Annotated in this window: 103 protein-coding genes, 1 pseudogene and 3 riboswitches (2 of these 107 cut by a window edge); of the genes and pseudogenes, 60 read left to right on the plus strand and 44 right to left on the minus strand. The window is 66.3% G+C overall.

Annotated features, from left to right (window positions below; translation table 11 throughout):
• Both ACZYW1_RS18625 and ACZYW1_RS18630 read right to left on the minus strand, forming a co-directional pair.
• A protein-coding gene (locus ACZYW1_RS18625) for a peptidoglycan endopeptidase (protein WP_463787942.1) crosses the window boundary here: on the minus strand, positions 1–125 show its start. The gene continues 403 nt to the left of window position 1, outside the view; 125 of the gene's 528 nt are visible here — the first part of the coding sequence; the start codon lies at positions 123–125; its stop codon lies off the left edge, out of view.
• A 486-nt stretch (positions 126–611) separates the two neighbouring features.
• Positions 612–917, minus strand: a pseudogene (locus ACZYW1_RS18630) (DNA topoisomerase IB); the annotation flags it as partial.
• 178 nt (positions 918–1,095) lie between these two features.
• On the opposite strand from ACZYW1_RS18630, the gene ACZYW1_RS18635 reads away from it, so the two are divergent.
• Together ACZYW1_RS18635 and ACZYW1_RS18640 are read left to right on the plus strand one after the other, a co-directional pair.
• Complete coding sequence (locus ACZYW1_RS18635; protein WP_463787943.1) at positions 1,096–1,659, plus strand: hypothetical protein; 564 nt, start codon at positions 1,096–1,098, stop codon at positions 1,657–1,659.
• A gap of 95 nt (positions 1,660–1,754) precedes the next feature.
• Positions 1,755–2,183: a type II toxin-antitoxin system Rv0910 family toxin gene (locus ACZYW1_RS18640; RefSeq protein WP_463787944.1), complete on the plus strand. Its 429-nt coding sequence runs from the start codon at positions 1,755–1,757 to the stop codon at positions 2,181–2,183.
• A 12-nt stretch (positions 2,184–2,195) separates the two neighbouring features.
• On the opposite strand, the gene ACZYW1_RS18645 is transcribed toward ACZYW1_RS18640, so the two are convergent.
• The gene (locus tag ACZYW1_RS18645) at positions 2,196–2,468 is read right to left on the minus strand and encodes a hypothetical protein (RefSeq protein ID WP_463787945.1); all 273 of its coding nucleotides are present in this window, start codon (positions 2,466–2,468) and stop codon (positions 2,196–2,198) included.
• A gap of 122 nt (positions 2,469–2,590) precedes the next feature.
• On the opposite strand from ACZYW1_RS18645, the gene ACZYW1_RS18650 reads away from it, so the two are divergent.
• Both ACZYW1_RS18650 and ACZYW1_RS18655 read left to right on the plus strand, forming a co-directional pair.
• Positions 2,591–3,895 (plus strand): NAD(P)/FAD-dependent oxidoreductase, encoded by a 1,305-nt coding sequence (locus ACZYW1_RS18650; protein WP_463787947.1) that lies wholly within the window; start codon positions 2,591–2,593, stop codon positions 3,893–3,895.
• 59 nt (positions 3,896–3,954) lie between these two features.
• Complete coding sequence (locus ACZYW1_RS18655) at positions 3,955–5,094, plus strand: glycosyltransferase (RefSeq protein ID WP_463787948.1); 1,140 nt, start codon at positions 3,955–3,957, stop codon at positions 5,092–5,094.
• Between the two features lie 4 nt (positions 5,095–5,098).
• On the opposite strand, the gene ACZYW1_RS18660 is transcribed toward ACZYW1_RS18655, so the two are convergent.
• Genes ACZYW1_RS18660 through malQ form a run of 3 tightly spaced genes read right to left on the minus strand, consistent with a single transcriptional unit; the run spans position 5,099 to position 8,622 of the window.
• On the minus strand, positions 5,099–5,572 hold the full coding sequence (locus tag ACZYW1_RS18660; protein ID WP_463787949.1) for a nuclear transport factor 2 family protein: 474 nt from the start codon (positions 5,570–5,572) through the stop codon (positions 5,099–5,101).
• Positions 5,569–6,450, minus strand: coding sequence for an LLM class F420-dependent oxidoreductase (locus ACZYW1_RS18665; RefSeq protein ID WP_463788787.1), 882 nt, complete (start codon positions 6,448–6,450; stop codon positions 5,569–5,571). Before ACZYW1_RS18665 ends, ACZYW1_RS18660 begins: the two co-directional genes overlap by 4 nt.
• Before the next feature lie 21 nt (positions 6,451–6,471).
• Positions 6,472–8,622, minus strand: coding sequence for a 4-alpha-glucanotransferase (gene malQ, locus ACZYW1_RS18670; protein ID WP_463787951.1), 2,151 nt, complete (start codon positions 8,620–8,622; stop codon positions 6,472–6,474).
• A gap of 322 nt (positions 8,623–8,944) precedes the next feature.
• Here malQ and eccB point away from each other — a divergent pair, with 322 nt between their 5' ends.
• The 8 genes from eccB to ACZYW1_RS18710 all read left to right on the plus strand — a co-directional run bounded on the left by eccB (position 8,945) and on the right by ACZYW1_RS18710 (position 20,363).
• Positions 8,945–10,459, plus strand: a complete 1,515-nt coding sequence (eccB, locus tag ACZYW1_RS18675; RefSeq protein WP_463787952.1) for a type VII secretion protein EccB — start codon at positions 8,945–8,947, stop codon at positions 10,457–10,459.
• A complete protein-coding gene (gene eccCa, locus ACZYW1_RS18680; protein WP_463787953.1) occupies positions 10,456–14,640 on the plus strand; it encodes a type VII secretion protein EccCa in 4,185 nt (1,394 codons plus the stop codon). The genes eccB and eccCa overlap by 4 nt, the downstream gene beginning before the upstream one ends.
• A gap of 197 nt (positions 14,641–14,837) precedes the next feature.
• Positions 14,838–15,137 carry a PE family protein gene (locus tag ACZYW1_RS18685; RefSeq protein WP_463787954.1) on the plus strand — a complete coding sequence of 100 codons (300 nt, stop codon included), beginning with the start codon at positions 14,838–14,840 and terminating at the stop codon, positions 15,135–15,137.
• 12 nt (positions 15,138–15,149) lie between these two features.
• Positions 15,150–16,361, plus strand: coding sequence for a PPE family protein (locus ACZYW1_RS18690; protein ID WP_463787955.1), 1,212 nt, complete (start codon positions 15,150–15,152; stop codon positions 16,359–16,361).
• A gap of 342 nt (positions 16,362–16,703) precedes the next feature.
• A complete protein-coding gene (locus ACZYW1_RS18695; protein ID WP_463787957.1) occupies positions 16,704–17,942 on the plus strand; it encodes a PPE family protein, SVP subgroup in 1,239 nt (412 codons plus the stop codon).
• Positions 17,943–18,236: 294 nt separating this feature from the next.
• Positions 18,237–18,536, plus strand: coding sequence for a PE family protein (locus ACZYW1_RS18700; protein WP_292989528.1), 300 nt, complete (start codon positions 18,237–18,239; stop codon positions 18,534–18,536).
• Positions 18,537–18,547: 11 nt separating this feature from the next.
• A complete protein-coding gene (locus ACZYW1_RS18705; protein ID WP_463787958.1) occupies positions 18,548–19,789 on the plus strand; it encodes a PPE family protein in 1,242 nt (413 codons plus the stop codon).
• Positions 19,790–19,997: 208 nt separating this feature from the next.
• Positions 19,998–20,363: a hypothetical protein gene (locus ACZYW1_RS18710; RefSeq protein WP_463787960.1), complete on the plus strand. Its 366-nt coding sequence runs from the start codon at positions 19,998–20,000 to the stop codon at positions 20,361–20,363.
• Positions 20,364–20,403: 40 nt separating this feature from the next.
• Here ACZYW1_RS18710 and ACZYW1_RS18715 read toward each other — a convergent pair whose 3' ends face one another.
• On the minus strand, positions 20,404–20,598 hold the full coding sequence (locus ACZYW1_RS18715) for a ferredoxin (protein WP_463787961.1): 195 nt from the start codon (positions 20,596–20,598) through the stop codon (positions 20,404–20,406).
• A 177-nt stretch (positions 20,599–20,775) separates the two neighbouring features.
• Between ACZYW1_RS18715 and ACZYW1_RS18720 the strand changes: the two genes are divergently transcribed.
• On the plus strand, positions 20,776–21,951 hold the full coding sequence (locus ACZYW1_RS18720) for a cytochrome P450 (RefSeq protein ID WP_463787962.1): 1,176 nt from the start codon (positions 20,776–20,778) through the stop codon (positions 21,949–21,951).
• 16 nt (positions 21,952–21,967) lie between these two features.
• Here ACZYW1_RS18720 and ACZYW1_RS18725 read toward each other — a convergent pair whose 3' ends face one another.
• Positions 21,968–23,731 (minus strand): serine/threonine-protein kinase, encoded by a 1,764-nt coding sequence (locus ACZYW1_RS18725; RefSeq protein ID WP_463787963.1) that lies wholly within the window; start codon positions 23,729–23,731, stop codon positions 21,968–21,970.
• A 469-nt stretch (positions 23,732–24,200) separates the two neighbouring features.
• Between ACZYW1_RS18725 and ACZYW1_RS18730 the strand changes: the two genes are divergently transcribed.
• From ACZYW1_RS18730 to ACZYW1_RS18800, 15 genes are all read left to right on the plus strand, one after another.
• On the plus strand, positions 24,201–24,500 hold the full coding sequence (locus tag ACZYW1_RS18730; protein ID WP_463787965.1) for a PE family protein: 300 nt from the start codon (positions 24,201–24,203) through the stop codon (positions 24,498–24,500).
• A gap of 168 nt (positions 24,501–24,668) precedes the next feature.
• Entirely contained in the window at positions 24,669–24,965 is a 297-nt protein-coding gene (locus ACZYW1_RS18735) for a WXG100 family type VII secretion target (RefSeq protein WP_292989515.1), read from the plus strand.
• A 43-nt stretch (positions 24,966–25,008) separates the two neighbouring features.
• A complete protein-coding gene (locus ACZYW1_RS18740; RefSeq protein WP_463782736.1) occupies positions 25,009–25,293 on the plus strand; it encodes a WXG100 family type VII secretion target in 285 nt (94 codons plus the stop codon).
• A gap of 88 nt (positions 25,294–25,381) precedes the next feature.
• Positions 25,382–26,293 carry an ESX secretion-associated protein EspG gene (locus ACZYW1_RS18745; RefSeq protein ID WP_463787966.1) on the plus strand — a complete coding sequence of 304 codons (912 nt, stop codon included), beginning with the start codon at positions 25,382–25,384 and terminating at the stop codon, positions 26,291–26,293.
• Between the two features lie 177 nt (positions 26,294–26,470).
• Positions 26,471–27,985, plus strand: coding sequence for a type VII secretion integral membrane protein EccD (eccD, locus tag ACZYW1_RS18750; protein ID WP_463787967.1), 1,515 nt, complete (start codon positions 26,471–26,473; stop codon positions 27,983–27,985).
• 64 nt (positions 27,986–28,049) lie between these two features.
• Positions 28,050–29,834, plus strand: coding sequence for a type VII secretion-associated serine protease mycosin (mycP, locus tag ACZYW1_RS18755; RefSeq protein WP_463788788.1), 1,785 nt, complete (start codon positions 28,050–28,052; stop codon positions 29,832–29,834).
• Positions 29,831–30,982, plus strand: coding sequence for a type VII secretion protein EccE (eccE, locus tag ACZYW1_RS18760; RefSeq protein ID WP_463787968.1), 1,152 nt, complete (start codon positions 29,831–29,833; stop codon positions 30,980–30,982). Before mycP ends, eccE begins: the two co-directional genes overlap by 4 nt.
• A 31-nt stretch (positions 30,983–31,013) precedes the next feature.
• Positions 31,014–32,846 carry a type VII secretion AAA-ATPase EccA gene (gene eccA, locus ACZYW1_RS18765; RefSeq protein WP_463787969.1) on the plus strand — a complete coding sequence of 611 codons (1,833 nt, stop codon included), beginning with the start codon at positions 31,014–31,016 and terminating at the stop codon, positions 32,844–32,846.
• A 160-nt stretch (positions 32,847–33,006) separates the two neighbouring features.
• Positions 33,007–33,178, plus strand: a riboswitch (M-box (ykoK) riboswitch).
• 395 nt (positions 33,179–33,573) lie between these two features.
• Positions 33,574–34,833, plus strand: coding sequence for a PPE family protein (locus ACZYW1_RS18770; RefSeq protein ID WP_463787970.1), 1,260 nt, complete (start codon positions 33,574–33,576; stop codon positions 34,831–34,833).
• Between the two features lie 90 nt (positions 34,834–34,923).
• The gene (locus ACZYW1_RS18775) at positions 34,924–35,649 is read left to right on the plus strand and encodes an MgtC/SapB family protein (RefSeq protein ID WP_463787971.1); all 726 of its coding nucleotides are present in this window, start codon (positions 34,924–34,926) and stop codon (positions 35,647–35,649) included.
• A 23-nt stretch (positions 35,650–35,672) separates the two neighbouring features.
• Positions 35,673–36,623: a sterol desaturase family protein gene (locus ACZYW1_RS18780; protein ID WP_463787972.1), complete on the plus strand. Its 951-nt coding sequence runs from the start codon at positions 35,673–35,675 to the stop codon at positions 36,621–36,623.
• Between the two features lie 139 nt (positions 36,624–36,762).
• The gene (locus ACZYW1_RS18785) at positions 36,763–37,356 is read left to right on the plus strand and encodes a LysM peptidoglycan-binding domain-containing protein (protein WP_463787973.1); all 594 of its coding nucleotides are present in this window, start codon (positions 36,763–36,765) and stop codon (positions 37,354–37,356) included.
• A 143-nt stretch (positions 37,357–37,499) separates the two neighbouring features.
• The gene (locus tag ACZYW1_RS18790; protein ID WP_463787974.1) at positions 37,500–38,171 is read left to right on the plus strand and encodes an Rv1815 family serine proteinase; all 672 of its coding nucleotides are present in this window, start codon (positions 37,500–37,502) and stop codon (positions 38,169–38,171) included.
• A gap of 128 nt (positions 38,172–38,299) precedes the next feature.
• Positions 38,300–38,803, plus strand: coding sequence for a VOC family protein (locus tag ACZYW1_RS18795; RefSeq protein WP_463787976.1), 504 nt, complete (start codon positions 38,300–38,302; stop codon positions 38,801–38,803).
• 48 nt (positions 38,804–38,851) lie between these two features.
• Positions 38,852–40,354: an FAD-binding protein gene (locus tag ACZYW1_RS18800; protein WP_463787977.1), complete on the plus strand. Its 1,503-nt coding sequence runs from the start codon at positions 38,852–38,854 to the stop codon at positions 40,352–40,354.
• Here ACZYW1_RS18800 and ACZYW1_RS18805 read toward each other — a convergent pair.
• Both ACZYW1_RS18805 and ACZYW1_RS18810 read right to left on the minus strand, forming a co-directional pair.
• Entirely contained in the window at positions 40,351–42,264 is a 1,914-nt protein-coding gene (locus ACZYW1_RS18805) for an ABC transporter ATP-binding protein/permease (protein WP_463787978.1), read from the minus strand. The genes ACZYW1_RS18800 and ACZYW1_RS18805 overlap by 4 nt on opposite strands.
• Before the next feature lie 170 nt (positions 42,265–42,434).
• On the minus strand, positions 42,435–44,363 hold the full coding sequence (locus ACZYW1_RS18810) for an ABC transporter ATP-binding protein/permease (protein WP_463787979.1): 1,929 nt from the start codon (positions 44,361–44,363) through the stop codon (positions 42,435–42,437).
• A gap of 36 nt (positions 44,364–44,399) precedes the next feature.
• Between ACZYW1_RS18810 and ACZYW1_RS18815 the strand changes: the two genes are divergently transcribed.
• From ACZYW1_RS18815 to gcvP, 12 genes are all read left to right on the plus strand, one after another.
• The gene (locus ACZYW1_RS18815; protein WP_463787980.1) at positions 44,400–46,052 is read left to right on the plus strand and encodes an acetolactate synthase; all 1,653 of its coding nucleotides are present in this window, start codon (positions 44,400–44,402) and stop codon (positions 46,050–46,052) included.
• A gap of 132 nt (positions 46,053–46,184) precedes the next feature.
• A complete protein-coding gene (gene secA2 / locus ACZYW1_RS18820) occupies positions 46,185–48,509 on the plus strand; it encodes an accessory Sec system translocase SecA2 (protein ID WP_463787982.1) in 2,325 nt (774 codons plus the stop codon).
• A complete protein-coding gene (locus ACZYW1_RS18825; RefSeq protein ID WP_463787983.1) occupies positions 48,506–49,108 on the plus strand; it encodes a CDP-alcohol phosphatidyltransferase family protein in 603 nt (200 codons plus the stop codon). The genes secA2 and ACZYW1_RS18825 overlap by 4 nt, the downstream gene beginning before the upstream one ends.
• Positions 49,101–50,018, plus strand: a complete 918-nt coding sequence (locus tag ACZYW1_RS18830; protein WP_463787984.1) for a DUF881 domain-containing protein — start codon at positions 49,101–49,103, stop codon at positions 50,016–50,018. Before ACZYW1_RS18825 ends, ACZYW1_RS18830 begins: the two co-directional genes overlap by 8 nt.
• Before the next feature lie 49 nt (positions 50,019–50,067).
• Positions 50,068–50,400 (plus strand): small basic family protein, encoded by a 333-nt coding sequence (locus ACZYW1_RS18835; RefSeq protein ID WP_285189451.1) that lies wholly within the window; start codon positions 50,068–50,070, stop codon positions 50,398–50,400.
• Between the two features lie 16 nt (positions 50,401–50,416).
• Complete coding sequence (locus ACZYW1_RS18840; protein WP_463787985.1) at positions 50,417–51,253, plus strand: DUF881 domain-containing protein; 837 nt, start codon at positions 50,417–50,419, stop codon at positions 51,251–51,253.
• Between the two features lie 23 nt (positions 51,254–51,276).
• Positions 51,277–51,672, plus strand: coding sequence for a glycine cleavage system protein GcvH (gcvH, locus tag ACZYW1_RS18845; protein WP_463787987.1), 396 nt, complete (start codon positions 51,277–51,279; stop codon positions 51,670–51,672).
• 211 nt (positions 51,673–51,883) lie between these two features.
• Positions 51,884–52,354, plus strand: coding sequence for a glycogen accumulation regulator GarA (gene garA, locus ACZYW1_RS18850; RefSeq protein WP_463787988.1), 471 nt, complete (start codon positions 51,884–51,886; stop codon positions 52,352–52,354).
• 32 nt (positions 52,355–52,386) lie between these two features.
• Positions 52,387–53,088 (plus strand): transcriptional regulator FtsR, encoded by a 702-nt coding sequence (ftsR, locus tag ACZYW1_RS18855; protein ID WP_463788789.1) that lies wholly within the window; start codon positions 52,387–52,389, stop codon positions 53,086–53,088.
• A 109-nt stretch (positions 53,089–53,197) separates the two neighbouring features.
• Positions 53,198–53,692 (plus strand): bifunctional nuclease family protein, encoded by a 495-nt coding sequence (locus tag ACZYW1_RS18860; protein ID WP_463787989.1) that lies wholly within the window; start codon positions 53,198–53,200, stop codon positions 53,690–53,692.
• Positions 53,693–53,972: 280 nt separating this feature from the next.
• Positions 53,973–54,617 carry a MerR family transcriptional regulator gene (locus tag ACZYW1_RS18865; RefSeq protein WP_463787990.1) on the plus strand — a complete coding sequence of 215 codons (645 nt, stop codon included), beginning with the start codon at positions 53,973–53,975 and terminating at the stop codon, positions 54,615–54,617.
• A gap of 68 nt (positions 54,618–54,685) precedes the next feature.
• Positions 54,686–54,783, plus strand: a riboswitch (glycine riboswitch).
• Positions 54,784–54,890, plus strand: a riboswitch (glycine riboswitch).
• Positions 54,891–54,916: 26 nt separating this feature from the next.
• Positions 54,917–57,748, plus strand: coding sequence for an aminomethyl-transferring glycine dehydrogenase (gene gcvP / locus ACZYW1_RS18870; RefSeq protein ID WP_463787991.1), 2,832 nt, complete (start codon positions 54,917–54,919; stop codon positions 57,746–57,748).
• On the opposite strand, the gene ACZYW1_RS18875 is transcribed toward gcvP, so the two are convergent.
• The 10 genes from ACZYW1_RS18875 to ACZYW1_RS18920 form a co-directional block, all read right to left on the minus strand.
• Positions 57,745–59,229, minus strand: coding sequence for a hypothetical protein (locus ACZYW1_RS18875; protein ID WP_463787992.1), 1,485 nt, complete (start codon positions 59,227–59,229; stop codon positions 57,745–57,747). The genes gcvP and ACZYW1_RS18875 overlap by 4 nt on opposite strands.
• Positions 59,230–59,646: 417 nt before the next feature.
• Positions 59,647–61,776, minus strand: a complete 2,130-nt coding sequence (locus ACZYW1_RS18880; protein WP_463787994.1) for a substrate-binding domain-containing protein — start codon at positions 61,774–61,776, stop codon at positions 59,647–59,649.
• Positions 61,777–61,851: 75 nt separating this feature from the next.
• Positions 61,852–64,038, minus strand: coding sequence for a malate synthase G (locus tag ACZYW1_RS18885; RefSeq protein ID WP_463787995.1), 2,187 nt, complete (start codon positions 64,036–64,038; stop codon positions 61,852–61,854).
• 58 nt (positions 64,039–64,096) lie between these two features.
• Entirely contained in the window at positions 64,097–64,969 is an 873-nt protein-coding gene (locus tag ACZYW1_RS18890) for a 3-methyladenine DNA glycosylase (protein WP_463788790.1), read from the minus strand.
• 61 nt (positions 64,970–65,030) lie between these two features.
• Positions 65,031–66,086: a hemolysin family protein gene (locus tag ACZYW1_RS18895; protein WP_463787996.1), complete on the minus strand. Its 1,056-nt coding sequence runs from the start codon at positions 66,084–66,086 to the stop codon at positions 65,031–65,033.
• Positions 66,086–67,450, minus strand: coding sequence for a hemolysin family protein (locus ACZYW1_RS18900; RefSeq protein ID WP_463787997.1), 1,365 nt, complete (start codon positions 67,448–67,450; stop codon positions 66,086–66,088). The genes ACZYW1_RS18895 and ACZYW1_RS18900 overlap by 1 nt, the downstream gene beginning before the upstream one ends.
• Before the next feature lie 285 nt (positions 67,451–67,735).
• Positions 67,736–69,172: a GuaB1 family IMP dehydrogenase-related protein gene (locus tag ACZYW1_RS18905; protein WP_463787998.1), complete on the minus strand. Its 1,437-nt coding sequence runs from the start codon at positions 69,170–69,172 to the stop codon at positions 67,736–67,738.
• 9 nt (positions 69,173–69,181) lie between these two features.
• Complete coding sequence (gene gndA / locus ACZYW1_RS18910) at positions 69,182–70,639, minus strand: NADP-dependent phosphogluconate dehydrogenase (protein WP_463787999.1); 1,458 nt, start codon at positions 70,637–70,639, stop codon at positions 69,182–69,184.
• Between the two features lie 112 nt (positions 70,640–70,751).
• Positions 70,752–71,705, minus strand: a complete 954-nt coding sequence (locus ACZYW1_RS18915) for a M56 family metallopeptidase (protein ID WP_463788000.1) — start codon at positions 71,703–71,705, stop codon at positions 70,752–70,754.
• 14 nt (positions 71,706–71,719) lie between these two features.
• Positions 71,720–72,136 carry a BlaI/MecI/CopY family transcriptional regulator gene (locus ACZYW1_RS18920; protein ID WP_463788002.1) on the minus strand — a complete coding sequence of 139 codons (417 nt, stop codon included), beginning with the start codon at positions 72,134–72,136 and terminating at the stop codon, positions 71,720–71,722.
• A 193-nt stretch (positions 72,137–72,329) separates the two neighbouring features.
• On the opposite strand from ACZYW1_RS18920, the gene ACZYW1_RS18925 reads away from it, so the two are divergent.
• Positions 72,330–73,130: an iron reductase gene (locus ACZYW1_RS18925; RefSeq protein WP_463788003.1), complete on the plus strand. Its 801-nt coding sequence runs from the start codon at positions 72,330–72,332 to the stop codon at positions 73,128–73,130.
• A gap of 96 nt (positions 73,131–73,226) precedes the next feature.
• Here ACZYW1_RS18925 and ACZYW1_RS18930 read toward each other — a convergent pair whose 3' ends face one another.
• The 4 genes from ACZYW1_RS18930 to ACZYW1_RS18945 form a co-directional block, all read right to left on the minus strand.
• The gene (locus ACZYW1_RS18930; RefSeq protein ID WP_463788004.1) at positions 73,227–74,039 is read right to left on the minus strand and encodes a phthiotriol/phenolphthiotriol dimycocerosates methyltransferase; all 813 of its coding nucleotides are present in this window, start codon (positions 74,037–74,039) and stop codon (positions 73,227–73,229) included.
• Positions 74,040–74,062: 23 nt separating this feature from the next.
• Positions 74,063–75,439, minus strand: a complete 1,377-nt coding sequence (locus ACZYW1_RS18935) for a cytochrome P450 (protein WP_463788006.1) — start codon at positions 75,437–75,439, stop codon at positions 74,063–74,065.
• Between the two features lie 171 nt (positions 75,440–75,610).
• Positions 75,611–76,453: a phthiotriol/phenolphthiotriol dimycocerosates methyltransferase gene (locus tag ACZYW1_RS18940; RefSeq protein WP_463788007.1), complete on the minus strand. Its 843-nt coding sequence runs from the start codon at positions 76,451–76,453 to the stop codon at positions 75,611–75,613.
• Positions 76,450–77,823 (minus strand): cytochrome P450, encoded by a 1,374-nt coding sequence (locus ACZYW1_RS18945; RefSeq protein ID WP_463788008.1) that lies wholly within the window; start codon positions 77,821–77,823, stop codon positions 76,450–76,452. The genes ACZYW1_RS18940 and ACZYW1_RS18945 overlap by 4 nt, the downstream gene beginning before the upstream one ends.
• Positions 77,824–77,951: 128 nt before the next feature.
• On the opposite strand from ACZYW1_RS18945, the gene ACZYW1_RS18950 reads away from it, so the two are divergent.
• Positions 77,952–78,347: a PaaI family thioesterase gene (locus ACZYW1_RS18950; protein ID WP_463788009.1), complete on the plus strand. Its 396-nt coding sequence runs from the start codon at positions 77,952–77,954 to the stop codon at positions 78,345–78,347.
• Here the strand turns inward: ACZYW1_RS18950 and ACZYW1_RS18955 are convergent.
• The 3 genes from ACZYW1_RS18955 to ACZYW1_RS18965 all read right to left on the minus strand — a co-directional run bounded on the left by ACZYW1_RS18955 (position 78,344) and on the right by ACZYW1_RS18965 (position 81,490).
• Positions 78,344–79,729, minus strand: a complete 1,386-nt coding sequence (locus ACZYW1_RS18955) for an NAD(P)/FAD-dependent oxidoreductase (protein ID WP_463788011.1) — start codon at positions 79,727–79,729, stop codon at positions 78,344–78,346. The genes ACZYW1_RS18950 and ACZYW1_RS18955 overlap by 4 nt on opposite strands.
• Positions 79,730–79,855: 126 nt before the next feature.
• Positions 79,856–80,755 (minus strand): LLM class F420-dependent oxidoreductase, encoded by a 900-nt coding sequence (locus tag ACZYW1_RS18960; protein WP_463788012.1) that lies wholly within the window; start codon positions 80,753–80,755, stop codon positions 79,856–79,858.
• A gap of 57 nt (positions 80,756–80,812) precedes the next feature.
• Entirely contained in the window at positions 80,813–81,490 is a 678-nt protein-coding gene (locus ACZYW1_RS18965; RefSeq protein WP_463788013.1) for an SDR family oxidoreductase, read from the minus strand.
• 267 nt (positions 81,491–81,757) lie between these two features.
• Between ACZYW1_RS18965 and modA the strand changes: the two genes are divergently transcribed.
• From modA to ACZYW1_RS18980, 3 genes are all read left to right on the plus strand, one after another.
• On the plus strand, positions 81,758–82,534 hold the full coding sequence (modA, locus tag ACZYW1_RS18970; protein WP_463788791.1) for a molybdate ABC transporter substrate-binding protein: 777 nt from the start codon (positions 81,758–81,760) through the stop codon (positions 82,532–82,534).
• A 166-nt stretch (positions 82,535–82,700) separates the two neighbouring features.
• Entirely contained in the window at positions 82,701–83,843 is a 1,143-nt protein-coding gene (locus ACZYW1_RS18975; RefSeq protein WP_463788014.1) for an APA family fibronectin-binding glycoprotein, read from the plus strand.
• 112 nt (positions 83,844–83,955) lie between these two features.
• Complete coding sequence (locus ACZYW1_RS18980; protein WP_463788015.1) at positions 83,956–84,225, plus strand: GlsB/YeaQ/YmgE family stress response membrane protein; 270 nt, start codon at positions 83,956–83,958, stop codon at positions 84,223–84,225.
• A 93-nt stretch (positions 84,226–84,318) separates the two neighbouring features.
• Here the strand turns inward: ACZYW1_RS18980 and ACZYW1_RS18985 are convergent, their stop codons facing one another.
• Positions 84,319–85,083 carry a lysostaphin resistance A-like protein gene (locus ACZYW1_RS18985; RefSeq protein ID WP_463788016.1) on the minus strand — a complete coding sequence of 255 codons (765 nt, stop codon included), beginning with the start codon at positions 85,081–85,083 and terminating at the stop codon, positions 84,319–84,321.
• 67 nt (positions 85,084–85,150) lie between these two features.
• Between ACZYW1_RS18985 and ACZYW1_RS18990 the strand changes: the two genes are divergently transcribed.
• From ACZYW1_RS18990 to ACZYW1_RS19000, 3 genes are all read left to right on the plus strand, one after another.
• Complete coding sequence (locus ACZYW1_RS18990) at positions 85,151–87,562, plus strand: CoA transferase (RefSeq protein WP_463788017.1); 2,412 nt, start codon at positions 85,151–85,153, stop codon at positions 87,560–87,562.
• A complete protein-coding gene (locus ACZYW1_RS18995; RefSeq protein ID WP_463788019.1) occupies positions 87,562–89,043 on the plus strand; it encodes an acetyl-CoA acetyltransferase in 1,482 nt (493 codons plus the stop codon). Before ACZYW1_RS18990 ends, ACZYW1_RS18995 begins: the two co-directional genes overlap by 1 nt.
• Before the next feature lie 88 nt (positions 89,044–89,131).
• A complete protein-coding gene (locus tag ACZYW1_RS19000) occupies positions 89,132–91,225 on the plus strand; it encodes an NAD-dependent epimerase/dehydratase family protein (RefSeq protein WP_463788020.1) in 2,094 nt (697 codons plus the stop codon).
• On the opposite strand, the gene ACZYW1_RS19005 is transcribed toward ACZYW1_RS19000, so the two are convergent.
• The 9 genes from ACZYW1_RS19005 to ACZYW1_RS19045 all read right to left on the minus strand — a co-directional run bounded on the left by ACZYW1_RS19005 (position 91,218) and on the right by ACZYW1_RS19045 (position 100,956).
• Positions 91,218–92,450 (minus strand): NAD(P)/FAD-dependent oxidoreductase, encoded by a 1,233-nt coding sequence (locus ACZYW1_RS19005; protein ID WP_463788022.1) that lies wholly within the window; start codon positions 92,448–92,450, stop codon positions 91,218–91,220. The genes ACZYW1_RS19000 and ACZYW1_RS19005 overlap by 8 nt on opposite strands.
• A 257-nt stretch (positions 92,451–92,707) precedes the next feature.
• On the minus strand, positions 92,708–93,040 hold the full coding sequence (locus ACZYW1_RS19010) for a TfoX/Sxy family protein (protein WP_463788023.1): 333 nt from the start codon (positions 93,038–93,040) through the stop codon (positions 92,708–92,710).
• Positions 93,041–93,042: 2 nt separating this feature from the next.
• On the minus strand, positions 93,043–93,432 hold the full coding sequence (locus tag ACZYW1_RS19015; protein ID WP_463788024.1) for a nitroreductase family deazaflavin-dependent oxidoreductase: 390 nt from the start codon (positions 93,430–93,432) through the stop codon (positions 93,043–93,045).
• Positions 93,433–93,451: 19 nt separating this feature from the next.
• The gene (gene lon / locus ACZYW1_RS19020; protein ID WP_463788026.1) at positions 93,452–95,767 is read right to left on the minus strand and encodes an endopeptidase La; all 2,316 of its coding nucleotides are present in this window, start codon (positions 95,765–95,767) and stop codon (positions 93,452–93,454) included.
• Entirely contained in the window at positions 95,767–96,609 is an 843-nt protein-coding gene (locus ACZYW1_RS19025; protein ID WP_463788027.1) for a TauD/TfdA dioxygenase family protein, read from the minus strand. Before ACZYW1_RS19025 ends, lon begins: the two co-directional genes overlap by 1 nt.
• Positions 96,588–97,646 carry a D-alanine--D-alanine ligase family protein gene (locus tag ACZYW1_RS19030; RefSeq protein WP_463788029.1) on the minus strand — a complete coding sequence of 353 codons (1,059 nt, stop codon included), beginning with the start codon at positions 97,644–97,646 and terminating at the stop codon, positions 96,588–96,590. The genes ACZYW1_RS19025 and ACZYW1_RS19030 overlap by 22 nt, the downstream gene beginning before the upstream one ends.
• Positions 97,647–99,023 carry an ATP-grasp domain-containing protein gene (locus ACZYW1_RS19035; RefSeq protein WP_463788030.1) on the minus strand — a complete coding sequence of 459 codons (1,377 nt, stop codon included), beginning with the start codon at positions 99,021–99,023 and terminating at the stop codon, positions 97,647–97,649.
• Between the two features lie 9 nt (positions 99,024–99,032).
• Positions 99,033–100,232 carry a sedoheptulose 7-phosphate cyclase gene (locus tag ACZYW1_RS19040; RefSeq protein WP_463788031.1) on the minus strand — a complete coding sequence of 400 codons (1,200 nt, stop codon included), beginning with the start codon at positions 100,230–100,232 and terminating at the stop codon, positions 99,033–99,035.
• 61 nt (positions 100,233–100,293) lie between these two features.
• A complete protein-coding gene (locus tag ACZYW1_RS19045) occupies positions 100,294–100,956 on the minus strand; it encodes an HAD family hydrolase (RefSeq protein ID WP_463788032.1) in 663 nt (220 codons plus the stop codon).
• Between the two features lie 199 nt (positions 100,957–101,155).
• Between ACZYW1_RS19045 and ACZYW1_RS19050 the strand changes: the two genes are divergently transcribed.
• Complete coding sequence (locus ACZYW1_RS19050) at positions 101,156–101,737, plus strand: TetR/AcrR family transcriptional regulator (protein ID WP_463788034.1); 582 nt, start codon at positions 101,156–101,158, stop codon at positions 101,735–101,737.
• Here the strand turns inward: ACZYW1_RS19050 and ACZYW1_RS19055 are convergent, their stop codons facing one another.
• A complete protein-coding gene (locus ACZYW1_RS19055) occupies positions 101,738–102,289 on the minus strand; it encodes a CGNR zinc finger domain-containing protein (protein ID WP_463788036.1) in 552 nt (183 codons plus the stop codon).
• A gap of 133 nt (positions 102,290–102,422) precedes the next feature.
• Between ACZYW1_RS19055 and ACZYW1_RS19060 the strand changes: the two genes are divergently transcribed.
• A complete protein-coding gene (locus tag ACZYW1_RS19060; RefSeq protein ID WP_463788037.1) occupies positions 102,423–103,151 on the plus strand; it encodes a hypothetical protein in 729 nt (242 codons plus the stop codon).
• A gap of 115 nt (positions 103,152–103,266) precedes the next feature.
• A complete protein-coding gene (locus tag ACZYW1_RS19065) occupies positions 103,267–103,809 on the plus strand; it encodes a hypothetical protein (RefSeq protein WP_463788038.1) in 543 nt (180 codons plus the stop codon).
• Here ACZYW1_RS19065 and ACZYW1_RS19070 read toward each other — a convergent pair.
• Positions 103,790–105,049 carry an alpha-hydroxy acid oxidase gene (locus ACZYW1_RS19070; protein ID WP_463788039.1) on the minus strand — a complete coding sequence of 420 codons (1,260 nt, stop codon included), beginning with the start codon at positions 105,047–105,049 and terminating at the stop codon, positions 103,790–103,792. The genes ACZYW1_RS19065 and ACZYW1_RS19070 overlap by 20 nt on opposite strands.
• On the opposite strand from ACZYW1_RS19070, the gene ACZYW1_RS19075 reads away from it, so the two are divergent.
• On the plus strand, positions 105,050–105,481 hold the full coding sequence (locus ACZYW1_RS19075; RefSeq protein ID WP_463788040.1) for a DUF1810 domain-containing protein: 432 nt from the start codon (positions 105,050–105,052) through the stop codon (positions 105,479–105,481). It begins immediately after the preceding gene.
• Here ACZYW1_RS19075 and ACZYW1_RS19080 read toward each other — a convergent pair.
• From ACZYW1_RS19080 to ACZYW1_RS19095, 4 genes are read right to left on the minus strand one after another with little or no spacing between them, the layout of a single operon-like run.
• Positions 105,478–106,767 (minus strand): alpha-amylase family protein, encoded by a 1,290-nt coding sequence (locus ACZYW1_RS19080; RefSeq protein WP_463788041.1) that lies wholly within the window; start codon positions 106,765–106,767, stop codon positions 105,478–105,480. The genes ACZYW1_RS19075 and ACZYW1_RS19080 overlap by 4 nt on opposite strands.
• Complete coding sequence (locus ACZYW1_RS19085; RefSeq protein ID WP_463788042.1) at positions 106,764–107,243, minus strand: nucleoside deaminase; 480 nt, start codon at positions 107,241–107,243, stop codon at positions 106,764–106,766. Before ACZYW1_RS19085 ends, ACZYW1_RS19080 begins: the two co-directional genes overlap by 4 nt.
• 24 nt (positions 107,244–107,267) lie before the next feature.
• Positions 107,268–107,804: an alkyl hydroperoxide reductase gene (locus tag ACZYW1_RS19090; protein WP_463788043.1), complete on the minus strand. Its 537-nt coding sequence runs from the start codon at positions 107,802–107,804 to the stop codon at positions 107,268–107,270.
• Positions 107,805–107,830: 26 nt separating this feature from the next.
• The gene (locus ACZYW1_RS19095) at positions 107,831–108,418 is read right to left on the minus strand and encodes a peroxiredoxin (RefSeq protein WP_463788044.1); all 588 of its coding nucleotides are present in this window, start codon (positions 108,416–108,418) and stop codon (positions 107,831–107,833) included.
• A 105-nt stretch (positions 108,419–108,523) separates the two neighbouring features.
• Here ACZYW1_RS19095 and ACZYW1_RS19100 point away from each other — a divergent pair, with 105 nt between their 5' ends.
• Genes ACZYW1_RS19100 through ACZYW1_RS19115 form a run of 4 tightly spaced genes read left to right on the plus strand, consistent with a single transcriptional unit; the run spans position 108,524 to position 111,621 of the window.
• The gene (locus tag ACZYW1_RS19100) at positions 108,524–109,459 is read left to right on the plus strand and encodes a hydrogen peroxide-inducible genes activator (RefSeq protein WP_463788045.1); all 936 of its coding nucleotides are present in this window, start codon (positions 108,524–108,526) and stop codon (positions 109,457–109,459) included.
• A gap of 52 nt (positions 109,460–109,511) precedes the next feature.
• Positions 109,512–110,144 (plus strand): PaaI family thioesterase, encoded by a 633-nt coding sequence (locus ACZYW1_RS19105; protein WP_463788048.1) that lies wholly within the window; start codon positions 109,512–109,514, stop codon positions 110,142–110,144.
• Between the two features lie 9 nt (positions 110,145–110,153).
• Positions 110,154–110,852: an EthD domain-containing protein gene (locus ACZYW1_RS19110; RefSeq protein ID WP_463788049.1), complete on the plus strand. Its 699-nt coding sequence runs from the start codon at positions 110,154–110,156 to the stop codon at positions 110,850–110,852.
• 10 nt (positions 110,853–110,862) lie between these two features.
• On the plus strand, positions 110,863–111,621 hold the full coding sequence (locus tag ACZYW1_RS19115) for an enoyl-CoA hydratase/isomerase family protein (RefSeq protein ID WP_463788051.1): 759 nt from the start codon (positions 110,863–110,865) through the stop codon (positions 111,619–111,621).
• Between the two features lie 3 nt (positions 111,622–111,624).
• Here ACZYW1_RS19115 and ACZYW1_RS19120 read toward each other — a convergent pair whose 3' ends face one another.
• Positions 111,625–111,807: a (2Fe-2S)-binding protein gene (locus ACZYW1_RS19120; protein ID WP_292989339.1), complete on the minus strand. Its 183-nt coding sequence runs from the start codon at positions 111,805–111,807 to the stop codon at positions 111,625–111,627.
• Positions 111,808–112,066: 259 nt separating this feature from the next.
• On the opposite strand from ACZYW1_RS19120, the gene bfr reads away from it, so the two are divergent.
• The 4 genes in view from bfr to ACZYW1_RS19140 are tightly spaced (at most 42 nt apart) and all read left to right on the plus strand, a layout consistent with a single transcriptional unit that may run on beyond the window.
• Positions 112,067–112,564 (plus strand): bacterioferritin, encoded by a 498-nt coding sequence (gene bfr / locus ACZYW1_RS19125; RefSeq protein ID WP_292989337.1) that lies wholly within the window; start codon positions 112,067–112,069, stop codon positions 112,562–112,564.
• Positions 112,565–112,583: 19 nt separating this feature from the next.
• Positions 112,584–114,725 carry an MDR family MFS transporter gene (locus tag ACZYW1_RS19130; protein WP_463788053.1) on the plus strand — a complete coding sequence of 714 codons (2,142 nt, stop codon included), beginning with the start codon at positions 112,584–112,586 and terminating at the stop codon, positions 114,723–114,725.
• Positions 114,697–115,191, plus strand: coding sequence for a carboxymuconolactone decarboxylase family protein (locus ACZYW1_RS19135; RefSeq protein WP_463788055.1), 495 nt, complete (start codon positions 114,697–114,699; stop codon positions 115,189–115,191). Before ACZYW1_RS19130 ends, ACZYW1_RS19135 begins: the two co-directional genes overlap by 29 nt.
• 42 nt (positions 115,192–115,233) lie before the next feature.
• Positions 115,234–115,343: the start of a type I glutamate--ammonia ligase gene (locus ACZYW1_RS19140; RefSeq protein WP_463788057.1), read on the plus strand. The gene runs 1,243 nt beyond the window's last position; only the first 110 of its 1,353 coding nucleotides appear in the window; its start codon is at positions 115,234–115,236; the stop codon falls past the right edge of the window.

The raw sequence follows: 115,343 nt of genomic DNA on the forward strand, positions 1-115,343 counted from the left end.
GCCACGTTCGATACCAGAGAAGCCAGGCCCGAACAGTCCGTTCCCGCCGGGGAGTTCCCACCGGTGATGTACGGCGTGCCTGACATCTGCTCAAGCAGGGTCATCAGCGTCGCTAAAACAAACATGAGCCGGGACGGTACTGACAAGATCCATAGACAACCAAACTTTGTGCACGCCATCACTTTTGCGCGGAAAACATGACGTGGATCTCATTCGCACGACATAAGACCAGGTGAATAGGGGTGACACAAAGTCAATTGAACACGCGTGGAAGAGTAACTCGTTCTTGACTTTTCGCCTATCAAAGCGCCAGATGCAGCAACTTTAGGCCAAAAGCCCTGTTTAGCAAAGTGTTATTCGTCACCGGGATCAAAACCGCCTTGAGGTGCGCGGATTTTCGCTGAGCGCTCCGCCAACATCGGGGCGCACCTAAACCATTCGTTGTTGCCCACTTCGGACGCCATACGTTGTCTACAGCCCGCCGCGGGTGTCGACGCCAATCGTCAGCGATCCGGTAACTCAAAACTGTTTGAAGTCAGCTCTTTTGACGTTCAGTCGGCGAATGATGATGTCCGACAGCTACTTCCGACTGACGCGTCTTATCATACGCACGGTTGCCTGCTCGATTGCTTCGCGCCGCGCCTCAGGGATTCGCTTGCGCGCTCGGCCAGCCATCGCTCGTGATAGATGTACTGGCAGCGACCAGCTGCGTCGGTACCCACCGCCTGGATGTGGCCGTTCGGGTGCGGGGAGATCCACACCTTCTTCCACGCCGGTGGGATCACCAGGGCCTCGATCCGCGCCAGCACCTCGTCGTCGGCGATACGACTCTCGTCGTCGTCGACGTAGGAGAAGCCACGACCGCGGCGGACCCGGTGCAGTCCGGGCCCACCCACCGCGCTCTTGCGGAGCCTCATCGCGCCGCGTCCGCATGACGCGCACGCGGGTGGGTGCCTGGCCACCCCACGTGTCGAATTCGCTGCGTATCCACCCGCAGCCGGTTACCTAGATGAAGAATCGCAGTAACGCCGCAGCCCGCGCGACACGACCGGATCAGTCGTCGTCACGCGAGTCGGCATGAGACGGTATTTACTCATGCAGGGCTTTGAGTACGTCAGCTACGAGACTTTCGGTCGGCGCTTTTTCGAGGTGGCGGTAACCGAAGAACGGGTTGGCGCTGCGTTCGCCGCGATTGCCGGCAGTCAATTCGAGATGCCGCCGATGGCTCAGGGACCGGGTAAATTCGCCAGGGTCAGCGCCGCTGTGACCATCAAGCAGCCCAAGGTCACGCGGAATATCAGCGACACCATCACATTTGACATCCACATTCCGTTATTGATCGACCTGTTGGTCGACCTGCGAATCGACAAGCAGAGATTCACCGTCGACGGAGACATCGCCCTCAGCGCGACCGCGCGCGCCGCTCAGCCGCTACTACTTATCGTTGATGTGGCCAAGCCACGTCCGTCGGACATCGCCGTGCACGTGTCGTCGAAAAGCCTCCGTGGCGAAATCGTGCGCGTCATCGGTGGCGTGGACGCCGAAATCCGGCGGTTCATCGCGCAGTACGTGAACGACGAAATCGACGCGCCTGAATCGCAAGCCGCGCAAGTGATCGACGTCGCCGAGCAGCTCGACCAGACCTGGACGGGTATCTGAGCCTTTCGAGGCCGGTTTATCCCGTCGGCAGGTCAGGGTATGTGCAGCCGACGCAAGTTCCGGACACTCATCATCGCCGTAGGGAGTCAGCCGACATGGCACAAGTCAACGTTTCGACGACGTCGAATCTCTCGCCGGAGTCGGCCTGGAAGCTCGCATCGGATCTGGGCCGCTTCGGCGACTGGATGACGATTTTCGGTGGCTGGCGCGGTGAGGTCCCCTCGACCATCACCAAGGGCACCCAGGTCTCGTCGCTGATCAAAGTCAAGGGATTCCGGAACGTCATCCACTGGGAAGTCACGAAATACGACGAGCCCCATCAGATCGAATTGACCGGCCGCGGACGCGGGGGAGTCGGCATCACCGTCGCCATGTCAGTGCAGGACAACCAACCCGGCTCCACATTCGACCTGACCGCGGATCTGAACGGCGGACTACTCAACGGTCCGCTCGGAAAGCTGGTGGCGAAAGTCATCAAATCGGACGTCCGCAAATCAGTGGGCAATCTCGCCGTTCTGGAATGACACCAGCGCGGCTCAGTGAATGACGCGGGGACCAGACGTGCGCTGAGCGTCGCGAACACGCCGCGACTCGGACGTCAGCCACGACAAGGTCAGCCCGCTGGCGAGGAGCATGACGCACGCTGCGCCGAGCCCCACGCCGATCTGTCTGGCGGCAAAGCCTGCCAGGCAGACGATGAACGAGACCGCGACTGTCGCCGCCAGGATGAGGCCGGGGGTAACCGAAGCGCTTGACCCCGCAGTGGCATCGGAAGAGTGCGCGTAGTTGTCAGCGCTGACGGTGTCCATAGCCATATCTCCCATTCGGTCCGGCTACCCAGATCACCTGCGGCGAAAACAGCGCGGAGGGCCGCCCACGATCGGGTACGGCGAACGGTTTTAGCGCACCGGTTCATGGCTACAGTCACAGGGTGACGTCGGTAGTGGTTGTGGGCAGTGGATTCACCGGGTTCGAGTGCGCGCGGCGGTTGGCGCGCAAGCTGCGCAAGACCGATGTGGACGTGACCATCATCTCGCCAGTCGACTACATGCTCTACACGCCGCTGCTGCCAGACGTGGCCGGCGGAGTGGTCGACGCCCGCTTTGTTGCCATTCCCCTGGCGGGCACCTTGAAAGGGGTTCGAGCCATCCGCGGCCGGGTCGACCAGGTGGACCTCGAACAGCATCGTCTGCGCTTCACCGATCTCGAACAGCGCACCCGCGAATTGTCCTGGGACCGGCTCGTGCTCACTCCGGGCTCGGTGACCCGGCTGTTCGACATTCCTGGATTATCCCGATATGCAAGAGGATTGAAGTCGACCGCGGAGGCTCTCTACCTCCGCGATCACGTTCTCGAACAGCTGGAGCTGGCGTCTTTGGAGGAGGATCCGGCCCTGGCGCAGGCTCGACGGACCGTCGTGGTCGTCGGTGCCTCGTACTCGGGCACCGAGCTCGTGCTGCAGCTTCGAGCGCTCGCCCAGGCCGCCGCCAAACAGATGAATTTCGACCCGGATTCGGTGCGGTTTCTGCTGCTCGACTTGGCCGAACAGGTGATGCCTGAGGTCGGGCCGAAGCTGGGGGCGCGCGCGCAGAAAGTGCTCCGGCAGCGTGGCGTCGACGTCCGGCTGGGGCTGACGCTCAACGAGGTTCACCCTGACCATGTTGTGCTGAGCGATGATTCGCGGGTGGACACCCACACCGTCGCATGGGTGACGGGCGTGACCGCCGCGCCACTGATCCAGACACTCGGCCTGCCCACCGAGAAAGGCCGGCTGAAGGTGCAGACCGACCTCTCCGTTGCGGATCATCCCGACGTGTTCGCCGCCGGCGACGCAGCCGCAGTGCCCGACGTGACGCAGCCGGGAAAGATCACGCCACCCACCGCGCAGCACGCAACGCGACAGGGCAAGACGCTCGCCAAAAATGTTGCCGCCAGCCTCGGGCACGGCAAAACCCGTGAGTACAAGCACCACGACATGGGATTGGTCGTCGATCTCGGTCCGCACAAGGCGGTCGCGAATCCGCTGAAGATCCCGCTTTCCGGCTTCCCGGCAAAAGTGGTCACCCGCGCCTATCACCTGTTCGCCATCCCGCGCGGGGTCAATCGCTGGGCGGTGACGCTGGCGTATCTGGTCGACGCGTTCTCCACCCGTTCGGTGGTGTCACTGGGGTTGGCGTCGTACAACGATGCCGAGTTCTCCACCAGCGAAGGCATTCCGCTGCCGGAAGCCGGTTGAGGGCAGCGCCCTCGGCACCTCGCGGACGCAACGCCTCACTCGCGGGTTAGGTTGTGCCGGTGAAGTTCGTCTTCGCCGCGTACGGCAGTCGCGGCGACACCGAGCCGTGCATCGCGGTCGCTGAGGAGTTGCAGCGCCGCGGCCACGAGGTGGTGACGGCCATGACGGTTCCGCCGGAGCTTCGGGCTCACGTCGAGTCGAGAAGCCTGGTGGTCCGGCCGTACGGACGGCATTGGCAGGAGCTGCTGGGCGACGAGGACTTCACCCGCATGCTGCGGGACCCGATCGGCGCGATTCCACAGGCGGTCGAGTACGTCGCTCAGGTCGGGGCGGAGAAAACGGCGACCCTGACGTCGTTGGCGGCCGGTGCAGACCTGCTGGTGGCCGGGATGACCGAGCAGGAGACTGCCGCCAAAGTCGCCGAACAGCAACGCATTCCGCTGGCCGTCCTGCACTTCTTCCCGTCCGAGATCCTGCCGTCGCGCCCATCGACAGATCAGCCACCACGCCGAGACCCGTCGTCCCTGGGGTCAATGGAGATTCAGGCTTACGACGAAATCTGCGTACCCGACCTGGCCGCCTCGTGGGCGGGGAGCGCCGGCCGGCGACCGTTCGTCGGAGCTCTGACCCTGCAGCTGGCGACCGACGCCGATGCGGACATCCTGTCGTGGATATCGTCCGGCGCACCACCGGTGTATTTCGGCTTCGGCAGCATGCCGGTGCCGGGGCCGAAGGACATGGTCGCCGTGATCGGCGCGGCATGCGCGCGGTTCGACGTGCGCGCGTTGATCTGTCTGGGTCCCAACTACTTTGACGACGCCCCGGATGACAATCGGGTCAAAGTCGTGCGCGACGTGAAACACTCCGCTGTCTTTCCCGTCTGCCGCGCAGTTGTCCATCACGGCGGAGCGGGGACCACGGCGGCAGTCTTGCGGGCCGGGGTCCCCGCCCTGGTGCTCTGGAACGGGCTCGACCAGCCGGTGTGGGCCGCGTCAGTGGCACACCTCGAAACCGGTTTCGGGCGCCGCTTTTTGGAGTCGACTCTGGATTCTCTCGTCGCCGACCTGCACGCCATCCTCGAGCCGCGGTACGCCGTCCGAGCCAGGGAGGTCGCCGAACTGATGACCGCTCCGGCCGAAAGTCTCCGACGGGCCGCTGATCTGCTCGAAGACGCAGCGATGCTCGGCCGCCGGGACTGACGGCTCACTGCTCGTCGGCGGGGCGAACCTGCTTGATCGTGGTGGTGTCGATCGCATCGATCGCCAACGCTCGGCGGTGAATTCGCCATTGCTTACTCGATACTCGTCGATACTCGTCGTCGTAGCGCAGATGCCAGATCACATCGCGGATCTGATCGCCGTGACGGATCCAGTGGTGCGCGACGCCGGCGATGCGGCCGCGGGCGGTGCCGGGTTGCGACGATGCGTCGTACACCTCACCGATGATCGCGTGCTGAGTTCGCAGCGTGGCGGCGACGGCGGCGACCGCTTCGCTGATTTCGGCGTGGCCGTGGCGGCGGCGAGTCGGCTCCAGAGCCGCCGGGGGATCAGGTAGCCACAGTTCAGCATCCGCGGTGAAAAGGTCCGTGACGGAGCCGAATTGGCGATCGTCGACGGAAGCGGCGTAACGATGCACCAGCTCGCTGAGAGCTGCCCGATCGTCTCCGGTGAGCGTCACGTGGACAGCGACAGCCGTTGAGCGCACGCCGACAGCTCGTCCCTGGCCTGGTCGAGGTCGTGCACCGGTGGCATCGCCAGGACCACCCGGTCCGCGCCCTGGGCGGCCAGCCGCTCGGCGCGCCCGGCGTCGATCTTGCTGACCGAATGGCCCAGCGTCAGTTCGATACCGGCCGGATCCCGTCCGGCCGCGACCGCCTCGTCGCGCATCAAACTGAGCAGTTCGGCCAGCTGTTCGCCGGCCACACCCAGCGGCTGGAAGCCGTCGCCCAGCTGCCCGGCCCTCCGAGCCGCCGCCTTGCTGTGTCCGCCAATGTGCAACGGAAGACGCCTTCCCGCAGATGGTTTCGGGTTACAAACCACGTTGGAGAACTGGAAGAACTCACCGTGGTGGGTGACACCGTCGGGATTTTCACCCCACAGCGCCCGCAGCACCGCCAGCTGCTCGTCGGCGCGTCGGCCTCGCGAGGAGAAGTCGGTGCCGCAGGCTTCGATCTCTTCTCGCAGCCAACCGACACCAACGCACAGCCGGAGTCTCCCGTTTGACAGGGCGTCGACCGTGGCTGCGCGTTTGGCGAGCACAACGGGATGGTGGTTGGGCAGCACCAGTACGCCAGTCGCCAACTCGAGGCGATCGGTGTGCGCGGCCAGAAACGACAGCAGGTCAAGGGGATCCGGGACCGGACAGTCGGGCTCCAGCTCCACCCGGCCCGACGGGTCATAGGGATACACACTGTCGTAATGAGTAGCGAGCACGGTGTGTTCGACGGCGACGATCGATTCGAAGCCACACGATTCGACGTGCCGCGCGAAAGCCGCCATCCAATGTGGATCCGCAGTGACCCCGGCGGCGACGGGTGCGACCACACCGAACTTCAGTGTCTTCATGGCAAACCGAAGCTAACAGGTGTTCTCGATAGGCCCACCGGCTGTCTGCACGCGCAGCACCTCGGCGAGCGCGGCGGCGCGGTGGTCGGTGAAAACGTCCTCCAGCAGGATCGGTCGACCATCGGGTCCGCTCAACGGGACGCGCCAGTTCGGGTATTCGTCAGTGGTGCCGGGCTGGTTCTGAGTTCGCTTGTCGCCGACCGCATCGGTGAGCGCGAGGCCGAGCAACCGGGACGGAGTGCGGCCGAGATAGGAGTGCAGGGCCAATATGGTCTGCTCTTCATCGGCGTGTTTGGACAGCAGCCCGACCCGGCGTAACTCAGCCAGCCAGGCGGCACGTTCTTTCTCGGCGGCCGCGAGTTCCTGGTCGACGGGTCGGGTCAGCAAGCCCAGCGAATCACGCAGTCGCACATGCTCATTCGCCAGGTACCCCGCGGTGGGCGGCAGGTCGTGAGTGGTGACCGACGACAGAGAGTATTCGCGCCACCGGTCGGCCGGAAGTGGACCGCCGGAACCGTCGCGATCGAGTTCGAACCACAGGATCGACGTCCCCAGCACTCCACGGGCGCGCAGGTAGTCGCGGACCCACGGTTCGACCGTGCCGAGATCCTCACCGACCACCAGCGCCCCGGCGCGGTAGGCCTCCAACGCAACGATGCCGATCATCGCCTCGTGGTCGTAGCGCACGTAGGTGCCCTGGGTCGGCAACTCGCCCTGCGGAATCCACCACAGCCGAAACAAGCCGATGATGTGGTCGATCCGGACCCCGCCGGCATGCCGCAACACGCTGCGGATCAGGGCGCGGAATGGCCGGTACTCCTGTTCGTCGAGGCGATCCGGCCGCCACGGCGGCTGCGACCAGTCCTGACCGAGTTGATTGAATTCGTCCGGCGGCGCACCGGCCGACACTCCGAGTGCCAGCGTGTCCTGCATCGCCCAGGAGTCAGCTCCGTTGGGGTGCACGCCGACGGCCAGGTCATGCACGATGCCCAGCGGCATTCCGGCCGACCGCGCGCGGGTCTGGGCGTCGGCCAACTGTTCATCGAGCTGCCACTGCAGCCACTTATGGAAATCGACTGTCGCCGAATGCTTTTGAACGAACTTGGCGACCCCGTCGGCATTCGGATGGCGCACCGCCTTGGGCCATCGACGCCAATCACTGCCGTGCTTCTCAGCCAGCGCGCACCAGGCGGCGAAGTCGTCGAGAGCCGCACCCTCGCGAGCGCGGTATGCCGCGAAGGCCAGTTCGCGGCCCGCGGTGCGGGGGACCGCGTAGACCAGCTCCAGCGCTTCCCGCTTCGCCGTCCACGCTCTGTCGCGGTCGATTGCATCCCGCGCGGCCGCGTGTTTCTGAATGCCGTCACGCAGCCGCTGCGCGCGACCGCGCTTGGACAGCTGTGCGAACTCCGGGATGGCCTCCACCCGTAAGTAGAGCGGGTTGACGAAGCGGCGTGAGGTCGGCAGGTACGGCGAGGGCTCGATGGGCGATGTCGGTTCCGCCGCGTGCAAGGGGTTGACCAGGACGTAACCGGCTCCGTGCACCGACGCCGACCAGACTGCGAGATCCACCAGATCGGCGAGGTCACCGATACCCCACGATTGTCTGGATCGGACGCTGTAGAGCTGAGTGGCCAACCCCCAGATGCGACGTGCGCCGAGACGTTCGGGCACACCGAGCCATGCCGGCGTCACGATCAGCGCGGCGCTGGCCTCGTCACCCCCGGAGCGCAGCCGGACCCGGTGGTAGCCGAGCGGCAGATCATCGGGGAGCACGAAGCTGGCTTCCCCGATCCGTCGCCCGTCCAAGTCGAACGCCGGAGTGAAGTTGTCCACCTGACGTACCCCGGCGCGGACGGTTCCGTCCTCCAGCTCGAGCGAGACGTCGGCCGGTTGACCATCGGTCACGTGCACCCAGAACTTCGTGGCTGCACCGGCCTGGGTCAGGATGGTCGGCGGTAGCGCCCGTGACCAGTGCGCGCGCTCATGGACGGCCAGCGCCGCATTGCGCTCCGCCTCGTCGGCGGCCGCGACCCCGAGCGCACCCAAAACCGCCACCAACGTGCTTTCCGGGACATCGATCCGGCGACCACTCCAGTCCTCGTAGTCGGTGGCGACGCCGAATCGACGCGCGAGTTCAACCAGTGACGGGGCCATCAGGCTCATACCGACATCTTGCTTGGCGAGATGACGAAGATGCGACCCGAGTGTTCACCTCGCTGTCGTCTTATCGGCGGGCTGAGTTTGCTCGTGGCCGTACCATGCGCAATGAAGATGTCCCGCACATCCTTCTCCTACGAAACATCTCCCTCCTACCAACTGGCAGGTGAAAGCACTGTGGCGCAAACCACGAGTGGCGCAGAGACAAACTTCGCCCACGGTCAAACGTTCGCGTGGCGAGGTCGCGCGGGGTGCCCTACCGTTATCCCTGTGAATCGTGGGACTACGCATGCCTCGGTCTCTGCGTCTGACTGGAGTGTGAGCAAACATGGCCGGTGACCAGCAGCGGGGTTCGGGTTACGGCCTCGGACTGTCCACCCGGACCCAGGTAACCGGTTACCAGTTCCTGGCCCGCCGGACGGCGATGGCGCTGACGCGCTGGCGGGTACGGATGGAAATCGAGCCCGGCCGGCGCCAGACGCTGGCCGTGGTGGCCTCGGTGTCCGCCGCCTTGGTGTGCTGCCTGGGCGCCTTGTTGTACTCGTTCATCAGCCCCTCCGGACAGCTGAACGAGTCGCCGATCATCGCCGACCGCGACTCCGGCGCCCTTTATGTCCGCGTCGGCGACAAGCTGTACCCCGCGCTGAACCTGGCGTCGGCCCGGCTGATCGCCGGACGCGCGGACAACCCGCACAAGGTGCGCGGAAGCCAGATCGCCCAGCAGCCGCACGGACCGCTCGTCGGCATCCCCGGAGCGCCGTCGGAATTCTCCCCGACCACGCCCGCGACATCGTCGTGGCTGGTGTGCGACTCGGTGACGCCGACCGTGGGCGTGGGTGCGGTGTCACCGGTGACGGTCACCGTCATCGACGGCACGCCCGACCTGACGAACCGTCGCCGCGTGCTCAACGGATCCGACGCCATCGTGCTGAAGTACGAGAAGGACACCTACGTGATCCGGCAGAGCCGCCGGTCCCGGATCGACTCGACCAACCGTGCCGTGCTGCTTCCGCTGGGCCTGACCCCGGAGAACGTCAGCCAGGCACACCCGATGAGCCGGGCGTTGTACGACTCACTGCCCGTCGGCCCCGAGCTGTCGGTGCCGAAGGTGCCGGACGCCGGCAAGCCGGCCGAGTTCGCCAACGCGCCCGGCCCGATCGGCACCGTGATCGTGACCCCGCAAATCAGCGGGCCGCAACAGTATTCAGTGGTGCTCGCCGACGGTGTCCAGACGGTCAACCCGGTGGTGGCCCAGATTCTGCAGAACGCCGGCACCCCGGCCGGCAACTCACCGGTGGTGGTGGCGCCGGCCTCGCTGGCGAAGATGCCGGTGGTCAACGGACTGGACCTGTCGGCCTACCCCGAAGCTCCGCTCAGCCCGGTGGACCTGAAGGAGAACCCCGCAACGTGCTGGTGGTGGCAGAAGACCGCCGGCGAGGAGCGCGCCCGCATTCAGGTGATCTCCGGACCGACCATCCCGGTGCCCAACAGCTCCACCGACAAGGTGGTGTCGCTGGTCAAGGCCGACACGTCGGGCCGGGAAGCCGACCGCGTCTATTTCGGCCCCGAATCCGGCAACTGGGTGGTCGTCACCGGCAACGACCCGGGATCGAGCACATCGGAGTCGCTGTGGTGGCTCACCAGTTCTGGAGCGCGCTTCGGCGTCGAGAACACCCGCGATTCCCGTTCCGCACTGGGGCTGACCACTGAGCCGTCGCCGGCGCCGTGGGTTGCCCTGCGTCTGCTGGCGCCCGGCCCGGCCCTGTCCCGCGCCGACGCGTTGGTGCGTCACGACACCCTTCCGACCGATATGAACCCCGCAGAGTTGGTGGTACCCAAGTGAAGCAAGGTTTCGCACGCCCGACGCCCGAGCGCGCCCCGGCCGTCCGGCCGGAGAACATCGTCCTGCCGACACCGCTGAGTGTTCCGCCGCCCGAAGGCAAGCCGTGGTGGTTGATCGTGGTCGGCGTGCTGGTCGTCGGCCTGCTGGTCGGCATGGTCGGTATGACCGTTGCCAACGGCTCACGGATGTTCCTGGGTGCCGGCTCGATCTTCCCGATCTTCATGATCGGCGGCGTCGCGATGATGATGTTCGGTGGCCGATTCGGCGGCCAGCAGCAGATGAGTCGCCCGAAGCTGGACGCCATGCGCGCCCAGTTCATGCTGATGCTGGACATGCTGCGGGAGACCGCGAACGAGTCCGCCGACAGCATGGACGCCAACTACCGGTGGTTCCACCCGGAGCCGACGACGCTCGCGGCCGCGGTGGGCTCGTCCCGGATGTGGGAGCGCAAGCCCGACGGCAAGGACCTCAACTTCGGTGTCGCCCGTATCGGGGTGGGTATGACCCGTCCCGAGGTGACCTGGGGTGAGCCTCAGAACATGCCGACCGACATCGAACTCGAGCCGGTGACCGGTAAGGCACTGCAGGAATTCGGGCGCTACCAGAGTGTCGTGTACAACCTGCCCAAGATGGTCTCGCTGCTGGTCGAGCCGTGGTACGCGCTGATCGGCAACCGTGAGCAGACGCTGGGCATGATGCGCGCGATCATCTGCCAGCTGGCTTTCTCGCATGGACCCGACCATCTGCAGATGATCGTGGTCACGTCCGACATGAGTAAGTGGGACTGGGTCAAGTGGCTGCCGCACTTCGGCGACCCGCGCCGCCGCGACGCCGCCGGAAACGCCCGGATGGTGTACGCCTCGGTGCGCGAATTCGCTGCCGACCAAGCTGAATTGTTCGCCGGGCGTGGATCTTTCACGCCCCGGCACGCGAGCTCGTCGGCCGAGACGCCCACCCCGCACCATGTGATCATCGCCGACGTCGACGACGCCCAGTGGGAATACGTGATCAGCGTCGACGGCGTCGACGGGGTGACGTTCTTCGACCTGACCGGGTCTGCGCTGTGGACCGGAAACCCGGAGCGGGTGCTGAAGTTCACCAACGACGTCGGTGTGATCGAGGCGCTGCCCCGCGACCGCGACACCTGGATGGTGATCGACGACAACCGGTGGTTCTTCGCGCTGGCCGACAACGTCACCGAGCCCGAAGCCGAGCAGTTCGCCCAGCGGGTCGCGCGCTGGCGGCTGGCCGAGGCCTATGAGGAGATCGGTCAGCGGGTAGCCCAGATCGGCGCCCGAGACATCTTGTCGTACTACGGAATCGACGACCCGTCAGAGATCGATTTCGAGGCGCTGTGGAGTAGCCGGCGGGACGCGCTGACCAGTCGCTCCCGACTTCGGATCCCGTTTGGGAACCGCTCCGACAACGGCGAGCTGCTGTTCCTCGACATGAAATCCCTCGACGAGGGTGGCGACGGTCCGCACGGCGTCATGTCCGGAACGACCGGTTCGGGTAAGTCGACTCTGGTGCGTACCGTGCTCGAATCGCTGATGCTGTCGCACCCGCCGGACGAGCTGCAGTTCGTGCTCGCCGACCTCAAGGGTGGGTCCGCGGTCAAGCCGTTCGGCGGCGTGCCGCACGTCTCGCGCATCATCACCGACCTCGAAGAGGACCAGGCGCTGATGGAGCGGTTCCTGGACTCGCTGTGGGGTGAGATCGCGCGCCGCAAGGCGGTCTGCGACAACGCCGGAGTCGATGACGCCAAGGAATACAACGAGATGCGCTCCCGGATGCGCGCACGCGGTCAGGACATTCCGCCGCTGCCGATGCTGGTGGTCGTGATCGACGAGTTCTACGAGTGGTTCCGCATCATGCCGACCGCGGTCGACGTGCTGGACTCCATCGGCCGACAGGGTCGCGCCTACTGGATCCACCTGATGATGGCCTCGCAGACGATCGAGAGCCGGGCCGAAAAGCTCATGGAGAACATGGGTTACCGGTTGGTGCTGAAGGCGCGCACCGCCGGTGCGGCCCAGGCGGCCGGTGTCCCCAACGCCGTCAACCTGCCCGCGCAGGCCGGTCTGGGTTACTTCCGGAAGAGCCTCGACGAAATCGTCCGTTTCCAGGCCGAGTTCCTCTGGCGTGACTACCGCCGCGGAGTCTCGCTCGACGACGGCGGTCCGGCGATGCTGACCCACTCGGTCGATTACATTCGGCCGCAACTCTTCACGACCGGATTCACGCCTATCGAGGTCGACGTGACAGGGCCCGATGACTTCGACGCCCTGACCAACGGCGACAGCGGCAACGGCGAGGCCTTCGGAAGCTTCGCCGCCGACGTGGTCGAGGAAGAAGAGGAAGAGGAGGCGATCCGGACCCCGAAGGTCGGTACCGTGATCATCGACCAGCTCCGCCGAATCGACTTCCAGCCGTATCGGTTGTGGCAACCACCACTCGACCGGCCGGTGTCCATCGAAGACCTGGTCAATCGCTTCCTGGACCAGCCGTGGCAGGAGCAGTACGGCGCGAGCACCGACCTGATTTTCCCGGTCGGCATCATCGACCGGCCGTTCAAGCACGATCAGCCGCCGTGGACGGTGGACACCTCCGGGCCTGGCTCCAACGTGTTGATCCTGGGCGCCGGTGGGTCGGGCAAGACCACCGCGCTGCAGACACTGATCACGTCGGCCGCGTTGACGCACACGCCCGAGCAGGTGCAGTTCTACGTCCTGGCCTACAGCAGCACCGCGCTGACGACGGTGGCCCGGCTGCCGCATGTCGGTGAGGTCGTCGGTCCGACCGACCCGTACGGCGTCCGCCGCACGGTGGCAGAACTGCTGGCGTTGCTCCGGCAGCGCAAGCACACCTTCCTCGAATACGACGTGCCGTCGATGGAGGTCTTCCGTCGACGCAAGTTCGGTGGCGAAGCCGGCCGGGTGCCCAACGACGGCTTCGGCGACATCTTCCTGGTGATCGACAACTACCGCGCGCTCGCCGAGGAGAACGAAGTCCTCATCGAGCAGGTCAACCAGATCATCAACCAGGGTCCGTCGTTCGGTATCCACGTGATGGCGACGGCTGATCGCGAGTCGGAACTGCGTCCACCGGTGCGAAGCGGGTTCGGATCCCGCATCGAGCTCCGGCTGGCCGCGGTGGAAGACGCCAAGTTGGTGCGTTCGCGGTTCGCCAAGGACGTGCCGGTCAAGCCGGGGCGCGGCATGGTCGCGGTCAACTACGTCCGACTGGACAGCGACCCGCAATCCGGCCTGCACACACTGGTGGCCCGGCCGGCGATGGCCGGCACTCCCGACAACGACTTCTCCTCGGAGAGCGTTGCGGCGGCTGTCAGTCAGATCGCGGTCGGTCACGCGCCCCCGGTGCGCCGGCTCCCGGCGAAGTTCGGCCTCGAGCAGGTGCGGTCGCTGGCGCAGGCAGATCAGCGCCAAAACGTCGGTGTCGGTGGGATCGCCTGGGCCATCAACGAATTGGACCTGCAGCCGGTGTACCTCAACTTCGCCGAGAACGCGCACCTGATGGTGACCGGTCGACGCGAATGCGGTCGTACCACGACGCTGGCGACCATCATGGCCGAGATCGGCCGGGTCTACGCGCCGGGCGCGAGCATCGCGCAACCGACCACTCGCCCGTCGGCGCAGGTCTGGCTCGCCGACCCACGTCGTCAGCTGCTGACCACGTTGGGCACGGACTACGTCGAGAGGTTCGCCTACAACCTCGACGGCGTCGCGGCGATGATGGACGAGCTCGGTCAGGTGCTGGCTCGGCGCGAGCCGCCGCCAGGTCTGTCCGCCGAAGAGCTGCTGTCCCGAGCATGGTGGACCGGACCCGAGATCTTCCTGATCATCGACGACGTCCAGCAGCTGCCGCCCGGCTTCGACTCACCGCTGCAGAAGGCGGCACCGTGGGTCACCCGGGCAGCCGACGTCGGCCTGCACGTGATCGTCACCCGCACCTTCGGTGGATGGTCGTCGGCCGGCAGCGACCCGATGCTGCGGGCACTGGCTCAGGCCAACGCGCCGCTTCTGGTCATGGACGCCGACCCCGACGAGGGCTTCATCCGCGGCAAGATGAAGGGTGGGCCACTGCCCCGGGGTCGTGGTCTGCTGATGGCCGAGGACACCGGAGTCTTCGTCCAGGTCGCGGCGACCGAACTGCGGCGCTAACACGATCTCTGAGGAAGTCCCCCTGCCGGAAGCGGCGGGGGGACTTTTTTGCGCGGGGGAGCGGGTGCGTTCGCCACCGCCTCGGCCTGCCAGACACTTCATAGCCGGCACATAGCTTCGGCATGTCGGCGGCCCATCTTTCCTAGTTAACGTCTCTAACTAGTGACAGGTGGGTCCTGTTGTGAAGGGAGTGCCAGATGTCGTTTGTCAGCGCTCAGCCGGACGAGCTGACGGCCGCCGCGGAGAATCTGCAGGGCATCGGATCGATGATGACGGCGCAGAACGCCGCTTCGGCACCGCCGACGACCGGCGTGGTGCCCGCCGCTGCGGACGAGGTCTCCGCGCTGACGGCGGCGCAGTTCGTCACCCATGCGCAGATGTATCAGATCGTCAGCGCCCAAGCGGCGGCGATCCACGAGTTGTTCGTCAGCACTCTGGGCGCCAGCGCCGGTTCTTACGCGGCCACCGAGGCCGCCAACGCAGCTGCGGCCGGCTAGGCAAGCGGCACCATGTTGGATTTTGCCGCTCTGCCGCCAGAAATCAATTCCGGCCGTATGTATGCCGGCCCCGGACCGAGTTCGATGCTGGCCGCCGCTACGGCCTGGCAGTCATTGGCCGATGAGCTGAGTTCTGTTGCGGCAAGCTATGGTTCGATCCTGTCGACGTTGACAAGCGGACCCTGGACGGGCGCGAGTTCGACGGCGATGGCCGCTGCCGCCGCGCCGTACGTCACGTGGCTGAGCGCGACCGGCGATCAGGCTCAGCAAGCTGCCACGCAGGCCAGCGCCGCCGTTGGGGCGTACGAAACTGCCTATGCCGCAACAGTTCCGCCACCGCTGATCGCCGCCAATCGGAGTCTGCTGGCGACATTGGTTGCGACGAACGTCCTGGGACAGAACACACCCTCGATCGCCGCCACCGAAGCCCTCTACGCCGAAATGTGGGCCCAGGACGCCGCCGCCATGTACGGCTATGCCGGTGCGTCGTCGACCGCATCCCAGGTGACACCGTTCACCGCGCCCCCGCAGACCACCAATCCCGGCGGCCTGGGTACCCAGATGGCAGCGACCGCGCAAGCCGCGGGCACCTCCGCCGGGACCGATGCCGAGACGATCATGTCGTCCGGCCCGCAACTCATCTCCGGCATGCCGCAGGCGTTGCAGAGTCTGTCGTCACCGCAGGCTGTGGGCGGGATCGCGTCGACCGCGACCGACTCGTCGTCGTCATCGACGGCGACCTCGACCTCGTCACTGGTCAACGCACTCAGCATGCCGATGAAGTTCGCTTCGATGCCGATGAGCATGCTGTCCAAGCTGTTCACCGCGGGCAGCACAGCCACCGCCGCCAAGGCTGCGACAACCGCGGCCAACGAGCTGGGGGCTGTCCAATCGGCCGGAATCGGTTCGGGTGCCAAGGTATTGACGCTCTCCGGGCTCAGCGGACTCGGCACCGGCGCCCCGGCCATCTCGGCAGGGATGGGTCATGCAACGACAGCCGGCGCGTTGTCGGTGCCGACCGCCTGGGCCGGCATGACACCGGCCGCGAGCACCACGGCGGCGATCCCGGCCAGTGGCGCCCTCGCCGCAGCACCGGTTGCGGCGCATTCCGGCATGCCGCCGATGATGCCGATCACCTCGATGGGTGGCCGCCCGACCGCCCAGGCCGCGCCCCGCTTCGAGCTCCGCTCGACCGTCGTACCGTTCAGTCCAGCCGGCGGTTAGCCGTCGCCCCGGTGGCGGAAAACCCAACTCTGGGTGAACAGCAGTTGATGGCGGATGAACACTGCCTCAAAGCGAATGAATAGTCGGCGTCATCGTTTTGGATCGCTCGTGGCGCCCTCTAGTGTCTCAGGCAGCGACTGGTCAGTGATGAGCACTGGAGCTCAATGTTGTTGATGCGCCTGCGTTACCGAGGGAAGAAAGCGCTTCGTCTGTGACCGCATACCGCTTGGGCGCACCGATTGCCGATCAGCTCGCGACGACACCGAAAGTGCTGCACGCCGCCGTTTCGACATGGCGAGCGGTGCGGCCAACGCGATTCCGGCTTGTTGACGGAGGGGTTTAGTGCTGGATTTCGGACTGCTACCGCCGGAGGTCAACTCCGGCCGGATGTACACGGGTCCCGGACCGGGTCCGATGCTGGCCGCTGCCGAGGCGTGGGACGGGCTGGCCGCCGATTTGGGCTTTGCGTCCTCCGGCTACGCAGCAACGCTGACGGAATTGACGAGTGGTACCTGGATCGGTCCCACGTCGCTGGCAATGATGGCCGCGGTCACGCCGTACGTGAACTGGCTCAGCACGACTGCCGCTCAGGCAGAGGAGACCGCGAACCAGGCGCGAGCGGCGGTCGCCGCTTACGAAGCGGCGTTCGCGATGACCGTTCCGCCGCCGGCGATCGCGGCCAACCGTGCGCTGTTGATGGCATTGATCGCCACCAATTTCTTCGGCCAGAACACCCCGGCGATCATGGCCACCGAAGCCCTGTACGCCGAGATGTGGGCGCAAGACGCGGCGGCGATGTACGGATACGCGGGCGCCTCGGCAGCTGCGTCCCAGGTGACGCCGTTCGCCGCGCCGCCGCAGACCGCGACCGACGAGGGAGCGACCAACCAGGCCGATGCGGTGGCCAAGGCCGCCGCGACACCGGCCAGCCAGGCCGCGACCGCGGTGCAGAATGCCGTCGCGTCGGCGCCCACCACCTCGACGCAGGCCACCGTGCCCGTGGCGACCACCGGCACCGGCGCGGGCACTGCGGCGACGCCGCCCACGTTCACCGGGCCGTTCGCCTGGCTCGAGCAGTTGATCTACAACACCTACAACGACTTCCCCACGGGCGGCCTCGGCCTCAACTTCAACACCGCCACCTTGACGGCGGTGCTGAAGCAGACCCTGCAGGCCTATTTCGGGGTGGGTCTGGGCCAGTTCAGCGCCTCGATCGCTCAGCAGCTGACGTTCGGTACCGGCACCACGGCGGGCTCGGGCGGTGCCTGGTATCCGACACCGCAATTCGCCGGACTGGCTCTCGGCCACACCGGCGGCGCGCCGGTGTCAGCGGGAATTGGACAGGCCAGCACGCTTGGCCGGCTCTCGGTGCCGGCTAACTGGCCGGGAGCGACGCCCGCGGCGATGGAAGAGGCCGAGCTCGCCAGCGCCTTCCGGCCCATCGCAGCGCCGACCGAGAACGCGATGCTCAACGGGATGCCGATGGCCAACGCCGTCACCACCGGGCGACGCAGCGCGGGCTACGTCGTCAAATACGGATTCCGGCACGCGGTGATGCCGCGGCCTCCTTCGGCAGGGTAGCCCGGTGAGATCTCAAATCTTCTGTCGCGCAATTGATTTGCACTCTGCACGGTTCGCGACGAGCGACCGCCGACGGGCGCGCGTCGTGCCGGCGGGCGGAGGCCGTCAAGTGACCAATGCCGGAAGAGAAGTAAAACGCTTGGTGAACAACGGATATCGGGGGATGAACTCTCACCGATCAGGCATGAACAGTTGGCTCGGCACGGGCGTGACGCCCGCGTGACCATCTAACCTTTTAATCGACGACCTTGCCCAAGGTCGAAGACGCTTACGGTTATTGAGGAGGGAAACCGGATGTCGTTCGTAACCACGCAGCCGGAGGCACTGTCGGCAGCGGCCACCAGCCTGCAGGGGATCGGATCTTCGGTGAACGCGCAGAACGCCGCCGCGGTGGCACCGACCACGGGAGTGGTTCCCGCTGCCGCCGACGAGGTTTCGGCGCTCACAGCGGCACAGTTCGTCGCGCACGCTCAGCTCTACCAATCGGTCAGCGCGCAGGCGGCAGCAATCCACGAAGCATTTGTCAACACGTTGGGCACCAGCGCCGGTTCCTACGCAGCCACCGAAGCCGCCAACGCGGCTGCGGCCGGCTAGGAGGCTTTTTCATGGTGGATTTTGGGGCGTTACCGCCCGAGATCAACTCGGCCCGGATGTATGCGGGCCCCGGTGGGTCATCCCTGCAGGCGGCGGCGTCGGCGTGGAACTCGCTGTCGGCCGAGCTGCAATCGGCCGCCCAGGGCTACGAGACGGTGATCACTCAACTCTCCAGCGACGAGTGGATGGGACCCGCCTCGGCGCAGATGGCGAGCGCAGCCCAGCCCTATGTGACCTGGATGCAGGAGACCGCAATACAGGCCGAGCAGGCCGCGACGCAGGCCCGGGCGGCAGCCGCGGCTTACGAGCAGGCGTTCGCGGCGACGGTGCCGCCGCCCCTCATCGCGGCCAACCGAGCGGAGACCGCGGCGGCCACCCAGGCCAACGTCTTCGGTCAGTACACGCCGCTGATCGCGCAACTCGAGGCGCAGTACAGCCAGATGTGGGCGCAAGACGCCGCGGCCATGTACGGCTACGCGGGCCAGTCGGCGGCCGCCGCGAAGGTGACGCCGTTCGCGGCGCCGGCCTCGAGCACCACCGCCGAAGGTCCGGCGGCCCAGGCCGCTGCGGTCAGCCAGGCAACGGGTACCTCCGCGGCGACGAACTCGCAGGACATCCTGCAGCAGCTACTGGCGTTGCTGCCCAGCAACATTCAATCGTGGTTCACGCCGGCCGGTTTCAACAGCGCGTTCGGCAGTCCGGCGTCGCTGGAGTCCACGCTGTACGGATTCTTCTTCGGAAGCTCTGTGCTGCCGACCAACCTGCAGGCGTTCGTCAACGCCTACTCGCCCTACGCGGGCTTCCTGTACAACACCGAGGGTCTGCCGTACTTCAGCATCGGTATGGGCAACAACTTCGTCCAGATCGCCAAGACCCTCGGGGTACTCAACGGCGCTGCTCCTGCGGCGGCCGGTGCTGGTGCCGCGACCGGTGGCCTCGGTGGACTGGGCGGCATGCTCGGAGGCGGCAGCGCAGCTGCGTCAGTGCCCAGCGGGGTGGCCGCCAACCTGGGCGGCGCCGGAGCGGTCGGCAAGCTGGCGGTACCACCGTCGTGGATCGGTGGAGCTCCGCTGGCGGCTCCGCACGCACCTCTACCGGTCAGCAGCGTCAGTGCCGCCCCGGAGTCCGGTAGCGGCAACCTGCTCGGCGGTATGCCGCTGGCCGGGGCCGGGGCCGGGGGCTTCGGTGGCGGCGCAGGACCTCGCTATGGATTCAAGCCGACCGTGATGGCGCGCCCGCCGTTCGCCGGCTGATCGTCAGAGAGCTAGCCACGCCTTGGGGCGCCTCGCGGTTGCGGGGCGCCCCAAGTGTGTGCGGCGGATCAGCGCGTGATCTCCGGTGAATGTTCGGCGTCGTCCACATGAACAATTGGTTGACCCCCAGAAGGGCTGGAGCTTCGCGAAAGTCGTGGCGTAGGTTACCTCTTGGTGAACAGCGGGGTGTTCGGGCAGGAGGGGCGGCATGACGCAAGAGTCGGAGACATCAGGCGCGCTCGCGTTGTCGCTACGGCCGACGAGTGCCGCGGGCGCTGCGCCGAAAACCGCTGACGATCGCCGGACGCTGCGCACGACAGCCGTCATAGACCCGGCCCAATCCGCCGAGATCGCCCAGGCGCGGGTTTTCGAAAGGCTGCTGCGGGCCGAGCGCGCCGAACTCGAAGAACTCGCTCATCGCATCGCCCGTACCGCCGACCGTCCGGCCGGATCGGACGCCGGCGCGCCGGGGGACGACCTGACGCAGGTTCGCGCCCGCCTCGGTGAGATTCGCGGGCTGCTGCGGGCGCTGCAGGGCCGGTTTCCTGACTCCGCTCCTGACCCCGGCCCATAGCCGCACATCAATTGGCCTGCGGTGCAGGGCAATTACGCAGCTATTCGTCCTCGAGTACGAGCGCCATCTCCGGGCATGACGCGACGCCGTCGCGAGTCACGTCTTCGTCTTCGGGGCCAACCTGATGATCTTCCATGACGGAGTTGCCGGCCTCGTCGATCGGAAAGAGATCCGGATCGACAGCGAAGCACTGCGCGTGCCCTACACACCGCGACCGCTCCAGCCGGACCTTCATCGGACGAACCTGCGACGACTGCACACGCCTGCAATTCTAGAAGACGCGACGAACATCGTCGCCGGTGCTCGTGAACCGATGCAGTCCCTGCCCACCGGGACACCTACGATGGACACTGACGCCATCGGGGCGGTCACGCTGGTGAAGCACTCGAGCTGACGAGGAAAGAACGCGGGCATGGGCATCATCGATGAAAGCCTGTACGGCACCGGCTTTCATCTTCCCCGGCTCGAATACACCAAGCTTCCGATGACGGCGGATCGCGGCGCCGGGTGGAAGGTGCTGCGCGAGGCGGGACCTGTCGTCTACATGAACGGCTACTACTACATCACCCGCCGCGAGGACGTGCTGGCAGCGTTGCGCAATCCGACGGTGTTCTCGTCCCGATTGGCGCTTCAGCCTCCCGGTAGCCCGATCCCGGTGCTGCCCTTGGCATTCGACCCGCCCGAGCACACCCGCTACCGCCGCATCCTGCAGCCGTTCTTCAGTCCTTACGGCTTGAGCAAGTCTCGGCCCGTACTGGTCCGCCACGCCGCCGACATGATCGATGCGATCGCCGGCCGCGGTCACTGCGACGCAATGCGAGATCTGGCGCGGCTGTACCCGTTTCAGGTTTTCGTCGATCTTTACGGCCTGCCGCTGGAGGACCGCGACCGTCTGATCGGCTGGAAAGACTCCGTGATGGCGGACAACCTTTACCTCACCGAAGCCGACGCGACTGCCTCCCACGACCTCTACCAGTACCTCACCGACGCGATCCGGCAGCGCCGGGACAAGCCCGGCAACGACATGCTGTCGGCGGTGATGGCCAGCGATGGCGACTTCTCCGACCTCGAGCTGCTTGGAATGAGCCATCTGCTCATCCTGGCCGGCCTGGATACCGTTACTGCCGCAATCGGTTTCGCGCTGCTGGAATTGGCCCGGCGACCACAACTGCGCGCTCAGTTACACAACGACACACGGCAGATACGGGTTTTCATCGAGGAGATCGTTCGCTTGGAGCCGTCGGCGCCAGTGGCTCCGCGAGTGCTGACCGAGACCACGGTGGTCGGTGGCATGACGCTGCCCGCGGGATCTCCGGTGTTCCTGTGCATGGCCGCCGTCAATCGCGACGACAGCGACTCGACGTCCACCAACGAACTCGTGATGGACGGTAAAGTGCACCGGCACTGGGGATTCGGCGGTGGACCGCATCGCTGCCTCGGTTCGCACCTGGCACGGATGGAGCTGACGGTGATCGTCGACGAGTGGCTCAAGCGAATCCCCGAGTTCGACACAGCGCCGGATTACGAGCCCGTGATCAAGTTCCCCAGCAAGACTTTCGCACTGACGGAATTGCCGCTGCGGTTCTGACGCGAGGCCAGGTTGGTCAGCGAGGCGGGCCAGGCCGGGCGGATGCCGGGGGAGTGGCGCTCGGCACGGTCGGCACTTCGACGCCGGGCGGGACCTCGGCGACGCGGGCGGCCACTGTCGGAATGTCGATCGTCGCGCCCTGCTGGCCGCATTCGTTGCTCTCCACCGTGACCGTCATCGTGCCGTGGAAGTGGTCATGATCTTTCTGCAACGAAAGTGCCTGCGTCGTATTCTGATTCGCCGGCGCATTGTCCGGCCCGAGGCAGGCGAACGGCATGGTGTCCGGCCGTGATTGCCACCCACCGTTGCGAAAGTCCATGGTGACGGTTTTGCTGCCCCCGGACTCGCTGAGCTGCAGGTGGCCGGTGTCGTCCAGCATGGCACCGGTGGCAACGCACGATGCCGGCGTGCAGGCCGTCCGAAATGCCCACCAGGTCGTGACATTCGGCGGTTGCGGGTCGGGGCTGCCGTTGTAGGTCTGTTGTTCGCGGTTGACATCGATGCGGTACGCGCCGTCCAGCGCCTCACCAGGCCCGGGGAAGTCGCGTTTGGCGACCGGCGGGGCCGCTTTGGGCGCCGGACCACGCACCGGCGCCAACGGTCCGGCCGCATGCTGGGCGCCGGTGTTGTCGTCGCGGCCGATGATCACACCGACAGCGACCAGGCCCAGACCGAGCGACGCTGCTGCCGCGCCCAGTCCGATCACCCAGGGCCACCGGTTGCGGCGGGACGTCGGCGACGTGGCCGGGCCTTCGGCCTCCGACTTCTCGGCGATCTCCTGGTGATGTTTCGCCAAGCCCCGCACCGTTGTGGCCCACGTCGGAAAGAAGGAAGCCGAGTCCCGAGATCCGTCCGATGCCAGTCCAGGCACCGGCGCGTCGGGGTCTTCGGGATAGTCGACGACGGTCAGGTAGGCCTCGGGACTTCGGTCACCGCTCCACGCACCGGCACCGTGACTCAGGGCGTCCGCGAAGGCACGGCAATCGGCGAATCGATCATGCGGATCCTTGGCCAGCGCCACAGCGAACACATCGTCGAGGCGGGCGACCTCCGGGCGCTGCGTGCGCAGGCTGGGCGGCGGAGCGGTCAGGTGTTGACTGATCACCGCGACCGGGTTCGATTGCTGGAACGGTGGCCGGCCGGTCAGCAGGTAGTACGCAGTGGCCGCCAGCGAATACTGGTCGGCGCGTCCATCGATGTCCGAGCCGGTCAGCTGCTCGGGCGACGCGTAGGCCACCGCCTCGGCCGTCAGTTCGGGCGAGCCGGGTCCATCGGGATCGCCGAGTTGGCGCGCGAGGCCGAAGTCGGTCAGCAGTATCTGTTGTTCGCCGTCGGCCGGATTGGTGAACAAGATGTTGGCCGGCGTCACGTTGCGGTGCAGCATGCCCCGCCCGTGGGCGTAGTCCAGCGCATCCGCGACGGCGGTCACGATCGCCAGCACCTCGCCCGGCGGCAGTCCTTCGGGATAACGGCTCTCGATCAGGGCGCCTGCGTCGGTGCCGTTGACGTAATCCATCGCGACCCACAGCCGGCCGTCGAACTCACCGCGATACTCGACGCCCAGGATGTGCGGGTGGTACAGGCTGGTGGCGATCGGTGTCTCGCGCATGAACCGGTCGCGGAAATCGTCGTCGTCAGTCAACGCGGGAGACAACACTTTCAGCGCATTCCAATGCGGCAACCGGGGATGTTGCGCGAGAAACACCTCGCCGGTGTGGCCGCGGCCCAGGAAGCGCAGGACGCTGTATCCCTTGAAAGTAGAGCCGCTGGTGACCGGCATGGGCAGATATTAACCACGCCCGCGGCTGGGCGGCACCCCACGAAACCGGTGACCGCTGCAGCCCGATCAGCGCTGCCCGCTCGCCCCGCGCCCGCGTTGTATCCAGAGGCATACCCGCAGCTGAAGGCCTATATGAAACTCGCCGGCGGCGTTATTTGCGACTAGATTTTTTCGATTCACACGAGTTTCACACCATCGACTCGTCATCCGCGCTGCGCGTCGAAGCCCGCGCCAAAGCGGCGGAGGCCCGTGCCGAGCCGGGATATACGCGCACGTCAACCGCCCCCGGGAACGAGGAGGGCGGCGCCTCGGGGCCGGCGCTGTTACCCGGCTGTTACGCAAGATGAACTCTTGTTGCTGTCGGGTGAACAGTTGCAAACTCGCAGCTTCAGCCGAGGCGTGGAGCGATGCGCACGTCTAGTCTCGTGCACGAACAGTTTGCCAGGACACGATTCAGGAGGACGCCGGAATGTCTTTCGTGACCACACAGCCGGAGGCGCTGTCGGCGGCAGCCACCAGCCTTCAGGGCATCGGTTCAGCAATGAACGCCCAGAATGCGGCTGCAGCGGCTCCGACGACGGGCGTCATTCCGGCCGCGGCCGACGAGGTCTCGGCCCTGACCGCAGCGCAGTTCGCCGCGCATGCGCAGCTCTACCAGGCGGTGAGCGCTCAGGCGGCAGCCATTCACGAGGCGTTCGTCAACACATTGGGCACCAGCGCCGGTTCCTATGCAGCCACCGAGGCTGCCAACGCAGCCGCTGCGGGCTGAGTGTCGCCGATGAAAGCCATCCCACTGTGGCGCCACAGCCGGTGGCAGCCATCACGCGGGGAAGGGGGGAACAGCCGTGTGTTGCAAGTCGGCGGTTGCCCCGGGTAACCGATCCGACTACCACGTTCATTCCAGTCAGTAACCACTCGAATACAAGGAGACAGGAAAGTGCCTACGCGTTTTATGACCGACCCGCACGAGATGCGGGCAATGGCGGGCCGTTTCGACGTGCACGCGCAGACTGTTGAGGACGAGGCCCGCAAGATGTGGGCGTCGAGCCAGAACATCGCCGGTGCGAGCTGGAGCGGTACCGCTCAGGCCACCTCGTACGACACCATGGGCCAGATGAACACGGCCTTCCGCAACATCGTCAACATGCTGCACGGGGTCCGCGACGGTCTGATCCGGGACGCCAACAACTACGAGAGCCAAGAGCAGGCCTCTCAGCAGATTCTGAGCAGCTAGCTCTCTGACCAGCGTAAGCTTTCACACACAGGAGGACAGATAGATGTCGATCAATTACCAGTTCGGTGATGTCGATGCCCACGGCGCGCTGATCCGCGCCCAGGCCGCTTCTCTGGAGGCCGAGCACCAGGCCATCGTTCGCGATGTGCTGGCTGCCGGTGACTTCTGGGGCGGCTCGGGTTCGGTGGCCTGCCAGGAGTTCATCACCTCGTTGGGTCGCAACTTCCAGGTGATCTACGAGCAGGCCAACAGCCACGGCCAGAAGGTGCAGACAGCCGGCAACAACATGTCGAGCACTGACGCCGCCGTCGGCGGTAGCTGGGCCTGACAGTCAACGCAGGGCGCGGCAGCACACCGATACAGGTGTGCTGCCGCGTTGTGCGATAGCCGAGAAAACCCGAGACACGAGAGAAGCGATGGATCAGAGCACACGCACGGACATCACCGTCAATGTCGAGGGTTTCTGGATGTTGCAGGCGTTGCTGGACATTCGACACGTCGCGCCGGAATTGCGATGTCGCCCATTCGTGTCCACCGATTCCATGGACTGGCTGAACGAACATCCCGGCATGGCGGTGATGCGCGAACAGGGCATCGTGGACGGCGAGACGGTAAACGAGGCGGTCGCGGCTCGAATGCGTGTGCTAGCCGCACCCGACCTCGAAATCGTGTCGTTGCTGTCGCGGGGGAAATTGCTTTACGGCGTCAAAGAAAAAGACGAGACCGGCGAAGAGGAACAGGTCGGCTCGCGTGACATTCCGGACAACGAGTTCCGGGTTCTGCTGGCCCGTCGCGGCCAGCACTGGGTATCGGCGGTTCGAGTCGGCGACGAGATCACCGTCGACGACGTGGCCATCGCCGACACCACCTCGATCGCGACCCTGGTGTTCGACGCGCTGGAGTCGATCCACCACGCCGAGCCCGCCGCGATCAACGCGGTCAACGTGCCGCTCGACGAAATGCTCGAAATCACCAAGGCCTGGCAGAGTTCCGGGTTCAACGTCTTCTCCGGCGGCGATCTGCGCCGGCTGGGCATCAGCGCCGCAACGGTGGCCGCACTCGGCCAGGCGCTGTCAGACCCGGCCGCTGAAGCTGCGGTCTACGCCCGTCAATACCGCGATGACGACAAGGCTCCCAGCGCCTCGGTGCTGTCCTTGAAAGACGGATCGGGCGGCCGAATCGCGATGTACCAACAGGCGCGCACCGCCGGCTCGAACGAGGCCTGGCTCGCGATCTGCCCAGCCACTCCGCAGTTGGTACAGGTCGGCGTGAAGACCGTCCTGGAAACCCTTCCCTACGGCGAGTGGAAGACGCACAGCAGAGTTTAACCAATCTTCACGCAGATACAGCGCACGCCAGAGATTTACGATGCAGCATTTAGCAAAGATGCGGATGCCGCTGGTTGCTTTTAGAATCTGCTCAAGCAATTGCGACGCGACGTCGCAATTACCACATAGCGAGGCTAGACAGATGGACCCACAATTCGTCGACAGAGGGGTGCAGCGATGACCGCAGTAGCTGAGGCGTCACAGCCTGGCACAGAGGCACTTTCGACGCCTCAATCCGCCGTGATCGGCATCATTGCCGGCGAGGGCGTGCAGATCGGTGTCTTGCTCGACGCCAACGCCCCGGTATCGGTGATGGTCGACCCCCTGCTGAAGGTCGTCAACGTTCGGCTCCGGGAGCTCGGCCTCGCAGCGCTGGAAGCAAAGCAGCGCGGCCGGTGGGCCCTGTGCCTGGTCGACGGATCCCCGCTGCGGGCCACCCAGTCGCTGACCGAACAGGACGTCTACGACGGCGACCGGCTGTGGCTGCGGTTCGTCGACGACACCGAGCACCGCTCCCAGGTCATCGAGCACATCTCGACGGCCGTGTCGGTCAACCTCAGCAAGCGGTTCTCCTCGGTCAACCCGACGGTGGCAGTCCAGGTCGGCGCCGGAATGGTCGGCGCCGGAGTGGTGCTCGGCGCGTTCCTGCTCGGCTGGTTCCGCTGGCACCACGACTCGTGGGTCCCCGCGCCGTATGCCGCTGTCATCGCGGTGCTCGTGTTCACCGTGGCGCTGGTGATCCTGAGCCGGTCCCACACCGTGCAGAACCGTCGCGCCGGCGACATGCTGCTCTGGAGCGGGCTCGCCCCGCTGGCGGTCTCGGCGGCGTCCGCACCTCCCGGGCCGGTCGGCTCGCCGCATGCGCTGCTGGGTTTTGCGGTGACTACTGTCGGCGCGCTGCTGATCATGCGTTTCACCGGGCGTCGCCTCGGCACCGGTACCGCGATCGTGACCATCTCGCTGATCGCCACCATCGGCAGCCTGGCCCGGATGGCTTTCGACACCGGAGCGGTGACGCTGCTGACCACCACGTTGTTGGTCTGCGTCTTCGGCTACCACAGCGCTCCGGCGATGTCGCGCTGGCTGTCCGGCATCCGGTTGCCGGTCTTCCCGTCGGCCACCAGCCGCTGGGTCTTCGAAGCCCGTCCCGATCTGCCGACCACCGTGGCGCACGGCGTCGACGGCAGCCGGCCGACCCTGGAGGGCCCCGCGTCCATCCAGGACGTGGTGCTGCGCGCCGAGCGGGCCCGCTCGTTCCTGACCGGACTGCTGGTCGGCTTCGGCGTCCTCACTATCGTCTCGCTGGCCGGGGTGTCGGACCCTCGCACGCATGACCGGTGGCTGCCCCTGCTGCTGGTCGCCTCCACCGCGGGATTCCTGATGCTGCGCGGCCGCTCGTACGTAGACCGTTGGCAGGCAATCACTCTCGCGGTGACGTCGGTGCTGATCGTGGCGGCCGTGGTGGTGCGCTACTCGCTGGTGCTGTCCTCGACCGCAGCCGTGTCGGTGACGGCAGGCCTGGCGGTGCTGCTGCCCGCTGCCGGACTCACCGCGGCGGTGACAGTGCCCAACACGATCTACAGCCCGCTGTTCCGCAAGCTCGTCGAGTGGGTTGAATATCTCTGCCTGATGCCGATTTTCCCGCTGGCATTGTGGTTGATGAATGTCTATGCAGCGATCCGTTATCGCTAGCGGCGTGCCGATCGCAAGAGCGGCGAAGCCGGGCGTAGCGGGTCGGCACAGTGGGGGCGTGCCGATCGCAAGTGCGGCGAAGCCGGGCGCAGCGGATCGGCACAGGAGTCGACTGCGGCCGCTTCGTGCGGCCGCAGTCACCGCCGCCACTCTGATCGTGGCGACGGTAGCCCTACCCGGGTCACCGGCCTACGCCGTCAACCCTCCGGGCGTCGACCCGGGGGCGACGCCTCCGGACAGCGCACCGGGCCCCTCGCAGTCGATGAAGCAGAATTCGTACTGCACCGAGGTCGGAGTGTTGCCGGGCACCGACTTCCGCGTACAGCCGAAGTACATGGACATGCTGAACCTGTCCGAGGCGTGGAAGTTCGGCCGCGGGGCCGGAGTGCGGGTCGCGGTCATCGACACCGGTGTGACCCCGCACCCGAGACTGCCGCATCTGATACCCGGCGGCGACTACGTGATGGGCGGCGGGGACGGACTCTCCGACTGCGACGCCCACGGCACGCTGGTGGCGTCGATGATCGCCGCGGCGCCAGGGTCGGCAGGCGGCCTGGAGGCACCGGGACCGCGGCGGCCACCGCCCGTTCCCACCAGGGAACCACCGCCCCAGGCTCCGCCACCGCAGACCATCAGCGTGGCACCACCTCCGCCGCAGACCATCACCCTGGTCCCGCCGGCACCACCGCAGCAGGAGGACGCTCAGGCGTGTCCGTGGTGCCCGCCGAGCAGCAAGGCCGGCGGCGCTGCCAACCACGACGGCGGAAAGTTCGTGTTGCCCGGCCTTTCCGGTAGCCGGCACGGCCAAGTGGTCTCGGTGGACTATCCGCGTCCTCTTCCCGCGGCGCCGCAACGGCCGCTGGACCCGCCGCCCGCGCCCGCCCCGAGCGACGCCTACAGCGGCGTGGCACCCGATGTGGACCTGATCTCAATCCGCCAGTCCAGCCAGGCTTTTGGACTCAAGGACGCCTACACCGGCGACGAGGATCCGCAAACCCGGCAAAAGCGAGACAACATCTTCACCATGGCGCGCGCGATCGTTCACGCGGCCAACCTGGGCGCGAAGGTCATCAACATCTCGCAGGTGATGTGCATGAGCGCACGTAGCCTCATCGAGGCGCCCGACCTGGGTGCCGCGGTGCGCTACGCCGCGGTCGACAAGGATGCGGTGATCGTCGCCGCCGCCGGTGACACCAGTCAGCGCGACTGCAAAGAGAATCCACTGGTCGATCCGTTGCACCCCAACGATTCTCGGGACTGGGGCGGTGTCACCACGGTGGTCACGCCTTCCTGGTACAGCGATTACGTCTTGACCGTCGGTGCAGTGGATGCCTCCGGCACACCGATGGACAAACTCAGCGTGGCCGGGCCGTGGGTGTCCATTGCCGCGCCGGGTACCGACGTGATCGGCCTCTCGCCGCGAGATGACAGTCTGGTCAACGCAATTGACGGTCCGGACAACTCGTTGCTGGTGCCGGCCGGAACCAGCTTCTCCACGGCGATCGTGTCCGGGGTGGCCGCCCTCGTGCGGGCCAAGTATCCACAGTTGTCCGCGCACCAGATCATCAACCGTCTGACACGCACCGCGCGCGCACCTGCTCGCGGCGTCGACAACCAGATCGGCTACGGGGTCGTCGATCCGGTCGCGGCGCTGACCTGGGATGTACCCGATGGATCTGTCCTGCCGAAAGATTCGGCCAAGCCGCTGAAGCTGCCTCCGGCCCCCGCCCCGCGCAACATGACGCCGGTCTGGGTTGCCGCCGCCGGCATGGGTGCCGCGGCGCTGATAGCCGGTCTCATCTTCGGCGGAGCCGTCTTGATGAGAAAAACAACAGGGAGACAGGAATGAAGGCACAACGGGAGTACGGGCTGTCCCTCTCGTGGGCGCGGGTCACCACGGTGTTCCTGATCGACGTTGCGCTGCTGGTGATCGCGAGCCACCTTCCTGACTCCTGGCAGGCCGGTCGCAACCTCACCTTCTGGATCGGTGTCGGGCTGGCGGTGATCATCACCGTCGTCGCTCTGCTGACCAATGGGGGAGTACCGGTGTCGTCGGCCCCGATTGCCCGGGTCCGCAACTGGTATGCCGACCCCGAAGCACTCACCGTCGGCTGCACCCCGGCGATCGACCACCGCCGGCAGTTCAGCCGGGAGACGGTGGGCATTCGCGAACACGACGGAAAACTGATCGCCGTGATCGCCGTCGACGGAGCCGGGGAGGCCGGTCGGCACCGCCACCGCGACGCACTCGCGACCACCATTCCCCTGGAGGCGGTGATCACGTCGTTGCGGCAGTTCGATGTTCGCCTCGACAGCGTGGACATCATCTCGGTAGGCACCCGGGAGTCCAACAAAGGCGTCCAGTCCGCGGTTCGCGACGACTTCGGCGCGGGCAAGGACCGCCGACCCATCGAGGAACGCCACACCTGGCTGGTGCTGCGGATGGACCCGCAGCACAACGTCAGCGCGGTCGCAGCGCGCGACTCGGTGGCCTGCACGCTGGCCGCCGCCACCGAGCGGCTGGCGAACGACCTCGACGGGCGCAACTGTGTCGCGCGGCCGCTGACCGCCGACGAGATCGTCGACGTCGACGACGCCGTGTTGGCCGGACTCCAACCGGCGCACGTCCGTCCGTTCTGGCGCTACCTGAAGACCCCGGACGGCTACGTGACCAGCTTCTGGGTCTCACCCGGCGACATCACCAGCGAGACGCTGGAGGAGCTGTGGCTCACCGACGCCGACACCACCGTGATGACGATCCGCATCATCGCCGAGGGCCACGACGCCGACGTCTCGGTGTGGGTCCGCTACCACAGCGACAAGCGCCTTCGCAAAGAAGCGTTCAGCGGCCTGAACCGGCTCACCGGACGCCAGCTCGGCGCGGTGGCTGCCAGCCTGCCGGCGCCGACATCGCGCCGTCCGCTGCCGATGCCGAGCCGCACATTGGGTCACACCGAGGACATCCTGGTTCCGGTCGGCGCAGTGGCTGGGCAATAGGTGAGCGGTTTCGAAGCCTTACGATGAAAGAATGACGCGACCGCAGACCAACGCGCCGGATTCCCGCAACGCGATGGTCGCAGGGCTATTGGCGTCAGGAATATCGGTCAACGGGCTTCAGCCCAGCCACAATCCGCAGGTGGCTCAGCGGATGTTCGCGACTGCCACCAGCCTCGACCCGCAGATGTGCGACGCCTGGCTGGCTCGCGTGCTGGCCGGTGAGCAGAGCATCGAGGTGCTCAGCGGCGCATGGAATTCGGTAAAGACATTCGGCTGGGAGATGCGCCGACTCGGCTTGACGGAGCTGGAATTCCGTCCCGAGATATCCGACGGGATGTTCCTGAAGCTCGCGGTCACCAGCGTCGAGTCGCTGGCCGCCGGTTATGCGGCCGCCCTCACCGAAGCGAAGCGGTACGCCGAAGCGGCCGAGCTGCTGGATTCGATCACGCCGCGCCATGCCTCCGACGAGGAGCTGGTCAAGTACGTGCGCGGACTGCTGCATTTCCGCACCGGACGCTGGTCGGACGTGCTGGCGCAGTTCCCGCCCGGGGCCGGCTGGCGGCACCCCGAGTTGAAAGCCGCCGGCGCCGCGATGGCCACGACCGCACTGGCGTCGCTGGGTGTGTTCGAGGAGGCCACCCGTCGCGCCCAGGAAGCGATCGAGGGCGACCGCGTGCCCAGCGCGGCCAACGTCGCGATGTACACCCAGGGGATGTGCTACCGGCACCTCGGCCGGGAAGAGGACGCCGTCGAGAGCCTGCGCCGGGTCTACTCACGCGACGCCAAGTTCACGCCGGCGCGCGAGGCGCTGGACAACCCCAATTACCGGTTGGTGCTGACCGACCCGGAAACCATTGAGGCGCGCACGGATCCGTGGGATGCAGACAGCGCGCCGACCCGCGAACAGGCCGAGGCCGCCCGGCATGCCGAGATGGCCAAGAAGTATCTCGACGAAGGCGACGCCGCGCTCAACGCGATGCTCGGCATGGATGCGGCCAAGCGGGAAATCAAGCTGATCAAGTCGACCACCAAGGTGAATCTCGCCCGCGCGAAGATGGGCCTTCCGGTTCCGGTGACCTCGCGGCACACGTTGCTGCTCGGACCTCCCGGCACCGGCAAAACGTCTGTGGCACGGGCATTTTCGAAGCAACTGTGCGGCCTGACCGTACTGCGCAAACCTCTGGTCGTCGAGACCAGCCGCGCGAAGTTGTTGGGCCGCTACATGGCCGACGCGGAAAAGAACACCGAGGAGATGCTCGAGGAAGCGCGGGGCGGTGCCGTCTTCTTCGACGAAATGCACAACCTGCACGAGAGCGGCTACTCCACCGGAGACGCCTACGGAAACGCCATCATCAACACCTTGCTGCTGTACATGGAGAATCACCGCGACGAGCTGGTGGTCTTCGGAGCCGGGTACGCCAAGGCCATGGACAAGATGCTCGAAGTCAACCAGGGTCTGCGGCGCCGGTTCTCCACTGTCATCGAGTTCTTCAGCTACAACCCCAAGGAGCTCGTCGCGCTGACCCAGCTGATGGGCAAGGAGAACGAGGACGTCATCACCGACGACGCGGTCGCGGGGTTGCTGCCGTCCTACACCAGGTTCTACGAGGACGAGACGATCTCTCAGGACGGTGATCTGATCCGTGGTATCGACACCCTGGGAAATGCCGGATTCGTGCGCAACGTGGTGGAGAAGGCCCGCGACCACCGGAGCTTCCGCCTCGACGACGAAGACCTCGACGCGGTGCTGGCGAGCGACTTCGACGAGTTCAGCGACGACCAGCTGCGCCGGTTCAAGGAATTGACCCGTGATGACCTCGCCGAAGGGCTGAGTGCAGCCGTAGCCGAGAAGAAGAGCGACTAAACCCGCTGGGGTGCAACAGGTTTCGAACTAATTGCACCAAATCTGTTGGGCGAGAACCGAAACTGACCGGCGGCGATCTCGAAAGTTTGGTTCGCCGTACATTTGAGTTTCCCCTAGAGCGAGTTGACTCTCGCCGATCTTGGTGGAACTATGACCGAAGCAAGCACCTCGCTAGGTGAGGCGTCTGCACGGATATAGGCCACTGACCTCAAATGTCGAAAGACGCCCAGGGTCAGGACAGCTCCTCCCGGCTTAAGGGTTGAGCCCAAGTGGCTTCCGGGGTTTCCCGGATACGCCGTGCAGTGCCAAAGCTCTGTCGAGAGGGGTGCAGCGACCGGCTGACCTGGCCGTATTCGCTACGTCCCGCGTGCACCGTGTCGGCACCCCCGTGTGCCCTGGCCGCGAGGAGGTGAGGCGAAGTGAGTCCCAGCGACGGTCCGTATCCGAGACCGATGGCCGTTTCGCCCGTATCCGGCCTCGGCGCCCGCATCACTCCCTGAACCGGCTCACGCCGCTTCGAATATCAACGCGCGCTTGATTTTTCATGCCTGCGTTCCCTCGACGTGCCCTGACGCGGCGCGCTCAGCTGCCCTCGTGAAGGAGCAACCGATGACTTTTGTGACCACACAGCCCGACCTGATCGCCGCGGCCACCGGCCTGCTGGCCGACTCCTACCAGGCCACCGAGGCCGCAAACGCAAGCTCAGCAATCTGAACGGAGTGCCACCATGACTGCAGCATTCGACTTCGGTGCTTTCCCACCAGAGCTCAACTCCGCCAAGATGTACGCCGGTCCAGGATCGGCGTCGATGATGTCTGCGGCCTCGGCCTGGAACGGCCTGGCAGCCGAATTGCGTTCGCAGGCGGCAAATTACGGTTCCATCGTCACGAACTTGACCTCCGACGGCTGGCAGGGCCGGGCTTCGACGGCGATGGCGGCCGCCGCCGCGCCGTACACCGCCTGGATGAACACCACCGCCGCGCAGGCCGAGCAGACGGCCGGACAGGCCACGGCCGCCGCAGCTGCCTACGAGGCGGCATACGCGATGACCGTGCCGCCACCGGTGATCGCGGCCAACCGGACCCAGTTGGCGGCGTTGGTCGCGACGAATCTGCTGGGGCAGAACGGTCCGGCGATCGCGGCCACCGAAGCTCACTACGGCCAGATGTGGGCGCAAGACGCCGCGGCGATGTACGGCTATGCGGCCCAGGCATCGGCGGCATCCAAGGTGCCGTCGTTCACCACGGCCCCCCAGACCACGGCTCCCGATGCGCTCGCCGGGCAGGCCGCCGCCACGGGTCAGGCCACCGGCACCAGCACGCAGGCGGCCTTGTCGCAGTTGACATCCGCGGTCCCCAACACGCTGCAGGGGATGGCGTCGCCGGCCGCGAGTTCCACGACGTCGACGTCGATGCTGTCCGAACTCGAGGGCCTGCTGAGCGGCGGGTCGTCCGGCAATTCCCAGCTCGACAGCTTTTGGAGCACGTGGGGACCCAACGCCAACTTCTGGAACACGGTGACCTCGACCGGGGCCATCAACCCGCTGCAGGCGGCGCAGATCGTCACCAGCGCCAGCTTCCTGGGTCCCAGCGCCGCCGGCGCGGCGACGGGTGGCGAGGGCCTGGGCGGACTTTCGCCGCTCGGCGTGGCCGCCGGCCTGGGCTCGGGGACGCCGGGAATGTCGGGCGTCGCCGGACTGGGCGCAACCGGCTCCTCGATGTCGGCCGGCGTCGGTCAGGCGGCATCCATCGGACCGTTGTCCGTGCCACCCGGCTGGACCTCTGCGGCTCCCACCGCGACGGCGCCGGCCGGCTCGGCGCTGGGCAGTACACCGCTGGCCGCGCCGCCGGAGGTTGCGGCCGGCGTTCCCGGCGTCGCCCCGGCCGGTGCCGGCATCGGCGCCCGGGCGGGCGCGACCGGCGGCATCATGGACAACCGATTCTTGACCCGGCCCCCGATGGTCCCGTCGTGGGCCGCGGTCGGGTAAGCAGCACAACCATTTCGAGATGTGCCCGTCGACCGGCGGGCGCATCGTCCACACTGGTGGCATCTCGGCCAGGGGAAAGGAGACCCGCTCATGCAGACGCTGACGATCGCGGAATTCACGCTGCGGCTCGGCGTGGGCGTCGGCTGCGGTGCCCTGATCGGAATCGAACGGCAGTGGCAGGCCCGACGAGCCGGGCTGCGCACCAACGCGCTGGTCGCCACCGGCGCAACGCTGTTCGTGCTGTACTCGGTGGCCACCAACGACAGCAGCCCGACCCGGGTGGCGTCCTACGTGGTCTCCGGGGTCGGTTTCCTCGGCGGTGGAGTGATCCTGCGCGAAGGATTCAATGTCCGTGGGCTCAACACCGCGGCGACCTTGTGGTGCTCGGCGGCGGTCGGCGTCCTCGCCGCCGGTGGACATCAGGTGTTCGCGTTGATCGCCACTGGGACCATCGTGATGATTCACCTGCTGGGACGCCCGGTTGGTCACTTGATCGACCGCGACAATGTGGTCGAGGAGGACGAGGACGACCAGCCGTATCAACTGCAGTTGATCTGTCGGCCCAAGTCGGAGAAGTACGCCCGCGCTCAGATCGTGCAGCGCACCGGGTTCGGCGGAGACCGGCTGCTGTTGCGCGGGATTCACACCGGCCGCAACGCCGACGACAGCGTCACGTTGACCGCCTATCTGCTGAGCGACGGCCACGCGCCGTCGCGGCTGGAGCAGCTGGTCGCGGAATTGTCCCTGCAGGAAGGCGTCCAGGCGGTGCATTGGTATGCCGGCGATCAAGATGACCGGATGCCGCCGGCACATTAATCCGTCGTCGTAGGGTGTGGGATGTGAACGCGATCGCCGGTTTCCTCTCTGTTCTGCCTGAGCAGATGCGGGACCCGGTATTGTTCGCTGTTCCGTTCTTTCTCTTGCTGTTGATCGTGGAGTGGACCGCGGCCCGCAAGCTCGAATCCCTCGAGCGCGAAGTCGGTGTGCACGCCGACCGTCCGGACTCCGGCGCCTATCTCGCAGCCGATTCCTGGGCCAGCATCAGGATGGGTCTCATTTCGGTGGCCACCACAGCGGGCTGGAAATTCATCGCACTGCTCGGCTACGCCGCGATCTATGCATACGTGGCACCCTGGCACCTGGCGGCGACGCGTTGGTACACCTGGGTGATCGCGATCCTCGGCGTCGACCTGCTGTACTACTTCTATCACCGCAGCGCACACCGTATTCGGCTGATGTGGGCCACCCACCAGGCGCACCACTCGAGCCAGTATTTCAACTTCGCCACCGCGCTGCGTCAGAAGTGGAACAACAGCGGAGAGATCCTGATGTGGATTCCGTTGCCGCTCTTGGGGATTCCACCGTGGGTGGTTTTCTGCAGTTTCTCGGTCAATTTGATCTACCAATTCTGGGTGCACACCGAGCGAATCGGCAGGATGTGGGCGCCTGTCGAATTCATCTTGAACACGCCTTCGCATCATCGTGTGCACCACGGGATGGACGCCGACTATCTGGACAAGAACTACGGCGGAATCTTCATTGTCTGGGATCGGCTCTTCGGCACCTTCCGCAAAGAAACGTTTCGCCCGCACTACGGACTCACCAAACAAGTGAACACCTTCAATGTCTGGAAACTGCAGACTCACGAATATCTGGCTATCGCCAGAGATTTCCGCTCTGCAACGCGCCTGCGCGACCGGCTCGGCTACGTCTTCGGCCCGCCAGGATGGCAACCCACGTCGGCCGTGCGCGGTGACGTGTCGACTCCGCTGACGCCGTCGTCGCGCTAGTCGCCGGCGCAGCGATCCGCCGGTATTCACCCGCCGTTTTTATTGCGGCGAGCCGAAAGCCCCCACTGCTGAGCCACGATCAGTAAGTTCGATGACGAGGCCGGTATCCGCCTGCCGTCACCACGAGAAGGGAATTGCTGTGGGAGACACTCTCACCGAGGGGCAAAAGCTCGTCAAAGGTGAATCGCTGACGTCGAGCAATGGGGCCTACACCCTGACGCTGCAGGACGACGGGAACCTGGTCCTGGCATCACGCGGTCATGCAATCTGGTCGTCGGGCACCAACGGCGAAGACATTGTGCGCGCTGAGGTCCAGACCGATGGCAACTTCGTCCTTTACACCGGCGACAAGCCGGTGTGGCACACCGAAACCAAGGGCAAGAAGAACGTTCGTCTCGTTCTGCAGGACGACCGCAACCTGGTGCTGTACGCGGCCGACGGCGCCGCATGGTCGACCAAAACCGAGACCGACGCGCCGCCACCGGCCGAACCCGAAGCCGAAGCCGCACCGGCAGGGGAGGCGCACGCGGAGAACGCCGCCGAGCAGGACCCGACTCCGGCGCCCGAGCCCGAGCCGGCCGCCCGGACCTACACCGTCGAATCCGGCGACACGCTGTGGGCGATCGCCGAGCAGTTCTACGGCGACGGAAACAAGTATCAGATCATCGCCGACGCCAGTGGCATTCCCAACCCGGATCTAATTCAGCCGGGTCAGGTCCTGACCATTCCTTGATCGCACAGGGAAACGCGCCGGCCGGGAATACGGTCGGCGCGTTTCTCTTTCGAACCGCTTCTCGCGCTATTTCGCTTAGCATTGGCTAGGTAACCTAAAGGCCGGCCGGTGGGGCGTCGGTCTCGATGGATCGGAGTCGACCGGTGGGGGGTCCGACAATTCGCGCCATAGGCGCGGTAGTCACCGCTGTCGTTGCCGCGGTGTGCAACCCTGTCGGCGCACGGGCGGACCCGGTTGCGGTCTTCCCGGGGATGGAGATCCATCAGGGACCCCATCTGTGCACATTGGGCTACGTCGACCCCGCGTTGCGGGTGGCGTTCAGCGCCGGCCACTGTCACAGCGACGGCCCGGTGCTCGACAAGGACAACAAGGTCATCGGCACAGTGGCCACGTTCCGCGACAACACGCCGAACGGCGCATTCGTCAACACCGACCAGCAGATCGCCGACTACGAGTCGATCGTGCTGGCTCCCGACGTCACGGTGAACGACGTGTTGCCGGTCGGTCGCGTCCTGCAGTCCGACCCGGGTTTGGTGGTCACTCCCGGCGAACCGATCTGCCACTTCGGGGTGGTCAGCGGTGAAAGCTGCGGAACGGTCGAGGCCGTCAACAACGGCTGGTTCACGATGAGCCACGGCGCTGTCAGCCAGCAGGGCGATTCCGGCGGGCCGGTGTACCTCACCAACGGCCCCGGGCCGGCTCGAATCGTCGGTATCTTCAACAGCGTGTGGGGCAATTTCCCGGCGGCGGTGTCGTGGCAGTCGACCTCCCAGCAGATCCGCCAGGACGTCGGCGTCGGCGGTCCAGCGATCTAAGGGACGGCCCCGGGCGGCAAGAATTAGAACGTGTTCACCTGTACGTTGCGACGCGGTTTGTGCCGGATGACGGCAACATCGATCCGGCAGTTTCTGGCGTGGCCGGCACTGGGTTATTCTGCGAAGCGATGAGCCTCTCTTTTGGATCGCCGGTCCAAACCGCCTGGGTGACCAACGACCTGGACGGCACGGAAAAGGCTCTCACCGGCTTGTTAGGCGTGAAGAAGTGGGTACGCCTGCCAGATGTGCACTTCGCGCCGGACGCCTGCAGCTACCGCGACGCCCCCGCGGACTTCGTCGCCGACATCTCGTTGAGCTATCTCGGCGACATGCAGCTCGAACTGATCCAGCCGGTCCGCGGGCCTAATATCTATAGTGACTTTCTGCAGGGCAGCGGCCCGGGTCTGCACCACATCTGCGTCGAGACCGAAACCCCCGAGGACTTCGACGCCGCGCTGGCTGCAGCGGCCGCGCAGGGGGCCTCGGTGCCGCAGCGGGGCACCATGCCCGGCGGGCTGCGATTCGCCTATGTGTCCGCACCGCAGTACGGGGTTCCCTATCTGGAGATCGCGCACTTCTCGGCCGAGATGCGTCAGTTCTTCGACTACATCAAGCAGGAGCAGCGACTGTGAACCCGCCGACGACGATGCAGAGCGAAGCGATGAGGAGGAGTGGCGACCGTGAAAACTGACATCCCAACAACTTTGAGTGTCGGCGACGTGACGGAGTGGTCCGACGAAGTGGACGTCGTCGTGCTCGGCTTCGGCATCGGGGGCGGATGCGCGGCCGTCAGCGCGGCCGCCGCAGGCGCGCGGGTGCTCGTGCTCGAACGTGCCGCCGCCGCCGGCGGCACCACCTCAATGGCCGGAGGGCACTTCTATCTCGGCGGCGGTACCGCGGTCCAGGAAGCGACCGGGCATCCCGACTCAGCCGAAGAAATGTACAAGTACCTGGTGGCGGTGTCACGGGACCCCGATCACGAAAAGATCCGCGCCTACAGCGACGGCAGCGTCGAGCACTTCAACTGGCTGGAAGACTTGGGTTTTGAGTTCGAGCGCAGCTTCTACCCGGGCAAGGTGGTCGTTCCGCCGGGTACTGAAGGCTTGAGCTACACCGGCAACGAGAAGGTGTGGCCCTTCTGCGACCAAGCCGTCCCGTCACCGCGCGGGCACTCGGTCCCGGTGCCGGGTGAGCTCGGCGGCGCAGCCATGGTGATCGATCTGCTGGTCAAACGCGCCGACGAGTTGGGTGTGCAATTCCGCTACGAAACCGGTGCCACGAACCTGATTCTGGACGCCGATAACGCCGTCGTCGGCGTCGCGTGGAAGCACTTCACCGAAACCGGTGCGGTACAAGCCAAATCGATCGTCATCGCTGCCGGTGGTTTCGCGATGAACCCGGAGATGGTTGCCGAATACACGCCCGAGCTGGGCCAGCCGCGACGCACCAAACACCACGGGCTGGTGGCGCCCTACATCTTGGGCAACCCCAACGACGACGGCCTTGGCCTTCGCATGGGTGTATCGGCCGGCGGGGTTGCCGAGAACATGGACGAGAAATTCATCACCGCGGCGGCGTACCCGCCCGAGGTCCTGCTGACGGGCGTGATCGTCAACAAGGAAGGCAAGCGATTCGTCGCCGAGGACTCCTACCATTCGCGCACATCGGCATTCGTACTCGAGCAGCCGGAGCAGACCGCGTACCTGATCGTCGACGAAGCACACACCGAGATGCCGGCCATGCCGTTGATCATGTTCCTCGACGGCTACGATACGATCGCCGAACTCGAGGAGGCGCTGGGCATCCCGTCCGGCAACGTCGCCGCGACGCTGGACCGCTACAACGAGTACGCCGCCAAAGGTGAAGATCCGGACTTTCACAAGCAGTCGGATTACGTTGCGCCGCAGGACAATGGGCCGTGGGCGGTTTTCGACCTGTCACTCGGGCGGGCGATGTACTCCGGGTTCACCATGGGTGGTCTGGCGGTCACTGTCGACGGTGAGGTCAAGCGCGACGACGGCAGCGTGGTTGCCGGCCTGTACGCGGTGGGCGCGTGCGCGTCCAACATCGCCCAGGACGGTAAGGGCTATGCCAGCGGCACACAGCTCGGCGAGGGGTCCTTCTTCGGGCGTCGCGCCGGAACGCACGCCGCCGCCAAAGCCGTAGGCGCGCAAGCGCTTTAGACCTCGGCCGGCTCCTGGCCCACCGGCCCCAGCTGCCACCGGCCCTCGCCGAGTAGTTGAAGTCGCTGCTGGTGATGCGACTCGACGGTGCTGCGGTGACTGACGCTGACCAGGACGGTACTGGGCAACTCGGCCCGTAGTAGTCGATACATCGTCAACTCCAGGCCCTCGTCCATCGCCGAGGTGGCCTCGTCGACGAACACCGCCTTCGGTTTGGTGAGCAGCACGCGGGCGAACGCGACACGCTGCTGCTCACCGGGTGACAACACCTTGACCCAGTCCTTTTCCTCGTCGAGCAGGTCGTGGAGATGCGGCAGCATCACCTTCGTCAGTACCTCGCCGAGGTCATCGTCGGAGATGTCACCCGATGCCGCCGGATACGACACAACCGCCCGCAGATCGCCCAGCGGAATGTAGGGCAACTGCGACAGAAACATCGTCTGGTTCGGCCCCTCCGGGCATCGCAGAGTGCCTGACCCGTATGGCCACAACTGGGCGAGGCTTCGCAGCAGCGTCGTCTTGCCGCTGCCGGACGGGCCGGTGATCACCAACGCCTCGCCCTCGGACAGGTGCAGATCGAGCGAGTCGATCAACTGGTCACCGTCGGGCGTGCGCACTTCCACACCCTCGATATCGACGGCGCCGTCGACGCTCGGCCTGACCAGCAACTCGGGCAGCTCACGAGCCTTCTCGTCGGCCACCACCAGGCCGTGCAATCGGATGATCGCGGCGCGGTAGCTCGCGAACTGGTCGTAGACATTGCGGAAGAAGGACAGTCCGTCGGAGATCTCGTTGAACGCCGCAGCGGTCTGCGTGACGCTGCCGAACTTGATCTGCCCGGCGAACAACCTCGGCGCCTGCAGGACCCAGGGCAGCGGGACGATCAACTGGCTCATCGAGATGTTGAATCCGAACCAGCCGATGGTGCGGTTCACGTAATGCAGATAATTGTCGATGATCAGCCGGAAGCGTCTGGTCAGCTGCACACGTTCGGCACTCTCGCCGCGATAGAAGCCGACCGCCTCGGCGGCGTCGCGCACCCGGACCAGCGCGTATCGGAAGGCGGCGTTCGTGAGCTCATTGCGGAAGCTCAGCCCGATCAGCGGGCGCCCGATCCAGAACCCACCGATGGTGGCCACCAGCACGTAGACGATCAGGATCCAGAACATCGCCCGGGGAATGCTGACGCCGAACAGCGTCAGGGTGCCGGACAGGTTCCACAGGATGGCGGTGAACGAGACCACCGACAACACCGACTGCACCGCGCCGAACACCAGCACATTGCCGGTGCCGTTCGAGGGCACGTTGGGGGTGCCGCCCACTCCGGCGGTCAACAGGTCGATGTCTTGTTGAATACGCTGGTCGGGGTTGTCGATGGTGCCGTCGATGAATCGGGCGCGGTAGTAGGCGCGCCCCTCCAGCCAGTCGCCGGTGAATCGGTCGGTGAGCCAGATGCGCCAGGCGACGATAAACCGTTGCGTCAGATAGACATCGAGCACGATGCGCGCGATGAATATCGCCGCCATGATCGAGAAGTGAAAGATCGACATCCAAAATCCGTGCACGCCAGACGCTTTGACGACGTCGTCACGGGTCGCCAGGCCCTGAACAGCGGTCTGGATGGACGAGTTCAAATCGTTGGCCTGATAGCTGAGCAGTACCGACAGCCGCACCCCGATGACGACCGACAACAGCAGCACTCCGAGCATCAGCCACACCCGCGCGCTGTGCCGACCGGTGAAATAGCCGTCGGTGATCCGCCAGAACTGGCGCCCCCAGGTGGTGACCAGACGAAGCGTCACCAGGACGACGAGCAAGCACACCGCGCTGATCAGCCAGGCCGTGGCGATCCAGGACACCGATTCGGCCAGCGCGTGGCCCCACTCGATAGACGGCTTGAACAGTTCCACCGTGCGCCTACTCCTTAGATTGCAACCTGCTCGGCCTGGCTTGAGCGAGCGCCCGGCCCGACAGACCCTCCCGCGAAGCTACCCGGACACCGCGGCAGCAAGATGTCTGGGCTGTTGGGCCTGATCTTGCCATCGAAACCGGTGCCGACGCGCAGAAGCTCGATGGCCGCTCACACGTTGGCCGGCTGCCGTTCGATCGGGCGCAGTTCCCACTTGCCGCCACCGAGCAGCTCGAGCACCTGATCGTGGTGCTGTTCCACCGTCGGGCGATGACTGACGCTGACGACGACACAGTTCGGCAAATCGCTTCGCAACAGCTGGTACAGCGCGAATTCCAGACCCTCGTCGAGCGCGGATGTCGCCTCGTCCAGGAACACCGCCTGGGGGCGGGCAAGCAGGACCCGGGCGAAGGCAACGCGCTGCTGCTCGCCGGGAGACAGCACTTTGGCCCAGTCCCGCTCTTCGTCGAGCCGGGCGGCCAGCGGGGCGAGCGCAACTTTGGCCAGCGCCTCCCGCACCGCGGCGTCGGAGATGTCCGCCGCGGCATTCGGGTAGCAGACCACGCCGCGAAGGTCGCCCAGCGGGACGTAGGGCAGCTGCGACAAGAACATGGTCTCGTGGTCGCCCGCGGGCCGGCTCAAGGTGCCGGAAGCGTAGGGCCACAACTGCGCCAGGCTGCGCAACAGGGTGGTCTTGCCGGCCCCCGAACGCCCGGTGACCACGAGTGCGTCACCGCTGCGGAGGCGGACGTCGAGGGGGTCGATCAACTGCTCGCCACCGGGCGCGCGCACCTCGACGGCGGCGATGTCGACAGACCCGTTCTCGCTCGGCACCACAGACACTTCGGGCAGTTCCCGGCCCCGTGCGTTCGCGTCGATCAAGCCGTACAACCGGAGAATCGAGGCGCGGAACGCCGCAAATTCGTTGTAGCGGTTGCGGAAGAACGACAGCGAATCCTGGATCGTGCCGAACGCGGCCGCGGTCTGTGCGACGCCGCCCAGACCGATTTTCCCGTCGAACAACCGTGGCGCCTGGATGAGCCACGGCAGCGGCACCATCGTCTGCGTGACCGACACATTCCACCCGAAGTACCCGATGGTGCGGCTGACGTAGCGACGGTAATTGGTGATGATCGGCGTGAAGCGCCGGCCCAGTCGGAAGCGTTCGGCCTCTTCACCGTGATAGAAGCCGACGGCTTCGGCGGCATCGCGCAGGCGTACCAAGGCATAGCGGAACGCGGCGTTGAGCCTTTCGTTGGCGAAACTCAGCGCGATCAGAGGATGACCGATCCAGAACGTGATACTGCTCGCTGTCAGGACGAAGACGAAGACGCTCCAGAACATCGCGCGCGGAATGTCAACGTGGACAAGAGGAACCGTCAGCGGGCCCGAGAGGTTCCACAAGATCGCAGCGAAAGAAACCACCGACACCACCGCATGCACGGCGCCGAACACCAGGGTTTGATTGGTGCCGATCGTCGGGACATTGGCAGTCGCGCCGGCTCCGGCGGTGAAGACGTCGACGTCCTGCTGGATCCGCTGGTCGGGGTTGTCGATCGTCTCGTCGATGAATCTGGACCGGTAGTAAGCGTGTCCGGTCAGCCAGTCGGAAGTGAGGTGCTCGGTCAGCCAGACCCGCCAGCCGATGATGAAGCGCTGCATCAGGTAGAGGTCGACCATCGCCAGGGCAATGAATATCGCGGCGAGGATGCAGAACACTGTCAGTGCCATCCAAAAACCGTGTATCCCAGACTGTTTGACCATGTTGTTCTGCGCCCCTGAGCCGGTGAAGGCTGTCTCCAGCGCGTTGTACAGGTCTTTGCTGAAGAAGCTGAACAACACGTTGACCCGGACGGTGGTCACCACCAACAGCAGCAGGACGCCGAGCGTCAGCCACACTCTGGCCGATCCCGGACCGGAGAAATAGTCACCGGTGATCCGCCAATACTGGCGTGCCCACTCCATGCTGAGCCAGAGGACTACGCACACGACGAGCACGGACACGGCGCTGATCAGCCAGGCCCCGGCGATCCACTCCAGCGACTCCGGCGCCGCGCGGCCCCAGTCGATCGAGGGGGTGAACGGCTGTAGAACAGGCACGGCGTCTCCTCACGGGGTGATGGATAAGCTGCCGGGATGAGCTCCGACGACGCAGCTAACGAAGCCTTTCACGCCGGACGACTGATCGCCCGGCGGTTGAGAGCCAGCGGAATCGACACCATCTTCACGCTGTCGGGCGGCCACCTGTTCTCGCTCTACGACGGTTGCCGCAGCGAGGGCATCCGGCTGATCGACACCCGCCACGAGCAGACTGCCGCGTTCGCCGCCGAAGGCTGGTCCAAGGTGACGCGGCAGCCGGGGGTCGCGGCGCTGACTGCGGGGCCGGGCGTGACGAACGGGATGAGTCCCATGGCGGCCGCGCAACAGAATTCGTCGCCGCTGCTGATTCTCGGCGGTAGGGCACCCGCTGGGCGGTGGGGGATGGGCTCGCTGCAGGAGATCGACCACGTCCCGTTCGTGGCACCGCTGACCCGCTTCGCCGCCACGGCGCCGTCGGCCGACGCTGTCAGCGGGCTGGTCGACGAAGCGCTGCGGGCCACGGTGGACGCGCCGTCGGGAGTGGCGTTCCTCGATATCCCGATGGACCACGCGTTTTCCGTTGCTGCCGACACCGGCGGGCCCGGGGCGCTGACCACCTCACCCGCCCCAGCCCTGCCCGACGGCGATGCCTTGGACCGCGCCGTCAGCCTGCTCGCCGAGGCGCAGCGGCCGGTGATCATGGCGGGCACCAATGTGTGGTGGGGGCACGCCGAACAAGCGCTGCTACGGCTTGCCGAACAGCGCCGGATCCCGGTTCTGATGAACGGGATGGCCCGCGGCACCGTGCCCGCCGACCACCCGCTGGCGTTCTCGCGGGCCCGCTCGAAAGCTCTGGGGGAGGCCGATGTCGCGATCGTCGTCGGCGTGCCGATGGATTTCCGGCTGGGATTCGGCGGCGTGTTCGGCGAAGACACCGCGCTCATCGTCGCCGATCGCGTGCAGCCCGAACGCAACCATCCACGGCCGATTGCGGCCGGGCTGTACGGCGACCTGTCGGCGACGCTGACAGTCCTGAGCGAAACACCGCGCGCCGAGAAAACAGGTCACGAGGAGTGGGTTGCCGCCTTGCGGGCCACCGAGTCCGCTGCTCGAGAACGCGAGCAGGAGGAGTTGGCCGACGATCGCAGCCCGCTGCACCCGATGCGGGTCTACGCCGAACTCGCGCCGATGCTGGACCGCGACGCGATCGTGGTCGTCGACGCCGGTGACTTCGGGTCCTACGCGGGCCGGGTGATCGACAGCTACGTCCCGGGTGCCTGGCTGGACAGCGGGCCGTTCGGCTGCCTCGGATCGGGACCGGGGTATGCACTGGCCGCGAAGCTCGCCCGCCCACAGCGTCAGGTGGTCCTACTGCAGGGCGACGGAGCCTTCGGTTTCAGCGGGATGGAATGGGACACGCTGGTACGGCACAACATTCCGGTCGTGTCGGTGATCGGCAACAACGGAATCTGGGGTCTGGAGCATCACCCGATGAAAGCGCTGTACGGCTATTCGGTGGTGGCCGAACTGCGGCCGGAGACCCGCTACGACGAGGTGGTGCGTGCCCTCGGCGGACACGGCGAGCTGGTCTCGACACCGGCCGAACTCCGCCCGGCGTTGACGCGCGCCTTCGACAGTGGCCTACCCGCCGTCGTCAACGTGCTGACCGATCCCGACGTCGCCTATCCGCGCCGGTCGAATCTGGCCTGACGCCGGTTCTGGCTCCGCGCCCAACTCCTTCGCCAGGTGTCCCGCTCCGGGTCGTCGCGGCCATCGTGATGATCCGGCTCCTCTCAGGGCGTCCCGCCCTGCATCGCCGCCGGCGGCTAGTACCGTTGACCTGTGCCAAAGACCACCAGCTCCTCGTCCGGGCGCCTGAGCGGCCGCTTCTGGCGCCTGCTCGGCGCCAGCACCGAAAAGAACCAGGGGCGCTCGCTGGCCCAGGTCACCGCATCGGCGGAGTATGACAAGAAGGCGGCCGGGCTCGACGACGAGCAGCTGCGCAAAGCCGCCGGCCTGCTCGACCTGGCCGATCTGGCCGACGCCGACGACATCCCGCAGTTCCTGGCCATCGCGCGCGAGGCGGCCGAACGGGCCACCGGGCTGCGGCCGTTCGATGTCCAGCTCCTCGGCGCGCTGCGGATGCTGGCCGGTGACGTGGTGGAAATGGCCACCGGTGAGGGCAAGACGCTGGCCGGGGCGATCGCCGCCGCCGGTTACGCACTGGGTGGGCGGCACGTGCACGTCGTCACCATCAACGACTATCTGGCCCGCCGCGACGCCGAATGGATGGGTCCGCTGCTGGAGTCGCTGGGGGTCACCGTCGGCTGGGTCACCGGCGAGTCGACCGCCGAGGAGCGGCGCGCGGCCTACCAGAGCAACGTCACCTACGCCTCGATCAACGAGATCGGCTTCGACGTGCTGCGCGATCAGCTGGTGACTGACGTCGAGGACCTGGTGTCGCCCAACCCGGACGTCGCCCTGATCGACGAGGCCGACTCGGTGCTGGTCGACGAGGCGCTGGTGCCGCTGGTGCTGGCCGGCACCAGCCACCGCGAGCAGCCGCGACTGGAGATCATCCGCCTCGTGGGCCGGTTGCAGGCCGGCGAGGATTTCGACACCGACTCCGACAGCCGCAACGTCCACCTCACCGATGCCGGCGCCCACAAACTCGAAAAGCAGCTCGGCGGAATCGATCTGTACTCCGAGGAGCACGTCGGCACCACGCTCACCGAGGTCAACGTCGCCCTGCACGCGCACAACCTGCTGCACCGCGACGTCCACTACATCGTCCGCGACGACGCCGTGCACCTGATCAACTCGTCCCGCGGCCGGATCGCGCAGCTGCAACGCTGGCCCGACGGCCTGCAGGCGGCGGTCGAGGCCAAGGAGGGCATCGAGACCACCGAGACCGGCGAGGTGCTCGACACCATCACCGTCCAGGCGTTGGTCAACCGCTACCCAACGGTCTGCGGCATGACCGGAACCGCTTTGGCCGCAGGCGAACAGCTGCGTCAGTTCTACAAGCTCGGGGTCTCGCCGATTGCGCCGAACACCCCGAACGTCCGCGAGGACGAGACCGATCGGGTCTACATCACCGCGGCGGCGAAGATCGACGCGATCCTCGCCCACATCAGCGATGTGCACGCGACCGGGCAGCCCGTCCTGGTCGGCACCCACGACGTCGCCGAATCCGAAGAGCTGCACGAGCGTCTGCAGCGCCGCGGTGTCCCGGCGGTGGTGCTCAACGCCAAGAACGACGCGGAGGAGGCCCAGGTGATCGCCGAGGCCGGAAAGCTCGGTGCAGTCACGGTGTCCACCCAGATGGCCGGCCGCGGCACCGACATCCGGCTCGGCGGCTCCGAGGAGACCGATCACGACAAGGTGGTCGAGCTCGGCGGCCTGCACGTGGTCGGCACCGGCCGACACCACACCGAGCGACTGGACAATCAGCTGCGCGGCCGGGCCGGTCGCCAGGGCGATCCCGGTTCGTCGGTGTTCTTCTCCAGCTGGGAGGACGACGTCGCCGCAGCCAACCTGGAGCCCAACAAACTGCCCACCCAGACCGACGACGACGGCCGGGTGGTCAGCAACAAGGTCGCCGGCCTGCTCGAGCACGCCCAGCGCGTCGCCGAGGGACGCCTGCTGGACGTACATGCCAACACCTGGCGGTACAACCAGTTGACCGCCCAGCAACGCGCCATCATCGTCGAGCGGCGCAACAACTTGCTCAGCACCTCCGCCGCGCGTGACGAGCTGGCGGAGCTGGCGCCCGACCGATACGAGGAACTGTCCGAACAGCTTTCCGAGGAGCAGCTGGAGAAGATCTGCCGACTGATCATGCTGTATCACCTCGACCGCGGCTGGGCGGACCACCTCGCCTATCTGGCCGACATCCGGGAAAGTATCCACCTGCGTGCGCTGGGCCGGCAGAACCCGCTCGACGAATTCCACCGGATGGCCGTCGATGCGTTCGCGTCGCTGGCGGCCGATGCGATCGAAGCCGCCCAGCAGACCTTCGAGACCTCGCCGGCGATCGAGAGCGAGCCGGGTGTCGATCTGTCGAAGCTGGCGCGGCCGACCTCGACGTGGACGTACATGGTGCACGACAACCCGTTGTCCGACGACTCGCTCTCCGCGCTGAGCCTGCCCGGCATCTTCAGATGATGGCCGCCCGACCGCCCGCCCACGACAGGCTCCTGACGGTGCCCAACGTGCTCAGCGGACTTCGTCTGGCACTCATTCCGGTCTTCATCTACCTGCTGCTGTTCGCACACGCCGACGGCTGGGCGGTCGCCATCCTGATGTTCAGCGGCGCGTCGGATTGGGCCGACGGCAAGATCGCCCGGCTGATGAACCAGTCCTCGAAGCTGGGCGCCTACCTCGACCCATTCGTCGACCGGCTGTACATGGTGACTGTTCCGGTCACGTTCGGGCTGGACCACATCATCCCGTGGTGGATCGTCGCCGTACTGCTGGGTCGCGACGTGCTGCTGGCGGCCGAGTTGCCGCTGCTGCGCACCCGCGGGATCACCGTGTTGCCGGTGATCTACATCGGCAAGGCAGCGACGTTCGCGTTGATGTCGGCGTTTCCGCTGATCCTGCTCGGTCAGGGGGACGCGCAGTGGAGTCGCGTCGTATTGGCCTGCGGTTGGGCATTTTTGGTGTGGGGCATCTACATGTACCTGTGGTCCTTCGTGGTGTACGCCTGGCAGGTGATCATCGTGTTGCGCCGGATGCCTCCGGTGCGGGTCCGCCATGCCTGACCAGGCGCTGGGCGGTTACGAGCCCTACGCGGGTCTCAGCGCCCACGAGGCCGGACGGGTGCAGCGCATCCCGGTGCCATCGCTGTTGCGCGCGTTGCTTTCCGAGCACCTCGACCCCGGTTACGCAGCCGCGGCGGCCAAGCGGGCCAATGCCGACGAGCCGAGCGCACACGCGCGCATCCAGGGCTGGTTCTGGCAGGCGGTGGCCGCGTTTCTGGTGGCAGCGGTCTTCGCCGCCGCTGTCGCCCAGGCCCGGCTGGTGGCGCCCGGCGTCAGCGCGGCTCAGCGGGTACTGGCCACTGGTGTGCGCTCGGAGGAGAAGACCACCGGCCAACTCACGCGGGAGCGCAATACGCTTGCGGCGCAACGTGATGACGTGCAACGACGGGCACTGGCCGAGGACGCCGCGGGACGAAGGCTGCTCGCCAGCCTCGACCGGCTCAGCTTGGCGGCCGCCAGCACCCCGGTCACCGGTCCGGGCCTGAGCGTGACGGTGACCGATCCCGGCGTCGGACCGAACCTGTCGGATGTGTCCAAACAGCGGGTGGCCGGCAGTCAGCAGATCATCCTCGACCGCGACCTGCAGCTGGTGGTCAACTCGTTGTGGGCCAGTGGCGCTGAAGCCATCTCGGTCGATGGCGTGCGGATCGGGCCGAATGTGACGATCAGGCAGGCGGGCGGCGCAATTCTGGTCGACAACAACCCGACGAGCAGCCCGTATGCCGTGCTCGCGGTGGGGCCGCCACACGCCATGCAGGATGTGTTCGACAACAGCCCGGCGCTGCGCCGGCTGCGACTCCTGGAAACCTCCTACGGGGTCGGCGTCAACGTCAGCGCCAAGGACAACCTGACACTGCCCGCCGGGGCGGTGCGAAACGTGAAGTTTGCCAAACAGATTGGTCCGTCGTAGTGCGGCACAATGCAGCGCGAAAGGTTGAGGTCGTGGAAGTGAGGCATCGGTGATCGGTATCGCAGCCCTGGCCGTCGGCATCGTCCTCGGCCTGGTCTTCCACCCGAATGTGCCGGAAATCGTGCAGCCGTACCTGCCGATCGCCGTCGTCGCCGCGCTGGACGCGGTGTTCGGCGGGTTGCGGGCTTACCTGGAGCGGATTTTCGACCCGAAGGTCTTCGTGGTGTCGTTCGTGTTCAACGTCCTGGTAGCGGCGCTGGTGGTCTACGTCGGCGACCAGCTGGGCGTCGGCACGCAGCTGTCAACCGCGATCATCGTCGTCCTGGGTATCCGCATCTTCGGCAACGCCGCTGCGCTGCGCCGCAGGCTGTTCGGGGCATAGCGGGTATGAGGCCCACATGAGCGACACCGATCCCGACCCGGACGACGCGACTCAGAAGCTCGAGCACGTCGCCGACGACGAGGACCACCACGGACGACACGAGTTGGCGCCGCACGAGCCGAAACCGGACATCGGCGAATTGCAGCCCCGGGGCTTCCTCCGACGCGGCCGCACGGTGTTCGGCACGCTGGCGTTGATGCTCTGCCTGCTGCTGGGCGTGGCCATCGCAACTCAGGTGCGCCAGACCACATCCGGCGACTCGCTGGACACCGCGCGCCCGGCAGACCTGCTGGTGCTACTGGATTCGCTGCGCCAACGCGAAGCCACGCTGAGCACCGAGGTCGCCGAACTACAGCGTTCGTTGAACGCCTTGCAGGCCTCGGGCAGCAACGACCAGACCGCCATTCAGAACGCCCAGGCCCGCCTGGCGGCATTGTCGATCCTGATCGGCACCGTCGGCGCCACCGGGCCCGGTGTCAACGTCCGCATCGACGATCCCGGACCCGGGGTGGCACCGCAGGCGCTGCTCGACGTCCTCGACGAGTTGCGGGCGGCGGGGGCCGAGGCCATCCAGATCAGCGATCGACACGACGCGGTGCGCACCGGCGTCGACACCTGGATCGTCGGCGCTCCCGGGGCCCTCACCGTCGACGGTAAGACGCTGACGCAGCCGTATTCGGTTGTTGCCATTGGAGATCCACCCACCCTGGCCGCGGCGATGAACATCCCCGGCGGTGCGGTGGACAGCGTGAAGCGGGTCGGCGGAACCATGTCGGTGCAGCAGGCCGACAAGGTGAGCATCACCGCCTTGCGGCAACCAAAACCGCGCCAATACGCTCAGCCAGTCAAATAGTCAGCAACCAGAACAGGAACACCGTGAGCGAAATCCCGCCAGATTTGCACTACACCACCGACCATGAGTGGGTTCGGCGCACCGGTGACGACACCGTCCGGGTGGGCATCACGGACTTCGCTCAGTCGGCCCTCGGCGACGTCGTGTACGTCCGACTGCCCGACGTGGGCGACGAGCTGACCGCGGGTGAGGCGTTCGGCGAGGTGGAGTCCACCAAGTCCGTGTCGGACCTGTACGCGCCGGTGTCGGCGAAAGTCGTTGCGGTGAACGAGGATCTGGACGGTAGCCCTGATCTGGTCAACTCCGAGCCGTACGGTGGCGGCTGGCTCGTCGAGCTTCAGGTCGACGGCGCAGCCCTGGAGAAGAGTTTCGGCGACCTGCTGGACGCTGGGACATACCGCGCCTCGCTGTCCGAATGACCCTTGTTATCGTTCCCTGCGCCCGGCGACAACGCGGGCCGCACCGGGGCGGAAGTCGCGCGGCTATCGGATGTAGCCGCCGATCCGGCGGGGGACGGCACATTGGGCTCCCGTGCGCGGTACGGTCGTCACATCGACGGTCACTGCGGGTGGGAAGCCGGTCGACCGGACCCAACCAGACAACGCAGAAGTGGCTAGTGAGGAGCAGCGGGTGACGGACAAGGACAACGACTTGACATCTGATGAAGTCACCGTGGAAACGACATCTGTCTTCCGCGCCGATTTTCTCAATGAGTTGGATGCTCCTCCGCAGACCGGTACCGAAAACACGGTGTCGGGTGTCGAGGGACTTCCGGCCGGTTCAGCGTTGCTGGTCGTCAAACGGGGCCCAAATGCCGGCTCCCGTTTCCTGCTCGATCAACCGACCACCTCGGCCGGTCGCCACCCGGACAGCGACATCTTTCTCGACGACGTCACAGTGAGTCGGCGGCACGCCGAATTCCGTTTGGAAACCGACGAGTTCCATGTCGTCGATGTCGGCAGCCTCAACGGCACCTACGTCAACCGGGAGCCGGTCGACTCGGCGGTGCTGGCCAACGGCGACGAGGTCCAGATCGGCAAATTCCGTTTGGTCTTCCTGACTGGACCCAAGGCTGGTGAAGACGGAGGGCCCGGAAGCTAGTGACCGCGCCCGAGACCTCCGCACTGAGCGGAATGTCGATCGGAGCGGTCCTCGACCTGCTTCGGCCGGACTTCCCGGATGTGACGATCTCCAAGATCAGATTCTTGGAGGCCGAGGGTCTCGTAACGCCGCAACGTGCCGCGTCGGGCTATCGCAGGTTCACCGCGTACGACTGCGCTCGGCTGCGCTTCATCTTGACCGCGCAGCGTGACCAGTACCTTCCGCTCAAAGTGATCAAGGCCCAGCTGGATGCTCAACCGGACGGCGAGCTGCCACTGAACGGATCGCCTTACGGTGTACCGCGATTGGTGACGGTCGGCGACGCGCCACCGGCCGATGCGGACACGGTGTCGGCCACCGCCAGCGTCCGGCTCAGCCGCGAGGACCTGCTGGACCGCTCGGGCGTGGACAACGATCTGCTGACCTCGCTGCTCAAAGCTGGGGTGATCACCACCGGGCCGGGCGGATTCTTCGACGAGCACACCGTGGTGATCCTGCAATGCGCCCGCGCGCTCGCCGACTACGGAGTCGAACCACGCCACCTACGGGCATTTCGCTCGGCCGCCGATCGACAATCCGACCTGATCGCACAGATCGCCGGACCCCTCGGCAAGGCCGGCAAAGCGGGTTCCCGCGACCGCGCAGACGACCTGGCACGCGAGGTCGCCGCCCTCGCTATCACGCTGCACACCTCACTGATCAAGTCCGCAGTGCGCGACGTTCTCCACCGCTGAAGGACTAGACTTCAGAACCACAGCTTGCGTACGGCGGCTTGGTGTTTGCATCGCGACGCCCGGGGCAGGTCTGAGTCGTAACGGCAGCACGTGCGGAGGGCAGACACAGATGGGTGAAGTTCGCGTCGTCGGCATTCGCGTCGAGCAGCCGCAGAACCAACCGGTGCTTTTGCTGCGCGAGGCCAACGGTGATCGTTACCTGCCCATCTGGATCGGCCAGTCCGAAGCCGCCGCGATCGCCCTCGAACAGCAGGGCGTCGAGCCGCCGCGCCCGCTCACTCACGACCTGATCCGTGATCTCATTGCCGCACTTGGCCATTCGCTCAAAGAGGTCAGAATCGTCGATCTGCAAGAGGGCACCTTCTACGCAGACCTGATTTTCGACCGCAATATCACCGTCTCGGCGCGGCCGTCGGATTCGGTGGCCATCGCGTTGCGGGTGGGCGTGCCGATTTTCGTCGAGGAAGCGGTGCTGGCCGAAGCCGGCCTGCTGATTCCCGACGAGAACGACGAAGAACCGTCGACAGCTGTCCGCGAAGACGAGGTCGAGAAGTTCAAGGAGTTTCTCGACAGCGTCTCGCCCGACGATTTCAAAGCCACTTAGCACGCTGACCGGCGGGTGCCGGCTCATTTCTACGGCGTGCCGCGATTGCGCGATGCAGATCTGAATCGGCAACATCACGGATCCGTCTCATCTGCGAGTTCGACCTCGACACGCCCATTGGATAGCGTGGAGTCCCGGCCTCCACCGCCATACTTTCCTTCGACTGAACAGTTCTACAAGCACGGCAACGGGTCGAAAAGCGTATGCTCACAAGCACTCGATTGAGCAAACGCGGAAACCTGCAGCCCGTAACGAGCGCGATCGGCGAGAGGATGCCCCCGTGGGAGATCAGCCACGTCAGGATCAACTGGATCTCGAGTCCGTGACAACGCTCGACGACAGTGCGGCGCCCCACCCCGATCCAGCAATCCACGTGTCGGCCGAACCCGTCCAGGGCGGCCTGTTTCCCGACGATTCGGTGCCCGACGAACTCGTCGGCTACCGCGGTCCCAGCGCATGCCAGATCGCCGGCATCACCTACCGGCAGCTGGACTACTGGGCACGTACCTCGCTGGTCGTGCCCTCGATTCGGGGCGCTGCCGGCTCGGGAAGTCAGCGCCTCTACTCGTTCAAAGACATCCTGGTGCTCAAGATCGTCAAGCGCCTGCTCGACACCGGCATCTCCTTGCACAACATTCGCGTTGCGGTCGACCACCTCCGCCAGCGCGGGGTGCAGGACCTGGCCAACATCACGCTGTTCTCCGACGGCACCACCGTGTACGAGTGCACATCCGCCGAAGAAGTCGTCGACCTCCTGCAAGGCGGTCAGGGCGTATTCGGCATCGCCGTCTCCGGCGCGATGCGCGAACTGACCGGTGCCATCGCCGATTTCCCCGGCGAACGGGCCGACGGCGGCGAGTCGATCGCTGCACCAGAAGACGAGCTGGCTTCGCGTCGCAAGCATCGCGACCGCAAGATCGGCTGATCCCGGTCTCGTATTTCGGTGCCGCCGGCGGTGCCGCCGGCGTTGAGTCGGTAAACTCGTAGACGCATCGTTCTTGCGCGGGAGAGTTCCGTGGCTGCCAGCCACGGACGCCGAAGGAGCAATACCTCTCCGTCAACCTCTCAGGCACCCGGACCGCGCCGGACCCCGATGCCTCTGGAAAGCGGTGACCTCGGGTCGCCCGCCCATGGGGAAAGACATCTCGATGTCGAATCTCTCAGGCGCCCGGTACGGGTAGACGACAGAGGGGGAGGACCAGTCCTCTCGTCTGGAGTCCGCCAATGTCCGACTACACCAACCCGCTTTTCGCCGACCGGCACATCGGTCCGGACAGCACTGCCGTCGCGGCCATGCTCGAGGTCATCGGCGTCGACTCGCTCGACGCGCTGGCCAGGCGCGCGCTGCCGGCGGGCATTCTCGACGCGCTGACCGAGTCGGGCGACGCGCCCGGACTGGACCAGCTGCCGCCGGCGGCCAGCGAGGCCGAGGCTTTGGCCGAGTTGCGGTCGCTCGCCGATCAGAACACCACCGCGGTGTCGATGATCGGCCAAGGCTATTACGACACCTACACACCACCGGTTCTGCTGCGCAACATCCTGGAGAACCCGGCCTGGTACACCGCCTACACGCCGTACCAGCCGGAGATCAGCCAGGGCCGGCTCGAAGCGCTGCTGAACTTCCAGACCATGGTTGCCGATCTGACCGGCCTCGAGGTGGCCAACGCGTCGATGCTCGACGAGGGCACCGCGGCCGCCGAGGCGATGACCCTGATGCACCGGGCCGTGCGCGGCAACGCCAACCGGTTGGCGGTCGACGTCGACGTATTCGCCCAGACCGCCGCGATTCTCGCCACCCGTGCCGAGCCGTTGGGCATCGAGATCGTCACCGCCGACCTGCGGGACGGCCTGCCGGACGGCGAATTCTTCGGTGTGATCACCCAACTGCCCGGCGCCAGTGGCCGGGTCACCGACTGGTCGGCATTGATCTCCGAGGCACACGACCGCGGCGCGTTGGTGGCCGTCGGCGCCGACCTGCTGGCGCTGACCGTGATCACGCCGCCCGGAGAGATCGGGGCCGACGTCGCATTCGGCAACACTCAACGTTTCGGTGTGCCAATGGGATTCGGCGGACCGCACGCCGGATACCTGGTGGTGCACCAGAAGCACGCCCGCCAGCTGCCCGGCCGGCTGGTGGGGGTGTCCGTCGATGCCGACGGCTCGCCCGCGTTCCGGTTGGCGCTGCAGACGCGCGAGCAACACATCCGTCGTGACAAGGCCACCAGCAACATCTGTACCGCCCAGGTGCTGCTGTCGGTGATGGCCGCTATGTACGCCAGCTATCACGGCGCCGACGGGCTGACCGGTATCGCACAGCGGGTGCACGGCCACGCCCGAGCCATCGCCGCCGCGCTGGGCGACAAGTTGTTGTACGACAAGTTCTTTGACACCGTCGTGGGCACGGTCGCGGGCCGTGCCGACGAGGTGATCGCGGCCGCCAAGGCTAGCGGCATCAACCTGTGGCGCGTCGACGACGACCACGTGTCGGTGACGTGTGACGAGGTGACCACCGACGTCCATGTCGCGGCGGTGCTGGACGCGTTCGGCGTCGATGCCACCGAGACCTCGTCGAGTGACATCGCCACGCGCACATCGGAATTCCTGACCCACCCGGCCTTCGTCAACTACCGCACCGAGACCTCGATGATGCGCTACCTGCGCGCGTTGTCGGACAAAGATCTCGCGTTGGACCGCACGATGATTCCGCTCGGCTCGTGCACGATGAAGCTCAATGCGGCGGCCGAGATGGAGCCGGTCACCTGGCCGGAATTCGCGCGTCAGCATCCGTTCGCGCCGGCCTCCGACAGCCAGGGTCTGCGCCGGTTGATCGCCGACCTGGAAACCTGGCTGGTGCAACTGACCGGGTACGACGCGGTGTCGTTGCAGCCCAACGCGGGATCGCAGGGGGAGTACGCCGGCCTGCTGGCTATCCACGCCTACCACGCGAGCCGTGGCGAGTCGGAACGCAACATCTGCCTGATCCCGTCCAGCGCCCACGGCACCAATGCCGCGTCCGCCGCACTGGCCGGCATGAAAGTCGTTGTGGTGGCCTGCCGGTCGAACGGCGACGTCGATCTCGACGACCTGCGGGCCAAAGTCGCCGAGCACGCGGATCGGTTGTCGACGCTGATGATCACCTACCCGTCGACGCACGGGGTCTACGAGCAGGACGTCGAGGAGGTTTGCGCCGCGGTGCACGACGCCGGTGGCCAGGTGTACATCGACGGCGCCAATCTGAACGCCCTGGTGGGGCTGGCCCGGCCGGGCAAGTTCGGCGGCGACGTCAGCCATCTAAACCTGCACAAGACCTTCTGCATCCCGCACGGCGGCGGCGGCCCCGGTGTCGGACCTGTTGCGGCGCGGTCGCATCTGGCACCCTTCCTGCCCGGCCACCCGTACGCGCCGGAGTTGCCGGCCGGCCCGCCCGTCTCGGCGGCGCCCTACGGTTCGGCGTCCATCCTGCCGATCAGTTGGGCCTACATCCGGATGATGGGCGCACCGGGGCTACGTGCCGCATCGCTGACCGCGATCGCCTCGGCGAACTACATCGCCCGACGCCTCGACGAGTACTACCCGGTGCTCTACACCGGCGAGAACGGCATGGTGGCCCATGAGTGCATCTTGGACCTGCGGCCGATCACCAAGTCGACCGGAGTGACCGTCGACGACGTCGCAAAGCGGTTGGCGGACTACGGCTTCCACGCGCCGACCATGAGCTTCCCGGTCGCCGGCACGCTGATGGTCGAGCCGACCGAAAGTGAGAGCCTGGCCGAGGTCGACGCGTTCTGCGACGCGATGATCGCCATCCGCGGCGAGATCGACAAGGTCGGCGCCGGTGAGTGGCCGGTAGAGGACAACCCGCTGCGCGGCGCACCCCACACCGCCGAGTGCCTGCTGGTGGACAAGTGGGAGCACCCCTACACCCGCGAGGTCGCCGCCTACCCGCTGGGCAAGGGCTTCCGGCCGAAGGTGTGGCCGCCGGTGCGCCGCATCGACGGCGCCTACGGCGACCGCAACCTGGTGTGCTCCTGCCCGCCGGTGGAGTCCTACGCCTAACCGCCCAGTGCGGTGAGAATCTGCTGCGGGATGGTCTCGGCCAGCTGGGTGACCAGTCCGCCGAACGGATCTATGGTGATCTGGGCCAGGTCTCCCAGACCCAGGGTGCCGAGCAGGCCGTCCAGGGTCAGGTTAGAGAGGTCGCCCAGCTGGGTCAGGTCGAGCGGTAAACCAGACAGATTGAGCCCGTCTAGCAGGTCTCCTAGGTTCAGCGTCAGGCCGTTCAGGAAGTCGCCGAGCTGGAGGTTGTCGAGGCTGAAACCGCCGAGGAGGTCACTCAGGCTCAGCGCGCCGGTCGTGTCGGGGAACCCGAGGCCGTCCAGGATGCCGCCCAGCGTCAGGCTTTGCGGCGCGTCGACCCCGAGGGCACCGAGTAGGCCGCTGATGCTCTGCGTGATCGTCTGATCGCCTAGCAGATCGGCGACAGACACGTTGTTCAGCGCGTCCACCAAGTTGCCGGTGTCCAACAGATCGCCGATTGGGATGCCGAGGCCGGTCAAGAGCTGCCCTATCGTGCCGAGGCCGAGGGGGAGGGGAATGTTGGCCAGAAGGTCGTCGAGCACACCATTCAATGGGTTCAAGATCTGGCCTAGGAGATCTTCACCCGTGATTGAGGTGAGGACGGTGCCGAGGCCTTCGTTCAGGAAGCTGGTCAGCCCCAGATTCTCCAGCAGTCCGGTGAGGCCGGTGCTGATGTTTCCGTCGATGCCGACCGCCGACAGCAGCGTCTCCAGGGACAGGCCGTCCAGCGGTCCGCCCAGCCCCAGCGTGTTCAACACGCTATCGAGATTTAGGCCGCCCAGGCCCAGCCCACCGAGCCCGAAGGCATCGAGCAGGGAGCCGAGGGTCGGGTTACCCAGCAGGGTGCCCAAGCCGACGCCGTCGTTGAGTCCGAGCGCGTCGATCAGTCCGCCGAGATCGAGGTTGTCACCCAGCCCCAGCTGGCTGAGCAGGTCGCTGAGGTTGACGCCGAGGACATTCAGGTTCAAGTCGCCGACGCCAAGCGCATCTAACAGACCGCTTAGGTTGAGGTTGATACTGACGTCACCCAGCGGTGCGAGCAGCCCGCTGAAGCCGGTGATGTTGACAAGGCCGTTGAGCAGGTCGAGGTCGCCACTGCCGTTGAGGAAGGCGTTCGCGATGACGGCCGGTGCTTCGAGCAGCGTGTTGAACGCGCCGGCCGGGTTGGTCGCCAACTGCCCGACCACGTCGTTGATCGCACCGAGGCCCGCACCTTCGGCGCTGATCTGCGCGAAAAGAAGCGCCAGCCCGGGCGGTAACTCGATGTCGACCGAGCTGGGTAACGTGCCCAGTTCGGCGGAGACGGTCGGCGTCAGATCGGTCAGTGCTTGAAGGACGCCGAGCGGGTTGGTGGCCAAGGCGTTGAACACCGCGGTGATGCCCGCGATGTCGGCATTGTTGGCAATGCTCGTCAGGTTTGTTGTGGTCTCGGAGATCAGGTCCGACCACGCGTCGACCAATTGCACCGACCGCGTCTGGACCTCGGGCAGCGGCACGGCAACCGGGGTGACCGCGATGATGCTGGCGCCGACTAGGGCGACTCCGGCGGTGGCGTAGGGGCGCAGGGCGTATTGCATGGCAGACGTCTCCTTCTTCCAATACCGCGTTGTGGTGCAGGTCACACGGCTCGACAACGCCGAACTCTACCTGAGCTTCGTCTGAGTAATTGGACGAAACTCTAATGTGAATCGATTCACTAACTGATTCGTCGGCTGAACAGCCCTTAGTCGCATCTTCTGCGCACTCGCAGTACTTATGGGCATCAGGCACGACGCATATAGTGAGCAGACGCTCAGGCTGCGTTCGAGATTTGCACGTCAGAATTCGAACGTCGCCCGTGAGCAAGCTGAGCTATATCCGAGCGACTGGACGAGTCGTCAGCTGAGGAAGTTGGTGACCGCGGTCGTCAAATCCGGCGAGGCGGACGTTGCGAGGTTCTGGTAGCCGCCACCGGACAGCTTGGCCACGGCCTCCCACGTCTCCCGGTCGGAGTCGGACCCGAAATCGATGACGTTGACCGCGACCGGCTTCGCCGGGTCGACACTCTGCTTGATGAAATCTTGCAGGCCCTGGCCGCCCAGGCTCTGATCGGTGTGCGGCCCGCCGGTGATCACCAGGACCGAATTCGTCTGTCCGGGGTGGAAACTGGCCAGCGCGTTCTGGTAGATCAGTCGCAGCGTGGTGAATGACACCGCTCCACCCGAGGACGCGTGCTGCTTGTCCAAGGCGGCGGCCAGCGCCTCAGCGCGCGGTTTGCCGTCGACTTGATCGCCCAGCGGGCCTGACGCAACCTCAGACCGGCCTTCTTTACCGTCGAAGGTCCACAACCCGATCACCGCATTGGGGGCGAGCGCCTTGATCCGGTCATCGAGCGCGCTGACCACATTGCCCAGCCGGGTCTTGCCGCCTTCGTCAGCGGTCATCGACTGCTCGAGCATGATGGTCGTCGCGGGCGCGCTGGCAGGCGCCGACACCGCGTTGGCGAGCGCGGCGCGGGTTGCCTCGTCACCGACCGACAGCGTCGACGGCAGCGCGGGGAAGCCGGCCACATCGCTCTTCGGTGGCTTGGTGCCCTCGGCGCGGAAGCCTGCCTTGGCGAGCTCGGCCAGCTGGTCGGGCTTGTGCATGAAGCGGGCGAATTCGCTGGCCGCTGTCACTTGCTCCTGCGACAACCACGATCCGCTGAGCAGCACCGTGGGGTAGTCGGCAACCGCCGCGGCACCCGGCGGCAGCCACGCGCTCAACGTGCTTCCGGCATCAGTTTGCGACTGTCCGCGGGCAAACACCTGCTGCTCGGTCGTGACCACCGCATGCACCGGCGCGGTTGCCGGATCACCGCCCTTGAGCAGCGCGTTCATGGCCTCGCCGAGCGAATTGTCGGCCAGCTTCGGCTGGCCTCCGATCAACGTGCGCACCGCACCGGCGCCGTCGGTCGGCGGCGCTCCGGGCGGCACGGACGCGGCGGACACCGCCTCACCCGCGAGGAAGGCCGCGTCACTGTTTCCGGCGAGCGGCAACGCCAACCTCAGCGTGCCCCACGACGGCAGCTGCAGGCCCGCCATCGAGTCTGGCTTGACCTGCAGATCGGGCAGATTCGCCCACTTCTGGTCACCGAGGGCTTTCTGGAGTTCCGGCCGGACGGCGAGCACCACCGGCGAGGTGACCAGTGAGCGGCTGTCGGTGACGGTTTCCTTGCCGGCCGCCGCGGTGAGGCGGGCCGCCGACACCGAGCTACCTGGTATCCACAGCGCGGGCCGCTGGCCGAGCTCGGCGGGCCACTTGCCGATGAAGCCGTCGACGACGGCGTCGGAGCCCGCCGACTTCACCCCGATCGCGACACAGTGGTCCCCGACCGGAGCGGCAATGGAGTTGAATCGTTCGGCGAGGCGCTGCACCTCGTCGGAGATGGAGGAGTCGGCGATCACAGCGACCGGCTGCTTCTCACCGACGCATCGCGCGCTGTGCGAGCGATTGGAGAGCGCGTCGCCGAAAAAGCGCCACAGGATGACCACGCCCACCACGACGACGACCGAGATCAGGGCCGCGACCACGCCGATGCTGACGCCGCGGCGCCCACCCTCGTTGCGGTGACCACCGCTGAAACCGGGCAGGCCGCGGTGCCCGCCGGTCGGCGGGTCGGACGGCGGCGGAGTCTGCGGATCCGGATCACGTCGGGGAAAGTCGGGGAAGTCGTCCGGCGCATCGATGTCCGCCGGGGGGAAGTCCTGTTGCGGAGGCTCCGGGGTCGAAAAACCCCCCGGGCGGGCTTCCGGCTCGTCGAAACCGAAAAACCTTGCGTCATCGTCGAACTCGCGAGGAACCTGGTCAGACGGTCGGCTCGGATAGCGCGGCGCCGAAAAAGATCCTGAGTCAGGCGGCTCGTCGGCGGCGAAGCTCGGCGGTTCCCGATCGCCGACGGGGTCAGCGAAGTCGTCTGACTCCGGGGAGTCGTCCGACGCCTCGTCGATCGGCTCTTCGTCGTCGTCGGGAGCTCTGTGCCTACCCATGCCGGTCCTCTCCTGAGCGCCGGAGGTGTCTGCAACCGCTGGTCATCGGTATGGCCCAGGGATCCCGAACCGACGTCACCCTTGAGCGCGAGCCTTGAACTCGCGCCGGCGGCGATGCAGGATCGGCTCGGTGTAACCGCTGGGCTGCTTGGTGCCCTGCAGGATGAGCTCCTGGGCAGCCAGGAACGCGATGCTGTCGTCGAAGTTGGGAGCCATCGGCAGGTAGCCGGAGTCACCGGCGTTCTGCTCGTCCACCAGCGGAGCCATCCGCTCCAGGCTAGCGCGCACATCCTCTTCGGTGATGACGCCATGCCGTAGCCAGTTGGCCAGCAGCTGACTGGAAATCCGCAGCGTGGCACGGTCTTCCATCAATGCGACGTCGTGGATGTCAGGAACTTTCGAGCAACCGACACCGGCATCGATCCAGCGCACGACGTATCCCAGGATCGACTGGCAGTTGTTGTCGACCTCTTCGCGAATCTCCTCCGGCGCCCAGGCCAATTCCTTGGCCAGCGGCACGGTCAGCAACTCGTCGATCGAAGCACGCTTCTTGCCCTCGAGTTCCTCCTGCACCGAACCGACGTCGACATAGTGGTAGTGCATCGCGTGCAGCGTGGCCGCGGTCGGCGACGGCACCCACGCGGTGGTGGCGCCGGCCTTGGGCTGGCCGATCTTCTGCTCCATCATGTCGGCCATCAGTTCGGTCATGGCCCACATGCCCTTACCGATCTGCGCCTTGCCCTTGAAGCCGGCCGCCAGGCCGGTGTCGACATTGTTGTCCTCGTAGGCCTTGATCCAGGTGGTGCTCTTCATCGCACCCTTGCGGATCATCGGGCCTGCCTCCATCGACGTGTGGATCTCGTCGCCGGTGCGGTCCAGGAAGCCGGTGTTGATGAACACCACCCGGTCTGCGGCGGCCTTGATGCACGCCTTGAGGTTGACCGTGGTGCGCCGTTCCTCGTCCATGATGCCCACCTTCAGCGTGCCCTGCGGCAGGCCGAGAACATCCTCGACGCGGCTGAACAGCTCACAGGTGAACGCGACCTCTTCGGGGCCGTGCATCTTGGGCTTGACGATGTAGACCGATCCGGTGCGGCTGTTGGTCAGCGGCCCGTTTCCGTCACCGGTCTTGAGGCCGTGAATCGCGGTCAAGCCGGTGAACAGCGCGTCCTGAATGCCCTCGAACACCTCGTTGTTGTCGGCGTCCACGATCGCGTCGTTGGTCATCAGGTGACCGACATTGCGGACGAACAAGAGGCTGCGTCCCGGCAGGGTGAGCTCGCCACCGTCGGGCGTCTTGTAGGTGCGGTCCTGGTTGAGGACGCGGTGGATGGTCTTGCCACCCTTGTCGACCTCTTCGGACAGGTCGCCCCGGTTCAGACCCAGCCAGTTTCGATAACCCAGCACTTTGTCGTCGGCGTCGACCGCGGCGACCGAGTCCTCGAAGTCCATGATCGTGGTGATCGCCGACTCCAGCACGACGTCCTTGATGCCGGCGGCGTCGGTCTTGCCGACCGGCGACTCGGGGTCGACCAGGATCTCGATGTGCAAACCGTGGTTGACCAGCAGCACTGACCAGTTGGGGGAGCCGAGCTCGCCGGTGTAGCCGATGAACTTCTCCGGATTGGCCAGCTCGACCGATCCGCCCGCGGTCGCGACCTTCAGCTGGTCGTCCTCCACGCTGAGCCCGGTCGCCTCGGACCAGGAGCCCGATGACAGCGGGGCCGCCTGGTCCAGGAAGTCGCGCGCGTAGGCGATCACCTTGTCGCCACGGACCCGGTTGTAGCTGGTGCCCTTCTCGGCGCCGTCGTCCTCCGGGATGACATCGGTGCCGTACAGCGCGTCGTACAGCGAACCCCAGCGGGCGTTGGCGGCGTTCAGCGCGAACCGCGCATTGAGCACCGGGACCACCAGCTGCGGGCCGGCTGTCGTGGTGATCTCGTCGTCGACGCCGGCCGTGGTGATGGCGAAATCGGCGGGTTCGGGCTGCAGGTAACCGATTTCGGTGAGGAACTCGCGATATCCCTCGGGGTCCAGCGGCTCGATGACGTGCTGGCGGTGGTACTTGTCGATCTGCGCCTGCAGTTGGTCGCGGCGCGCCAGCAGATCCTGGTTCTGCGGCTGCAGGTCGGTGACGACCTTGTCCACACCGGCCCAGAAGCTATCCGGGTCGATGTCGGTGCCGGGCAGAGCCTCGTTGTTGACGAAGTCGTACAGCACCTGGGCGACGCGCAGGTTCCCCACCGACACGCGATCAGTCATCATTTCCTCCGCACTCACCTGTCGAAATCACATCTCAGCCTACCGGCCAACAGCGCGCCTACTGGCAACCGGCAGCCCGCAGCAGCAGGTCACACCGCGCCAGCAACGCCGCCCGCAATGGTTCAGCGCGGGCGGAGACGGCCTTCTGGCATCGCACGTACTCGGCGCGGCCCGCCGCGTCTTCGACGGCGATCGGCGTGTACCCGTACTCGCTGAGGTCATACGGGCTGGCTCGCATGTCGATCTCACGCGCGGACGCGGCCAGTTCCAGACAGTCGAGCAGCGTCTCGGAGTCGATCAGCGGGCTCAACTTGTAGGACCATTTGTACAGGTCCATATTCGCGTGCAGACAGCCGGGCTGCTCCCAATCGTGTTGGGTGGCACGGCTAAGCGAGCCCGCATTACGCGGCGCGGCCTCGGCGCTGAAAAACCGGAAAGCGTCAAAGTGGCTGCAGCGCAACGGCCCTGCGATCTCCCGTTCGACCACCGCGTCGGTGCCGTCGGCACCCAGCCGCAGCGGAACCCGGTCGTGGCGGACATCACCGCTGCGGTAGACCATGGCCCACTCGTGCAGGCCGAAACAGTTCAGCTGTGCGGGCCGCTCAGCCGTAGCGCGCAGCAGCCGTGCGATGAACGAGATGGTCTCCAGCCGGCTGAGAAGGTGGCTGCGACTGACCGTCACGCCGGCCACGTCGACGGCGTAGCCACGGCGATCGCGGTAGCGGCGGACCGCCTCATCGCCGGCCAGCACCACCCCGTAACCGGGATGCCAGCAGCGCAGCTGCCCGGGCCGCAGGCTGTAGTAACTGAACAGAAAATCCCACACCGGATGTGACTGACCTGCGCGGGCCCGCTCTGCGTGCGGCCCGATGAACCCATCGACCCGCACCGCGTGGTCGCGGGCGCGGAGCGTCCACTGGTCGGCATCCAGCCGGACGGCCGCCTGATCGTCCGGTCGCCGGCCGGCCGTGTGGCGGTGTTGCTGGGCGGCGTCAGGCACGCCCTGTCCCGTCGCGCACGACCCCGACCAAGTCGCGCACCAGGTCCTCCAGGGCGACCATCGCCACCACCGAGACGCCGTCCCGCGCGGTCACCAACGCCAGGTGACTGTTGCTGCGGCGCATCCGCGACAGCGCGTCGGGGACACCCAGCGACTGTGGAATGCGGGGCAGCGGGCGGACTCTGGCCAGATCGACCACGGCATGCGGATCGTCCGCCAGCGACAGCACATCCTTGATGTGCAGGTAACCGATGAAGACGTCGTTCACGTCGACCACCGGAAATCGCGAGTAACCCGTTGCGGCCAAGGCCTTTTCGATGGCGTCGACGGTTGGCCCCGAGCCCGCTGCCGCTACCGGAACCGCCCGGATGTCGGCCAGCGGCACCGCCACGTCGGCGACCGTGCGGCTGCGGATTTGCAGCGCCCGGGTGAGCCGCGTGTGCTCTTCGGGATCCAGCAGACCCTCGGAGACCGACTCGGCGATCATCTCGCTGAGCTCGACGGTGGAGACCGTGACGTCGAGCTCGTCGCGGGGGCTCACTCTCAGCAGCCGCAGAATGGCTTTGTTGCACCGGTTGTAGAAGTCGATGACGGGCCGGACCGCGCGCACGTAGAGCAGGTAGGCCGGAAGCAGCAGGATCGCCGCACGTTCCGGGCCGGCCATCGCGATGTTCTTCGGGACGATCTCTCCGAGCAGCAGGTGCAGCGACACCACGATCGCCAACGCCACCAGCAGCGACGTCGTGTGCAGCAGCGTCGGCGAGGCGTCGAGCAGGCCGAGCGGCCGCCGCAGCAGATCGGCCACGGCCGGCTCGCCGATCCGTCCGAGCAGTATCGACGCCACCGTGACACCGAGCTGGGCCCCGGCGAACATCAACGGCAGTTGCTCGCCGGCCCGGATCACGGTCACCGCACCCGACCTGCCCTGTTCGGCAAGCGCTTCGAGGCGGTCGCGCCGCGCCGAGATCAGCGAGAACTCCGCGGCCACGAAAAATGCGTTCACAGCGACCAGGAAGAAGGTCGCCAGCAGCCGGAACACGTCGCCCATCAGCGGCCTCGCGTCGCAGCGGAGTCGGCGCGCTCGGAGAGCTGCGTCAGTTCGAGCAGGTCGATCCGGCGGCCGTCCATCCGCAGGACTCTGGCCCGCCAGGCGGAAGCGTGCATGACGCCGTCGAGCTCGTGTCCGCTCAGGCGCACCTCGTCACCGATCACCGGAATGCGGCCGAGCTGCTCGAGAACGAGCCCGCCGATCGTCTCGTACTCACCTTCGGGTGCGTGGTAGCCCGTGGCGGCGGCGACCTCGTCGATACGCAGCAAACCGGATACCCGCCAGCCACTGTCGACGGCCACCACGTCCTGGGCGGCGTCATCGTGCTCGTCGCGGACGTCGCCGACGATCTCCTCGATCAGGTCCTCGACGGTCACCATTCCGGCGGTGCCGCCGTATTCGTCGACGACCATCGCGGTCTGCAGGTCGTTGGCCCGGATCTGCCCCATCAGAGCGTCGCCGTCGAGCGTGGAGGGAACCTTCGCGACGGGCCGCGCTACGGCAGTGACCAGCATCAGCTCACGGTCGGCCGGCGGCACACCGAAGACCTGTTTGACGTGCACGATGCCGACCGTCTCGTCGAGGTCGCCGTCGATGACCGGAAAGCGGGAGAAGCCGCTCTCCGCCGCGGCTTCGACAAGATCCGCGACGGTGTCATCCACTTGTAGCGCAACGATTTTCGACCGCGGCGTCATCAGCTCTTCGGCGGTCAGCTCACCGAAGTGCAGCGACCGGTCCAGCAGTGCGGCGGTAGTCGGGTCCAGCGACCCGCTGCGGGCCGAACTGCGGACCAGCGAGACCAGCTCCTGGGATGAACGGGCCGAACGCAGCTCCTCAGCAGGTTCGACCCCGAGCTTGCGCAGAATCCAGTTGGCCACTCCGTTGGTCAGCCGGATCGGCAAGGTCATCACCCAGGAGAACAGCAACTGGATGCCGGCGACAGCCCGCGCGGTCGCCGGGGGACGGGCCACGGCGAGGTTCTTCGGGACCAGTTCACCGAAGATCATCGAAAGCGAGGTGACGATCAGCAGCGTCACGAAGGTGATCACCGCATCGGCGATCCGGTTGGGCATCCCGACCGCATCCATGGCCGGATGAGGCAGCTGGGCCACCAGCGGTTCGATCAGATAGCCGGTGATCAGAGTGGTGATCGAGATCCCCAGCTGCGCTCCGGAGAGCTGGAACGACAGACTGCGGTGCGCGCGCTGCACATAGCGGTCGCGACGGCCTCCGGTGCGCGCGTTGGCGTCGACCGTGCTTCGTTCGAGAGTGGTCAGCGAGAATTCAGCAGCGACGAAGAGGGCGGTACCAGCGGTGAGTGCGACGATCGCCAGCAGGCTGAGCAGGATGACGAGCACATTCATCGGGGCCACCGACCACCAGTCGTGACCCGCTTCACCCGGGCTGCGCCCGCGCTTGCGATCACTCCGGGCCCAACCGTCGTGACCCGCTTCACCCGGGCTACGCCCGCGCTTGCGATCACTCCGCGAGAAGGAGGCTCCTCGGGGTCGGCGTCACGCACGCCGGTCGGCGCGGGTGCCTGCGGCACGGGGACCCTTTCTTCGATGTATCCACTGATGGAGTGAACTCCGATGGTAGCGAAGGAGCGACGCGCCCGAGTCCTCGTTGCCGTGCCGACACGCCCCGGGTTACCACCCGAAGGGCAGCGGATGCCCTTCGGCGAAGCCGGCGGCGGACTGAATGCCCACCACGACGCGCTCGTGCAATTCGGCCAGCGTCGACGCACCGACGTAGGTACAGGTGCTGCGGACCCCGGAGGTGATGTGGTCGAGCAGGTCCTCGACGCCGCCGCGGGCAGGATTCAGTGCCATCCGCGAGGTCGAGATGCCCTCCTCGAACAGCGCTTTGCGGGCCCGCTCGAAGGCACTGTCGGCGGCGGTGCGGGCCACCACAGCACGCTTGGAGGCCATGCCGTAGCTCTCCTTGTAGGGCTTGTTGTCGCGATCGTGCAGCAGGTCGCCGGGGGACTCGTAGGTTCCGGCGAACCACGAGCCGATCATCACGTTGGACGCGCCGGCAGCCAGCGCCAACGCCACATCACGCGGGTGCCGCACACCGCCGTCGGCCCACACGTGCGCGCCGAGTTGCTTTGCCGCCGTTGCACATTCGAGGACAGCGGAGAACTGTGGCCGGCCCACGCCGGTCATCATCCGGGTGGTGCACATCGCCCCCGGGCCGACGCCGACCTTGACGATCGACGCGCCGGCGTCGATCAGATCGCGGGTGCCCTCGGCCGAGACCACGTTGCCGGCGACCAGTGGCACACCCAGATCCAGGGATGCGATGGACTTGATCGCGTCCAGAGCCTTCACCTGGTGACCGTGCGCGGTGTCGACCACCACCAGATCGGCGCCCGCCTCGGCGACCGCCTGCGCCTTGGCGACCACATCGCCGTTGATTCCGACGGCGGCGCCGATCCGCAGTCGGCCGGCAGCGTCGACCGCGGGTGAGTAGATGCCGGCCCGGATGGCGCCGGTCCGGGTCAGCACGCCGGCCACGGTGCCGTCGTCGGCGGTCATCACCGCGACATCGACCGAGGCGTGCTCGAGCAGATCGAAAACCGTCCGCGGGTCCGTTCCCACCGCCGCTTTGACGAAGTCGGTGATCGCGATGTCGCGTACCCGGGCGAATCTGTCGACCCCCTCGCAGCACGACTCGGTCACCAGGCCGATCGGTCGTCCTTCGAAGGTCACGACCGCGGCCCCGTGCGCCCGCTTGGAGATCAGCGCCAGAGCGTCGGAGACCGAGTCGTCTGGCTCCAACGTGACCGGGGTGTCGACCACCAGGTCGCGGCTCTTCACGAAATCCACCGTCTGCTGGACCGCGGTCACCGGAAGATCCTGCGGCAGAACGACAATGCCGCCGCGGCGAGCCACCGTTTCGGCCATCCGCCGGCCGGCCACCGCGGTCATGTTGGCAACGACCACCGGGATGGTGGTGCCGGAGCCGTCGCCGGTGGACAGGTCGACGTCGAAACGTGACGCCACGTCCGAATGGTTCGGGACGATGAAGACGTCGTCGTAGGTCAGGTCGTACGCGGGGCGCTGCCCGTCCAGGAACTTCATCGCGCCTCGCTAGGCAGGCACTTCGTTGCGATCTCCACTCCAGAGCGTGTGGAACTTCTTGCTCGAGTCCTCATCAGTCCGTCCGTAGGTGTGTGCGCCGAAAAAGTCCCGCAGTCCCTGGGTGAGCGCGGCGGGCAGCCGCTCGGTGCGCAGCGCGTCGTAGTACGAGAGCGCCGAGGCGAAGCCCGGAACGGGGATACCCAATTGGGTGGCCGTCACCACTACCCGGCGCCAACTGTCGACGGCCGACTCGATCGCGCTGCGGAAGTACGGTGCGGCGATCAGCGTGGGCAGGTCGGGGTCGTCGTCGAACGCGTCTTTGATCCGGTTGAGGAACTTGGCCCGGATGATGCAGCCACCGCGCCAGATGGTGGCCATGTCGCCCGGGGTGATATCCCAGTCGTATTCGGCGCTGCCGGCCTGGATCTGGTTGAAGCCCTGCGCGTAGGCGATGATCTTCGATGCGTACAGCGCTTTGCTGACGTCATCGATGAATTGCGCAGCGTCGCTTGGCTTTTGACCCAGGTCTCCGGAGGCCAGCCCGGTAGTGGCCTTGCGTTGGGCCACCGAGCCGGACAGCGCGCGGGCGAACACCGCCTCGGCGATACCGGTCACCGGCACACCGAGGTCGAGCGCGGACTTGACGGTCCAGCGGCCGGTGCCTTTCTGCTCGGCCTCGTCGACGATGACGTCGACGAGCGGCTTGCCGGTCTTGGCGTCGGTCTGGCGCAGCACCTGGGCGGTGATCTCGATCAGGAAGCTGTCCAGGTCGCCGGAGTTCCACTCGGCGAATACGTCGGCGATCTCCGGGGCGCTCTTGCCGAGGGCGTCACGGAGCAGCTGATAGGCCTCGCCGATGAGTTGCATGTCGGAGTACTCGATGCCGTTGTGCACCATTTTCACGAAGTGGCCGGCGCCGTCGGGGCCGATGTGGGTGCAGCAGGGGACACCGTCGACGTGGGCGGAGATCTCTTCCAGCAGCGGACCCAGCGACTTGTACGACTCGGCAGGCCCGCCCGGCATGATCGACGGACCTTTGAGTGCGCCTTCTTCACCGCCGGAGATGCCGGCGCCGACGAAGTGCAGTCCTCGCTCACTGATGGCCTTCTCGCGGCGAATGGTGTCGGTGTAGAGCGCGTTGCCGCCGTCGATGATGATGTCGCCCTCGTCCATCGCGTCGGCGAGTTCGTTGATGACGGCGTCGGTCGGTTCGCCCGCCTTGACCATGATGATCACCCGTCGCGGCTTCTCCAGCGCGTCCAGGAACTCTGCAATGGTCTCCGACCGGACGAAATTGCCCTCGCCACCATGTTCTTTCAGCAGGGCGTCGGTCTTGGCGACGGACCGGTTGTGCAGCGCCACGGTATAGCCGTGGTTGGCGAAGTTGCGGGCAAGGTTCGAGCCCATCACCGCCAGGCCTGTCACGCCGATCTGCGCGGTTCCGGTGGTTGACTTCGACGAGCTCATGGGAATGCCCTTCTCGATTCGTGGCTACAGGCCTGCACCGAACACTGTGGCACAGCAGGATTCATGCCTGTGCAAGGTATCGCCATAGTGCGGTGAGAGATCGGTTGCCGGGTCAGGCAGCGGTGAACAGCCGGTGCAACTCGGTGAGCCAGGGAATGGCGAGTGCGACCGTCGGCACGACCAGAATCGCGGCCGCGGCCAGGTAGGCCGCCGCTGCCAGCCAGACGCTGTTACCGCTACCCGACAGCCGTCGCACCCGCAGCAAGGTGTGCGCGCCGCCGGCGGCCAGCGCACCGAGGGGAGCGCGTCCGGACGCGCAGGCGACCAACGCGCGGGCCAGAGGAGCACGGCCGGCCACCCGGACCGCAGCGTCGTCGGCCAGCAGCTCGGCCAGCAGCTGTACCGCGTCCAAAGCGCTTGCGCTGCGGACGAATCGGGGGAACGCGGCGTGAGCGGCGGTGAAGGCCTCGAGCACCAGGTCGTGGCGGGCGCGCAGATGTGCGCGCTCGTGACAGAGGATGGCAGCGACTTCGTCGTCGGTCAGCGAATCCAGCGTGCCCTCGCTGACCACCACCCGGCTCCGCACACCGGGCAGGCAGTAGGCCAGCGGCTGCGCCACTTCCAGGACGCGCAGGTGGCGTCCGCGGGCGCTGGCCCGTGCGGCCACCAGGTCGGGCGACAGGCCGAGCAGGTCGACGAGCATGCGGTGGTGGGCGCGTCGCCTTCTGGTGGCGATCGCACCCCGGACGACGGCTACGAACAACCTGGCGCCGATCACCAGGGTGAGCCCGAAGACGGTGAGGTCGAGAAGCCACAACGGCCAACCCAGCCGGCCGATTTCGGCGGCGGGGCTGGCGGTCGGGCGGCCGTCTGCGCCCGGTACGAACAAGCGGCTGGCGATCGCGATGCCGGCACTGAACGCCGACAGCACCGCCGCGACGGCGATCGCCTGCCACAGCACCATCGCCGCCCGGGGAGCGCGCAACGGCCAGGTGGCTCGGGCCAGCAGTGCGGGCACCGGGCCGACAAGCATCACCGCGAGAACGGTGAAAGCCAGCCCGGACATGGTCCCAGTGTCTCTCAGTCCTCCGGCCGCGCGCCACCAGACGAGGGTTTCCGATGACCGGATTCCAATTCGTCGAGTGCGCGCCGCAGCGCCTCGGCCTCGTCGGCGCCGACGCGCTCGACAAAGTGCACGAGGACGGCATGGCGACTTCCGGTATCGGCGGCCTGGTCGAGCGCATCGACCATCAGACCGGCGACCAGTTCGTCGCGCCCGTGCACCGGGGTGTATTGGTGGGCGCGGTCGTTGCGGATCTGCGACACAAGATTCTTCTTGGCCAGCCGCTGCAGCACGGTCATCACCGTCGTATAGGCCAGATCACGCTGCTCGGAGAGCGCTTCGTGTACCTGGCGGACAGTCTGCGGCTGGGGAGTGGACCACAGGTGATCCATCACCGCGCGCTCGAGATCCCCGAGCCGCGTCAGCTTAGCCATGTTTGCTCATCTCCTTGGCAATGCCGCTAGCGTACCCGCGCTTACTACTGCCTGTCGTACCTCTCCCACCGGACGCAGTCTGGCGGGCGTCGAAACCTCTGGTGTCGACCGCAGCGCGGCGAGTGCTTGTGAGGGTCCCCACAGATTCGAAGTCAATCATATGGTTAGGCTAACCTTACAACCGGAGGTGACCGTGACGATAGTGATCGACGACCCGCTGATCGCGGCGATGTCCATTGACCGTGTGCTGCCGCTGCACGAGTCCAGCAGGCGGCTGCGCGAGTTGTATCCGCAGTGCCCGCGGGTCTACGGCGTCGCGGTGCTCGGCGATGTGTCGGTACGCCGGTGGTGGCCACTGACCTCGGCGCTCAGCTCCGACCGGCTGCAGACGATGTTCGACGCCGCCGCGGTCGACATGGACCGTCGAAGCGCCGCAAGGCAATTGGCGGCAACTCTGGTCCACACCGTGATCGGCCGAGTGGTCGCGCTGGTCGTGCTGGAAGCCAGGGCGTGGGACACCGGGCTGGAGAACCTGTGGGTGCACGTCGACTCCGACGGCGTCATCGACTGGGCCGGCGTAGTCGATCCCACCGTCCGGGTGCTGCCCGACGACGCATGCGCCGCGGACGCACTGACCGACGGCGTGGTTCGCCTGCCGAGTGAGGCGGCCCTGACGACTTGGGTGGCCCACCGCTGCCACCGCACGCTCGAGCCATTGTTCACGAAGCTGCATGCGGTGAGCGGGGGCGCGCTGTCGGTCGCGGCGATGTGGCACATCGTCGGATCGATGGTGGTGGCGTCCGCGACCCAGGTGCCCCAGCTGGCGAGCACCGACGAGCTGGCCGCGATGCGCCGCGGTCAGGCAGTGCTGGATGCGCTGGTCGGGTTCGGGTTGCCGGTTCGCGGCCTTTCGGCGACGCGGACACGCGCCAGAGGAACCTCTTGCAAAATTAGGGCAGCCTTGCCTATGCTTCTGGCGTCGAGCGATAAATGACCGAGACGGTGTCCTGAGGGCTGCAGTGACCCCCGGTCTCTCGATACAGCGAGCCCCGTGCATTGTGCACGGGGCTCGCTGCTATCTGAGGCTCGGTCAGTTCTTGATGAAGTGGTACATCCGGTACGACGCCTTGCCGGTCTGCATCTGCCGGTAGGCCAGGGTTCCGGGTGCGCCGGCGAACATCTTGCCGAAACCCTGCAGGAATTTGGGGATGTGGCGAGTGTTCAGGTCCAGGAAGACCTCGGCACTCTTGTCTCTGGCGCGCAGCACCTCTTTACTGATGTCGCGCTTCGAGGCCATCTCCATCGGCATGGCGGCCAGCGCCGCGTCCCAGGCGTCGTACTCGAGGTACCCGCGGAAATCGGCGTAGAGGAAATGACCGCCCGGGCGCAGCACCCGCGCCACTTCGGGAAGGAAGCGGTCGAAGTGCGGATACGTGTGCGAAGCCTCGATGTTGACGATCGCGTCGAACGACTCATCCGCGAAGGGCATGCCCTCGGCGTTGCCCTCGACAAAGTCGAGGCCCGGCAGATTGTGGCGCTTCTTGGCGAAAGCGACACCGTCCGGGTTGAAGTCGAGCCCGGTGTAGGAGCCCGGGTTGAAGGTCCGCGTCAGATACGCGGCGCCCCCGCCGTGACCACTGCTGATCTCCAGCACTTTCTTTCCGCTGAGATCCGCTTGCGAAGCGGTGCTGTGATACAGCTGGATGGAGTACCGGTTGGGCTCATCCTCGGGTGCCAGCCCCAGCCCCAGCGGGGGATCTTCCTCGTAGCCCCAGTTGAGGAAGACGATGTCGTCGCTTTCCCACCGGCGGGTGATCAAGGGGTACCAGTACTTGTTCATGGCCAGCTTCAGCCATGGCAGCGGGTCGACGGGCTTGAGGTATCGCTGGAGTGTGTTTGGCACAGCGGCGAGTATGCCAGGCTTTTCTACGTACCGGTGCGATCGGCCACCAGAGCGGAGTCCGCAGCTTGCGAAGCCGTCGCGGTTCGCCGGCGAACCGTCGCTCGCGCGCCCTGCGCCGGCTGGTAGGCGATACCGCGCCAGTGTGGTCGCTCGTCCGGCGCATCGGTTGGCGTGAACCGGAATTCCCGCAGAATAAGGCGCAGGGTGATGTCCATCTCCATGGTGGCCAGCGCAGCGCCGACACAGCGATTGACCCCGCCGCCAAACGGAATCCACCCTTTCGGCTTGGCGGCACTGCCGAGGAATCGATCCGGGTTGAACGACATCGCGTCGTCGAAGACATCGTCGGAATCGTGGACCAGCGCGAGGCTCAGCACGATCCTGGTGTTCTCCGGAATAACCCATTCCCCCAGGCGAAGACGCGCTTTGGTGCATCGCACAGTGGAGTCGAGAACGGTCCGCGTGCGCTGCACTTCCGCGATCGTGGCCTGACGCAACTCCGATCCGCCGGCGTCCACTTCGTCGGTCAGCCGCTGCAGCAACTCCGGGTGGCGGGTCATCCGCTCCACCGCCCAGCCCAGCGATCCGGCCGTGGTCTCGTGGCCGGACACCAGCAAGGTCAGCATCTCGTCGGCGATGTGCTGATCGGTGATCGGTTCACCGTTCTCGTAGCGCGCCCGAACCAGCAGCGCCAGCACATCACTGCGCTCGTCCAGCGCGGGATTGACCCGCGCGTCCGCGATCAGCGAAAAGATCGCAGCGTCAAAGCGGCGCCGGTATCGCATGTAGCGACCCCCGAGACTCCATCGGCCCAGGTCACGCCGCAGGCTCGTGGGCAGTGTCAGGTATACGCCGACGATGTCGGCCATCGGGGGAATCAGGTCGTACAGTTCGTCGAGCGTGTCGCCCTCGGCGCCGAACACGGCCCGCAGGATGGCCCCGAGGGTCATCGTCGTCATCGACGGCAGCGTCTCGAACTCCTGGCCCTCCGGCCACTTCGCGATCTCGCGCAAGACCTCTTCTTCGATGACGGGCTCGTAGCTGCGCATCCGCTTACCGTGGAACTGGGGGAGCACGAGCTTGCGGCGCTCGAGGAGTTCATCTCCGGCGAGGGCGAACGTCGAACCTGCGCCGAAGCCGTCACCCAGGCTGGCGGTTCCCGTAGTCGCGCGCTCCAGCAAATCGGTGCTGGTGTTCAACACCTCTTTGACCAGGGCCGCGTCTCGGACCACGATCGCACGGCCCAGCCGCGGCATGTTCACCCGGAAAACCGGGCCGTGCCGTCGACTGAGAGCGCCGTACATGTGGTGGTATTCGCGCAAGAACCACAAGCCCTGAACGGCCTTCGGTAGCCGCGTGCCCGGCGGTAGCCGCACCGGCTCGGTTGTCACCGTCAGCATGTCGCCCACTCCCCGTATCGCTGCCGCCATGGTCGCCGCGCCGCACATCACAGTACCGGTCGCAATCGTCTGAGCGTTGTTTCAGCCCTGAAGTCCGATTACCTGGACTCTATACGGGAAGCGGTCGCGCTCGGGCAGAACGAGGGCTGGCCAGAACGGATTGCGGAGGCATCAGTCCTTGACGAAGTGATGGAGCCGGTAGGACATCCGACCACGCTGCAACTCCTTGTACAGCAACGTGTCCGGCGCACCGGCGAACAATTTCCCGAACGGGCGCAAGAACAGGGGCAACCGTTTGTCGACCAGCTCGAGGTAGCGTTCTGCGTTGTTGTCGAGGCCGCGTAGAACGTCCGGGGTGATCTCGCGCTTGGACTCCATCCGCAGCGGCAGCGCGGCCAGGGCCGCGTCCCATTCGTCGTACTCGAGGAATCCGCGGAAGTCGACGTACAGGAAGTGCCCACCGGGACGCAGGACCCGCACCACCTCGTCGAGAAAGCGGTCGAAACGCGGGTACGCGTGCGACGCCTCGACGTTGAGCACCACGTCGAACGACTCGGCAGGGAACGGCAGATCCTCGGCGTCGCCGTGGACGAAGTCCAGCCCCGGCAGGCGATGACGGCGCTTGGCGAACTCCACGCCGTTCGGGTTGAAGTCGAGACCGGTATAGGAGGCGGGCCGCAGGGTTCTCATGAGATAGGCGGCACCACCGCCGTGCCCGCAGCTGGCCTCCAGCACCGTCTTGCCGCCCAGGTCGATCTGCGTTGCCGTGCGGTGATAGAGCTGGATGCCGTACCGGTTCTTCTCGTCCTCGGACGACAGCGGCAGGCGCATCGGTGGGTCTTCCTCATAACCCCAGTTGAGGAAAACCACGTCGTCCTGGTCCCATCTGCGGGTGACGAAGGGATACCAGTACTTGTTGATTGCCTTCTTGAACCAGGCATAACTGCCGAGCGGTCTCACGTACCGGCGCGAGCCGCCGGCCGGTGCGCGCACTCCGGCGCCTGGACCGGTCATCGTTGACCTGCCGCGGATAGCGACCCCGCATCGCTGGGCACGCTGGTGTTTCGCCGGTAGACCATCGACCTCGCTCCTTGGGACGGCACCGTCGCCAGACCACGCCACCTGGCCTTCTCATCGGGCGCATCGGTTGTGACGAAGTGGAATTCACGCAGCAGCATGCGCAGCACGACGTCCAATTCCATGTTGGCGAACGCCGCGCCGACACAGCGATTGACCCCGCCGCCGAAGGGGATCCAGGCGGCCGGCTTGCTCGCCGCATGCAGGTACCGGTGCGGGTCGAACGACTGCGCGTCGGCGAAGTCGTCTTCGGATTCGTGCGCGAGCTTGATGCTGATGATGATGTTCGTACCTTCGGGAAGAACCCACTCGCCCAGCCGAATTCGCGCCTTGGTGCGCCTGGTGGTGCCGTCCAGTACCGGCCGGGTGCGCTGCACTTCCCAGATCGTGGCTTGCCGCAGGGCGGAGCCACCCGCATCGGCTTCCTCGGCCAACTCGGCGAGCAGCGTCGGGTGGCGACTGAGCCGCTCCAGGGCCCAGGCCAGCGACGCGGCTGTGGTTTCGTGGCCGGAGGCCAGCAGCGTGAGCAGCTCGTCGGCGATGTGTTGGTCGGAAATCCGCTCGCCGTCCTCATAGCGCGCCTGCAGCAGTAGCGCCAGAACATCGGCGCGTTCCTCGAGTGCGGGATCGACCCGGGCGGCGGCGATCAAGGAAGCGATGATCGCGTCGAACCGGCGGCGTGCTCGCCGGAATCTGCCCCACGGACTCCACGGGCCGAGATCCTTCTGCACGATCGGCGGGCAGACCGCAAGCATCGAGCCGAGCGTGACCATCGGGGGAACTATTTCGCGCAGTTCCTTCAGCGCGGGACCGTCGGCGCCGAAGACCGCGCGGAGGATCGCGCCGAGAGTGATCCGGAGCATCGGCTCGAACGCGGAGAATTCGCGGCCTTGCTTCCAGTCCGCGATCTCGCGCATCACTTCTTCTTCGATGATGCGCTCGTAACCGCGCATCCGTTTACCGCGGAACGGTGGGGTCAGCAGTTTTCGACGCTCGCGATGCTCGTCACTGGCCAAACTGAACGTCGAGCCGGGACCGAATACCGCGCCGATCGCCCCGGCGCCCGACGGCGCCCGCTCGACGAGGTCACTGCCGGTGGTGAACAGATCCTTGGCCAACACCGGGTCGCAGATGACGACCGCATCGTTGTTGCGCGGCAGGTTCACCCGGACCACATCGCTGCCGTACCGTCTAGCGAGCGCCGCGAACATAGCGTGGCTCGACATCAAGAAGGCCGTGGTCTGGATCAGCTTCGGAGCACGCGGACCCGGCGGCAGCCGCACCGGGTCCATCGTCGCCGTCGCCATGTCGCGCCTTCCGAGAGTATGTTTGCGGAGGTTTTACATTCCAAAATAATCATACAAGGCTGAGAACATACCGCGCAATACTTCGCCGTTGGGGGCCTCGTAGCCCGTGGCGCGACAGAAGGGGAACCATGCAGCCGCTAGCGGAAGCACCGTTCGACAAGGAATTAGGGCTGACCTTCACCGAAATCAGCCCCGACCGCACCCGTGCGCACTTGGACGTCGCACCAAAACTGTTGCAGCCCATGGGAATCGTGCACGGCGGCGTCTGGTGCTCGGTGGTGGAGAGCCTGGCCAGCGTGGCCGCCTACACCTGGATCGAGGCCAACGGCGGCGGCAGCGTCGTCGGCGTCAACAACAACACCGATTTCCTGCGCGCTATCCGCAGCGGGACGGTCTACGGCACGGCGATTCCGATCCACCGCGGACGGCGTCAGCAACTGTGGCTGGTCACTATCGTCGACTCCGACGAGCGCCTGGTGGCGCGTGGCCAGGTACGACTGCAGAACCTCGAAGCCGAAGGCTAACTGGCGGCTTTCGCCGTCTCGTCCTGATGCGCCTCGGCGGCCAGTACCGCCAACTGCTCGAGCCGGGTGCGGGCAAAGGCCTGCTGCTCGGTGATCGTGAGCTGACCACGTCGGCCACTCAAGAACGTCACCAGCCACGACAAGACGGTGGTGACCTTGTTCTTGAAGCCGATCAGATAGACCAAGTGCAGCAGCAGCCAGGCAAACCACGCGATGACCCCGCCGAACTCGACCGGACCGACCTGCGCGACCGCGGAGAACCGGGAGATCGTGGCCATCGAGCCCTTGTCGAAATACTGGAAGGGTTCGCGTTGCGTGGGGTCGGCCCCGGCCAGCTCGGCCTTGATCGCTTTGGCGGCGTACTTGCCGCCCTGGATAGCGCCTTGAGCGACGCCCGGCACGCCGTCTACGGCGGCCATGTCGCCGACCACGAAAACGTGCGAATGCCCAGGAATCGACAGGTCAGGTAAGACTTTCACCCGTCCGGCGCGGTCGAGTTCCACACCCGACTGGCGGGCCAGGTCGCGGCCCAGCGGGCTTGCGGAAACACCGGCCGACCACACCTTGCACGACGACTCGATACGGCGGAGAGTGCCGTCGCCATCCTTGACGGTGATGCCGTCGCGGTCGACGTCGGTGACCATCGCGCCCAGCTGGATCTCGACACCCATCTTCACCAGACGCGCAGCGGCCTTCTTGCCGAGCTTCTCGCCCATTTGCGGAAGTACCGCAGACGCGGCGTCGAGCAGGATCACCCGTGCCTTCGTCGAATCGATGTGGCGGTACGTGCCTTTCAGCGTGAAGTCGGCGAGTTCGGCGATCTGGCCGGCCATTTCGACACCGGTCGGACCTGCGCCGACGACGGTGAACGTGAGCAGCTTCTTACGCCGCTCGGGATCGCCGGACCGCTCGGCCGCCTCGAACGCGCTCATGATGCGACCGCGCAGTTCCAGCGCGTCGTCGATGGACTTCATGCCGGGTGCGTATTCGGCGAAGTGGTCGTTGCCGAAGTAGGACTGTCCGGCGCCGGCGGCGATGATCAAACTGTCGAACGGTGTTTCGTAACTGTGGCCGAGCAACTCGGACACGACGAACTTGCCCTTGAGGTCGATGTGAGTGACGTCGCCGAGCAGAACCTGGGCGTTGTGCTGCCCGCGCAGGATCATCCGTGTCGGGGGAGCGATCGCACCTTCGGCGACGATTCCGGTCGCCACTTGGTACAGCATCGGCTGGAAGAGGTGGTGGGTGGTGCGGGCGATCAACTTGATGTCGACATCGGCCCTTTTCAGCTTCTTGACCGCATTCAAGCCGCCGAATCCCGAGCCGATGACCACTACCCGGTGTCGATGATTCAGTGCAGTGTCTTCGAGCTGGGCGTTCATGGGCGTCATTGCTCCTCAGCGGCGACTGGTTCAGCTCTACGATAGCCGCCCGGACCTGCAATTTTCGACGTAAGCGCGTGTGATCACACACACCCGCGACGTCGCACGTGACGCACGTCGCTGGTGTCAGGCGACAACGGGGCGCAGGGCTTCCGCGACCGCAGCGACGACTCCCGGCGTGTAGCGCGGGATGTTGATCACCACGCCGTCGATGCCGACGTCGATGACATTGGCTTTGACTTGCTCGGCGATGTAATCGACGCTGCCCACCAGCCGGCGTCCGCTCTCGTCGGGTTTGGCGTTGTCGTCCACCGACACCGTCAACAGGACGCTGGTCTCCAGGGTCGAGCGGTCCCGGCCGGCCTCGTCGCAACGCCTGGCCAACGCCTCGAGTTTGCCGGGCAGCGCGTCGACCCCGGCGATGATGTTGAGGTGGTCGGCGTACCGCGCAGCGATGGAGAAGGTCTTCTTCTCGCCGCTGCCACCGATGAGGATCGGAATGCGTTCGCGGTAGCGCGGTTCGGCGAAGGCAGATTCGGTCCGATACCAGTCTCCGGAGAAGGTCGTCCGCTCGCCCTTGATCATCGGATCGATGATGCGCAGAGCTTCTTCCAACCGTTCGAATCGCTGGCTGAAGTTGCCGAATTCGAATCCGAGCTGTTGGTGCTCGAGCTCGAACCAGCCGGTGCCGATACCGAGGATCGCGCGGCCGGCGCTGACGACGTCCAGCGTGGTGATGGCCTTGGCCAACAAGGTGGGATTGCGATAGGTGTTGCCAGTCACCAAGGTGCCCAACTGGATTCGCTCGGTCGCCGTCGCCAATGCGCCAAGGGCGGTGTACGCCTCGAGCATCGGTTCATCGGGAGAGCCGAGCATTGGCAGCTGATAGAAGTGGTCCATCATGAAAAGTGCGTCGAAGCCTGCTGATTCGGCTTCGCGCGCCTGCGCGATGACGGTGGGAAAAAGTTGCTCGACACCAGTGCCGTAGGAGAAGTTGGGGATTTGGAAGCCAAGTCGAATGGTCACCGAATCCACCCTAGTGACCGACGCGTGACGGCGACGGACGCTGAAGCGAACTACGCGTTAAGCGAACTGCGCCAGGGCGCCGTGGCTGACGTGCAGCGTCTGCCCGGTGATGTGACGGGCGGCCGGACTGGTCAGGAAAAGCGACATCCGCGCGACTTCGGCGGCCACCGACGGCGGCGTGCTCGACAGACCTTCGTAGCCCGGTTGAGCGCTGCGCCCGATTGCGACGGCGTTCACGGTGATCCCGCGGGTGCCGAAAACGGTCGCCTGGCCGGCCACCCAGCTGGCGAGGGCGGCCTTGACCGCGGCCTCGGCACTGCCGGGGCGGGGGTTCTCGGGCATGACGCTGATGATGGATCCACCCGAACGCAGATGGTCACCCACGGTCTCGAGGGTGAGCACCGAGGACAGCACGGTGTCGTCCAGCGAGCGGCGCCATGCGGCGGCCAGCTCGGACAGCGAGTACGCGCGCGGGTCACCGGAGTCCCAGCGGGGCGCCGGAATGTTGACGATGGTGTCCAGGTGGTGGGGGAACAGGTGGCGGACCTCCGCGAGAGCGGCGGGGTCAGTGTTGTCGCAGACGATCGCGTCCGCCTCGATCTCCTTGGCGGCTACCTCGAGGTCGTCGCGGCGGGCGCCCAGCAACGTGACCGTGTGGCCCTCGTTGTGGAACTCCTCAGCAACGGCGCGACCCAGTTCGGTGTCGCCACCGGTGACCAGTACCTCCATCGCCATGACCTCCTTGTATTCAGCATTGAATCCAGGTGCCGGCTCGTTGAGAGCAGCCGCGGCTTCCGCCTAGAGCAACGGTCTTCCGATGCTTCGATGGTGGCACACCGCAACGCCGGTCCCTGGGATTTCAGGGCGTGTATGGCATTAACGTTTCCTTATGTTACTGGACGGTAGCTAGATATGAAACTCCAAATCCGGCACGGCGAGGTCACCTTTTGGACAACGCTGAGCCTCGTGACGTCATCCCGCGGCGCTGCGCGCCGGTCTGCGATGGCGTGGTTTCTGACATTGGCAGTGCTGGCGAACCTGGTCGGATGCGGACAGCAGCCGCAACCGCCCACACCGGCGGGCTCGCCGTCGGCGCACCCACCGGCCGGCCCGGTCAGGGTGTTCGCCGCCCTGCCGCTGAAGCCGGCCTTCACCTTGCTTGCCGGCAAATTCCAGGGTGAAAATCCGGGTGCCACAGTCGATTTCGTGTTCGCGACGTCAGCCGAGCTCGCCGACAAGTTGACCCAGGGCGGCCACGCGGACGTCTTCGCCGCGGCCGACAGCGCGCAGATGGACACCGTCGTCAAGGCGGACCTGACCAGCAGCGAACCGGTCGACTTCGCGTCCAACACGCTGGTCATCGTGACCACCCCGGGCAATCCCAAGCAGATTCGATCGTTCGCCGATCTCGCCCGGCCCGACGTGCGCGTCGCGGTCTGCCAAGCGTCGGCGCCGTGCGGGGCAGGAGTGCAGCGCATCGAGGACACCACCGGTGTACACCCCGGCCCGGTGCACGAGGAGCCCATCGGGTCCGCGGTGCTCGCCCGCGTCACCGCCGGCGATGCCGACGCCGGCTTGGTCTACATGAATGACGCGCACAACGCCGCCGAGGCGGTCGACACCGTCAGATTTCCGGAATCCGCCGACGCGGTGAACGCCTATCCGATCGTCGTCCTCAGGAACGCAACCCAGGCGGCGCTGGCGCAGAAATTCGTCGATCTCGTCGTCGGTCCGACCGGGCGCCAGGTGCTGTCTCAGGCCGGCTTCGCCAGTCCCTGAGAAGTGACGCGCCCGACGGCGCGAGCGTTAGCGAATTGTCACCGAGAGATCGCTCGACCGATGAGCTGCACGTAGGTCGGGCGACCGCCGCCGACTCGGAAAAAACCAGGCAAAACGACTGCTGTTCACACTTGCGTCACGGGTGTAACACGGTAGCTTTTTGGTTATGAGCGAGGTAGAGCGCTATTCGTCACGGGCCACAGCGCGCTGGATGATGCGGGCCATCGCCGCGGTCGGCGGCGCCGGTGCCATCGCCCTCGCGCTGCCCGCAGCGGCCGGCGCGGATCCGGTGAACCCGCCTCCAGGCCCAGCCGCTCCCGCCCCCGCCGGACCCAACCCCGGGGCACCGGCCGCGCCCGCACCCGGAACACCCGCGGCGGATGCGGTGCCCGGTGCCGGCGGTCCCGGCGCGGCGCCGCAGGGCGTCGGTCCGATCCCGGGGCCGGCGGCCACCGATCCCGCCAATCCGATTCCGGTCGACCCCAACGCGGGGCGGGTCGACAACCCGGTAGGCGGATTCAGCTTCGTCCTGCCCGCCGGTTGGGTGGAGTCCGACGCGACACACCTCGACTACGGATCGGCGCTGCTCAGCAAAATTTCCGGAGCGCCCAACCCCGGTCAGCCTCCGCCAGTCGCCAACGACACCCGCGTGGTCCTCGGAAAGCTGGACCAGAAGCTCTACGCCAGTGCCGAAGCCGACAACACCAAGGCCGCGGCCCGGCTCGCGTCGGACATGGGGGAGTTCTTCATGCCCTATCCCGGCACCCGGGTGAACCAGGAGACCATTCCGCTCGGCGCTAACGGCGCCGCCGGTGGGGCGTCGTTCTACGAGGTGAAATTCAGCGACGCGACCAAGCCGAACGGCCAGATCTGGGCGGGCGTGGTCAGCGCGCCGGGTCCGGCAGGCGCGGCGGCGCAGCGCTGGTTCGTGGTGTGGCTCGGTACCGGCAACACCCCGGTCGACAAAGCCGGCGCCAAGACGCTGGCTGAATCGGTCCGCCCGCTGGCCGCTCCTGCTCCGGGGGCACCCGCGCCGGCCGGTCCTGGTCCGACCGGTCCGGCACCTGGTCCCGGCGGTCCTGCTCCCGCTGGCCCTGGCGGTCCTGCGCCGGCTGGTCCGGGCGGTCCCGCCCCGGCTGGTCCGGGCGCTCCCGCTCCCGCTGGTCCGGGCGGTCCTACCCCGGCCGGTCCGGGCGCTCCCGCTCCCGCTGGTCCGGGCGCTCCCGCCCCGGCCGGGCCCGCGCCCGGCGGACCGCAGCCGGCCGGCGGAAACGGCGCGAATCCCGCTCCCGGCGCGATATCGACCTGACCGCGAGGTCCCGAACAAGCCCTATAGCAAGCCCTCGGCTCGTTAGGCTTGTCGGGATACCAAGACAGTCCGGCAGTGGGCTGCACACAAATCAATACGCAAGGAGCCGGTCGTGATTCTGCACATCATCTGGATGCTCATCCTCGGCCTGATCGTCGGTCTGATTGCCCGACTGATCGTTCCCGGCAGTCAACCACTGGGGTTGATCGCGACCTCCCTGCTCGGCATCGTGGGCGCCTACGTCGGCGGCACGTTGGGCAGTCTCGTGTTCCCGCCACACAAGTTCACCGTCACTCCGCCGATCAACCACTCGTTCCTCGGAGCACTGGTCGGCGCCGTGCTGCTGCTGTTCATCTACAAGGCGGCCAGGTCCCGCACCTGACACCACCGGAATCGCCACGGCGCCACGTGGATCGGGCATAGGCGGATCTCTGCGCGGACCGGATCTCCGGAGCCGCCACCGTGCTCGTCTGAGTCAGCCGGACATCTGCCAGACAAGCGCGGCAGCCAGCGCACCCAGCCCGTTGAGCGACCAGTGCAGCGCGATCGGCGCCAGCAGGCTGCCACTGCGCCGGCGGAGCCAGCTGAACACGAAACCAGCACCCGCCGTCGCGATCACGGCCAGCACCACCCCGGCCAGCATGCCGAGAAATCCACCGCCGAAGACCCGGGTGAAACCGACATTGCTGGTGGTCAATCCCAGCGACGTGGCGATGTGCCAGAGGCCGAACAGCAGCGAGCCGGCCAGCGCCACCCCCCGAAATCCCCACGCCCGGTTGAGCGCCCCGTGCAGCACGCCGCGAAACGCCAGCTCCTCGGGGATGACGGTCTGCAGCGGGATGATGATCATCGAGGCCATCAGCGCACCGGAGATCGTCGCGTAGTGGTGGTTCATGAACATCGGCCGGGTGAGCGGCAACCATGCACCCACCGCGATCGCCGCGACCACCAACGCGATGGCGCCGATCGCGTACACGGCACCGGACTTCCAGTGCTCGCGCCCCAGGCCGAGCTCGGCCCAGCCCAGTCCGGTGGCGCGCAACCAGGCGACCAGTCCGACCGCCGCGACCGGGACGGTCACGATGCTCGCCCAGGGCGTGGTGAAGTGCGCGATCAGATTGGTCAGCGTCAGCACGACGACGACGACGGCGACGTCGACCTGAATACGGAACTGGTGGAGCGCCGAGAGCTGCGCGAGCAGCGGGTGCGGTTCCGCCGCGGCGCTCTCGAACCCAGACATCACACCAGGCTACCGGCGGCGGCCGGGCAGCTGATCAAAGTTGACACCTGCCAACTACGCTGACCTGATGCCTGACGACCTGCTTGCGTCGCTACGGGTGCTCGACCTGTGCGACGACGACGGCGACGCCGTCACCCGATTGCTGGCCGACCTGGGCGCGGACGTCTTGAAGGTGGAGCCGCCGGACGGCAGCCCCGCGCGGACCCAGCGACCGACATTGCGGGGCACCGGAGTGCGCTTCGCCCTGCACAACGCGAACAAGCGCAGCACGGTGCTCGACCCGTCGGACCCGCGGGACCGCGAGCGGCTGGTCGAGCTGGCCGGAAGCGCTGACATCGTCGTCGACAGTGGATCGCCGGGGCAGGCGGCCGGTTACGGGACCTCGTGTGAGGAACTGGCCGATCGGTTTCCGCAGCTGGTCGCCCTGTCGGTCACCGACTTCGGCCGGACGGGGCCACGGGCCGCTTGGCGCTCGACCGACCAGGTGCTCTATGCGCTCTCCGGCGCGTTGTCCCGCTCGGGTCCCACCACCGGCACACCGGTTCCGCCGCCGGACGGCATCGCCTCAGCCACCGCCGCGGTCCAGGCCGCCTGGGCCGCACTGGTCGCCTACTACAACAGATTACGTTGTGGCACAGGCGATTACATCGACTTCTCGCGGTTCGAGGCCGTCGTGATGGCACTCGATCCCGCGTTCGGGGCGCACGGCCAGGCCGCTGCCGGCGTCCGCCGGCCCGACCGGTGGCGAGGGCGCCCCAAGAACCAGGATGCCTACCCGATCTACGCCTGCCGGGACGGCCACGTTCGGCTCTGCGTGATGTCGCCCCGGCAGTGGCACGGGCTGCGTCGCTGGCTGGGGGAGCCGCCGGAATTCCAGGACCCTCGATACGACGTCATCGCGGCTCGCTTCAAGGCCTGGCCGCAGATCGGCGTGCTGGTCCAGCGACTGTTCGCCGATCAGACGATGAAAGACCTCGTCGCACAAGGACAGTCACACGGTGTCGCTATTTCCGCGGTGCTGGATCCTGCGCAGATCCTGGCGTCTGAGCACTTCCAGACGGTCGGCGCCGTCACCAGTGCCGAACTCGTTCCCGGCGTGCACAGCACCATCCCGACCGGCTACTACTCGGTCAACGGCCGGCACATCGGTTTCCGCGCACCCGCTCCGCGCGCCGGTGCACACGATCCGCAATGGACCGCAGACCCGCCGACCATCGCCGCACCCGCGAAGGCCGGCCCGCGTCCGTTCGACGGACTGCGGATCATCGACCTCGGCATCATCGTCGCGGGCGGGGAACTCAGCCGGCTGTTCGGCGATCTCGGCGCCGAGGTGATCAAAGTCGAAAGTGCGGCCTACCCGGACGGGCTGCGACAGGCCCGCGTCGGCGACGCCATGAGCGAGTCATTCGCCTGGACACATCGCAACAATCTGGCGCTCGGCCTCGACCTGCGCAGTGACGAGGGTAAACGGGTCTTCCGCAGGCTGGTCGCCGACGCCGACGCAGTCTTTGCCAACTTCAAACCGGGAACGCTTGTCGCACTTGGCTTTCCCTATGACACCCTGCAGTCATTGAATCGTCGCGTGGTGTTGGCCGAGAGCAGCGCCTTCGGCGACCGCGGGCCGTGGAGTAACCGGCTGGGGTATGGACCGCTGGTGCGCGCCACCGCGGGCGTCAGCAAGCTGTGGACCGACCCGCATTCGCAATCCGACGAATCCGACTCCCGGCACCGCTTTTACGATGCGACGACGGTCTTCCCCGACCACGTGGTCGGACGCATCACCGCGATCGGGGCGCTGGCCGCGCTGATCCATCGCGACCGCACCGACACAGGGGCCCGGGTGCACGTCTCGCAAGCCGAAGCCGTCGTCAACCAACTCGACGCCCGTTACGTCACGGACACGGCACGCGACGACGATGAGGCTCAACTTCGCGACGACACCAGCGTCCACGAGGTCCTCCCGTGCGCGGGTGACGACGAGTGGTGTGTGATCTCGATTCGCGATGACGACGACTGGCGTTCGGCCAGTGCGGTTTTCGGGATACCCGAACTGGCCGACGACCCGCGGTTCGCCACCGGTGAGGCGCGTACCGCGCATCGCGTCGAGTTGCTCGAGCTGGTGTCGGCGTGGACGTGTGAACGCACGCCGGAACAGGTTGCGGACGCGCTGCAAACCGCCGGTGTTCCGGCCGGGCAGATGAGCCGGCCGCCCGACATCCTCGAAGATCCGCAGTTGCGCGCACGAAAGTTGTTCAGCGACATGCGTCATCCGCTGTTCGACAATGTGCTGCCGGCCGAGACGGGTCCCGCACCGTTTCGGCACATTCCGGTGGCACCGCAACGCCCGGCCCCGCTGCCCGGGCAGGACACCCGGGAGATCTGCCTCAAGATTCTCGGCATGAGCAGTGAGGAAACCGAGCAATTGATTCATGACGGGGTGCTGTTCGCATCCACCGATTCCGCGGAAGGTCTCACGTGATGACGGTCAACCCCAGAACGCCGGTGCTTGTCGCGCACGGTCAGGTCAACCACCGTGAGGCGGCCCAGGACAACACCCTCGAACCGGTCGACCTGATGGCTGCGGCGGCCCGCGAAGCCGCCGACGCACGAGTGCTCGAGGCGATCGACTCGATCCGGGTGGTCAACCTGCTGTCGGTGTACTACCGCGACCCGGGTCTGCTGCTCGGCGAGCGCATCGGTGCCGCGAAATTCACCACCAAATACAGCGGGATCGGCGGGAACGTGCCGCAAACCCTGGTCAACCGGGCGTGCGCGGACATTCAACAGGGCCGCGCCGACGTTGTTCTGGTGGCCGGCGCAGAGATGTGGCGGACTCGCACCCAGCGGCGCGCCGACGGGCAGCGGCTGGCGTCCACCGACCAGGACAACTCGATTCCACTGCCGGAGGGCAGCGACGAAAACGTGCCGATGGCCGGCGATGCCGAAATCCGCATCAAACTCGACCGCCCGGCGTACATCTACCCGATGTTCGAGCAGGCGCTGCGCGTCAGCACGGGGGAGTCGGTCGACGATCACCGGCGCCGTATCGGCGAGCTGTGGGCGCGATTCAACGAGGTCGCGGTGCACAATCCGCACGCTTGGATTCGCAAACCGGTTACCGCTGAGGAGATTTCGCAGCCGGGCCCGTCGAACCGGATGATCAGCTGGCCGTACACCAAGCTGATGAACTCCAACAACATGGTGGACCAGGGCGCGGCGTTGATTCTGACGTCCGTGGAGGCCGCGACCCGTTTGCAGATCCCCTCCGAGCAGTGGGTGTATCCCTACGCGGGCACCGACGCGCACGACACCTATTCGATCAGCGAACGAGCCGAACTGCACCGGTCGCCGTCGATCCGGATCGGCGGGGCACGCGCGCTGGAGCTGGCCGGATTCGGCATCGACGACATGGACTACGTCGATCTGTACTCGTGCTTCCCGTCCGCGGTTCAGGTCGCGGCCACCGAACTCGGGCTCCCGGTCGACGATCCGGCCCGGCCGCTGACCGTCACCGGCGGACTCACCTTCGCGGGCGGGCCGTGGAACAACTACGTCGCCCACTCCATCGCCACCATGGCCGGACTGCTGACGTCGAACCCGGGCCGCCGGGGTCTGATCACCGCCAACGGCGGCTATCTCACCAAACACAGCTTCGGCGTCTACGGCACCGAGCCGCCGACGTCGGAATTCCGTTGGGAGGACGTCCAATCCGCCGTCGACCGGGAGCCGACCCGGACCGCTGCGGTGGAATGGGAAGGCACCGGCACCGTGGAAGCCTGGACGACACCGTTCGACCGGGATGGTCAGCCCGAGAAGGCGTTTCTGTCGATCCGCACGCCTGACAAACGTCGGACGCTGGCGTTGATCAGCGACCCGTCGGCCGCCGCGCAGACGGTGAACGAGGACATCGGCGGGGCCAAGGTCGCCGTCCACTCCGACGGTTCCGCCACGTTGCAGTGAGTTAACGGGGTTAGCTGAAGGCTACCGGGAAGGCCCCCGCGAGACTATTGTCTTTCAATCGACTAGACGCCGGGGAGGTGGCTCGGGCATGCGGATTCTGCTGACCGGTGTCACCGGCCTCCTGGGGCGTTCAGTGGCACGTCAGCTGGTTGCTGCCGGGCATGCCGTCACCGGCATCTCGTCGCATCCGCACGAGAACCTGCATCCTGATGTCGATTTCGTGGGCGCGTCGCTTGGCGACCCAAGGTTGCAGCAGCTCGCGAACGCCGCCGATGTCGTGCTGCACCTCGCGTCGATCGAGCCGGGTGTGCCCGGCAGTGCCGGAATCGACGGACTGGTCCGGGTGTCGCACGCGGCGGCACGCGCCGGCGCCCGGCTGATCTACGTGTCCGCGGCAGCCGGGTCTCCGGCCCTCTACGGGCATGCCGAGTCGTTGGTGTCCAGCGGCTGGGCACCAAGCCTTGTGGTGCGAATCGCCCCGCCGGTGGGCCGCCAACTCGATTGGATGATCTGCCGCACGGTCGCGTCGCTGCTGCACAGCGGCGCTGCCGCCGACCCGGTCCGAGTGCTTCATTTCGACGACCTGCTTCGGTTTCTGGTGCTTGCCGTGTCCACCAACCGCACCGGCACAGTCGACTTGGCAAGTCCCGACCCCGTCGATGTGGCCACTGCCCGCACCCTGTTGCGGGTCGCCGGCCAGTCACGGCGCCCACGTCCGCCAGTCTGGGACCGGCTGACACCCGATCTCGATCTGGCCGCATTGCGCGATGGCTGGCGGTTCGAATTTGCTTGGCCGGCAGCCGATGCCATCGCCGACACCGGTCGCGGCCTGGCGGGCCGTAAGCTGTCCGCCGACGGCGCGGCGACGCTGCCCGGTCATTCGCCGTTGCCGGTCGAGATCGCTCTGCCGACCGAACCCATCGACGGCGCGCCGCTGCTGACAGCCTCGTCGGACGAGCAGGAGGGTGAATTCGACGACCGGGCCGACCCGCGCTTTCCGGTGTTCAGCGCCGTCCCGCTGGGCGAGAAGCTCCCCGGTCCGTTGACCCCGATGACCCTCGACGTGCAGATCGGCGGCTTGCGTGCCGCAGCACGGACGATCGGTTCGGTGCTGGCGTGTGACGACATCACCGCGTCCGAGTGGAACAGCAGGGCGGTCGCGGTGTTCGGCCACCGGCCGTACGTCGGCGTATCCGCCGGCGCGTTGGCAGCAGAACAACTGCCCGGCTGGGACGTCGTCGACGTGGTGCGGACGTCGTTGGGCGATTCCGCTGCGGTGGATTCGCTGTTCCCGCTCGGACGCCCGCCGCAGAGCGGGCTGCTCGGTTCCGCCACGGCCAAGGCGGTGGTGCTCAAACGCGCGTTGGCCGTGCTGCGGCATCTGAAGAGCGAATCCCAGGCATACGTTGCGGCCGCCGGAACCGAGCACAGGGCTGCGGCCCAGTTGAATTCGCTGTCGGATGCGCAACTTCAGGCACGCGTCCGGCTGCTGCGCGATCGAATTCAGCAGGGCTGGGCGTTGACCGGACTGTGGCTCATCGACAGCGGCGTCACCGCGGCAACGGTGGAGCGCCGCGGGGTGCGCATCGCCGTCACCGGCGTGGGCGCGCTGCTGGACAGCGACACCGTCAGCACCGAGACGTCAGCGCTGGCTTCGCTGATCCGCAACGATGCGCAGATGTGTGCGTCGGCTATCGACGGGGACCTGACCGGCATCGGTGCTCGATCGGACACCGCGGCAGCCACTTTCACCGCGGCCATCGGCCGGATCGGGCATCGCGGACCTGCCGAGGTCGAGCTGGCCAATTTGATGATCGGCGACGACCCGTCGATCCTGCTTGCCGCGGCCGGCCGCGTGGCGACCGAGCCCACCGCGCGGATACCGTCTGCGGGATCGGCTGAGAAATTGTCCGAACGGTTGGCCGCCAGCGCACGAGCCTCTCGCGAGCTGGCGTACGACACCACCATCCGCTTCACTCACGAGCTACGGGTAACGTTGCGCGAGTTGGGCTCTCGCTTTGTCGCGGCCGAACTCATCGACGTGGCCGGCGAGATTTTCTACCTGACGAGCGACGAGGTGGTCTCGCTACCGTCCGATGCTCGGCTGCGAATCAAGCGTCGGCGCGCCGAACGGGAGCGGTTTCAGAGCCTGCGACTTCCCGACGTCGTCACGGTCAGCTGAGCGCGTCGCTCAGCGACACTTCGGGATCGGCGAGCCGGTCCGGATCGACCGGCGATTTCCTGCGGATCAGATTCTTGATGTCGTCGAGTGCATCCCAGATGTTGACCTGCATTCCAGCCAGTACGCGGTTCTCACGATCGAGCCAGATCGCGACGAATTCGCGGCTGTCTTTGTCGCCCCGAAACACCACCCGCTGGTAGTCCGGCGCGTGGCCCGCGTATTCCATGCCGAGGTCGTACTGATCGGTGAAGAAGTACGGAAGTTCCTTGTATTCGCCTGGGTCACCGAGCATTCCGGACACCGCGATCTCGGGCTGCTTGAGTGCGTTGGCCCAGTGTTCGGTGCGGATCCGTTCCTCGTACAGCGGGTGCTCCGCGGCGGCGATGTCGCCGACGGCGAAGATGTCCGGCGAGCTGGTCCGCAACGACGCGTCGACCAGCACTCCGCCGTCTTCGGTCGCCAAACCGGCCCGCTCCGCCAACTCGATGTTGGGCTGTGCCCCAACGGCTATCAGCACCCGGTCGGCGGTGATCGTCGATCCGTCGCCCAACTTCAGGCCGGTGGCCTTGCCGTCCTCGGTGGTGACCTCCTTGACCTCGGTATCGAGCCGCAGATCGACGCCGTGGTCACGATGCAGCTGCGCGAACACCTTGCCAACCTCGTCGCCGACCGCACCGCTCAGCGGCACCTTGGCGCTTTCGACAACGGTGACGTCGACTCCGCGCGCGCGGGCGCTTGCCGCCACCTCCAGTCCGATCCACCCGGCCCCGATGACCGCCAGCGAGGTGCCCTCCTTGAGGGTGGTGTCCAGGTTGGATGCGTCGTCATACTTTCGCAGGTAATGCACTCCGGTGGACTCGGCACCCGGGATGGTCAGCCACCGCGAACGCGATCCGGTGGCCAGCAGCAGCTTGTCGTAGTTTAGGGTGGTGTCGTCGGAGAGCGTCACCGTGTGAGCGGTCGCGTCGATCGAGACTGCCTCGGTGCTGGTCCTGAGGTCAATCTTGTTGTTGCGGTACCACTCTGAGTCGTGCACCGTGAATTCGCCCAGCGATTTCTTACCCGCCAGGAAGTCCTTGGATAGCGGGGGGCGCTCGTAGGGGAGGTGCTCCTCATCAGCCAGCAGGACGATTTTGCCGCTGAAACCCTTCTCCCGCAACGCTTCAGCCGCCTTGGCTCCGGCGAGCCCGCCACCCACGATGACAAAGGTTTTCGAGTCAGCCACAATTGCTCCTATCTATTCGGCCACCTGCCGGCGCAGGTCGTCGTCGAGCGTTATCCGGACCAGAGCCGCCGCCAACCGGGCGTCGCCGCCCGGGGGAGCAGAGGCTGCAACAGGGGCGCGAGCCTGGCGCTGAAACGGATGCCTGCCTCGTCGGCGAACATGGTGCCCGCAGCATGCAGCGCTGGGCGAACCACCCGCTTGTGCCCGGCCATGGGCGAGGGCGTACCCGCATTTTCGGGGTGCGCAAACCCCGGCGGCTACTTCGGCGGCAACTGCCGGGCGTAGTCGGCCCCGCGGGTCACCCATTCCGTCAGCTGCCGTTTCGTCGTGACGCCGGCGGCATCGACGCGAACCCAGCCTCGGGTTTCGCGGCCGGCCATCACCATGGGATTCACATGCGCTCGGGCGAGCAGCTTGTCGGTCTCCCCGGGCGGCACCCGGACCATGAGTCCGCTCTGCCCGCTGACGGCCACGGCCAGGTGGCCGTCGATCAGGAAAGCGAGGCCGCCAAACATCCGCTTCTCGTCGACGCCGCGAACCGTTCCGAGCAATTCGCGCACGCGATCGGCGAGGTCGGTGTCGTAGGCCATGCTCAGTCCAGGTCGACCCGGATCGTGAGCAGGTCGCTGCCCATCAGCCGGACCAGCGCACTGTTGACTCCCGGCAGATCTTTGAGCCGCGCGTTGACGTCGTCGTCGGGCAGCAGATGCGCGGTTCCGGTTCGCCACCGACCGCCCACCCGCAACCGCACCGCCGGGTTGGCCTTGATGTTGAGCACGTAGTGGGAATGCTCGCCGTGCTCAGACACCATCCAGAACTCGTCGCCGACCAACCGGCCGCCGATCGCGGTGCGACGAGGCTGGCCCGACTTACGCCCGGTGGTCTCCAACATCGTCATCGGTGACCGACGACCGATCGGATTGACCACCAGGCGTTGAGCCGTGTGAACAACGCTCCGTTTGAGTTGCTGCAGATCAGGCATGACCGCAGGCTAACTCAGATCAGGCCGCGGCGGTCACCCCGTGCGACACCGGCTCCAGTGCCTGGGCGACGATCTCAGCCACATCGGTCATCGGCCTGACGTCCAGGGCTTCGAGGACCTCGCTGGGCACATCGTCCAGGTCAGGCTCGTTGCGCTGCGGGATAAACACCGTCGTGAGCCCGGCCCGCTGAGCGGCCAGCAACTTTTGCTTGACGCCGCCGATCGGCAGTACCCGACCGTTCAGGGTGACCTCGCCGGTCATCCCGACGTCAGCACGAACCTGTCGCCCGGTGGCCATCGAGACCAGGGCGGTCACCATCGTGACACCGGCTGACGGACCGTCTTTCGGGACCGCGCCGGCCGGAACGTGCACGTGGATCCGCCGGTTCAGCGCGGCCGGGTCGACGCCCAACTCCGCGGCGTGCGCCCGCACGTAGGAGAGCGCTATCTGCGCGGACTCCTTCATCACGTCGCCCAGTTGACCAGTCAACTGCAATCCGGACTCACCATCGTTGGCGCCCGCCTCGATGTAGAGGACGTCGCCGCCGAGCCCCGTCACGGCCAGGCCGGTCGCCACGCCCGGCACCGCGGTGCGTTCGGCCGATTCAGGAGTGAACCGCGGCCGACCCAGGTAGTCGACCAGGTCCGGCTCGTCGATGGTCACCGGGTCCTGCGCGATCGTGGTGGTCACCTTGCGCAGAGCCTTGGCCAGCAGTCGTTCGAACTGGCGCATACCGGGCTCGCGGGTGTAGTCGGCGGCGATCTTGCGCAGCGCTGCGTCGCTCACGCTGACCTCGTCGTCGGTAAGACCCGCGCGGTCGCGCTGGCGCGGCAACAGGAAGTCCCGCGCGATGGCGACCTTGTCGTCCTCGGTGTAGCCGTCGATCTGCACCAGCTCCATGCGGTCCAGCAGCGCCGACGGGATGTTCTCGATCACGTTCGCCGTGGCCAGGAACACCACATCGGACAGGTCCAGATCCAGATCCAGATAGTGGTCGCGGAAGGTGTGGTTCTGGGCCGGGTCCAGGACCTCCAGTAACGCCGCACTCGGGTCACCGCGGAAGTCCGAACCCACCTTGTCGATTTCATCAAGCAGCACAACGGGATTCATCGACTCGGCCTCGCCGATGGCACGCACGATGCGGCCGGGCAGCGCGCCGACATAGGTGCGACGGTGGCCACGGATCTCGGCTTCGTCGTGCACCCCGCCCAGGGCAACGCGAACGAATTTGCGGCCCAGGGCGCGCGCGACGCTCTCGCCCAGCGAGGTCTTGCCGACTCCGGGAGGGCCGGCCAGCACCATCACCGCGCCGGAGCCGCGTCCGCCGACGACCTGCAGACCGCGTTGCGCGCGACGAGCGCGCACCGCCAGGTACTCGACGATGCGATCCTTGACGTCGTCCAATCCGTGGTGATCGGCGTCCAGGATCTCGCGGGCGGCAGCCAGATCGGTCGAGTCCTCGGTGCGGGTGTTCCACGGCAAGTCGAGAACGGTGTCCAGCCAGGTGCGGATCCAGCCACCCTCGGGGCTCTGGTCGCTGGACCGTTCCAGCTTGCCGACCTCGCGCAGGGCAGCCTCGCGGACCTTGTCCGGCAGGTCGGCCGCCACGACGCGGGCCCGGTAGTCGTCCGAACCTTCGGGCTCACCTTCGCCGAGCTCCTTGCGAATCGCATTGAGCTGCTGGCGCAGCAGGAATTCCTTCTGCTGTTTTTCCATGCCGTCGCGGACGTCCTCGGCGATCTTGTCGTTGACCTCGACCTCGGCCAGGTGTTCGCCGGTCCAGTCGATCAGCGCCTGCAGCCGCTCGCCGACGTCCTCGGTCTCCAGCAGTTGCCGCTTCTGCACGTCGGTCAGATACGACGCGTAACCGGCCATGTCCGCCAACCCCGACGGATTGGTCAGCTTGTTGACGACGTCGACGAGTTCCCAGGCCTCGCGGCGCTGCAGCATGGCCAGCAGCAGCTTCTTGTATTCACCTGCTAGCCTGCGTGTCTCGTCGGTGGGCTCGGGGTCGGCGATCTCGGTCACCTCGACCCACAACGCGGCGCCCGGCCCACTGGTGCCGACGCCGATGTGGGCCCGGCGCTCACCGCGCACGACCGCCGCGGTACCTCCGCCGGGTATCTGCCCGACCTGAACGATCGTGGCGAGAACGCCGTAGGACGGATAGCGGTCATCGAGTCGGGGAGCGATCAGCAGCGTGCCCGTCTCGGTGGCCCGCGCAGCGTCGACCGCGGCACGGGCGGCGTCGTCCAACGCGATCGGCACGACCATTCCGGGCAGAACGACCGGGTCGCTGACGAACAACACCGGCACTGATTTGGCTTCAGCCATCATTCCTCCAAAGTTAAGCCTGATGCGCTCAACCTGGACCCCATCTGATTTGTTCCCCGGTTCTCGTCGGCGACCATGCCGCGGTGCATGACGCGGTCGCCCAGCACCCCGCTGTGGTCGGCCCGGTGCAGCACGCACCGGTTGTCCCAGATCACCACGTCGCCGGGCGACCAGGTGTGCCGATACACGTTGTCGGCGCGGGTGGAGTGGGCGAAGAGGAACTCGATGGTCTCGGCGGCGTGCTCCCGCGACATGCCGCTGACGTGCACGCATCGCTCCGGGGTGGAGAGATACAGGTACGTGCGTCCCGAGACCGGATGCACCCCGAATACCGGATGCGCGGCCGACCGCTCGGCGTCCGGCCCGAGCTGCAGGCCGGTCATCACGTGCGTGATCTCGCGTCCGTCCAGCTGACGACGAACGTCGTCCGGCAGTGTGGCGTACGCGGCGTACTGATTGGTGAACATGGTGTGCCCGCCCCGGTCCGGCACCGTCACCGCCCGCAACGCGGTCAGTGCCGGGGGCTGTCGCACGTAGCTGGTGTCGGTGTGGAACGTCGATCGCGGCGCCCGCTTTCCGGGCCCTGTCCTGCCCAGATTGCTCACCACGTTGAGGTCGGGGCATTCGGGCACCGGGGTTTCACCGACGGTGAACATGATCGGGCCGAAGCTGCGGAGAAATCGCAGAAACGCCGCGTCGTCCACGTACTGTCCGGGCAGCACCATCATGCCGTGCTCGGCCAGCAGACAGCGGACGTCGGTGACCTCGGCCTCGTCGAGGGCGTCGACCCGCAGCCCGGTCAGCCGGGCGCCGACAGGGTTCATCCTGATGATGTCAAGCATTGCGCCCCTTCGTGTTTCAGTTCTGCTAGTCCGATGTCGAGCAGCTCAGGCACGTCCAGACCGATCGCCGACGCCATGACCGCGATCACGCTGCCCGGTGAGTACGAGCAGTACAGGCCGGCTTCCAGAAACCACGGCCGGCCGGCTGGATCGATGCGGAAGTCGAACAGGCTGTAATGCCGGCAGCCCAGGGCCCGATGACATTGCCGGGCAGCGGCCCAGACCCGCTCGGTCAGCACTTCGTCGTCGCTGACGATCCACGCGCGCGCGGGATCCTTGGCGACCAGGTACAGATCGCCGCTGTCAGTGCGGGCCAGCTTGTCTTCGCCCGTGCGGATGGGCTTGGCCGCCGGGTCCATCGCGTACTCCTCGAGCGGCAGGCAGATCAGCTCACCGTCGCGAACGATGATGCCGCAGCGCACTTCTCGGCCGAGCTCGACGTAGGACTCCACCAGAACGGTGTCGCCGTGCAGCAATGCCGAGCGGGCGGCGACGTCGTACTCACCCGTCGTGCGTGCCAGCGAGACTCCGACCGAGTTGTCGGTGTCGAGGGGTTTCACCACGACCGGGTACGGCAGCGTGGGCCGTTCGCCGGCAGTCAGGACCTCGGCCGCGGGTACGTCGACTCCGGCGGCGGCGACCACGGCACGCGCCCGGGCCTTGTCGACGCCGATCGCCATCACGTCCGCGGGGTTCCCGAGGTAGGGGATCCCGAGTTCGTCGAACAGCGCGCGGTAGGCGGTCATGCCCGGAATGCAGAACATCTGCGGAAGCACGGCGTCGATGTCGAGCGTGCGGATGTGGCTGACGGCGTCGGAGAAGTCCAGCGCCGCAGCCTGTCCGAGCGCTCCGGCGCTCAGCGCATCGGGGAACCGCCAGACCCCGCCAGGAGAAACCCACGCAATCTGGTGGACGTGGCCGGAGCCGGCGAGCGCATCCAGGCACGCGCCCGCGTAGAGCCGGGACAGCTCGTCGTGGAAGTCGTCGGAGGGGGAGCCGACCAGATGCAGAAGCCGCAGCGGACTGTCGAGGGGCATTCAATCGCCGTCCGGTTCGACCAACTTGCCGATGTTGAAGTCGATCTTCAGCCAGCCGCGTCGGTTCTTCAGATTGTCGATGAGCAGCGCAGGGATCTGTAGATGGTGAACCATGAAATACGGCAACGGATCCCACCAGGCGAAGATGGCGTCCTTGCCACTCAGGATGCTCTTGATCCGCGCCAGCCGGCCCTGCTGGGTGAGCAGGCGCCACATTTCGTGATAGATCCAGTACGTCGGTCGGGCGCCGTCCAGCGGTGTGATGGTCGGGTGCCCGTCCTTGAGATAGGCCGACGCCAACTGGGGGTGATTGTGGAATGTCGTGATCGCCGAGTGGGTGCGGGGATTGCACTCGATGGCGTAGGTCTTGCCGTCCGCCGCCTCGATGAAGTCGAACGAGAACTGTCCGGTGACACCCAACGCGTCCACGAAGTGTTCGACCCACGCCCGGATGTCGGGCTTGTCGACCATGGCGTAGTTCAGTTGCGAGGCCGACGACTCGCAGCAGACGTGCACTTGCAGCTGTCCGTTGACGGCGGTGCCATGGGTGCAGTACTCGCGGCCTTCGATGAACTCCTGCAATATCCAGGGGTCACTTTCGGAGATCGGAAGCCATTGCGCCAACGCCGCATTGCGCTGCCGCGTCTTCCTGGACAACCGGGGCAGATCCAGGCGGCCGACCGGGTTGTAGGCGATCCGCTTCAGGATGTAGCTACGACCACGGGGGAAATCGAAGTTGACGATCTGACGCGGGTCGGTGATCCGCACCCAGTCGGGGACCCGAAGCCCTAGTGCGACAGCCACTTTGGAGAACTCCGCTTTGTCGTCCAGCATGCGCACGATGTCTTCGGTGGCATGCACGACGTCGCAGTACCCGTCGAGGATGTAGCGCGCCCTTGCGTCGTGCACGCTGGCGGCCGGGCTCGACACCGGGATCAACGTGTCGACCGCCTCGTACCGGATGATCTCGTACAGCGCGTCCTCATAGTCGCGGTCACCCGGTTCGGGAATGCAGTAGAACGCATCCACGGCATTGGAGAATTTGTGCCCGGTGTGCTGATATTTGGCGGTTTCGGCCAAGATCACCCGATGACCCGCGCTATGGAACGAGCGGGCCAGCTGCAGGGCCTTGGTCATCTTGCCGCCGGTGAGCAATACGGTGCGACGGGCAGCCCCGGGCAGCGTGGCCCTCGGCGGTTGCGGCCGGCTGATCAGGGCCATCGCCACCACCAACGCATCGACCGGCAGCGTGATCAGTAAACCGAGCAGCGTAACCAGCGTTCGGAGTGTATTCGCCCGGCGGCGGCGCTCCGGCCACGCCGCTGCGTAGCTGTCGCCACGATGCGACGAACTACGCAGCGGTACAACCTCGTGCATCGCGGAGCCCTACGCCGCTGAGGTGAACATGTCGACGCCGTCTCCGTTGCGCGGGTAGCTCAGGCAGACCTTTCGGTGCAGCACAAGGGTTTCGGCGAGTTCGTCGACAGTGAGGTCATTGAGAAACAGGCAAGTTCCGATCGGTGCCGGAACGGCGGCACGCAGAATCCCGTCGCGGGTCTTCAGAATCGCCGCCGTGGCCGCGGCAAGCAGCTCCGGAGTCAGGTGTTCGCTGTCGAGCGCGAGACCGAGGTTGCTCATCAGCCCGAGCACCCGGTCTCGTTCCTCAACCGAGATGAGCCCGCGCTGTTCGGCCAAGGTGGTCGACAGGGCCATGTCGATGTTGATCGCGTGGCCGTGGAAGAACGGATCCGGCGGGGAAAGCTCCAGCGTCGGACTCCAGGTGTGTCCGAATGCGATCACCCGGTCGAGGTTGATCTCGTGCAGATTCGGCACTTCGAGTTCGAGCATCGTGGCGATCGCCTGGTGGGTCAGTCGCTCACCGGCAGAACGCAATTCCGGTGTCCCATCCAGGTATCCGAACCGGGTGTGCAGCAGGTCTTCGCCGTACTGCTCCAGGAGTTCGAAAATCTCGGTGTTGCCGACCACCGAGATCTTGATCAGCTCGGCCATTCCATTGCGGACCTGGTCCTCCGGCAGCGTCTTGAGGAAGGAGAAGTCGAGCAGCACCTTCTGCGACGCGTGGTAGGCGCCCAGCCGGTTCTTGTGCTTGCCGTGATTGACGGCCACCTTGATCGAGACGCTGGCATCGATCAGACCGATCAGGGTGGTCGGGATGCGGATGTAGGGAGTGCTGCGGCGATAGCTCGCGCAGGCGAATCCCGCGACATCGGTGGTCAGGCCACCACCGACGACAAGCACGGGTTCGGTGCGCACCAGTCCGAAGTTGTTGAACTCGGCGATGATCCGCTCGAACGTCTCCAGCGACTTCGCGGTCTCCCGGATCTGCACCGGTACAACGGTGAGCGCGATCTGGTGGTGGTCGAAGTACGCATGGATCTCGTCGCGGTAGAGGTCGTACACGGTCTCGTCCACCACCATCAGGGTGCGACCGTAGGGGCCGTACGTTTCGGCCAGTTCCGGGTTGTCGCGACCGAACACGCCATCGACGTAGATCAGGTCGTACTGGATCTTCTCGTAGCCTTCTACGTGAAAAGCCCTGGGGCTGGTGATAACTCGTGCTTGCATATCGCTCATTTTGATGTCCTTGTTTGTCGAACGAGTGGAAGACGGGCGCTGCGGTGCAGGGCTATGCGACCAGCTCCACGAGCCGTTCTGCGTCGAGAGAGTCGACGGTGTCTTCGGCGCCGCCGAAGTCGCCGTCGACGGTGTTGTCGTTGGGAAACGCGATGCACTTGACGCCTGCGGCGGAGGCCGCGGTGACGCCCCCGACGTTGTCTTCGATGGCCACGACGGACTCCGCCGTCTCGCCGAGTTGCTCCAACGCGTACAGGTACGCGGCCGCGTCAGGCTTCGGGCTTGCCACCGAGTCCCGGTCGACGATCAGGTCGAAGGTGTCGGCGTCGATGTCCGGGCTGAGCGTCTCCAGCAGCGCGGAGATGTTCTCCGGCGACGTGGTCGTGACGAAACCGAGTTTGACGTCGCGGCGCTTGGCTTCGTTGACCGTCTCGAGCACCCCGGGCCGCGCCTTGAGTCCAGCTGTCGACAGCAGATCCTGGAAGATCTGCGACTTGGTGGCGTGTACCGCCTCGACGTCGACGTCGTCGCCCCGGGACTCGGCGTAGTCGGCGATTCGCTGCGCCCCGCCGTTGGAGTCGAGCATCGACACGTAATCCGGCTGCGACCACTGCCAGTCGAGACCGTGGGCTTCAAAGGATTCGTTGAACGCTCGGCGCTGCAGTTCTGAGCTGTCGACGAGGGTGCTGATCGAACCGAACAGGATGGCAGACATGGAATTCCTTCTCATGAAATGGGCTATCGGGCCGGGTCAGCCATCTGGCCAACCCGTACGGTAACCACTTCCCAGTACACTATTGGTCTAAACGTACATTAGTGACAGGATCTTTCATTACAGAAACAGGTCATGATCGGTTAACTTCTCTGAGGCGGCTCGACTTCAGGCAAGGCCAGCGCAAAGGTGGAGTGCACAGATGACACCCGGCTCGGGCGATAAAGCGTCCGGCTCCGGCGAGGACGCGCGGGTGGCTCGCACCCGCGCCGACGTCGCGCGCGCGGCTCTCGGCGTGCTGACCGACGAAGGTTCCGACGCTGTGACGCACGCACGGGTGGCCGAGTTGGCCGGTTATTCGAAGACGACCCTGTACACACACTGGCCGTCCCGGGTCGATCTGGTCGCGCTCGCCCTCGACGCCCTCGGCGAATTGCCGCACCACGAGCGGACCGGGGACCTTCGCGAAGACATCGTCGGCGAGCTGTGGGCGTTCCGTGGTGGCATCACCGAGATGCGGCTGGACCGCATCCTGACCGGGATGGCCCAGTGGGCGTCGTTCGAGGAAATGCGGGAGATCCGGGACAAGATCAACAACTCCGGCCAGGGACAGATGCGCGCCATGCTCGGGGAATTCCTCGACGGGGCCGAGCTCGAGGCGGCCCTGTCAATGCTCACGGGCGTGGTGGCCTGCCCGTCGATCATGTTCGGCACGGTGCCAGACGACCAAGTGATAGCGGCGGCGGTCGACATCGTGCTGCGCAGCGCGACGCACCGGCAATAATCACCCCGCTGCGGCGGCGCGCTGACGCTCCCGGAAGGCCCGGACCTTGGCTTTGTTGCCACACGTCCCCATCCCGCACCAATGGCGATTTTTGGCCCTCGACGAGTCCACGTAGAGACGAGTGCAGTTTTCGTGTGCGCAGCGCTTGACGTTCTCCATGTCCGCACCGCCCAACAGATCGAGCAGGTCCGCGGCCACGCCGGCCAGCAGCCGGTCGGGGGTGCCCTCGCGCCTGGTGCTCCCGGTCCGCAGTAACCGAGGCGTGAGCTGAGGCCGGGCGGCCCATTCGTTGAGCAGGTCGACATCGGCAGGCCGCGGTCGGCGGTGGTCGAGCCGGGCCACCACCGTTCGGTAGATCGCTTCGCGCAGGTCGACCGCGGCCACCAGGTCGTCGGCGGTGACCGTGATAGCGGCGTCCAGCAACCCGGCCTGAACAGCCCAGTCCGACAACGACTCCGGTTCGGTCAGCAGTTCCTCTCGCGTGCTGTCCCGCCGCTTCATGGTTCCAGCGAAGCTCAGGCATCGCCGGCCGCCCAGGTTGACGAATGTCATGAGTAACCACTTTGACAGGTTTCATCGAAGGCGGCAATAAGTAACCGGTTGAAATGGTTACAGACTCAGACGAGAAACCAGCTGGCCCGTTCGTTCGTGTCTACGGGTAGCGAAGGCGAAGGGAGCCGATGACATGGACCTCGACCGCATCACCCACCCGCTGAGGTTGGCCCGAGGATCACACCAACCGGGCACGGGCAAAGGGTGCGCGATGAACGTGATCTCCTACATCAACGGCGACCCGCACGTCACCGATTTCCCGGTCGGCTCCGCGCGGCCGCTGAGTCTGCTGGTGCAGTCGGCCAACGATCTGCTCGCCGGACCGGACGGCTACCTGTCGCCCGAAAACAGTGTGCTCGCACTCGACCTGGCCTGGCTCACCGTCGGTACCGCCGACGTTCCGCAGTCGGTGGTGCACAGCTGGCTGGCCGAGCTGCTGACCGATGACGACTGGGGCGTGCTGCGGTTCGCAAAACTCACGGCGCACAAGGCGATCCGCGACATCGCCACCCTGCATCGCTCGGCGGCGGCGGGGGAGATGCCGTCGGTGGCCCAGTGGGACGCGGCGGCCAGGGCCGCCCTGGCGGTGGCCTCGACGCTGGATGGGGCCGGTAATCGTGCTGTGCGTGCGGCTTTCGAGTCGACCAGGTTCGTTGACGGCGAGCTTCTCACGTCGCTGGACCGGGTGATCGCGCACGCGGAGAACGTGCACGCGATGGCGTCCAACACCGAAAACAGAGCCGGCAGCATCACCACGTTCGCCGGTCAGGCCGTTCGAGCCTGGCGCCGTCTGGCCGGCGAGCGGCGCGATGACACCGCGGCCTCCTCGCCACAGCCTGCCGAGATTCCCGCCTGGGCCTGAGCCGCGAAATCCGCAAAAGCCATGGTCGAGAGGCGTAGGTTCATGATTCATGTTTCGCGGACGTGCGACTCTCATGCGGGCCAACGCCCGCGTGACATCCGTGTTCGGTGGGTCGGTGGCAGCCTCGCTCCTTCTGGTCGCCGCTATCGTCCTGCTGCCCGGTTCGACCAAGCTCATCGCCGCTGCGATCATCCTCGTCGGGTTCATCACGATCTACCCGCGCGCCTTGTCCTGTGCACTGACCCCGCACCGGGCCCCCGTTGATCTGTATGTCGATCACAACGGCGTCTACGCCGACAACGCGACGCTCGCGCTACGCGGGGACATCGAGCACGCCTACATCAGGCCAGCGCCGGCCGGCCACGCCCGCCGCCACGCGAATCACGGCGGGACCGCACCGGCCGGCTACGACGTCGAGCCACCCTCGTATCCCCTGACCATCGAACTCCTGGTGCGCGGCCGCGGTCAGGTCAACATCGACCCCGGCGGCCAGGGTCCGGCCGCAGAAATCCTTACTGCGCTTGGCTTTCCAGTCACCACGTGCGCACCCAACCACCGCGCGCAGACCAACAGCCAACGAGCCACCTCCGCGATCCTGGTCGCGGGCTTCGTGGTCGTCTACGTCAGCTACTACCTGTTCATGTCGACCGGGCATTAGGAACAAGCCGGTGTAGCTGCGTGACGTGTTTCGGCGAGAGTTCCTCCAGACAGGTGACGCCGAGCAGCTTCATGGTGCGTACCAGTTCCGTCGAGAGGATGTCGACGGCGCGGCCTACCCCGGCGTGTCCGCCGGCCATCAGTCCGTACAGGTAGGCGCGACCGATCAGGGCGCTGCGGGCGCCCAGCGCAACGGCGGCGACGACGTCGGCGCCGGACATGATGCCGGTGTCGACCAGGATTTCGGTGTGGGCGCCGAGCTCACGCGCAACGGTGGGCAGCAGGTGGAACGGTACCGGAGCTCGATCCAGTTGGCGGCCACCATGATTGGACAACACGATGCCGTCGGCCCCAAGATCGACCACGGCCCGGGCATCGTCGAGCGTCTGAATGCCCTTGACGACGAGCTTGCCCGGCCACTGCGCTTTGATCCACGCCAAGTCATCGAAGGTCAGGCTCGGGTCGAACATCGAGTCCAGATACTCACCGACCGTGCCCGACCAGCGATCCAGCGACGCGAACGACAGCGGCTCGGTGGTCAACAGGTCGAACCACCAGCGTGGCCGCAACGCGGCGTCGAACGCCGTGCGCAGTGTCAGGGCCGGCGGGATCGACATCCCGTTGCGGACATCGCGCAGTCGCGCACCCGCGACCGGTACGTCGACGGTGGCCAGCAGCGTGTCGAAACCGGCGTCCGCGGCCCGCTGCACCAGCGCCATCGACCGCTCCCGGTCACGCCACATGTACAGCTGAAACCACCGGCGGCACTGCGGCGCCGCGGTCGCCACGTCTTCGATGGACGCGGTTCCCAGAGTCGACAGCGAAAACGGGATGCCCGCCGCGGCGGCAACGCGGACCCCGGCGAGTTCACCGTCGGTATGCATCAGCCGGGTGAACCCCGTCGGCGCGATGGCCAGGGGGAGCGCAACCGGTCCGCCCAGCACCTGCCAATCCGTCCGGACGTTGCTGACGTCACGCAAGATCGTCGGATGAAACTCGATGTCGCGAAATGCCTGCCGCGCACGCCGAATCGAGATTTCCTCCTCGGCCGCGCCGTCGGTGTAGTCGAACGCCGCCCGCGGGGTTCGGCGCCTGGCCAGCCGCCGCAGATCGTCGATCGTCAGCGCATCGTCGAGCCGGCGCTGTACACGATCGAGTCGGGGTTTGCGAAAACGGATCAATGGCGCGAGATCACGCGCCCTCGGCATCCGCCGTTTGACCACTGTGCCACCGTAGGACATATGGAATCCGCAAGCGAACCCTTCGATCTGCAACGGTTCGTCGACGCGCAGGCGGGCGCCTATCCACGCGTCGTCGATGAGCTGCGGGCCGGCCGCAAGCGCACCCACTGGATCTGGTTCGTCTTCCCACAGATCGCCGGCCTGGGCAGCAGCCCCACTGCCGCCCGGTATGCGATCGTGTCGCTCGACGAGGCCCGCGCATATCTGCACCATGACGTGCTGGGGCCGCGGCTGTACGAATGCACCCGGTTGGTCAACGCCGTGGCTCATCGCTCGATCGGCGAGATCTTCGGTTCACCCGACGACGTGAAGGTCCGCTCGTCGATGACGCTGTTCGCCCATGCCACAAGCGACAACGGCGATTTCGTCGCGTTGCTGGACCGCTACTACGACGGCGAGCAGGACCCGCTGACGTTGCAGCGCCTCGGCTAGACCTGCCGCAGGATCCGCCAGCCGTGCGGCTCGACCGTCACCGATTCGACGATCGCGGGCGGCGGCGCCCCGCTGCCGGCGATGATCTCCGCGCGTCGCGAGTCCAGCGACAAGCGCAGGGGCTTGTCACCGATGTTGAGCGCCACGGTCAACGCGTCGTCACCGTGCCGGGCCTCGTACACGTACTGCGTGTTCTCCAGCCGCAGCGCCGTGGTCGACGCGGCGTACAGCCACGGGTGGCGTCGGCGCAGGCCGACGAGGTACTGATGCAGCGACCATATCTCGACCCCGGCATCATCGAGCTCGATTGGGGGAGAACCGAACTCAGGCCGAACGGCGTCGTCGCCGCCAAAGCGCTCTTCTTTGACGCCGCGAAAGCCGAGCTCGTCGCCGGCGTAGATGCTGGGCACTCCGCCGACCGTCATCAGGACGACGAGCGCATGAGCCAGGTGTTCCCTGCGTTTCAGCTGGCTCGCGATGCGGGTGACGTCGTGGTTGCCGATGAACGTCAGCGGTGCGAAAGTCTTCCGGAAGTCGTCGTGGCGCTGCAGCGCATGATCGAGCTCGAAGAAGTTGGCGTCGTTCAGTCCACTCCAGATTGCTTTCCACAGCTCGTACTGAGTGGCGGAATCGAATCCGGTCTCGCGGACCGTCGCGGCATAATCGCCGTGGATCAGCTCGCCGACAAACCACGCATCCGGATACTTCTGCCGGACCCTCGGTAGGACCGACTGCCAGAAGTGTTGCGGGACAGCATAAGCGGCGTCCAGTCGCCAGCCGTCGGCACCGCGGCCCAGCCAATGCGTCATCACGTCGGCCACGTAGTCGGCGACCTCGGGATTGTCGTGGTTGAGCGTGAGCAAACCGTCGTGGCCTTCGAAGGTGTGAAACCGGCCCGGCCGGCCGCGGAACCAGTGCGCGGCGGCGGCATCGTCGCCGGCATCGCGATGTTGCCGAAAATCGGCACCGACGTGGTTGAACACGCCGTCGAGCAGCACCCGCAGCCCGCGCCGGCGTGCCTCGGCGATCAGGTGGTCGAAGTCGTCATCGTCACCGAGTCGCGGGTCGATGCGGTAGTGGTCGGTGGTGTCGTAGCCGTGGGTGCGGGACGCGAAGATCGGCCCGAGCGCAATTCCGGAGGCGCCGAGGGTGATGGCGTGGTCGAACCAGTCGACGATCCGCCGCAACCGGTGTTCGTCTGCGACGGGCGGCGTATCCGATGGGAAAGCCCCCACGAACCCCAGCGGGTAGATCTGCCACCAGATCACATGCTCGACCCAGCTCATTGTCGGAACCTGGCCTCGTACAGGGCTCTCATCTCTTCCTCGAGTTCGGGCGCGGGGCCATCGAACACGGCCCGCGGCACCACCGTCGCGATCGGCAGCATGGCTACCGGAGGTGGGGTCGTGTGCCATTCGGTCAGCCACCCGGTCAGTTGCGCGTTCGACGTCGCGTAGACGATCCGTCCGAGCCCGGCCCACGCATGGGTGGCGGCACACATCGGACAGTGCTCACACGATGTGTACAGGGTGCTTCGAATACGTTGCACCGGAGCAATATTCGCCACCGCCCACCGGATGACGCCGGTTTCGGCGTGCAACGTCTGGTCGTCGTCGGTAACGCGATTGTGGTCCTCGTACAGCACCCGACCGTCGCCGCCCACCAGCACCGCGCCGAACGGGCCGTGTCCGGCCTCCAGCGCGGTGCGGGCGAGCTCGACGCAGCGCCGTAGGTGCTGCCGATCGACGTCGGTGACGACCACAACGCCGAAGTGTACGGGCGGGAGCTATCCCGCGTTCGCCAGCGTTTGGGCTGTCGTGATCGCCTGGGCGACCCCCGACACGATCGCCGCGACCTTGAGAGCTTCGAAGATCGCGTCGCGGTCGATGCCCGCCTCGCGCAGGGTGTGCTCATGTGCGGTCACGCAATGCCCACATCCGTTGATCGACGACACCGCGAACGACCACAGTTCGAAGTTGGCCTTGTCCACGCCGGGGTTTCCGATGATGTTCATCCGTAGGCCCGGGCGAAGGTCGTCGTACTTGCCGTCCAGGAAGCCACGGCCGCGGTAGAACACGTTGTTCATGCCCATGATCGACGCGGCGCCCAGCGCCGCCTGGTAAGCCTCGGCAGACAACTCGTCGGCCGCGTCGCCACCGATCTCGCTCAGCACCTGCGGGTTTCGCGTTGCAGCCGCGCTGGCCAGCAGCGTGCCCCAGAGCTGTTCGGTGTTCAGCACGGTGGTGCGGCTGATTGAGCCGAGGTTGAGCTTGAGGTCCTTGGCGTACTCGGGCAGTGCTTCTTTCAGGTTGTCGATACCCATGCTCGTTCCTCCGATTAGAGCTGCGATTAAGCAGATGCCTTCAGCAGTTCGCCGGCGTCGAGCGTCGGGTCGCCCTTCTTCCAGTTGCATGCGCACAGCTCATCGGACTGCAAAGCGTCGAGCACCCGCAGCACCTCGTCGACGTTGCGGCCGACCGAGCCGGCCGTCACCGAGACGAACTGGATTTCGTTGTTGGGGTCGACGATGTAGGTCACGCGGTCGGCGACACCATCGGCATTGAGTGCACCGGTGGCCTCGACCAACTCGCGCTTGAGGTCCGAAAGCATCGGGAAGGGAAGCTTTTTCAGGTCATCGTGCTGGGCGCGCCACTGAAAGTGCACGAACTCGTTGTCCACCGACACGCCGAGCACCTGGGTGTCGCGGTCGATGAACTCGTCGTTCAGCTTGCCGAAGGCGGCGATTTCGGTCGGGCACACGAACGTGAAGTCCTTCGGCCAGAAGAAGACCACGCGCCACTTACCCGCGAAATCGTTGCTGGAGATGGTGGTGAAGTAGTCCTCGGGCTGCTGCGCGTCGACCTTGGACAGGTCTCCACCGATCAACCCGGTCAACTCGTAGGCCGGGAACTGGTCGCCGATAGTCAGCAATGCCATGTCGCTCCTCACGTCAAATTGGATTTAGTCAAGTATTCCGTTGTCACCATCCTGCCCGAGCCGGACTATGAATGAAAGGTGATGTTTCCCACTACACTCATAGGCATGACCGATAAGAGTTATCAGCCCACCATCGCCGGCATGCGGGCCTTCGTCGCCATTGCCGAGAAACAACATTTCGGTAGTGCTGCAACAACTCTCGGCGTCAGTCAGTCAACACTTTCGCAGGCGTTGTCGGCGCTGGAGAGCGGTATCGGGGTGCAGCTCGTGGAGCGATCGACGCGACGAGTCTTCCTGACCGCGGAAGGCCAGGCTCTGCTGCCTCAAGCCCAGTCGGTGATCGAGGCCATGGCCGGATTCAGCGCGGCCGCGGCAGGCTCGGCCGACCCGTTGCAGGGCAGCATCCGGTTGGGCCTGATACCCACCGTCGCGCCGTACGTGTTGCCCACCCTGCTCGCCGGCCTGGCTGAACGACTGCCCGATCTGACCCTCCGGGTGATCGAAGACCAGACCGAACGGCTGCTGACCGGGCTTCGTGAGGGGTCGCTGGACGCCGCGCTCGTCGCACTGCCCTCGGATGCGGGCGGCATGACCGAGATCCCGATTTACGACGAGGATTTCGTGCTGGCACTGCCACCGGGTCACCCGCTGGCCGGAAAGCGACGGGTGCCGCCGACCACATTGGCCGAGTTGCCTCTGCTTCTGCTCGACGAAGGCCACTGCCTGCGCGATCAGGCGCTCGATGTCTGTCGCCGGGCGGGCGTGCATGTCGACCTGGACAACACCCGCGCCGCGTCACTGGCCACGGCGGTGCAGTGCGTCGCCGGCGGGCTGGGCGTGACGCTGATCCCGCAGAGCGCGGTCTCCGTCGAGAGCGTGCGCAGCCACCTGGAGCTGGCCTATTTCGCCGCGCCCCGGCCGGGTCGCCGGATCGGGCTGGTGTTCCGCTCGTCGAGCGGACGTGAAGGTCCCTATCGACGTCTGGCCGGTGAAATAGGCGACCTGCTCGCCGACGACCAGCAAGTACGGCCGGTGCACTAGCCATGGGCACCCCAGCACACCGGCCGAAGTGAACGTGTTCTAGTTTCGCGTGATGTTGAACTTCACGCTGGAGAACATCAGCGCCGAGGAGGTCGAACGGCTGCGGGGGATCTACCAGCCGTTGGCCGAGTCCGTTCGGGAATTGATCGACGCGACGGTCAGGACCGAGGTGGAGGCGGATGCCGTGGCCGCAGCCAAGGCCGAGATCGACGCCGCCACAGCACGTTTGCGACAACAGCAAACCGAGGGCAGTTTCGGTGTGCGTTACCTGGCCTCCGGCGAACGGATGGCGTGGGGCAACGCCGTCATCGGCGTGCGGAACCCGATCGCGCCTCCGATCCAGATCCACCGCGCGACCGACGGCACGTCGGTGTGCGACTTCCATCTCGGCGCCGCCTACGAGGGGCCGCCCGGTCATGTCCACGGCGGCGTCGCAGCGCTGGTGCTCGACCATCTGCTGGGGGAGGCCGCCAGCGACGGCATCAATCCGCGCCTGACCGGCACGATCAGCTTTCGCTATGTGCGTGCCACCCGGCTCGGCGACCTGCATGCGGAGGCGAGGATCACCCGCACCGAAGGGGTCAAGACTTATGCGGTCGGCCACCTCGCTGACGCCGACGGAACCACCGTCGAAGCAGAAGGCGTGTTCATCCAGCCGCGCTGGGCGCGCGAGCGTTCGGAATAGGTGACGACGGTGGAAAAGGTAGTCGCAGTCCTGCGGGCCACCGACCGGGACGAGGACTGGTGCGAACGACTGCGGGGTCCGGTCGCCGACGCGGTCCTGGCGCTCGGCGTTGCCGGCTTGACCGTCAACGTGCGCGACGCGGCGGTCAGCGAGTCCCTGATGACGTTGACGACGCTCGATCCGCCTGCGTGCGCGATCGTGGGCATCTGGACCCCGCAGTGCTACGGCGATCAGGTCGCCCAGGCGTTGCGACTGCTGGCAGCCGAATGCGACCAGCTCGCCGCGTACCTGGTCACCGAATCGAATCCGCTGCTAGCCCCGGCCGAAATAGGCCAGCGGACAACAGGTTTGGCGAATGTGGCGCTGCTGCGTAAGCCGGCTGAGCTGGACTACGCGACCTGGCTGCACCGCTGGCAGCACGACCACACGCCGGTCGCGATCGAGACGCAGTCGACGTTCGGGTACACCCAGAACGCGGTCGTCCGCGCTCTGACGCCCGACGCGCCGCAATTGGCGGGCATCGTCGAGGAACTGTTCCCGATCGAAGCGGTCACCGACCTGCGGGCATTCTTCGGCGCGGCCGACGACGCCGATCTGCAGCAGCGACTGTCCCAGATGATCGCCAGCACGTCGGCGTTCGGCGCCAACGAGAACATCGACACCGTGCCCACCAGCCGCTACGTGCTCAAGACACCCTTCCAGGCCTGAGGAGACGCCGGTGATACTGCAGATCGACGATCAGAACCGGGTGCGCACCCTGACCCTCAATCGGCCGGAATCGCTCAACGCCTTCAACGAGGCGCTCTACGAAGCGACCGGCGAGGCCCTCCGGCAGGCCGCCGAGGACCCCGACATCGCCGTGGTACTGCTGACCGGGGCCGGCCGCGCCTTCAGCGCCGGCAACGACCTCAAAGAGATGCAAGCGCGCATCACCGATCCCGCGATGGCGAACCAGGGCTCACATTTCACCACGATGATCGATGCGCTGACCCGGTTCCCCAAGCCGTTGATCTGTGCCGTCAACGGCGTCGGCGTCGGAATCGGCACCACGATCCTGGGTTATGCGGATCTTGCCTTCATGTCGTCGACGGCACGGCTGAAGTGCCCCTTCACCAGCCTCGGTGTCGCACCCGAGGCCGCCTCGTCGTATCTGCTTCCACAATTGATCGGCCGGCAGAACGCCGCCTGGCTGCTGATGTCGTCGGAATGGGTAAGCGCGCAGGAAGCACAGGCCATGGGCATGGTGTGGAAAGTGTGCGAACCCGAGGACCTGCTGGCCGAGACTCGCAGGCACGCGGAAATCCTTGCCGCCCGTTCGATTCCGAGCCTGATCGCGGTCAAGCAATCCATCGTCGAACCGATCCGGCCGGACATCGCCGCAGCCACCGAACGCGAAAATGCACATTTCGCGGAGCTTTTGGGGGGTCAGGCGAATGCTGCGGCGCTGGCGGACTTCACTGCCAAACGAGGCGAGTGACGACTAGCTGCCGGTCGGCTGCAACTGCGCGGCCGCCTCGATGATCGCTCGTACGGTGCGCCGGCAACGACCACAGTCCAGGCCGGCACCGCACTTCGCGGCGACTTCCTTCGATGTCGACGCGCCTTCGGCGACCGCGTCAGAGACCACCTGGCTGGTGACACCCTCACAGAGACAGACGTACATCAGCGAACCCCGTCGATCCGGGTCTTCGGTGACCGCGCCGTTCGCATGTAGGCAAGTCTAACCTAACTTGGTTCGCCAAGGCTATCCTTACTTAGGATAGCCTCTGACCAGCGCTTTTGGTGAAATCGCCGTCCAAATCAACGCGCCGATGTCGGCGATTTGCACTAGATTCGACCTGGCGGGCGGTGGCGTTACAGCCCAACTCCATCGTCATTCGCCGCGACTCGAAGTGTGCCCAGGGGAGAGTTAAGGAGCGACCGTGCAAGGTGATCCCGACGTTTTGCGCCTTCTGAACGAACAGCTGACCAGCGAGCTCACCGCGATCAACCAGTATTTTCTGCACTCCAAGATGCAGGAGAACTGGGGATTCACCGAACTGGCCGGTCACACCCGCGCCGAATCCTTCGACGAGATGCGGCACGCCGAGGCGATCACCGACCGCATCCTGCTGCTCGACGGACTGCCGAACTACCAAAGGCTTTTCTCGCTACGCATCGGCCAGACCCTGCGGGAGCAGTTCGAAGCCGATCTGGCCATCGAGTACGACGTGCTGAACCGGCTGCGACCGGGCGTCGTCATGTGCCGCGAGAAGCAGGACTCGACCAGTGCCACCCTGCTGGAGGGCATCATCGCCGACGAGGAGAACCACGTCGACTACCTCGAGACCCAACTCGAGTTGATGGACAAGCTCGGCGAGGAGCTGTACTCGGCGCAATGCGTCTCGCGTCCACCGTCGACGGGGCAAGCCGGCGGTTGAGCGGGTATAGCTGCCGTCTATGACCAGCGCACAGACAGCAGCCCCACCGGATCCGGAACTCACTGGCGGGCTGGTCAGCCCGCAGCGGCGCAACTTCGTCTTCCTGGCGATCGTGCTGGGAATGCTGCTCGCCGCGCTCGACCAGACCATCGTCGCCACCGCGCTGCCGACAATCGTCGCCGATCTCGGTGGGGCAGGGCATCAGTCCTGGGTGGTCACTAGCTACCTGCTGGCCTCGACGATCGTGACCGCTCTGGTCGGCCGGCTCGGTGACCTATTCGGCCGCAAAAAGATTTTCCAGGCCGCGGTTCTGTTCTTCGTCGGCGGCTCGGTGCTGTGTGGGCTGTCGCAGTCGATGGCCATGCTGGTCGGGGCCCGGGCCTTGCAGGGCATCGGCGGCGGCGCCATCGCGGTGACGGCCACGGCGCTGATCGGCGAGGTGATTCCGCTCCGGGATCGCGGTCGCTATCAGGGCGCGCTGGGCGCGGTGTTCGGTGTAACAACCGTGATCGGCCCGCTACTCGGTGGCTTCTTCACCGATCACCTGACCTGGCGCTGGGCGTTCTGGGTCAACGTGCCGGTCTCGGTCGTGGTCTTTTTCGTTGCGGCGGCGGCCATTCCGTCGCTGACGGCTCGCGCCAAGCCGGTGATCGACTACGCCGGCATCGTGTTCGTCGGCCTCGGCGCGACCGGCCTGACGCTCGCCACCAGCTGGGGCGGCACCACCTATGCGTGGGGATCGATGACGATCATCGGCCTGTTCGTCGCCTCCGCGGCGTCACTCGGGGTCTTCATTTGGGTCGAAAGCCGGTCGTCTGGGCCTGATTCCGCGCCGATCCTGCCGACCCGGCTGTTCGCCAACCCGGTGTTCACGGTGTGCTGTGTGCTCTCCTTCGTGGTCGGGTTCGCCATGCTGGGCGCGCTGACCTTTCTGCCGACCTATATGCAGTTCGTCAACGGAGTCTCGGCCACCACGTCGGGCCTGCGGACGTTGCCGATGGTCGCGGGCATGCTGTCGACGTCGATGGGCAGCGGTGTCGTGGTCGGTCGCACCGGCCGCTACAAGATCTTCCCCGTCGCCGGCACGGCTGTGATGGCACTCGCGTTCCTGCTGATGTCGCGGATGGACCCGTCGACTTCGACTCTGCTGCAATCGGTTTACCTCTTCATCCTCGGCGCGGGTATCGGGTCGTGCATGCAGGTGCTCGTCCTGATCGTGCAGAACACGTCAGAATTCGAAGACCTCGGCGTCGCGACCTCCGGGGTCACCTTCTTCCGGACCATCGGCAGCTCGTTCGGCGCGGCGATTTTCGGCTCGCTGTTCACCAACTTCCTGCACGGCCGCATCGGACCGGCACTGGCGGCATCTGGTGCGCCGGCTGCGGCGGCGAATTCACCCGAAGCACTGCACCGACTGTCCCGGGCCCAGGCCGCGCCGATCGTCGATGCCTACGCCGCGTCGCTCACCGAGGTGTTCTTCTGGGCGATCCCGGTGGCACTGGTCGGATTCGTGCTGGCGCTGTTCCTGCGCGAGGTGCCGTTGCGCGATATCGGTCAGAACGCTGCCGACCTCGGCGACGGGTTCGCCATGCCGAGCACCCAGACGCCGGAGGAGTTGCTGGAAACCGCGATCGGGCGCCTCACCCGGGGCCAGCCGGGCATGCGGTTGCGCAGCATCGCGCTGCGGCCCGACTGTCGGCTGGACGTGGCCGAGCTGTGGGCACTGCTGCGGATCAACCGCTACCAGCGAGCTTTCGGCATCGCCCGGATCACCGACATCGGCGAGCAGCTCGGCATTCCGTACGAAGTGCTCGAACCCACCTTCGACCGGCTGGTCCGCGGCGGATACGCCCAACGCGACATCGACCGGCTGTGGCTTACCCCGGCCGGCGGTCGCGAGGTCGACTTCGTCTCGTCGCTGCTCCAGGACTGGATCGTCGACAAGCTCACCCGCTCGACGAATTTCGAGATCCGCCCCGACCGCGCTCAGGTCGAGGCGGCGCTGAATCGGATCACCCACCGGATCGTCACTCAACCCGACTGGGACGACGACGCGTCAAACATTTCTGAGCTTGCCACCCAGAAACTTCCGGTCGGGCTTCCCGGACCTCGCCCCGGCGTAACATCACGCCATGAGCCGAATCGGAACCTTCCCAGATGACGACCTTGCCGGCTGGATCCTGAAGTCACCCGAACTGGGCGGCGCGATGGCCGGCTTCAGCGACGCGGTGTACAACCGTAACCGATTGCCAATGCGCACAAGGGAACTGGCCCGAATCGTGATCGCGCACAGCAACGAGTGCGAAGTGTGCGTCAACACTCGCGACGGGGACGGTCCGGCAAACGGAGTCGACGAGGATCTCTACGCTCACGCCGACCAGTGGCGCACCTGGACCGGCTACAGCGATCAAGAGCGGCTCGCCGCCGAGTTCGCTTACCGGTTCGCCACCGAGCACACAGCGCTGCGCGACGACGAGGATTTCTGGGCCCGGGCCAGTGAGCACTTCTCCGAGGAGTTGCTCGCCGACCTGGCGCTGTCGTGTGCGATGTGGGTGGGTATGGGCCGCGTCCTGCGCACCCTGGATATCGGCCAATCCTGCAAGTTGACCCTGCCCAGCCGGGTATGACCGACCGACTTCGATAGCCCGCGGCAGTTCGTCGCACGGCACATGACGACCACACCGCCGGCCGCGGCGGCCATCGCCGAACTGGAGGCCGAAGGGGTCGACGCGGTCATCGGCACGGTGGTCAATCCGGCCGGCCTCACCCAGGCCAAGAC

Source organism: Mycobacterium sp. IDUB_36 (assembly GCF_055419225.1).

Excerpts from the sequence above, each read along its gene's own strand:
- ACZYW1_RS18895 (WP_463787996.1), bottom strand. The coding sequence starts at position 66,086 with ATGGGCGACGTGTTCCGGCTGCTGGCGACCTTCTTCCTGGTCGCTGTG.
- ACZYW1_RS18715 (WP_463787961.1), bottom strand. The coding sequence starts at position 20,598 with ATGAAGGTCCGGCTGGAGCGGTCGCGGTGTGTAGGGCACGCGCAGTGC.
- ACZYW1_RS19060 (WP_463788037.1), top strand. The coding sequence starts at position 102,423 with ATGGACCTCGACCGCATCACCCACCCGCTGAGGTTGGCCCGAGGATCA.
- ACZYW1_RS18840 (WP_463787985.1), top strand. The coding sequence starts at position 50,417 with ATGAGCGACACCGATCCCGACCCGGACGACGCGACTCAGAAGCTCGAG.
- ACZYW1_RS18955 (WP_463788011.1), bottom strand. The coding sequence starts at position 79,729 with ATGAACGCCCAGCTCGAAGACACTGCACTGAATCATCGACACCGGGTA.
- ACZYW1_RS19015 (WP_463788024.1), bottom strand. The coding sequence starts at position 93,432 with ATGCCTGATCTGCAGCAACTCAAACGGAGCGTTGTTCACACGGCTCAA.
- ACZYW1_RS18690 (WP_463787955.1), top strand. The coding sequence starts at position 15,150 with ATGTTGGATTTTGCCGCTCTGCCGCCAGAAATCAATTCCGGCCGTATG.
- ACZYW1_RS18990 (WP_463788017.1), top strand. The coding sequence starts at position 85,151 with ATGCCTGACGACCTGCTTGCGTCGCTACGGGTGCTCGACCTGTGCGAC.
- ACZYW1_RS19035 (WP_463788030.1), bottom strand. The coding sequence starts at position 99,023 with ATGCACGAGGTTGTACCGCTGCGTAGTTCGTCGCATCGTGGCGACAGC.
- ACZYW1_RS19090 (WP_463788043.1), bottom strand. The coding sequence starts at position 107,804 with ATGGGTATCGACAACCTGAAAGAAGCACTGCCCGAGTACGCCAAGGAC.
- ACZYW1_RS18795 (WP_463787976.1), top strand. The coding sequence starts at position 38,300 with ATGAGCCTCTCTTTTGGATCGCCGGTCCAAACCGCCTGGGTGACCAAC.
- eccA (WP_463787969.1), top strand. The coding sequence starts at position 31,014 with ATGACGCGACCGCAGACCAACGCGCCGGATTCCCGCAACGCGATGGTC.
- ACZYW1_RS18705 (WP_463787958.1), top strand. The coding sequence starts at position 18,548 with ATGGTGGATTTTGGGGCGTTACCGCCCGAGATCAACTCGGCCCGGATG.
- ACZYW1_RS18815 (WP_463787980.1), top strand. The coding sequence starts at position 44,400 with ATGAGCTCCGACGACGCAGCTAACGAAGCCTTTCACGCCGGACGACTG.
- ACZYW1_RS19045 (WP_463788032.1), bottom strand. The coding sequence starts at position 100,956 with ATGTCTGCCATCCTGTTCGGTTCGATCAGCACCCTCGTCGACAGCTCA.
- ACZYW1_RS18965 (WP_463788013.1), bottom strand. The coding sequence starts at position 81,490 with ATGGCGATGGAGGTACTGGTCACCGGTGGCGACACCGAACTGGGTCGC.
- ACZYW1_RS19095 (WP_463788044.1), bottom strand. The coding sequence starts at position 108,418 with ATGGCATTGCTGACTATCGGCGACCAGTTCCCGGCCTACGAGTTGACC.
- ACZYW1_RS18645 (WP_463787945.1), bottom strand. The coding sequence starts at position 2,468 with ATGGACACCGTCAGCGCTGACAACTACGCGCACTCTTCCGATGCCACT.
- ACZYW1_RS18700 (WP_292989528.1), top strand. The coding sequence starts at position 18,237 with ATGTCGTTCGTAACCACGCAGCCGGAGGCACTGTCGGCAGCGGCCACC.
- ACZYW1_RS18640 (WP_463787944.1), top strand. The coding sequence starts at position 1,755 with ATGGCACAAGTCAACGTTTCGACGACGTCGAATCTCTCGCCGGAGTCG.
- ACZYW1_RS18775 (WP_463787971.1), top strand. The coding sequence starts at position 34,924 with ATGCAGACGCTGACGATCGCGGAATTCACGCTGCGGCTCGGCGTGGGC.
- ACZYW1_RS18950 (WP_463788009.1), top strand. The coding sequence starts at position 77,952 with ATGCAGCCGCTAGCGGAAGCACCGTTCGACAAGGAATTAGGGCTGACC.
- ACZYW1_RS18915 (WP_463788000.1), bottom strand. The coding sequence starts at position 71,705 with ATGTCCGGGCTGGCTTTCACCGTTCTCGCGGTGATGCTTGTCGGCCCG.
- gndA (WP_463787999.1), bottom strand. The coding sequence starts at position 70,639 with ATGAGCTCGTCGAAGTCAACCACCGGAACCGCGCAGATCGGCGTGACA.
- ACZYW1_RS18985 (WP_463788016.1), bottom strand. The coding sequence starts at position 85,083 with ATGTCTGGGTTCGAGAGCGCCGCGGCGGAACCGCACCCGCTGCTCGCG.
- ACZYW1_RS18730 (WP_463787965.1), top strand. The coding sequence starts at position 24,201 with ATGTCTTTCGTGACCACACAGCCGGAGGCGCTGTCGGCGGCAGCCACC.
- ACZYW1_RS19080 (WP_463788041.1), bottom strand. The coding sequence starts at position 106,767 with ATGAGCTGGGTCGAGCATGTGATCTGGTGGCAGATCTACCCGCTGGGG.
- ACZYW1_RS19075 (WP_463788040.1), top strand. The coding sequence starts at position 105,050 with ATGGAATCCGCAAGCGAACCCTTCGATCTGCAACGGTTCGTCGACGCG.
- ACZYW1_RS18995 (WP_463788019.1), top strand. The coding sequence starts at position 87,562 with ATGACGGTCAACCCCAGAACGCCGGTGCTTGTCGCGCACGGTCAGGTC.
- ACZYW1_RS18885 (WP_463787995.1), bottom strand. The coding sequence starts at position 64,038 with ATGACTGATCGCGTGTCGGTGGGGAACCTGCGCGTCGCCCAGGTGCTG.
- malQ (WP_463787951.1), bottom strand. The coding sequence starts at position 8,622 with ATGAGCCTGATGGCCCCGTCACTGGTTGAACTCGCGCGTCGATTCGGC.
- ACZYW1_RS18710 (WP_463787960.1), top strand. The coding sequence starts at position 19,998 with ATGACGCAAGAGTCGGAGACATCAGGCGCGCTCGCGTTGTCGCTACGG.
- ACZYW1_RS18940 (WP_463788007.1), bottom strand. The coding sequence starts at position 76,453 with ATGACCGGTCCAGGCGCCGGAGTGCGCGCACCGGCCGGCGGCTCGCGC.
- ACZYW1_RS19050 (WP_463788034.1), top strand. The coding sequence starts at position 101,156 with ATGACACCCGGCTCGGGCGATAAAGCGTCCGGCTCCGGCGAGGACGCG.
- ACZYW1_RS18905 (WP_463787998.1), bottom strand. The coding sequence starts at position 69,172 with ATGAAGTTCCTGGACGGGCAGCGCCCCGCGTACGACCTGACCTACGAC.
- eccB (WP_463787952.1), top strand. The coding sequence starts at position 8,945 with ATGGCCGGTGACCAGCAGCGGGGTTCGGGTTACGGCCTCGGACTGTCC.
- lon (WP_463788026.1), bottom strand. The coding sequence starts at position 95,767 with ATGGCTGAAGCCAAATCAGTGCCGGTGTTGTTCGTCAGCGACCCGGTC.
- eccD (WP_463787967.1), top strand. The coding sequence starts at position 26,471 with ATGACCGCAGTAGCTGAGGCGTCACAGCCTGGCACAGAGGCACTTTCG.
- ACZYW1_RS19040 (WP_463788031.1), bottom strand. The coding sequence starts at position 100,232 with ATGCAAGCACGAGTTATCACCAGCCCCAGGGCTTTTCACGTAGAAGGC.
- ACZYW1_RS19070 (WP_463788039.1), bottom strand. The coding sequence starts at position 105,049 with ATGTCCTACGGTGGCACAGTGGTCAAACGGCGGATGCCGAGGGCGCGT.
- ACZYW1_RS18920 (WP_463788002.1), bottom strand. The coding sequence starts at position 72,136 with ATGGCTAAGCTGACGCGGCTCGGGGATCTCGAGCGCGCGGTGATGGAT.
- ACZYW1_RS19000 (WP_463788020.1), top strand. The coding sequence starts at position 89,132 with ATGCGGATTCTGCTGACCGGTGTCACCGGCCTCCTGGGGCGTTCAGTG.
- ACZYW1_RS18830 (WP_463787984.1), top strand. The coding sequence starts at position 49,101 with ATGCCTGACCAGGCGCTGGGCGGTTACGAGCCCTACGCGGGTCTCAGC.
- ACZYW1_RS19135 (WP_463788055.1), top strand. The coding sequence starts at position 114,697 with ATGAGCCGAATCGGAACCTTCCCAGATGACGACCTTGCCGGCTGGATC.
- ACZYW1_RS18770 (WP_463787970.1), top strand. The coding sequence starts at position 33,574 with ATGACTGCAGCATTCGACTTCGGTGCTTTCCCACCAGAGCTCAACTCC.
- ACZYW1_RS18860 (WP_463787989.1), top strand. The coding sequence starts at position 53,198 with ATGGGTGAAGTTCGCGTCGTCGGCATTCGCGTCGAGCAGCCGCAGAAC.
- ACZYW1_RS18880 (WP_463787994.1), bottom strand. The coding sequence starts at position 61,776 with ATGGGTAGGCACAGAGCTCCCGACGACGACGAAGAGCCGATCGACGAG.
- ftsR (WP_463788789.1), top strand. The coding sequence starts at position 52,387 with ATGTCGATCGGAGCGGTCCTCGACCTGCTTCGGCCGGACTTCCCGGAT.
- ACZYW1_RS19055 (WP_463788036.1), bottom strand. The coding sequence starts at position 102,289 with ATGACATTCGTCAACCTGGGCGGCCGGCGATGCCTGAGCTTCGCTGGA.
- ACZYW1_RS18975 (WP_463788014.1), top strand. The coding sequence starts at position 82,701 with ATGAGCGAGGTAGAGCGCTATTCGTCACGGGCCACAGCGCGCTGGATG.
- ACZYW1_RS19030 (WP_463788029.1), bottom strand. The coding sequence starts at position 97,646 with ATGCCCCTCGACAGTCCGCTGCGGCTTCTGCATCTGGTCGGCTCCCCC.
- ACZYW1_RS18635 (WP_463787943.1), top strand. The coding sequence starts at position 1,096 with ATGCAGGGCTTTGAGTACGTCAGCTACGAGACTTTCGGTCGGCGCTTT.
- gcvP (WP_463787991.1), top strand. The coding sequence starts at position 54,917 with ATGTCCGACTACACCAACCCGCTTTTCGCCGACCGGCACATCGGTCCG.
- modA (WP_463788791.1), top strand. The coding sequence starts at position 81,758 with ATGGCGTGGTTTCTGACATTGGCAGTGCTGGCGAACCTGGTCGGATGC.
- ACZYW1_RS18740 (WP_463782736.1), top strand. The coding sequence starts at position 25,009 with ATGTCGATCAATTACCAGTTCGGTGATGTCGATGCCCACGGCGCGCTG.
- ACZYW1_RS18945 (WP_463788008.1), bottom strand. The coding sequence starts at position 77,823 with ATGGCGACGGCGACGATGGACCCGGTGCGGCTGCCGCCGGGTCCGCGT.
- ACZYW1_RS18685 (WP_463787954.1), top strand. The coding sequence starts at position 14,838 with ATGTCGTTTGTCAGCGCTCAGCCGGACGAGCTGACGGCCGCCGCGGAG.
- ACZYW1_RS18825 (WP_463787983.1), top strand. The coding sequence starts at position 48,506 with ATGATGGCCGCCCGACCGCCCGCCCACGACAGGCTCCTGACGGTGCCC.
- ACZYW1_RS19025 (WP_463788027.1), bottom strand. The coding sequence starts at position 96,609 with ATGCTTGACATCATCAGGATGAACCCTGTCGGCGCCCGGCTGACCGGG.
- ACZYW1_RS19120 (WP_292989339.1), bottom strand. The coding sequence starts at position 111,807 with ATGTACGTCTGTCTCTGTGAGGGTGTCACCAGCCAGGTGGTCTCTGAC.
- ACZYW1_RS19100 (WP_463788045.1), top strand. The coding sequence starts at position 108,524 with ATGACCGATAAGAGTTATCAGCCCACCATCGCCGGCATGCGGGCCTTC.
- ACZYW1_RS19130 (WP_463788053.1), top strand. The coding sequence starts at position 112,584 with ATGACCAGCGCACAGACAGCAGCCCCACCGGATCCGGAACTCACTGGC.
- ACZYW1_RS18935 (WP_463788006.1), bottom strand. The coding sequence starts at position 75,439 with ATGCTGACGGTGACAACCGAGCCGGTGCGGCTACCGCCGGGCACGCGG.
- ACZYW1_RS18720 (WP_463787962.1), top strand. The coding sequence starts at position 20,776 with ATGGGCATCATCGATGAAAGCCTGTACGGCACCGGCTTTCATCTTCCC.
- eccE (WP_463787968.1), top strand. The coding sequence starts at position 29,831 with ATGAAGGCACAACGGGAGTACGGGCTGTCCCTCTCGTGGGCGCGGGTC.
- ACZYW1_RS18745 (WP_463787966.1), top strand. The coding sequence starts at position 25,382 with ATGGATCAGAGCACACGCACGGACATCACCGTCAATGTCGAGGGTTTC.
- ACZYW1_RS19105 (WP_463788048.1), top strand. The coding sequence starts at position 109,512 with ATGTTGAACTTCACGCTGGAGAACATCAGCGCCGAGGAGGTCGAACGG.
- ACZYW1_RS18900 (WP_463787997.1), bottom strand. The coding sequence starts at position 67,450 with ATGAATGTGCTCGTCATCCTGCTCAGCCTGCTGGCGATCGTCGCACTC.
- ACZYW1_RS18725 (WP_463787963.1), bottom strand. The coding sequence starts at position 23,731 with ATGCCGGTCACCAGCGGCTCTACTTTCAAGGGATACAGCGTCCTGCGC.
- ACZYW1_RS19010 (WP_463788023.1), bottom strand. The coding sequence starts at position 93,040 with ATGGCCTACGACACCGACCTCGCCGATCGCGTGCGCGAATTGCTCGGA.